At 61.1% G+C, this 114,187-nt stretch carries 103 protein-coding genes, 10 tRNA genes and 2 pseudogenes (2 of these 115 running past the window's edge); 49 read left to right on the top strand and 66 right to left on the bottom strand.

The window, feature by feature from the left end:
* Positions 1-51, bottom strand: partial view of a 3-isopropylmalate dehydratase small subunit gene (gene leuD / locus LUU92_RS09855; protein ID WP_257103529.1) — the start only. The gene continues 564 nt to the left of window position 1, outside the view; only the first 51 of its 615 coding nucleotides appear in the window; the start codon lies at positions 49-51; the stop codon falls past the left edge of the window.
* Positions 48-1,466, bottom strand: coding sequence for a 3-isopropylmalate dehydratase large subunit (gene leuC, locus LUU92_RS09850; RefSeq protein ID WP_257103528.1), 1,419 nt, complete (start codon positions 1,464-1,466; stop codon positions 48-50). The genes leuD and leuC overlap by 4 nt, the downstream gene beginning before the upstream one ends.
* 288 nt (positions 1,467-1,754) lie before the next feature.
* Between leuC and LUU92_RS09845 the strand changes: the two genes are divergently transcribed.
* Genes LUU92_RS09845 through LUU92_RS09810 form a run of 8 tightly spaced genes read left to right on the top strand, consistent with a single transcriptional unit; the run spans position 1,755 to position 7,866 of the window.
* Positions 1,755-2,957, top strand: coding sequence for a PepSY-associated TM helix domain-containing protein (locus LUU92_RS09845; RefSeq protein ID WP_257103527.1), 1,203 nt, complete (start codon positions 1,755-1,757; stop codon positions 2,955-2,957).
* Positions 2,954-3,490: a PA2404 family protein gene (locus tag LUU92_RS09840; protein WP_092248034.1), complete on the top strand. Its 537-nt coding sequence runs from the start codon at positions 2,954-2,956 to the stop codon at positions 3,488-3,490. Before LUU92_RS09845 ends, LUU92_RS09840 begins: the two co-directional genes overlap by 4 nt.
* Positions 3,487-3,816 (top strand): hypothetical protein, encoded by a 330-nt coding sequence (locus LUU92_RS09835; protein ID WP_071492272.1) that lies wholly within the window; start codon positions 3,487-3,489, stop codon positions 3,814-3,816. Before LUU92_RS09840 ends, LUU92_RS09835 begins: the two co-directional genes overlap by 4 nt.
* Positions 3,813-4,373 (top strand): DUF6162 family protein, encoded by a 561-nt coding sequence (locus LUU92_RS09830; RefSeq protein WP_257103526.1) that lies wholly within the window; start codon positions 3,813-3,815, stop codon positions 4,371-4,373. Before LUU92_RS09835 ends, LUU92_RS09830 begins: the two co-directional genes overlap by 4 nt.
* A gap of 19 nt (positions 4,374-4,392) precedes the next feature.
* Complete coding sequence (locus LUU92_RS09825) at positions 4,393-5,313, top strand: metal ABC transporter substrate-binding protein (RefSeq protein ID WP_257103525.1); 921 nt, start codon at positions 4,393-4,395, stop codon at positions 5,311-5,313.
* Positions 5,310-6,056, top strand: a complete 747-nt coding sequence (locus LUU92_RS09820) for a metal ABC transporter ATP-binding protein (RefSeq protein ID WP_257103524.1) — start codon at positions 5,310-5,312, stop codon at positions 6,054-6,056. Before LUU92_RS09825 ends, LUU92_RS09820 begins: the two co-directional genes overlap by 4 nt.
* Complete coding sequence (locus tag LUU92_RS09815; protein ID WP_071492268.1) at positions 6,053-6,952, top strand: metal ABC transporter permease; 900 nt, start codon at positions 6,053-6,055, stop codon at positions 6,950-6,952. Before LUU92_RS09820 ends, LUU92_RS09815 begins: the two co-directional genes overlap by 4 nt.
* A complete protein-coding gene (locus LUU92_RS09810) occupies positions 6,952-7,866 on the top strand; it encodes a metal ABC transporter substrate-binding protein (protein ID WP_071492267.1) in 915 nt (304 codons plus the stop codon). The genes LUU92_RS09815 and LUU92_RS09810 overlap by 1 nt, the downstream gene beginning before the upstream one ends.
* On the opposite strand, the gene LUU92_RS09805 is transcribed toward LUU92_RS09810, so the two are convergent.
* On the bottom strand, positions 7,847-8,572 hold the full coding sequence (locus LUU92_RS09805) for a UTRA domain-containing protein (protein WP_033900319.1): 726 nt from the start codon (positions 8,570-8,572) through the stop codon (positions 7,847-7,849). The genes LUU92_RS09810 and LUU92_RS09805 overlap by 20 nt on opposite strands.
* A 347-nt stretch (positions 8,573-8,919) precedes the next feature.
* Between LUU92_RS09805 and LUU92_RS09800 the strand changes: the two genes are divergently transcribed.
* The 6 genes from LUU92_RS09800 (at position 8,920) to LUU92_RS09775 (ending at position 14,280) form a co-directional block, all read left to right on the top strand.
* Entirely contained in the window at positions 8,920-9,996 is a 1,077-nt protein-coding gene (locus LUU92_RS09800) for an ABC transporter substrate-binding protein (protein WP_071492266.1), read from the top strand.
* Between the two features lie 187 nt (positions 9,997-10,183).
* Entirely contained in the window at positions 10,184-10,990 is an 807-nt protein-coding gene (locus LUU92_RS09795) for an alkaline phosphatase family protein (RefSeq protein WP_222541359.1), read from the top strand.
* Positions 10,987-11,823 (top strand): ABC transporter permease, encoded by an 837-nt coding sequence (locus tag LUU92_RS09790; RefSeq protein ID WP_071492264.1) that lies wholly within the window; start codon positions 10,987-10,989, stop codon positions 11,821-11,823. The genes LUU92_RS09795 and LUU92_RS09790 overlap by 4 nt, the downstream gene beginning before the upstream one ends.
* The gene (locus LUU92_RS09785) at positions 11,810-12,610 is read left to right on the top strand and encodes an ABC transporter permease (RefSeq protein WP_071492263.1); all 801 of its coding nucleotides are present in this window, start codon (positions 11,810-11,812) and stop codon (positions 12,608-12,610) included. The genes LUU92_RS09790 and LUU92_RS09785 overlap by 14 nt, the downstream gene beginning before the upstream one ends.
* Positions 12,607-13,596: an ABC transporter ATP-binding protein gene (locus LUU92_RS09780; protein ID WP_071492262.1), complete on the top strand. Its 990-nt coding sequence runs from the start codon at positions 12,607-12,609 to the stop codon at positions 13,594-13,596. The genes LUU92_RS09785 and LUU92_RS09780 overlap by 4 nt, the downstream gene beginning before the upstream one ends.
* Before the next feature lie 30 nt (positions 13,597-13,626).
* A complete protein-coding gene (locus tag LUU92_RS09775; RefSeq protein ID WP_222541357.1) occupies positions 13,627-14,280 on the top strand; it encodes an HAD family hydrolase in 654 nt (217 codons plus the stop codon).
* Between the two features lie 126 nt (positions 14,281-14,406).
* Here LUU92_RS09775 and LUU92_RS09770 read toward each other — a convergent pair whose 3' ends face one another.
* Positions 14,407-15,369 carry a putative NAD(P)H-quinone oxidoreductase, PIG3 family gene (locus tag LUU92_RS09770; RefSeq protein WP_257103523.1) on the bottom strand — a complete coding sequence of 321 codons (963 nt, stop codon included), beginning with the start codon at positions 15,367-15,369 and terminating at the stop codon, positions 14,407-14,409.
* Positions 15,370-15,507: 138 nt separating this feature from the next.
* Between LUU92_RS09770 and LUU92_RS09765 the strand changes: the two genes are divergently transcribed.
* Both LUU92_RS09765 and LUU92_RS09760 read left to right on the top strand, forming a co-directional pair.
* Positions 15,508-17,589 carry a carboxy terminal-processing peptidase gene (locus LUU92_RS09765; protein ID WP_173668602.1) on the top strand — a complete coding sequence of 694 codons (2,082 nt, stop codon included), beginning with the start codon at positions 15,508-15,510 and terminating at the stop codon, positions 17,587-17,589.
* 118 nt (positions 17,590-17,707) lie between these two features.
* Complete coding sequence (locus tag LUU92_RS09760; protein WP_071492291.1) at positions 17,708-19,477, top strand: bifunctional diguanylate cyclase/phosphodiesterase; 1,770 nt, start codon at positions 17,708-17,710, stop codon at positions 19,475-19,477.
* Here the strand turns inward: LUU92_RS09760 and LUU92_RS09755 are convergent.
* The 4 genes from LUU92_RS09755 to bamJ all read right to left on the bottom strand — a co-directional run bounded on the left by LUU92_RS09755 (position 19,474) and on the right by bamJ (position 21,789).
* Positions 19,474-19,845, bottom strand: coding sequence for a hypothetical protein (locus LUU92_RS09755; protein ID WP_005786715.1), 372 nt, complete (start codon positions 19,843-19,845; stop codon positions 19,474-19,476). The two genes, LUU92_RS09760 and LUU92_RS09755, sit on opposite strands and share 4 nt — an antisense overlap.
* The gene (locus LUU92_RS09750; protein ID WP_093514451.1) at positions 19,842-20,183 is read right to left on the bottom strand and encodes a helix-turn-helix domain-containing protein; all 342 of its coding nucleotides are present in this window, start codon (positions 20,181-20,183) and stop codon (positions 19,842-19,844) included. Before LUU92_RS09750 ends, LUU92_RS09755 begins: the two co-directional genes overlap by 4 nt.
* A 92-nt stretch (positions 20,184-20,275) precedes the next feature.
* Positions 20,276-20,734, bottom strand: coding sequence for a YkvA family protein (locus LUU92_RS09745; protein WP_071492257.1), 459 nt, complete (start codon positions 20,732-20,734; stop codon positions 20,276-20,278).
* A gap of 323 nt (positions 20,735-21,057) precedes the next feature.
* Positions 21,058-21,789 (bottom strand): FKBP-type peptidyl-prolyl cis-trans isomerase, encoded by a 732-nt coding sequence (gene bamJ / locus LUU92_RS09740; protein WP_071492256.1) that lies wholly within the window; start codon positions 21,787-21,789, stop codon positions 21,058-21,060.
* A gap of 258 nt (positions 21,790-22,047) precedes the next feature.
* Here bamJ and LUU92_RS09735 point away from each other — a divergent pair, with 258 nt between their 5' ends.
* The 3 genes from LUU92_RS09735 to LUU92_RS09725 all read left to right on the top strand — a co-directional run bounded on the left by LUU92_RS09735 (position 22,048) and on the right by LUU92_RS09725 (position 25,252).
* On the top strand, positions 22,048-23,856 hold the full coding sequence (locus tag LUU92_RS09735) for a di-heme-cytochrome C peroxidase (protein WP_257103522.1): 1,809 nt from the start codon (positions 22,048-22,050) through the stop codon (positions 23,854-23,856).
* A complete protein-coding gene (locus tag LUU92_RS09730) occupies positions 23,853-25,019 on the top strand; it encodes a catalase family protein (RefSeq protein WP_071492254.1) in 1,167 nt (388 codons plus the stop codon). Before LUU92_RS09735 ends, LUU92_RS09730 begins: the two co-directional genes overlap by 4 nt.
* A gap of 110 nt (positions 25,020-25,129) precedes the next feature.
* Complete coding sequence (locus LUU92_RS09725) at positions 25,130-25,252, top strand: hypothetical protein (protein WP_257103521.1); 123 nt, start codon at positions 25,130-25,132, stop codon at positions 25,250-25,252.
* 12 nt (positions 25,253-25,264) lie between these two features.
* On the opposite strand, the gene LUU92_RS09720 is transcribed toward LUU92_RS09725, so the two are convergent.
* The 7 genes from LUU92_RS09720 to LUU92_RS09690 form a co-directional block, all read right to left on the bottom strand.
* Positions 25,265-26,191, bottom strand: a complete 927-nt coding sequence (locus LUU92_RS09720) for a LysR substrate-binding domain-containing protein (protein ID WP_058427309.1) — start codon at positions 26,189-26,191, stop codon at positions 25,265-25,267.
* 83 nt (positions 26,192-26,274) lie between these two features.
* Complete coding sequence (locus LUU92_RS09715) at positions 26,275-28,281, bottom strand: CocE/NonD family hydrolase (protein ID WP_257103520.1); 2,007 nt, start codon at positions 28,279-28,281, stop codon at positions 26,275-26,277.
* Positions 28,282-28,308: 27 nt separating this feature from the next.
* Complete coding sequence (locus LUU92_RS09710) at positions 28,309-29,892, bottom strand: BCCT family transporter (RefSeq protein WP_222541354.1); 1,584 nt, start codon at positions 29,890-29,892, stop codon at positions 28,309-28,311.
* Positions 29,893-30,195: 303 nt separating this feature from the next.
* Positions 30,196-30,272: transfer RNA gene (locus LUU92_RS09705), tRNA-Asp, on the bottom strand.
* A gap of 19 nt (positions 30,273-30,291) precedes the next feature.
* Positions 30,292-30,367 (bottom strand) — tRNA-Val (locus tag LUU92_RS09700).
* Positions 30,368-30,543: 176 nt separating this feature from the next.
* A tRNA-Asp gene (locus LUU92_RS09695) sits at positions 30,544-30,620 on the bottom strand.
* 19 nt (positions 30,621-30,639) lie between these two features.
* Positions 30,640-30,715, bottom strand: a tRNA-Val gene (locus tag LUU92_RS09690).
* 159 nt (positions 30,716-30,874) lie between these two features.
* On the opposite strand from LUU92_RS09690, the gene rdgC reads away from it, so the two are divergent.
* From rdgC to sugE, 3 genes are all read left to right on the top strand, one after another.
* Positions 30,875-31,795 (top strand): recombination-associated protein RdgC, encoded by a 921-nt coding sequence (gene rdgC / locus LUU92_RS09685; RefSeq protein ID WP_065901389.1) that lies wholly within the window; start codon positions 30,875-30,877, stop codon positions 31,793-31,795.
* A 138-nt stretch (positions 31,796-31,933) separates the two neighbouring features.
* The gene (locus LUU92_RS09680) at positions 31,934-32,899 is read left to right on the top strand and encodes a bile acid:sodium symporter family protein (protein WP_071492251.1); all 966 of its coding nucleotides are present in this window, start codon (positions 31,934-31,936) and stop codon (positions 32,897-32,899) included.
* A gap of 106 nt (positions 32,900-33,005) precedes the next feature.
* On the top strand, positions 33,006-33,320 hold the full coding sequence (sugE, locus tag LUU92_RS09675; RefSeq protein ID WP_071492250.1) for a quaternary ammonium compound efflux SMR transporter SugE: 315 nt from the start codon (positions 33,006-33,008) through the stop codon (positions 33,318-33,320).
* Positions 33,321-33,429: 109 nt separating this feature from the next.
* Here the strand turns inward: sugE and LUU92_RS09670 are convergent, their stop codons facing one another.
* The 3 genes from LUU92_RS09670 to LUU92_RS09660 all read right to left on the bottom strand — a co-directional run bounded on the left by LUU92_RS09670 (position 33,430) and on the right by LUU92_RS09660 (position 37,821).
* Positions 33,430-35,298, bottom strand: coding sequence for an MFS transporter (locus LUU92_RS09670; protein WP_257103519.1), 1,869 nt, complete (start codon positions 35,296-35,298; stop codon positions 33,430-33,432).
* Positions 35,299-35,355: 57 nt separating this feature from the next.
* On the bottom strand, positions 35,356-36,504 hold the full coding sequence (locus LUU92_RS09665) for a TDT family transporter (RefSeq protein WP_071492248.1): 1,149 nt from the start codon (positions 36,502-36,504) through the stop codon (positions 35,356-35,358).
* A gap of 117 nt (positions 36,505-36,621) precedes the next feature.
* Positions 36,622-37,821 (bottom strand): MFS transporter, encoded by a 1,200-nt coding sequence (locus tag LUU92_RS09660; protein WP_257103518.1) that lies wholly within the window; start codon positions 37,819-37,821, stop codon positions 36,622-36,624.
* A gap of 91 nt (positions 37,822-37,912) precedes the next feature.
* On the opposite strand from LUU92_RS09660, the gene LUU92_RS09655 reads away from it, so the two are divergent.
* Positions 37,913-38,452, top strand: a complete 540-nt coding sequence (locus tag LUU92_RS09655; protein ID WP_257103517.1) for a TetR/AcrR family transcriptional regulator — start codon at positions 37,913-37,915, stop codon at positions 38,450-38,452.
* Between the two features lie 58 nt (positions 38,453-38,510).
* Here the strand turns inward: LUU92_RS09655 and LUU92_RS09650 are convergent, their stop codons facing one another.
* From LUU92_RS09650 to LUU92_RS09635, 4 genes are all read right to left on the bottom strand, one after another.
* Positions 38,511-39,290 carry an ABC transporter permease gene (locus tag LUU92_RS09650; RefSeq protein WP_025858807.1) on the bottom strand — a complete coding sequence of 260 codons (780 nt, stop codon included), beginning with the start codon at positions 39,288-39,290 and terminating at the stop codon, positions 38,511-38,513.
* On the bottom strand, positions 39,287-40,219 hold the full coding sequence (locus LUU92_RS09645; RefSeq protein ID WP_058427204.1) for an ABC transporter ATP-binding protein: 933 nt from the start codon (positions 40,217-40,219) through the stop codon (positions 39,287-39,289). The genes LUU92_RS09650 and LUU92_RS09645 overlap by 4 nt, the downstream gene beginning before the upstream one ends.
* 134 nt (positions 40,220-40,353) lie before the next feature.
* Positions 40,354-40,971 carry a glutathione S-transferase family protein gene (locus tag LUU92_RS09640; protein ID WP_058427209.1) on the bottom strand — a complete coding sequence of 206 codons (618 nt, stop codon included), beginning with the start codon at positions 40,969-40,971 and terminating at the stop codon, positions 40,354-40,356.
* Positions 40,972-41,028: 57 nt separating this feature from the next.
* Positions 41,029-41,688, bottom strand: coding sequence for a transglutaminase-like domain-containing protein (locus LUU92_RS09635; RefSeq protein ID WP_257103516.1), 660 nt, complete (start codon positions 41,686-41,688; stop codon positions 41,029-41,031).
* A gap of 158 nt (positions 41,689-41,846) precedes the next feature.
* On the opposite strand from LUU92_RS09635, the gene LUU92_RS09630 reads away from it, so the two are divergent.
* Together LUU92_RS09630 and LUU92_RS09625 are read left to right on the top strand one after the other, a co-directional pair.
* Positions 41,847-44,294, top strand: coding sequence for an acyl-CoA dehydrogenase (locus LUU92_RS09630; RefSeq protein ID WP_071492244.1), 2,448 nt, complete (start codon positions 41,847-41,849; stop codon positions 44,292-44,294).
* Positions 44,295-44,369: 75 nt separating this feature from the next.
* Positions 44,370-44,777: a PA2817 family protein gene (locus LUU92_RS09625; protein ID WP_010211653.1), complete on the top strand. Its 408-nt coding sequence runs from the start codon at positions 44,370-44,372 to the stop codon at positions 44,775-44,777.
* Here LUU92_RS09625 and LUU92_RS09620 read toward each other — a convergent pair whose 3' ends face one another.
* Positions 44,778-45,722 carry a LysR family transcriptional regulator gene (locus tag LUU92_RS09620; protein WP_093123055.1) on the bottom strand — a complete coding sequence of 315 codons (945 nt, stop codon included), beginning with the start codon at positions 45,720-45,722 and terminating at the stop codon, positions 44,778-44,780. It abuts the gene before it with no gap.
* Positions 45,723-45,811: 89 nt separating this feature from the next.
* Here LUU92_RS09620 and LUU92_RS09615 point away from each other — a divergent pair, with 89 nt between their 5' ends.
* Positions 45,812-46,438: an alanyl-tRNA editing protein gene (locus tag LUU92_RS09615; protein WP_257103515.1), complete on the top strand. Its 627-nt coding sequence runs from the start codon at positions 45,812-45,814 to the stop codon at positions 46,436-46,438.
* A gap of 68 nt (positions 46,439-46,506) precedes the next feature.
* On the opposite strand, the gene LUU92_RS09610 is transcribed toward LUU92_RS09615, so the two are convergent.
* Positions 46,507-48,081, bottom strand: coding sequence for an alkaline phosphatase D family protein (locus LUU92_RS09610; RefSeq protein ID WP_257103514.1), 1,575 nt, complete (start codon positions 48,079-48,081; stop codon positions 46,507-46,509).
* Positions 48,078-48,632: a GNAT family N-acetyltransferase gene (locus LUU92_RS09605; protein ID WP_102593005.1), complete on the bottom strand. Its 555-nt coding sequence runs from the start codon at positions 48,630-48,632 to the stop codon at positions 48,078-48,080. Before LUU92_RS09605 ends, LUU92_RS09610 begins: the two co-directional genes overlap by 4 nt.
* Positions 48,633-48,822: 190 nt before the next feature.
* Between LUU92_RS09605 and LUU92_RS09600 the strand changes: the two genes are divergently transcribed.
* The 7 genes from LUU92_RS09600 to LUU92_RS09570 all read left to right on the top strand — a co-directional run bounded on the left by LUU92_RS09600 (position 48,823) and on the right by LUU92_RS09570 (position 58,427).
* Positions 48,823-49,230, top strand: coding sequence for an ExbD/TolR family protein (locus LUU92_RS09600; RefSeq protein WP_071492239.1), 408 nt, complete (start codon positions 48,823-48,825; stop codon positions 49,228-49,230).
* 2 nt (positions 49,231-49,232) lie between these two features.
* Complete coding sequence (locus LUU92_RS09595; RefSeq protein ID WP_093514441.1) at positions 49,233-49,961, top strand: energy transducer TonB family protein; 729 nt, start codon at positions 49,233-49,235, stop codon at positions 49,959-49,961.
* 24 nt (positions 49,962-49,985) lie between these two features.
* Positions 49,986-52,268 carry a TonB-dependent receptor gene (locus LUU92_RS09590; protein ID WP_257103513.1) on the top strand — a complete coding sequence of 761 codons (2,283 nt, stop codon included), beginning with the start codon at positions 49,986-49,988 and terminating at the stop codon, positions 52,266-52,268.
* A gap of 17 nt (positions 52,269-52,285) precedes the next feature.
* Complete coding sequence (locus tag LUU92_RS09585; protein WP_092247942.1) at positions 52,286-52,933, top strand: MotA/TolQ/ExbB proton channel family protein; 648 nt, start codon at positions 52,286-52,288, stop codon at positions 52,931-52,933.
* A 154-nt stretch (positions 52,934-53,087) separates the two neighbouring features.
* Positions 53,088-54,305: a phospholipase D-like domain-containing protein gene (locus tag LUU92_RS09580; protein WP_222541348.1), complete on the top strand. Its 1,218-nt coding sequence runs from the start codon at positions 53,088-53,090 to the stop codon at positions 54,303-54,305.
* A 95-nt stretch (positions 54,306-54,400) separates the two neighbouring features.
* Positions 54,401-56,140, top strand: a complete 1,740-nt coding sequence (locus LUU92_RS09575) for a dipeptidase (protein ID WP_071492234.1) — start codon at positions 54,401-54,403, stop codon at positions 56,138-56,140.
* Between the two features lie 118 nt (positions 56,141-56,258).
* A complete protein-coding gene (locus LUU92_RS09570; protein ID WP_257103512.1) occupies positions 56,259-58,427 on the top strand; it encodes a hypothetical protein in 2,169 nt (722 codons plus the stop codon).
* A 140-nt stretch (positions 58,428-58,567) separates the two neighbouring features.
* On the opposite strand, the gene LUU92_RS09565 is transcribed toward LUU92_RS09570, so the two are convergent.
* Complete coding sequence (locus tag LUU92_RS09565) at positions 58,568-60,229, bottom strand: M24 family metallopeptidase (protein WP_257103511.1); 1,662 nt, start codon at positions 60,227-60,229, stop codon at positions 58,568-58,570.
* A 77-nt stretch (positions 60,230-60,306) separates the two neighbouring features.
* On the opposite strand from LUU92_RS09565, the gene pdxR reads away from it, so the two are divergent.
* Positions 60,307-61,812 carry a MocR-like pyridoxine biosynthesis transcription factor PdxR gene (gene pdxR, locus LUU92_RS09560; protein ID WP_257103510.1) on the top strand — a complete coding sequence of 502 codons (1,506 nt, stop codon included), beginning with the start codon at positions 60,307-60,309 and terminating at the stop codon, positions 61,810-61,812.
* A gap of 11 nt (positions 61,813-61,823) precedes the next feature.
* Here pdxR and LUU92_RS09555 read toward each other — a convergent pair whose 3' ends face one another.
* On the bottom strand, positions 61,824-62,075 hold the full coding sequence (locus LUU92_RS09555; protein ID WP_071492230.1) for a hypothetical protein: 252 nt from the start codon (positions 62,073-62,075) through the stop codon (positions 61,824-61,826).
* Positions 62,076-62,134: 59 nt separating this feature from the next.
* The gene (locus LUU92_RS09550; protein ID WP_092247916.1) at positions 62,135-63,238 is read right to left on the bottom strand and encodes a polyamine ABC transporter substrate-binding protein; all 1,104 of its coding nucleotides are present in this window, start codon (positions 63,236-63,238) and stop codon (positions 62,135-62,137) included.
* Between the two features lie 139 nt (positions 63,239-63,377).
* Between LUU92_RS09550 and LUU92_RS09545 the strand changes: the two genes are divergently transcribed.
* Complete coding sequence (locus LUU92_RS09545; protein WP_071492228.1) at positions 63,378-64,169, top strand: response regulator transcription factor; 792 nt, start codon at positions 63,378-63,380, stop codon at positions 64,167-64,169.
* Positions 64,170-64,258: 89 nt separating this feature from the next.
* Here the strand turns inward: LUU92_RS09545 and LUU92_RS09540 are convergent.
* From LUU92_RS09540 to LUU92_RS09515, 6 genes are all read right to left on the bottom strand, one after another.
* Positions 64,259-64,334 (bottom strand) — tRNA-Gly (locus LUU92_RS09540).
* Between the two features lie 3 nt (positions 64,335-64,337).
* Positions 64,338-64,413: transfer RNA gene (locus LUU92_RS09535), tRNA-Glu, on the bottom strand.
* Between the two features lie 103 nt (positions 64,414-64,516).
* A tRNA-Gly gene (locus LUU92_RS09530) sits at positions 64,517-64,592 on the bottom strand.
* 3 nt (positions 64,593-64,595) lie between these two features.
* Positions 64,596-64,671: transfer RNA gene (locus LUU92_RS09525), tRNA-Glu, on the bottom strand.
* Between the two features lie 104 nt (positions 64,672-64,775).
* A tRNA-Gly gene (locus tag LUU92_RS09520) sits at positions 64,776-64,851 on the bottom strand.
* 3 nt (positions 64,852-64,854) lie between these two features.
* Positions 64,855-64,930 (bottom strand) — tRNA-Glu (locus LUU92_RS09515).
* Between the two features lie 360 nt (positions 64,931-65,290).
* Here LUU92_RS09515 and LUU92_RS09510 point away from each other — a divergent pair.
* Both LUU92_RS09510 and LUU92_RS09505 read left to right on the top strand, forming a co-directional pair.
* Positions 65,291-66,061, top strand: a complete 771-nt coding sequence (locus LUU92_RS09510; RefSeq protein WP_071489554.1) for a hypothetical protein — start codon at positions 65,291-65,293, stop codon at positions 66,059-66,061.
* Positions 66,062-66,231: 170 nt separating this feature from the next.
* Positions 66,232-67,044 (top strand): alpha/beta fold hydrolase, encoded by an 813-nt coding sequence (locus tag LUU92_RS09505; protein ID WP_222541342.1) that lies wholly within the window; start codon positions 66,232-66,234, stop codon positions 67,042-67,044.
* A gap of 36 nt (positions 67,045-67,080) precedes the next feature.
* Here LUU92_RS09505 and LUU92_RS29145 read toward each other — a convergent pair whose 3' ends face one another.
* From LUU92_RS29145 to LUU92_RS09490, 4 genes and pseudogenes are all read right to left on the bottom strand, one after another.
* A complete protein-coding gene (locus tag LUU92_RS29145; RefSeq protein WP_371322049.1) occupies positions 67,081-67,923 on the bottom strand; it encodes a methyl-accepting chemotaxis protein in 843 nt (280 codons plus the stop codon).
* Between the two features lie 18 nt (positions 67,924-67,941).
* Positions 67,942-68,139 (bottom strand): annotated as a pseudogene (locus LUU92_RS29140) (HAMP domain-containing protein); the annotation flags it as partial.
* A gap of 1,023 nt (positions 68,140-69,162) precedes the next feature.
* The gene (locus LUU92_RS09495) at positions 69,163-70,575 is read right to left on the bottom strand and encodes an aminotransferase-like domain-containing protein (protein WP_257103508.1); all 1,413 of its coding nucleotides are present in this window, start codon (positions 70,573-70,575) and stop codon (positions 69,163-69,165) included.
* Between the two features lie 203 nt (positions 70,576-70,778).
* Complete coding sequence (locus tag LUU92_RS09490; protein ID WP_092247898.1) at positions 70,779-71,540, bottom strand: SDR family oxidoreductase; 762 nt, start codon at positions 71,538-71,540, stop codon at positions 70,779-70,781.
* A 226-nt stretch (positions 71,541-71,766) separates the two neighbouring features.
* Here LUU92_RS09490 and LUU92_RS09485 point away from each other — a divergent pair, with 226 nt between their 5' ends.
* Positions 71,767-72,774: an NADP-dependent oxidoreductase gene (locus LUU92_RS09485; RefSeq protein WP_093123102.1), complete on the top strand. Its 1,008-nt coding sequence runs from the start codon at positions 71,767-71,769 to the stop codon at positions 72,772-72,774.
* Positions 72,775-72,841: 67 nt separating this feature from the next.
* Here the strand turns inward: LUU92_RS09485 and pyrF are convergent, their stop codons facing one another.
* Positions 72,842-73,540: an orotidine-5'-phosphate decarboxylase gene (pyrF, locus tag LUU92_RS09480; RefSeq protein ID WP_010211681.1), complete on the bottom strand. Its 699-nt coding sequence runs from the start codon at positions 73,538-73,540 to the stop codon at positions 72,842-72,844.
* 259 nt (positions 73,541-73,799) lie between these two features.
* Between pyrF and LUU92_RS09475 the strand changes: the two genes are divergently transcribed.
* On the top strand, positions 73,800-74,564 hold the full coding sequence (locus tag LUU92_RS09475; RefSeq protein ID WP_058427191.1) for a response regulator: 765 nt from the start codon (positions 73,800-73,802) through the stop codon (positions 74,562-74,564).
* Positions 74,564-75,598, top strand: coding sequence for a sensor histidine kinase (locus LUU92_RS09470; RefSeq protein ID WP_071489560.1), 1,035 nt, complete (start codon positions 74,564-74,566; stop codon positions 75,596-75,598). The genes LUU92_RS09475 and LUU92_RS09470 overlap by 1 nt, the downstream gene beginning before the upstream one ends.
* Here the strand turns inward: LUU92_RS09470 and LUU92_RS09465 are convergent.
* The 9 genes and pseudogenes from LUU92_RS09465 to LUU92_RS09425 all read right to left on the bottom strand — a co-directional run bounded on the left by LUU92_RS09465 (position 75,595) and on the right by LUU92_RS09425 (position 82,422).
* Positions 75,595-76,656, bottom strand: coding sequence for an AI-2E family transporter (locus LUU92_RS09465; RefSeq protein ID WP_071489561.1), 1,062 nt, complete (start codon positions 76,654-76,656; stop codon positions 75,595-75,597). The genes LUU92_RS09470 and LUU92_RS09465 overlap by 4 nt on opposite strands.
* 72 nt (positions 76,657-76,728) lie before the next feature.
* Complete coding sequence (locus LUU92_RS09460) at positions 76,729-77,547, bottom strand: DUF4892 domain-containing protein (RefSeq protein ID WP_092247888.1); 819 nt, start codon at positions 77,545-77,547, stop codon at positions 76,729-76,731.
* Between the two features lie 102 nt (positions 77,548-77,649).
* The gene (locus LUU92_RS09455; RefSeq protein ID WP_257103507.1) at positions 77,650-78,504 is read right to left on the bottom strand and encodes an alpha/beta hydrolase; all 855 of its coding nucleotides are present in this window, start codon (positions 78,502-78,504) and stop codon (positions 77,650-77,652) included.
* Positions 78,501-79,304 carry an alpha/beta fold hydrolase gene (locus tag LUU92_RS09450; protein WP_257103506.1) on the bottom strand — a complete coding sequence of 268 codons (804 nt, stop codon included), beginning with the start codon at positions 79,302-79,304 and terminating at the stop codon, positions 78,501-78,503. The genes LUU92_RS09455 and LUU92_RS09450 overlap by 4 nt, the downstream gene beginning before the upstream one ends.
* A gap of 97 nt (positions 79,305-79,401) precedes the next feature.
* Positions 79,402-79,845 (bottom strand): hotdog fold thioesterase, encoded by a 444-nt coding sequence (locus LUU92_RS09445; protein ID WP_071489565.1) that lies wholly within the window; start codon positions 79,843-79,845, stop codon positions 79,402-79,404.
* 132 nt (positions 79,846-79,977) lie between these two features.
* Positions 79,978-80,565, bottom strand: a pseudogene (locus tag LUU92_RS09440) (AMP-binding protein); the annotation flags it as partial.
* Positions 80,566-80,592: 27 nt separating this feature from the next.
* Entirely contained in the window at positions 80,593-81,042 is a 450-nt protein-coding gene (gene sixA, locus LUU92_RS09435) for a phosphohistidine phosphatase SixA (protein ID WP_257103505.1), read from the bottom strand.
* Positions 81,039-81,386 carry a DUF4389 domain-containing protein gene (locus LUU92_RS09430; RefSeq protein ID WP_071489568.1) on the bottom strand — a complete coding sequence of 116 codons (348 nt, stop codon included), beginning with the start codon at positions 81,384-81,386 and terminating at the stop codon, positions 81,039-81,041. The genes sixA and LUU92_RS09430 overlap by 4 nt, the downstream gene beginning before the upstream one ends.
* A 10-nt stretch (positions 81,387-81,396) precedes the next feature.
* On the bottom strand, positions 81,397-82,422 hold the full coding sequence (locus tag LUU92_RS09425; protein WP_257103504.1) for an NAD(P)H-dependent glycerol-3-phosphate dehydrogenase: 1,026 nt from the start codon (positions 82,420-82,422) through the stop codon (positions 81,397-81,399).
* 195 nt (positions 82,423-82,617) lie between these two features.
* On the opposite strand from LUU92_RS09425, the gene LUU92_RS09420 reads away from it, so the two are divergent.
* From LUU92_RS09420 to fabB, 5 genes are all read left to right on the top strand, one after another.
* A complete protein-coding gene (locus tag LUU92_RS09420) occupies positions 82,618-84,738 on the top strand; it encodes a TonB-dependent receptor plug domain-containing protein (protein ID WP_331714616.1) in 2,121 nt (706 codons plus the stop codon).
* A gap of 1 nt (position 84,739) precedes the next feature.
* A complete protein-coding gene (locus LUU92_RS09415; RefSeq protein ID WP_071489571.1) occupies positions 84,740-85,669 on the top strand; it encodes an ABC transporter substrate-binding protein in 930 nt (309 codons plus the stop codon).
* Complete coding sequence (locus LUU92_RS09410; protein ID WP_071489572.1) at positions 85,666-87,567, top strand: ATP-binding protein; 1,902 nt, start codon at positions 85,666-85,668, stop codon at positions 87,565-87,567. The genes LUU92_RS09415 and LUU92_RS09410 overlap by 4 nt, the downstream gene beginning before the upstream one ends.
* Positions 87,568-87,816: 249 nt before the next feature.
* Complete coding sequence (gene fabA, locus LUU92_RS09405; RefSeq protein ID WP_071489573.1) at positions 87,817-88,332, top strand: 3-hydroxyacyl-[acyl-carrier-protein] dehydratase FabA; 516 nt, start codon at positions 87,817-87,819, stop codon at positions 88,330-88,332.
* An 11-nt stretch (positions 88,333-88,343) separates the two neighbouring features.
* On the top strand, positions 88,344-89,564 hold the full coding sequence (gene fabB / locus LUU92_RS09400) for a beta-ketoacyl-ACP synthase I (protein ID WP_016974674.1): 1,221 nt from the start codon (positions 88,344-88,346) through the stop codon (positions 89,562-89,564).
* 173 nt (positions 89,565-89,737) lie between these two features.
* On the opposite strand, the gene LUU92_RS09395 is transcribed toward fabB, so the two are convergent.
* Entirely contained in the window at positions 89,738-90,760 is a 1,023-nt protein-coding gene (locus LUU92_RS09395) for an amidohydrolase family protein (protein WP_071489574.1), read from the bottom strand.
* Positions 90,761-90,899: 139 nt separating this feature from the next.
* On the opposite strand from LUU92_RS09395, the gene LUU92_RS09390 reads away from it, so the two are divergent.
* Positions 90,900-91,316 (top strand): OsmC family protein, encoded by a 417-nt coding sequence (locus LUU92_RS09390; protein WP_257103503.1) that lies wholly within the window; start codon positions 90,900-90,902, stop codon positions 91,314-91,316.
* 64 nt (positions 91,317-91,380) lie between these two features.
* The gene (locus LUU92_RS09385) at positions 91,381-92,247 is read left to right on the top strand and encodes a pirin family protein (protein WP_071489576.1); all 867 of its coding nucleotides are present in this window, start codon (positions 91,381-91,383) and stop codon (positions 92,245-92,247) included.
* 97 nt (positions 92,248-92,344) lie between these two features.
* On the opposite strand, the gene LUU92_RS09380 is transcribed toward LUU92_RS09385, so the two are convergent.
* From LUU92_RS09380 to LUU92_RS09365, 4 genes are all read right to left on the bottom strand, one after another.
* On the bottom strand, positions 92,345-93,073 hold the full coding sequence (locus LUU92_RS09380) for a dienelactone hydrolase family protein (protein WP_257103502.1): 729 nt from the start codon (positions 93,071-93,073) through the stop codon (positions 92,345-92,347).
* A 66-nt stretch (positions 93,074-93,139) separates the two neighbouring features.
* Entirely contained in the window at positions 93,140-95,044 is a 1,905-nt protein-coding gene (gene htpG / locus LUU92_RS09375; RefSeq protein WP_257103501.1) for a molecular chaperone HtpG, read from the bottom strand.
* An 89-nt stretch (positions 95,045-95,133) separates the two neighbouring features.
* The gene (locus tag LUU92_RS09370; RefSeq protein WP_071489578.1) at positions 95,134-95,586 is read right to left on the bottom strand and encodes a PaaI family thioesterase; all 453 of its coding nucleotides are present in this window, start codon (positions 95,584-95,586) and stop codon (positions 95,134-95,136) included.
* Entirely contained in the window at positions 95,583-96,059 is a 477-nt protein-coding gene (locus tag LUU92_RS09365) for a PaaI family thioesterase (protein WP_071489579.1), read from the bottom strand. Before LUU92_RS09365 ends, LUU92_RS09370 begins: the two co-directional genes overlap by 4 nt.
* 156 nt (positions 96,060-96,215) lie before the next feature.
* On the opposite strand from LUU92_RS09365, the gene LUU92_RS09360 reads away from it, so the two are divergent.
* Entirely contained in the window at positions 96,216-96,458 is a 243-nt protein-coding gene (locus LUU92_RS09360) for a hypothetical protein (protein ID WP_058427885.1), read from the top strand.
* A gap of 90 nt (positions 96,459-96,548) precedes the next feature.
* Here the strand turns inward: LUU92_RS09360 and LUU92_RS09355 are convergent, their stop codons facing one another.
* The 11 genes from LUU92_RS09355 to sdhC all read right to left on the bottom strand — a co-directional run bounded on the left by LUU92_RS09355 (position 96,549) and on the right by sdhC (position 110,472).
* Positions 96,549-97,286 carry a DUF599 domain-containing protein gene (locus LUU92_RS09355; protein ID WP_071489580.1) on the bottom strand — a complete coding sequence of 246 codons (738 nt, stop codon included), beginning with the start codon at positions 97,284-97,286 and terminating at the stop codon, positions 96,549-96,551.
* Positions 97,287-97,427: 141 nt separating this feature from the next.
* Complete coding sequence (gene brnQ / locus LUU92_RS09350) at positions 97,428-98,741, bottom strand: branched-chain amino acid transport system II carrier protein (protein ID WP_092247841.1); 1,314 nt, start codon at positions 98,739-98,741, stop codon at positions 97,428-97,430.
* 355 nt (positions 98,742-99,096) lie between these two features.
* Complete coding sequence (gene sucD, locus LUU92_RS09345) at positions 99,097-99,978, bottom strand: succinate--CoA ligase subunit alpha (RefSeq protein WP_003172813.1); 882 nt, start codon at positions 99,976-99,978, stop codon at positions 99,097-99,099.
* Complete coding sequence (gene sucC / locus LUU92_RS09340) at positions 99,978-101,144, bottom strand: ADP-forming succinate--CoA ligase subunit beta (protein ID WP_003190011.1); 1,167 nt, start codon at positions 101,142-101,144, stop codon at positions 99,978-99,980. The genes sucD and sucC overlap by 1 nt, the downstream gene beginning before the upstream one ends.
* Positions 101,145-101,348: 204 nt before the next feature.
* A complete protein-coding gene (gene lpdA, locus LUU92_RS09335; RefSeq protein WP_071489582.1) occupies positions 101,349-102,785 on the bottom strand; it encodes a dihydrolipoyl dehydrogenase in 1,437 nt (478 codons plus the stop codon).
* A 99-nt stretch (positions 102,786-102,884) separates the two neighbouring features.
* On the bottom strand, positions 102,885-104,105 hold the full coding sequence (gene odhB, locus LUU92_RS09330; RefSeq protein WP_071489583.1) for a 2-oxoglutarate dehydrogenase complex dihydrolipoyllysine-residue succinyltransferase: 1,221 nt from the start codon (positions 104,103-104,105) through the stop codon (positions 102,885-102,887).
* 44 nt (positions 104,106-104,149) lie between these two features.
* Positions 104,150-106,981: a 2-oxoglutarate dehydrogenase E1 component gene (locus tag LUU92_RS09325; RefSeq protein WP_071489584.1), complete on the bottom strand. Its 2,832-nt coding sequence runs from the start codon at positions 106,979-106,981 to the stop codon at positions 104,150-104,152.
* Between the two features lie 262 nt (positions 106,982-107,243).
* The gene (locus LUU92_RS09320) at positions 107,244-107,948 is read right to left on the bottom strand and encodes a succinate dehydrogenase iron-sulfur subunit (RefSeq protein ID WP_003172807.1); all 705 of its coding nucleotides are present in this window, start codon (positions 107,946-107,948) and stop codon (positions 107,244-107,246) included.
* 11 nt (positions 107,949-107,959) lie between these two features.
* Entirely contained in the window at positions 107,960-109,732 is a 1,773-nt protein-coding gene (gene sdhA, locus LUU92_RS09315) for a succinate dehydrogenase flavoprotein subunit (protein WP_010211741.1), read from the bottom strand.
* A 3-nt stretch (positions 109,733-109,735) separates the two neighbouring features.
* On the bottom strand, positions 109,736-110,104 hold the full coding sequence (gene sdhD / locus LUU92_RS09310; RefSeq protein ID WP_003172805.1) for a succinate dehydrogenase, hydrophobic membrane anchor protein: 369 nt from the start codon (positions 110,102-110,104) through the stop codon (positions 109,736-109,738).
* On the bottom strand, positions 110,098-110,472 hold the full coding sequence (gene sdhC, locus LUU92_RS09305) for a succinate dehydrogenase, cytochrome b556 subunit (protein ID WP_003172804.1): 375 nt from the start codon (positions 110,470-110,472) through the stop codon (positions 110,098-110,100). Before sdhC ends, sdhD begins: the two co-directional genes overlap by 7 nt.
* A 365-nt stretch (positions 110,473-110,837) precedes the next feature.
* On the opposite strand from sdhC, the gene gltA reads away from it, so the two are divergent.
* On the top strand, positions 110,838-112,127 hold the full coding sequence (gene gltA / locus LUU92_RS09300) for a citrate synthase (RefSeq protein ID WP_028615712.1): 1,290 nt from the start codon (positions 110,838-110,840) through the stop codon (positions 112,125-112,127).
* A gap of 250 nt (positions 112,128-112,377) precedes the next feature.
* Here the strand turns inward: gltA and LUU92_RS09295 are convergent, their stop codons facing one another.
* On the bottom strand, positions 112,378-114,036 hold the full coding sequence (locus LUU92_RS09295; protein WP_071489586.1) for a cation acetate symporter: 1,659 nt from the start codon (positions 114,034-114,036) through the stop codon (positions 112,378-112,380).
* A protein-coding gene (locus tag LUU92_RS09290) for a DUF485 domain-containing protein (protein ID WP_016972153.1) crosses the window boundary here: on the bottom strand, positions 114,033-114,187 show its 3' portion. The gene runs 157 nt beyond the window's last position; the window shows 155 of its 312 coding nt (coding positions 158-312); its start codon lies beyond the right edge, outside the window — the gene reads right to left on this strand; it ends in the stop codon at positions 114,033-114,035. Before LUU92_RS09290 ends, LUU92_RS09295 begins: the two co-directional genes overlap by 4 nt.

Below are 114,187 nucleotides of genomic sequence, written 5' to 3'. Positions count from 1 at the left end.
CAGCATCGGCGCGGCCTTGCCGGTGACCAGGGTGAAGGGTTGCAGGCTCATGGGTGCGCTCCAAAGTGGCGGATATCAGTGAGGCGGCCGGTAATGGCAGCAGCGGCGACCATCGCCGGGCTCATCAGATGGGTGCGTGCACCCGCGCCCTGGCGGCCTTCGAAGTTGCGGTTGGTGCTGGACGCACAGCGGTCGCCGGGGGCGAGCACATCGTCGTTCATGGCCAGGCACATCGAGCAACCCGACTGACGCCATTCAAAGCCGGCGTCGATAAAAATCGCTGCAAGGCCTTCGGCTTCGGCCTGGTCGCGCACTTCGGTGGAGCCCGGCACGATCATCGCCCGCACGTGTTCAGCGACGCGCTTGCCACGCACCACGCTGGCGGCGTCGCGCAGGTCTTCGATGCGGGCGTTGGTGCAGGAGCCGATGAACGCATGGCTGATAACGATCTCGCTCAACGGCATACCGGCTTCCAGGCCCATGTAGTTGAGGGCGCGGCGCATGTCCTGGCGCAGGATCGGGTCGCTGACGTCCTGCGGGTCGGGCACGCGGGCGCCGATGGGCGCGGCCTGGTCGGGGCTGGTGCCCCAGGTGACCATGGGTTCCAGGGTGCTGGCATCGAGGTGCACTTCCTGGTCGAACACCGCATCGGCATCCGAGTGCAGTTGGCGCCAGCCCACCAGCGCCTGGTCCCACAGCTCGCCTTTCGGCGCACGCGGCTTGCCCTTGAGGTAGGCGAAGACTTTTTCGTCCGGCGCCATGAACGCGCCGCGTGCGCCCGCTTCCACCGCCATGTTGCAGATGGTCATGCGCGCCTCGACGCTCAGCGCATCGATGGTGGAACCACGAAACTCAATGGCATAGCCCGTGGCACCGGAAGCGCCGATCTTGCCGATCAGCGCCATGATCACATCCTTGGACGTCAGGCCGGGTGCCAGGTCGCCCTCAACCGTGACCCGCAGGGTCTTCAGACGCTTGTAGACCAACGTCTGAGAGGCCAGCAGGTGTTCGATCTCCGAGGTGCCGATGCCGAAACCGAAGGCACCGAGGGCGCCGTAAGTGGTGGTGTGGCTGTCACCGGCGGCGATCACCATGCCTGGCAGGATAAAGCCCTGCTCCGGGGCGATTACGTGTTCGATGCCCTGGCGCTTGTCGAGGATGTCCAGCAGCTCGATGCCGAAGTCCCGGCAGTTCTCCGCCAGGTAGGACACCTGCCGCGCCCCGCCTGCGTCTGGCATTGCCGCGATGCGCTTGGGCGTGGTGGGGTTTACATGGTCGACCACGGCCAGCGCCGTGCCTGGGCGCCACACGTTACGCCCGGCCTCGCGCAAGCCGCTGAAGGCCTGGGGGCTGGTGTATTCGTTGATCACCTGGCGGTCGATATAAAGCAGCACATGGCCCTGGTCATCCAGGGGGCACACCGTGTGGGAATCGATGTGTTTGTCGTAGAGGGTTCGGGCAGTCATTTTTCTGGGCTCACTTTTGTCGGCGCTCGCTCAACGGTATGCGCCCATCCTACGCAGCCGCCCCGACCCATCAATGGCGCCTGGGTGATGGCTTGGAACATGTTTCGTGTTCGATCAAGGCGATAAAACGCCCCGAATGTGAACCTGAAACATTTTCTTTCATATCCGCCTTAGGGATTTCTCATTCTCATCCGTCTTAACTTAGATACAGCCCGTCGCGTCAGCAAAAGCTACGACTGGCCTTTTCCGGGCCTCCATTGCCCTCCTCCGATCAAGACCCTCATTCACATGTCGAAGAAGTCACGCTCCAAACTCTGGTTTCTCGTACATAGCTGGCTGGCATTGCCTATCTGGTTCTTTGTACTGATCGTCTGCGTCACCGGCACCCTGGCGGTGGTCAGCCAGGAGATCGTCTGGCTGGCCAACCCGGATATCCGTGCGAGCAAGCCCTCGGACGATGCCGAACCGCTGAGCTATGACCAGGTGATCGCCGCCATCAAGCGCGATGACCCCCAGGTATACGTGCAGTCGATCAGCCGGCCCGACGAATCGCATTTTGCCTTGAGCGTCGACCTCAGCTACCCCGACGGACGCTCGGTGGAGGTCTACGTCAACCCGTACACCGGGGCGATCCAGGGCATCAGCCCCTCCTTCAACTTCCAGCAGTTCACCCGCGCCCTGCATGGCTGGTGGCTGGTGCCGTTCACCAATGGCTACAGCTGGGGCTGGTACCTGGTGTCGGCACTCGGCATCCCGCTGCTGGCGTCGCTGGTCACCGGGCTGGTGGTGTACAAGCGGTTCTGGAAAGGCTTCCTGCGCCCGACCCTGCGGATTCGCCACGGCGCGCGGATTTTCTGGGGGGACTTCCACCGCTTGAGCGGTATCTGGTCGATCTGGTTCATAGCAGTCATCTCCGTTACCGGCATCTGGTTCCTGATCCGGGCGATTTTGGGCGACAACCAGATTTCGATTTCCACCGAACCGGTCATCCCGGTGATTGCCCGGGAGAAGGTGCCGATGTCGGCGCCCGGCGTGCCGGCCCCCATGATTCCGGTGGACGAGGCGATCAAGATCGCCACCCAGCGCATCCCTGGCCTGGAGGCAAGTTTCATCAGCCTGCCGCTCAATGCCTACAGTCACCTGCAGATCGGCGGGCGGGGCTGGTACCCGTTGATGTTCCAGACCGCGCAGATCAACCCCTATGACGGTGAAGTGGCTGCGGCGCACCTGCTGTCCGACCGTTCGAAGCTGGAGTTCGTCACCGAATCCATGCGCCCCCTGCACACCGGCGACTTCGGCGGCATCTGGATCAAGCTGATCTGGGCCTTCTTCGGCCTGATCATGAGCATGATGGTGTTGAGCGGCCTGCTGATCTGGACCAAGCGCACCGCCCTGGCCACCCTCAATGCCTTCAAGCGTGAAGCCAAGGCACAGCACAAACCGGTTTCCCTCCCCGCCCGGCAGGCGCAAACCTCGGAGGCCAACTCATGAGCAAGGTCGCTGCGGTAAAACCATCGCCTCTGCGGGCGCTCTGGCTGAAATGGCGTTTCCATCTCAATGTGCTGCTGTTGCTGGTGCCGCTGGGCTTCATGCCCAAGTACTTCGCCGATGCAGCGCTGTTTCGCGGCGACACCGGCATCGGCGAACGGGTGGCCGGCGACGTACAGGTCGGACCCTGGAGCCTGAAGCTTGCCGAGTTTCGCAATGAAGGCCCGCGCCCCGACCCGGCCGGCCCGATGAAATTCTTCAACGCCGCCCTGTGCGACAGCTGTGCCAACCAGGTCAAGGCCACCTACCTGCGCATCGGCAAGCCGCGCAGCCTGCGCGCTGCCGGGGTGATCTTCTTCGGTACGCCCTACCGCATGGGCGCCGGCCTGCCGATCCCGGAACGCACGCCCGTCGACGCCGAACTGTGGGTGACCATGGAAGGCTGGGACGGCAGCATGCACCAGGGTTCCATCCCGTTGAGCCAGGCTTCGCCTGCCACGATTGCCTGGCTGAACAAGCAAGGAGTTAAACCATGACTTTGATGCGACTGACCCGCGCCTGCGGCGTCCTGTTGATGGGTGCGGGATTCAGTACCGTCGCCCTCGCCCACAACCCGATGTGCGAGTGCAAGGAAATCCCCGGTGAGCAGATCCAGTGCAAGGGCGGCTTCTCCGACGGCAGCGGTGCACCCGGCGTGACCCTGGACGTGATCGGCTACGACGAAACCATCCTGGTGCCCGGCAAACTCGGCCAGGACTCGACCCTGACCTTCAAGAAACCGTCCGCCGAGTTTTACGTGCTGTTTGATGCCGGTCCCGGCCACGTGGTGGAAATCGACCAAGCGGATATCCAGCCGCAATGAGTACCACACAGGTTGTACGCCCGGCCGGTGCCGGTCACGAAACCCTCTACGTGCTGCTGTTGTGCCTGATCATCCTCGCGGTGGCCGGCTCGGTAATAGCGCTGCACGGTGAATCCCAGGAAGTCGCGGCGGTGCCCAGCCACCAATTGGACGCGCGCCGCGACCTGAGCGCCGCCGAGCAAGGCATTTACGCTGACCTGCGGGTGACCCTGGATGAAATCCAGCTGTTGCAGCAGGAACAAAGCGCGCTGCCCAGCCCGGCGCAACTGGCCGAAGAAGGCTTTGCGCCGTTTGCCCAGGACGCCAGTTCGGTCAGCCGTGGCGATCACCGCTGGCAACTGTTGAAACCCTCGGCCTACCTGGGCTTGAGCCAGGCGCCAGCGACCAGCGGTTCATTACTGATGCGCGTGCACGGGGCCGAGCCGGACATCTGGCTCAATCGCCAGGCCAACCTCGCCGCTCCCTCCGACCTCTCCGACCAGGCGCTGATCGCAGCCGGCTGGCGGCAGGTGGTCGCGCAATTCGATGCCGGCGTCACCCGCCAGCACCGTCACTGAACGAGAAGACCGATTGCCCATGTCTATTTCATCGCCCCTGTTGCGCCTGTTGCTGGTTGGCCTGTTCAGCCTGATGCTCGCTCCCCTTGCCAATGCCGAGGCAACCAAGCGCCTGCGTATCGGCATCACCCTGCACCCTTATTACAGCTACGTGGCCAATATCGTCGGCGACAAGGCCGAGGTGGTGCCGCTGATTCCGGCCGGTTTCAACCCGCATGCCTACGAGCCACGCGCCGAAGACATCAAGCGCATCGGCACCCTGGACGTGATCGTGCTCAACGGCGTCGGCCACGATGATTTCGCCGACCGCATGATCGCCACCAGCGAGCGCCCGGACATCCCGGTGATCGAAGCCAACGCCAATGTGCCATTGCTGGCCGCCACCGGTAACGCCGCACGCGGTGCGGGCAAGGTGGTCAACCCGCATACCTTCCTGTCGATCAGCGCATCGATTGCCCAGGTCAACAACATTGCCCGCGAACTGGGCAAGCTCGACCCGGACAACGCCAAGACCTACACCCAGAATGCCCGTGCCTACGGCAAGCGCCTGCGCCAGATGCGTGCCGATGCCCTGGCCAAATTGACCAGCGCACCCAACCCGGACCTGCGCGTGGCCACCGTGCATGCGGCCTACGACTATCTGCTGCGCGAGTTCGGCCTGGAAGTCACCGCCGTGGTCGAACCGGCCCACGGCATCGAGCCAAGCCCCAGCCAGTTGAAGAAAACCATCGACGAACTGCGCGCCCTGGACGTGAAGGTGATCTTCTCGGAGATGGACTTCCCGTCCACCTACGTCGACACCATCCAGCGTGAATCCGGGGTCAAGCTGTACCCGCTGTCGCATATTTCCTACGGCGAATACAGCGCCGAGAAGTACGAAGTGGAAATGACCGGTAACCTCAACACGGTGATCCGGGCAATTCAGGAGTCCGGAGCATGACGGCGGCGGAACAGCTGAAGGCGGTCAGCGTCGGCCCGACGCTCGAGTTCGACAAGGTGTCGTTGACCCTGGGTCGCACCGCGATCCTCGATGCGGTGAGTTTCCAGGTACAGCCGGGCAGCATCCATGCGCTGGTCGGCCCCAACGGCGGCGGTAAAAGCTCGCTGATCAAGACCCTGCTCGGGCAGACACCCCACCAGGGTCGGCTGAGCCTGCATTGGCCGGCCGCGCCCGGCACTATCGGCTATGTACCCCAGGCCCTGGAGTTTGACCGGGGCTTGCCGATGACCGTGGATGATTTCATGGCTGCCATGTGCCAACGGCGCCCGGCGTTCCTGGGCCTGTCCAGGCACTACGCCGGCGCGATCGGGGACGCACTGGAGCGCGTCGGCATGCAGGACAAACGCAAGCGGCGCATGGGCGCGCTGTCCGGCGGTGAACGCCAGCGTGTGCTGCTGGCCCAGGGGCTGATCCCGGTGCCGCACCTGCTGGTGCTGGATGAGCCGATGTCGGCCCTCGACGAAGCCGGTATCCAGGTGTTCGAGCGCCTGCTCAATGACTGGCGCCTGGCCGGGATCACCGTGCTGTGGATCGAGCATGACCTGGAAGCCGTGGGCCGCCTGGCCGACCGCGTCACCGGCCTGAACCGCCGCGTGCTGTTCGATGCCACGCCCAAGGAGGCGCTGACCCCGGACCGCCTGCTGACCCTGTTCTCCACTCACCCTCGGAGCCCGGCGCAATGAGTTATGAAGCCTTTCGCTTGATGGTCCAGGGCTGGGCCTCTTCGGGCTACCTGCCGGAGGCACTGGCCTACGGTTTTGTGGTCAACGCCCTGCTCGCCGGTCTGCTGATCGGCCCGGTGCTGGGCGGCCTGGGCACGCTGGTGGTGGTCAAGCGCTTCGCGTTTTTCTCCGAAGCGGTTGGCCACGCTGCGTTGACTGGCGTGGCAGTCGGGATCCTGCTGGGTGAGCCCTACACCGGGCCGTATGGCGCACTGTTCGGCTACTGCCTGCTGTTCGGCATCCTGCTCAACTACCTGCGCAACCGCACGGGCCTGGCGCCGGACACCTTGATCGGGGTGTTCCTGTCGGTGTCCCTGGCGCTGGGGGCGAGCCTGCTGCTGATCCTGGCCGGCAAGATCAACGTGCATATCCTCGAGAACGTGCTGTTTGGCTCGGTGCTGACGGTCAACGGCAACGATCTGCTGGTGCTGGCGGTTGTCGGTGCGCTGGTGATGGCCCTGGCGCTGCCGCTGTACAACCGCATCATGCTGGCCAGCTTCAATCCGCAGTTGGCCGCTGTGCGCGGCGTCGCCGTGAAAACCCTGGACTACCTGTTCGTGATCCTGGTGACGCTGATCACCGTCGCGGCGGTCAAGGTCATCGGTGCGATCCTGGTGGGAGCGCTGCTGGTGATTCCGGCGGCTGCGGCGCGGCTGTTGAGCCAGTCGCTGAAGGGCTTCTTCTGGGTCTCGGTGGCGATTGCCACAGTCAGCACCCTGTGCGGGATCCTGCTGCCGATCATCTTCGACCTGCCCGTGCCGTCCGGCGCCGCCATCATCCTGGTCGCTGGTATCGCCTTCGCCCTGGCCGCCATCGCGCGCGGCACAGTGCCCAGCCTCAAAGGGAATCTTGGATAATGCGCTCCGTTCTTCATCCCCTGGCCCTGGCCATCGCCTGTATGTTCACCGCGCCGCTGATGGCGGCGCAAGCGGCCAAACCGGCTGCTCATGCCGTAAAACCGGTCAAAGTACTGGCCTCCCTGCCGATTACCTATGGCCTGGCCGACGTGTTGCTCAAAGGCACCGATGTGCAGCTTGAACGCGCCGCCCCGGCCAACCTGCCGGGTTCACGCCAGGTGTCCTACTTCACCGGCCGTGGCGCGCCGGCCCTGAGCAAATTGGCGCTGGACGCCGACGCCGCCATCGGCCTGCGCTCATTGTGGGCCGATGACCCGCTGTACCCGGTGGCGCGGCGTAGCAATATCCGTATCGTCGAAGTCGACGCCGCCCGCCCGGTGGATGGTGGCTTGCCTGGCATCGCCGTACAGCCTGGCGTTGCCGATGGCCTGAACAGCCAGCCATGGCAGTCGAGCAACAATATGGGACGCATGGCCGATGTACTGGCTGCCGACCTGAGCCGCCTGGCCCCGGGCGCCAAGCCGAAGATCGACGCCAACCTCGCCGCCCTCAAGCAGCGCCTGCTCAAACTCACCGCCGACAGCGAAGCGCGCCTGGCCAAGGCGGATAACCTGAGTGTGGTCAGCCTGAGCGATCACTTTGCTTATCTGATCAGCAGTTTGAACCTCGAAGCGCTCAGCACCGATGCACGGCCGGATGCCGACTGGACGCCCGAGGCGCTACAGAAACTCACGGCCGAGCTGAAGGACAACGATGTGGCGGTGGTGCTGCATCATCGCCAGCCGAGTGAGGCGGTGACGGCAGCGGTAACGGCAAGTGGCGCCAGGCTGCTGGTGCTGAACGTGGACGGTGCGGAACCGGTGGCGGAGCTGGAGACCAATGTGGACCAGGTGATCAAGGCGCTGACCCCATGACATCCACACCGACATGAATCGCATCATGCCGCCAGAACTCCAGGTCGCAGTCGATCAACCGCTGGTGCTGGTCATAGTTGACCCGGGCGATACGCAAGCCCGGGCTGCCCACCGACACACGCAACGCAGCGGCGGCCTCCACCGGCAGTGACGTCGGCACGATCTCGAAACGCACCCGCCCGTAGTGCAGGTCGTACTTGCGTGCATACAGCTCGGTCATCGACTGATTCAAATCACACGCCAGGATCCCCGGGAAATACTGCGGGTTCAGGTAGTGCTCCACATACAACACCAGGCGCCCATCGATGCGCCGGCCCCGGCAGATCTGGATCACGCTCGACAGTGCCGGCAGCTGCAACCAGGCGCACACCGCCGCCGACGCCGGTTGCAGCCGCGCGGAGATGACCTCGGTGGACGCCACCCGCCCCTGGTCGCTGACCATCGCGTGAAAGTGGCTGCGTTGCATCAGGTTGTAGGCCAACCGTGGCGGCGAGACAAACCAGCCGCGTCGCTCCTCGCGATAAATCTGACCCTGCGCTTCCAGTTGTAACAAGGCTTCCCGCACGGTAATCCGGGTGGTACCGAACAACTCGCTGAGCTTGCGCTCGGCCGGCAGTTTGCTGGCAGGCGGCAACAGGCCGTGGTCGATCTGCTCTTGCAGCGCCAGGCCGATGGATGTCACCGCCTTGATTGCCTCATCACGCATCAACGTTACCTATCTGGACTAGACCAGCACCGACAAGGTGCACAAACCGCTCCGTAAATGGGCTTGCACGGTTGAGTGCCAGCCTAGGTAGTACAGATGACCGACAGATGACAGTCCGTGTGCAGCCGTCGCAGCACACCCTGCAATACGTCGGCCAAGTCCCTTCCCCACGGGCAGTTGAGCATGGTCTACGCTGACTCTGCGACAAGCGACATCAGCATTTTAAAAACGACATCGACATGAAACTGTCATCCATCGAGCCTAGATTGGCTCAGGTATTGCTCTGACCTAGACCAACAACACCGCAGAAACAACCGCCGCGTTGAAAACGCCCAAAGGAGCTTCGGATGAAACAGCTTTTCCTGGCATCACTGTTAGGCTCGACCATTGCCATGTGCACCGCCGCCATGGCCGCTGATACCGATCTAAAAACCCTGGAAGCTGCCGCCAAGGCAGAAGGCGCTGTCAACAGCGTCGGCATGCCCGATGACTGGGCCAACTGGAAAGGCACCTGGGAAGACCTGGCCAAGACCTACGGCCTCAAGCACATCGACACCGACATGAGCTCGGCCCAGGAAATCGCCAAGTTCAAGGCTGAAAAAGACAACGCCAGCGCCGACATCGGCGACGTGGGCGCGGCGTTCGGGCCGATTGCGGTGAAGCAGGACGTGACCCAGCCGTACAAACCGTCCACCTGGGCCCAGGTCCCGGATTGGGCGAAAGACAAGGACGGTCACTGGGCCCTGGCCTACACCGGCACCATCGCGTTTATCGTCAACAAGAAGCTGCTGCACGGCTCTGAAGTGCCCACTAGCTGGGCTGACCTGCAAAACGGCAAATACAAGGTCTCCATCGGTGACGTGAGCACTGCGGCGCAAGCGGCCAACGGCGTACTGGCAGCCGCCATTGCCAATGAAGGCGACGAAAAGAACATCGCCCCCGGCCTGCAATTCTTCACCAAGATCGCCCAGCAAGGCCGCCTCTCACTGTCCAACCCGACCATTGCCACTATGGAAAAAGGCGAAACCGAAGTGGGCGTGGTCTGGGACTTCAACGGCCTGAGCTACAAGGCCAAGATGGCCAACCCGGATGACTACGTGGTGCTGATCCCATCGGATGGCTCGGTGAAATCCGGCTACACCACCCTCATCAACAAATACGCCAAGCACCCGAACGCCGCCAAGCTGACCCGCGAGTACATCTTCAGCGACGCCGGCCAACTCAACCTGGCCAAAGGCAATGCGCGTCCGATCCGTGCTGAAACCGACCTGAAACTGCCGGCCGAGATCGCCAAGAACCTGATCCCGGGCGAGCAGTACACCAAGGCCAACCCGCAGCCGATCAAGGATGCCGATGCCTGGGAAGCCACCTCCAAGAAGCTGCCTCAGCTGTGGAACGAGCAGGTCATCGTAGAGATGAAGTAAGCCTGCCACCCCACATTGGACTCCACTGGAGATCCAATGTGGGAGGGGGCTTGCCCCCGATGGCGGTGGATCAGTGACAGATATTCAAACTGACACACCGCTAACGGGGGCAAGCCCCCTCCCACACTTGAACCCAGATGCATCAGGAATATCGAGCCAAGTCCATCGTTGCGGAGCGCCTCCCCCCATGAAGCACAATGTCATCCTTGTCGTGCTCGACGGCCTGAACTTCGAGGTTGCGCGGCACGCCATGGGGCACTTGCAGGCCTATGTCGGCGCAGGACGCGCAGCCCTGTACAAACTGGAATGTGAACTGCCCGCCCTGTCCCGCCCGTTGTACGAATGCATTCTCACCGGTGTACCGCCGATCGATAGCGGCATCGTGCACAACAACGTCTCGCGCCTGTCCAACCAGCGCAGCATCTTCCATTACGCCACCGACGCCGGCCTCACTACCGCGGCGGCGGCTTATCACTGGGTCAGCGAGTTGTATAACCGCACGCCCTTTCTCGCCGCCCGCGACCGTCATACCGACGACCCGGCGCTGGCGATCCAGCACGGGCATTTCTACTGGAATGACCACTACCCGGATTCCCACCTGTTCGCCGACGCCGAAAGCCTGCGCCTCAAGCACGCGCCGAACGTCCTGCTGGTGCACCCGATGAACATCGACGACGCCGGCCACAAGCACGGCCTCGACACCCCGCAGTACCGCAACAGCGCACGCTCGGCCGACATCATCCTGGCCGATTACCTGCACACCTGGCTCGACGCCGGCTACCAGGTAATGGTGACCGCCGACCACGGCATGAACAACGACCGTTCCCACAACGGCCTGCTCCCCGAAGAACGCGAAGTGCCGCTGTTCGTGCTGGGCGCTGCGTTCAGCCTGGACAGCCGCGCCGCACCGAAACAGACCGAGCTGTGCGGCACCGTCTGTGAGCTGCTGGGCGTGCCCCACGACAAACCTGTATGCCGGGAGCTGTTGAAATGAACCGAGGCAAATGGCTGGCGCTGCTGTGCCTGGTGCCTTTCGCACTGTTCTTTATCGTGTTCGAAATCGCCCCGCTGGTATGGGTGCTGATCAACAGCCTGCAAACCGAAGAGGCTGGCTGGGGCCTGGAAAACTTCACGCGCATCTTCAGCTCGAAGTTCTACCTGCAAGCCATCCAGTTCAGCCTGGAGATCAGCTTCTACTCCAGCGTGTTCGGCATCATCATCGCCACCCTCGGCAGTTACTCCCTGCGTCGGGTGGATTCGCCGCTGCGCAACTTCGTCACCGCCTTTGCCAACATGACCAGCAACTTTGCCGGCGTGCCCCTGGCCTTCGCCTTCATCATCCTGTTGGGCTTCAACGGCAGCATTACGATCATGCTCAAGCAGGCGGGGATCATTCAGGACTTCAACCTGTATTCGAAGACCGGGTTGATCATTCTCTACACCTATTTCCAGATTCCCCTCGGTGTACTGCTGCTGTACCCGGCCTTCGATGCGCTGCGCGAGGACTGGCGTGAGTCGGCGTCGCTGCTGGGTGCCAACGGTTGGCAGTTCTGGCGACACATCGGTTTGCCGGTGCTCACCCCGGCCCTGCTCGGCACCTTTGTGATCCTGCTGGCCAACGCCCTTGGGGCCTATGCCACGGTGTATGCGCTGACCACCGGCAACTTCAACGTGCTGCCGATCCGCATCGCGGGGCTGGTGTCCGGTGACGTGTCCCTCGACCCGAACCTGGCCAGTGCCCTGGCCGTGGTGCTGGTGGCCCTGATGACCGTGGTCACCGTGGTCCATCAACTGCTGCTCAAGAGGAGCTACCATGTCTCGCGCTGAAGCTGGCCAGGCCTCCCTCTACCACCGCGTGGTGGTGTGCCTGTTGTTTGCGATCCTGGTGCTGCCGCTGATCGGCACCTTCGTCTATTCCATCGCCAGCAGTTGGTCGGCAACGATCCTGCCCGCTGGTTTCACGGTGAAATGGTATGTACAGCTGTGGAGCGACCCGCGCTTCCTGATGGCCTTCGGGCAATCGTTGCTGGTGTGCGTGGGCGCCTTGGTGCTGTCGGTGGTGCTGATTTTGCCGCTGCTGTTCGTGGTGCATTACCACTTTCCCAAACTCGACGCGCTGATGAACATCCTGATCCTGCTGCCCTTCGCGGTGCCGCCCGTGGTGTCGTCGGTGGGCCTGCTGCAATTGTATGGCTCAGGTCCCTTTGCGATGGTGGGCACGCCGTGGATTCTGATCGGCTGCTACTTCACCGTGGCACTGCCGTTCATGTACCGGGCGATCACCAACAACCTGCAGGCGATCAACCTGCGCGACCTGATGGACGCCTCCCAACTGCTCGGTGCCAGCACCTGGCAGGCGGCGATCCTGGTGGTGCTGCCCAACCTGCGCAAAGGCTTGATGGTGGCGCTGTTGCTGTCGTTCTCGTTCCTGTTCGGTGAGTTCGTATTCGCCAATATCCTCGTGGGTACGCGCTACGAAACGCTGCAGGTCTACCTGAACAACATGCGCAACAGCAGCGGCCACTTCACCAGTGCCGTCGTGATTTCCTACTTCTTCTTTGTGCTGGTGCTGACCTGGGCCGCCAATATCTTGAACAAGGACAAAAGCCAATGAGCTTCGTCAGCGTCCAACACCTGCAAAAAAGCTACGCCGGCACCCCGGTGTTCAGTGACATCAACTGCGAAATCGCCAAGGGCGAGTTCGTCACCCTGCTCGGCCCGTCCGGTTGCGGCAAGTCCACGCTGCTGCGCTGCATCGCCGGGCTGACCTCGGTGGACAGTGGCAAAATCCTGCTGGATGGCCAGGACATCGTCCCGCTGAGCCCGCAAAAACGCCATATCGGCATGGTGTTCCAGAGCTATGCGCTGTTCCCCAACATGACCGTGGAACAGAACGTCGCCTTCGGCCTGCGCATGCAGAAGGTCAACGCCGACGACAGCCACAAGCGCGTGCAGGAAGTCCTGCAACTGGTGGAACTCAAGGAGCTCGCCGGCCGCTACCCGCACCAGATGTCCGGCGGCCAGTGCCAGCGCGTGGCCCTCGCCCGCTCCCTGGTCACGCGCCCGCGCCTGTTGCTGCTGGATGAACCGCTGTCGGCACTGGATGCGCGAATCCGTAAGCACCTGCGCGAGCAGATCCGCCAGATCCAGCGCGAGCTGGGGCTGACCACGATCTTTGTGACCCATGACCAGGAAGAAGCCCTGACCATGTCCGACCGGATCTTCCTGATGAACCAGGGCAAGATCGTGCAGAGCGGTGATGCCGAGACCCTCTACACCGCGCCGGTGGACGTGTTCGCCGCCGGTTTCATCGGCAACTACAACCTGCTGGACGCCGACAAGGCCACCCAGTTGCTGCAACGCCCGATCAACAGCCGTATCGCCATTCGCCCGGAGGCCATCGAGCTGAGCCGCAATGGCGAGTTGGACGCCTTGGTTCGCAGCCACAGCCTGCTGGGCAACGTGATTCGCTACCGCATCGAAGCGCGCGGCGTGGAACTGGTGGTGGACGTGCTCAACCGCTCGGCTGACGACTTGCACCCGGATGGGCAACGCCTGGCACTTTCCATCGACCCCAGCGCCCTGTGTGAAGTAGCCTGAGCAGCGACGATTATTGAGAGAGCGTGACGGATGGCATTGGTAATTTTTGATCTGGACGACACCCTGATCCATGGCGACTGCGCCACCCTGTGGAGCGAGCAGATGGGCCGCCTGGGCTGGGTCGACCCTGAGTCGTTCATGCGCAGGAACAACGAGCTGATGGACGCCTACAGCCAGGGCCAGTTGAAGATGGAAGACTTCATGGACTTCAGCCTCGAGCCGATGATCGGCCGCACGCCGGAGGAAATCGAGCACTTGGTAGAGCCGTGGGTCGAGGATGTGATCGAGCCGCTGATCTATAGCGACGCCACCAAGACCATTGCCCGCCACCGTGCGAATGGCGACCGGATCCTGGTGATCTCCGCCTCGGGCACGCACCTGGTTACGCCGATTGCGGCGCGGATTGGCATTGATGAAGTGCTGGGGATTGAGCTTGAAGTAAAGCACGGCGTGTACAGCGGCCATACTCAGGGTGTATTGACCTACCGTGAAGGCAAGATCACGCGTTTACTGGAATGGCTGGCGCAGGAAGGTGAAACACTGGACGGTGCGTACTTCTATTCGGATTCGCGCAATGATTTGCCGTTGCTGCTGAAGGTGGAGCATCCACAAGTGGTCAATCCGGACCCGGTGCTGCGCGAGCATGCCGAAAAAGCCGGCTGGCCGATCCATCACTGGATCTGATTGAACCGAGATCAAAAATGTGGGAGGGGGCTTGCCCCCGATGACAGTGTGTCAGATGAAGAATTCTTCACTGTCCCACTGTCATCGGGGGCAAGCCCCCTCCCACATTATTAAACGCATTACAATTCAGCTCAGGCTTTCGTCGATCACCAACACCAGCTTCCCGGAAATCCGGTTCGTCGCAAGCTCGGCAAACGCCGCTTCGGCATCCCTGATCGCAAAGGTCCTGGCCAACTGCGGGCTCAGCTGCCCTTCAACAAACAGCGGCCATACATGCTGGCTCAAGTCGCTGAGCAGGTCGGCCTTGAACTGATCACTGCGGCTGCGCAAGGTCGAGCCCAGCAACTGAATGCGCTTGCCCAGTACCTGGGCCAGGTCCAGTTGCGCGTCACGCCCGCCCATCAAGCCGATCAACACCCAACGACCATCGAGGGCCAGCAGCTTGAGGTCCAGCGCCGCATAGTTGCCACCGACCGGGTCGAGGATCACATCGAACGGCCCGAAATCCCGCAACCCTTCGATGCCGTCGGTACGCACCACGCCGCCCTGTGCGCCGAGCTCCTCGCAATAGGTCAGGCGCTCTGCCGAGCCGACGCTGACCCAGCACGGGCTGCCAAACGCCTTGCACAACTGGATCGCCGCCGAGCCCACGCCGCTGGCGCCGGCATGCAGCAACACTTTTTCGCCAGGCTTGAGGCCCGCCAACTGGAACAGATTCAGCCACGCCGTGCTGTACACCTCGGGCAGCGCCGCCGCTTCGACCAGCGACAGGCCTTCCGGCACCGGCAGCACGTGGCGCGCATCCACCACCACTTCTTCGGCCATGCCGCCACCGGCGAGCAGTGCGCAAACCCGGTCACCGACTTGCCAGGACGAGCCGGCGCCCACTTCGCTGATCACCCCGGAACACTCCAGACCCAGCACGTGGCTGGCACCCGGCGGCGGCGGATAGAGCCCCGCCCGCTGTAATAAATCGGCGCGATTGAGGCCCGCTGCCGCCACACGAATACGAACTTGTCCTACATCGCAAGTAAGACCGGGTTCTTCCAACCACTCCACATGACCGTCAACGCCTTGCAATGCTTTCACAGTGCCTCCATAGTGAGTCTGGACTGAGCCCGTAGCTGTATCGCCGGGCTTTTTGCATTATGCGACCGGACCATATGGAACCGGCTCCCTCAAAGACGGCCTAATATGCGTTATCAATTGCCCCCGCGTCGAATCAGCATGAAGCATCTGTTCCCCAGCACCGCCCTCGCTCTATTCATTGGTCTCGGCTTCGCGTCGATGTCGACCAATACGTTCGCAGCCAACAGCTGGGACAATCTTCAACCTGATCGCGATGAGGTGATTGCCAGCCTTAACGTCGTCGAGTTGCTCAAGCGCCATCACTACAGCAAGCCGCCGCTGGACGACGCTCGCTCGGTGATCATCTACGACAGCTACCTCAAGCTGCTGGACCCGTCGCGCAGCTACTTCCTGGCCAGCGATATCGCTGAGTTCGACAAGTGGAAGACCCAGTTCGACGACTTCCTCAAGAGCGGCGACCTGCAGCCCGCGTTCACCATCTACAAGCGTTACCTGGACCGCGTCAAAGCGCGTCTGGACTTCGCACTGGGTGAGCTGGACAAAGGCGTCGACAAGCTCGACTTCACCCAGAAGGAAAACCTTCTGGTGGACCGCAAGGACGCGCCTTGGCTGACCAGCACCGCCGCGCTTGACGACCTGTGGCGCAAACGCGTCAAGGACGAAGTGCTGCGCCTGAAGATCGCCGGCAAAGAGCCCAAGGCCATCCAGGAGCTGTTGACCAAGCGCTATAAGAATCAGTTGGCGCGCCTGGACCAGACCCGTGCCGAAGATATCTTCCAGGCCTACATCAACACCTTCGCGATGTCCTACGACCCGCACACCAATTATCTGTCGCCAGATAACGCGGAAAATTTTGATATCAACATGAGTCTGTCGCTGGAAGGCATCGGTGCCGTCCTGCAAAGCGACAATGACCAGGTCAAGATCGTGCGCCTGGTACCGGCAGGCCCGGCCGACAAGACCAAGCAGGTCGCTCCGGCCGACAAGATCATCGGCGTGGCCCAGGGCGACAAAGAGATGGTCGACGTGGTCGGTTGGCGCCTGGACGAAGTGGTCAAGCTGATCCGTGGGCCGAAAGGCAGCGTGGTGCGCCTGGAAGTGATTCCGCACACCAATGCACCGAACGACCAGACCAGCAAGATCGTGTCCATCACCCGTGAAGCGGTGAAGCTCGAAGACCAGGCTGTGCAAAAGAAAATCCTCAACCTCAAGCAGGATGGCAAGGACTACAAGCTGGGCGTGATTGAGATCCCGGCCTTCTACCTGGACTTCAAGGCCTTCCGTGCCGGCGACCCGGACTACAAGTCCACCACCCGCGACGTGAAGAAAATCCTCACCGAACTGCAGAAGGAAAAAGTCGACGGCGTGGTCATCGACCTGCGCAACAACGGCGGCGGCTCCCTGCAGGAAGCTACCGAGCTGACCAGCCTGTTTATCGACAAGGGCCCGACCGTGTTGGTACGCAACGCGGATGGCCGTGTCGACGTGCTGGAAGACGAGAACCCGGGCGCCTTCTACAAAGGCCCGATGGCCTTGCTGGTCAACCGCCTCTCGGCCTCGGCCTCGGAGATTTTCGCCGGCGCCATGCAGGACTACCACCGCGCCTTGATCATCGGCGGCCAGACTTTCGGCAAAGGCACCGTGCAGACCATCCAGCCGCTGAACCATGGCGAGCTGAAACTGACGCTGGCCAAGTTCTACCGGGTTTCCGGGCAGAGCACCCAGCACCAGGGCGTACTGCCGGACATCGATTTCCCGTCGATCATCGACACCAAGGAAATCGGCGAAAGCGCCCTGCCGGAAGCCATGCCGTGGGACACCATCCGCCCTGCGATCAAGCCGGCGTCGGATCCGTTCAAGCCGTTCCTGGCCCAGTTGAAAGCCGACCACGACACCCGCTCCGCCAAGGATGCCGAGTTCGTGTTCATCCGCGACAAGCTGGCCCTGGCCAAGAAGTTGATGGAAGAAAAAACCGTCAGCCTCAACGAAGTGGATCGTCGCGCGCAGCATGCCGACATCGAAAACAAGCAACTCGTACTGGAAAACATCCGCCGCAAGGCCAAGGGTGAGGATCCACTCAAGGAGCTGAAGAAAGAAGACGAAGATGCGCTGCCGACCGAAGCGGAAAAAACCAAGCCGGAAGACGACGCCTACCTGGCCGAGACCGGCCGGATCCTGCTGGACTACCTGAAGATCAGCAAGCAGGTGGCCAAGCAGTAAATGATGGCGATTTAATGTGATCGCTCCTTGGAGTGTCATCATATAGACATCATTCTGTCGTGAAATGAAGGACCGCAGGTTTCAAGCCTGCGGTCCTTTTTTTTCGATCGAGATCGCCATGACCATGACCGAACAGCTGAATGCATTGGGCTCTATCCTGGCTCAAGGCAGTTTGCACAGCCTGTTCCAACCGATCATCTGCCTGTCTGAACGGCGCATTCTCGGCTACGAAGCCCTCAGCCGCGGCCCGTCCAACAGCCCGCTGCACTCCCCCGTCGCCCTGTTCTCCGTGGCCAGCCAGGCCGGACGCCTGAGTGAACTGGAGATCGCCTGCCGCGAAAGCGCGTGCCGGCGCTTCAGCGAGCAGAAGCTACCGGGCAAGCTGTTCCTCAACGTCTCGCCTCAATCCCTGATGGAAACCGCGCACCAACCGGGACGCACCCTGCAACTGCTGCATGACTACGGCATTCCACCGAGCCAGGTGGTGATCGAACTCACCGAACAAACCCCCACCAACGATATCGACCTGTTGCAAACCGCCCTGCATCACTACCGCAACATGGGCTTCTCGATTGCCCTGGATGACCTGGGCGCCGGTTATTCCAGCCTGCGCTTGTGGTCGGAGCTGCGTCCGGATTACGTGAAGATCGACCGGCACTTTATCGACGGTATCCATCAGGATGCGCTCAAACGCGAGTTTGTCGGCTCCATCCTGCAGATCGCCAAGGCGTCACGCGCCCAGGTGATTGCCGAAGGCATTGAGTTGCACGAGGAGTTGGCGGTGCTGACGGAAATGGGTGTGGACCTGGTCCAGGGCTACCTGCTCTGCCGACCTCAGGAGCAACCGCCGCAGGAAGCCCGCCTGATGCTGCCCAAGCCCGACAGTTCCAATGTGGCACTGAACGATGAAGGCAGCGACCTCAGCGCCCTGCTGAGCGAACAGCCGGCGGTGGACCAGGATACCGCCACCGCCCAGGTACTCGAAGCGTTCCGCCGCCAGGCCAACCTCAATTCCCTGGCGGTGCTGGACGGGCGTGGGCACCCGATCGGTATCGTGCACCGGCATTCGCTGTCGGATGCGCTGCTCAAGCCGTTCGCCACCGACCTGTTTGCACGCAAGCCCATCAGCCGCTTGATGAGCACCGACTTCCTGGCGGTGGAGTTGAGCCAGTCGCTGCAACAGGTCAGCCGCCTGCTCACCAGCCGTGCGCGGCAACGTATCGAAGAAGACTTCATCATCACCCTCAATGGCGATTACCTGGGTCTGGGCCGGGTGATCGATGTGCTCAAGCTGATCACCGAACGGAAAATCCAGCAGGCGCGCTACGCCAATCCACTGACCCTGCTACCCGGCAACGTGCCGATCCAGCAGTGCCTCACACGTCTTCTGCAACAGCAGCGCGAGTCGGTGATCTGCTACGTGGATATCGACAGTTTCAAGCCGTTCAACGACATCTACGGCTATGGGCGTGGGGATGAGGTGTTGCTGTGCCTGGCGCAGTGCCTGAACGACCGCGTCGATCCCAGCCGTGACTTTGTCGGGCATATCGGCGGTGATGACTTTTTGCTGGTGCTCGGCCCGCAGGACTGGCGCAAGCGGCTCAACCAGCTGCTGGATGACTTCCACACCCAATGCCGGCGCTTCTACCGCGCGGAGCATCTGGAGGCTGGCTGTTTCGTGGCGTTGAACCGCCAGGGCGTGCGCCAGGAGTTCGCACTGCTGTCGCTGTCCATCGGGGTGGTGCATTTGTATCCACAGGCCTGTGGACAACTCGATGCCAGCCAGTTGGCGGAGTTGGCGTCGCAAGCCAAACACCATGCCAAGGATATGGCCGGCTACAGCATCCATGTGATCGACAGCATGGACGCACTGCCCCAGGCGCTTTAAGCCTCGGCGGACTCGGGATACTCGTATTCAAACACCCGCACCACTTCCGAAGCGTGCCAGGAGGCGGCGGCCACGCCATCGGACGGCCCGCTGAAACGCCCCAGGCGCTCCACGCACTCGAAGAAACCGGTACGCGGCAAACGGCTGGCACCCTGGCTGATCACCAGCGAGCTGCGCAATGGCTGCTCGGCCTTGGCGTCCAGCGCTGCCAGGTGTTCCAGGGCAGCGGCCAGGGTTTGCATGGCAGGGGTGGGAAATTGCAGGCGCTCCAACAGCGCGCGGTAGGTCAGCAAATGGCGCTGGCGGCGCGCCTGGTCCAGTTCGTTGAGTAACCCATCCCAGTGTTGACGGCTGATACGTAGGCTCAAGATTCATCCCTCCAACCTGCAACGCCCAATTCCCAGGCCAGGCTGCGGCGGATCGCGGCATCCGGCTGGCGTTCACCACTTTCAATCAATCCAAGATATGACGGGCTGATGCCCACGGTGCGGGCCAGGGTCTCGATCGCCAGGCCTTTGGCTTCGCGCAAGCCGCGCAGGTCGGCGAGCAGGCGCAGATCCTGCGCAGGGGCGGCTTGGGCAGTCGATACGGAAGGAGGTGGCGTAGGCTGTTGCTGACCGGCCGCTTTTAGCAACGCCTGGTACTGATCCCATGGCAACACCGCGTATTCGGGTTCGCCATTGCGTGAAATTATCTGAATATCCATGACTGCCCCGTAGGATAACTGCACTTACTAAGTAAGCTCTTTCCTTAGGAGTGTAATCCTAACAGCCACAAAGGTCGCAGGGGATAGCCAGGTCATGGGTTTTTTTGCGGGTTTTCCTGGGCCAGCAGCGCGGGCGTCGCAGGCAGCCGCTCAACCACGGCGAGCTTTTCCGGACGCTGGGCGTCGCGCCAGGCGCGAAACGCGTTCAGTTCGCCGTCCAGGGTCTTCATGACCCATGCCAGCACGGCAATGTCGTCGAGCATGCCGAACATGGGGATAAAGTCGGGGATCGCATCAATCGGACTGAGGAAATACATCAGCCCCGCCACCACCGAGATCAGCGCTTTGGGGCTGATGGCCCGGTACTCACCGCGCCAGTAAGCCAGGCACAGGGCCTGGAGCAACCTGAGATCATCCTTGAGTTTGCCCAGGCGATTGCCTTGGCTCGAGCCCTTGGCAGCGACCGCGAACAATAGCGTAGGCAAGCGCCCGCGACCCAGAAGGCGTGCGGCCATGGGCAGGAAACGGGTGAAATTGAACGGTGGTTTCATTCGTCACTCCAGTTCCATATGACATAAAAGGTTATCCACACAAATTGTGGATAACCTTGTGAACAGAGCCTGTTTTCCAGGCTGAAAGCCACGTAATACAAGGCTTGCAGTCAGATCGGGCGTTTTTTGCGCACTGAAAAAAAACCCAAGATTTCATTGACTTGGCGTTGATGTGCGGCTACCCGTACTCGAGTCTTATATCAGACTGTTGCAGGTTGCAGACGTTCGTTTGAATTCGCCGGGCTCTGATGTGGGAGAGGGCTTGCTGACCACAGAAACAACAACGCCCCGTCGAGACGGGGCGTTGTATGTTCAGGCGCCGATTACTTCTTGGCGGCTGGTGCAGCAGGCGCGTCAGCCTTGGCTGGGTCCTTGATGGCCAGCAGTTCCAGGTCGAAGACCAGCACGGAGTTGGCTGGAATCGCCGGGCTCGGGCTCTGTGCGCCGTAGGCCAGGTCGGAAGGAATGTACAACTCGACCTTCTCGCCCACGTGCATCAGTTGCAGGCCTTCGACCCAACCCGGAATCACACCGCTGACCGGCAGGTCAATCGGGCTGCCGCGATCCACGGAGCTGTCAAAGGTGGTGCCGTTGGTGAGCTTGCCGGTGTAGTGAACAGTCACCACGTCGGTCGGCTTGGGCTGGGCGCCATCGCCCTTCTTCACGATCTTGTACTGCAGACCGGAAGCGGTGGTGACGACGCCGTCTTTCTTGGCATTGTCTTCGAGGAATTTCTTGCCGGCGGCTGCCGACTCTTCGCTCATCTTGGTCATGCGTTCTTCAGCACGCTTCTGCAGTGCGGCAAACGCTTCAACCAGTTCGTCGTCTTTGAGCTTCTGCTCTTTTTTGCCGACGGCATCTTCGATGCCCTGGGCTACCGCTTTGGAATCCAGGTCATCCATGCCTTCTTGGGCAAGGCTCTTGCCCATGTTCAGGCCGATACCGTAGGAAGCTTTCTGCGCCGGGGTTTTCAGCTCTACGCTGGTCTGCGAATCACAACCCGCAAGTACCAGGCTAACCAGGGCCACCGCCGCCGCCAACCGATGCTGTTTCATGCTATTTCCTTGTTCATGCGCCAAAAGGGCATTCGAATAAAGTCGCGAGCTTATCAGGCGGCCACGACCAATGGCTACCGGCATGTGAGCAGGAAACTTCCGATAAGTTCACGTGTTTAAAAGCATTTTCATTCATGATGCAGGGCCCCGACGGATCGTGGAGCCACCTACTACCAGGCTCATGGCCACTTGCCGCCCTTGTGGCGTAGTGGCATAACAACGCGACCACTCGACAAGGCCGAGACAAGGATAGCCATCTTGCGCATTTTTTCCCGTGTTTTACTCCTGATATTCGCCATGTTGGCCCTGGTGCTGGCCGTGGTGCTCTATTACACCATCAACCCCAAGCTGCCGGACTACGTGCCTGTGGAGCAGGTCCACTACCAGGACCAATGGAGTGCCGCCGACCGCCAGACCTATTACTTCACGCCCCAGGGCACGCAAGTGAAAGGCCTGCACTACGACTGGTTCACCGCCCTCGAACTGCCGTTTTCCGAGCAACGTTTTGCCACGCCCGACTACCTGGCGCGCTTCGGTTTCCTGGTCGACCCCAGGCAGGTGCCCACCGTGCAAAACCCCGGCAACTTGCCCGTGGGTTTCGCCCGGCATAAAAACGCCGGCAGCAACGTTGAATACCTGGATATCACCTGCGCCGCCTGCCATACCGGCGAGCTGCACTTCAAAGGCCAGGCCCTGCGCATCGACGGCGGCTCGGCCCAGCATGTACTGCCCTCCAGCGTTCCGACCCTGCGCGGCGGCAGTTTCGGCCAGGCGTTGGTCGCCAGCCTCGCCGCCACCTACTACAACCCGTGGAAGTTCGAGCGTTTTGCCCGCCAAGTGCTCGGCGATCGCTACGACGCCGAACACAAACAACTGCGCCAGGACTTCAAGCAATCGCTGAACCAGTTCCTCAAGGTGGCCTGGAATGACACCCATCGCGGCCTCTACCCCACCGAGGAAGGCCCGGGCCGCACCGACGCGTTTGGCCGTATCGCCAACGCCAGCTTTGGCGATGCGATTTCCCCCGACAATTATCGCGTCGCCAACGCGCCGGTGGACTACCCGCAGTTGTGGGACATCTGGACTTTCGATTGGGTGCAATGGAACGGTTCGGCCCAGCAACCCATGGCGCGCAATATCGGTGAGGCCCTGGGTGTCGGCGCCACGCTGAGCTTTTTCGACGCCGCCGGCCAGCCGCTCCAGGGCGATGCACGTTACCCGTCCAGCGTCCGCGTGCGTGACCTCAACCTCATCGAAGAAACCCTGCAACGCCTCAAGCCGCCGACCTGGCCCGAGGAGCTGTTCGGCGCCATCGACAAGCCCCTCGCCGCCCAGGGCCGTGCACTGTTCGCGGAAAACTGCGCCGGCTGCCATGTGCCCAGCGTCACCCAGGAACACGGCCGCCCGGTGCAGGCGCTTAAAATGCTGCCGGTGGACTACATCGGCACCGACCCCGGTACTGCCAGCAACATTGCCGACCAACGCTACGACCTCAGCGCCCTGCAATGGGACCCGGCGGAACTGGCCACACTCAACGTCGAGCTGCACCCGACGCCGACCGAACCGCTGGACGTGAAAAAGATGTCCGTGGCCAAGGGCCTGGCTTACGTCACCGCCTTTGTCGAAGAGCATGCCTACCGTGCCGTCGGCGTGACCCCGGCCGAGCGTCCGCGCCTGGATGGCTACGGCTTGCCCATCGGCGTGCGCGAGCTGCGGGCCTATAAGGCGCGGCCATTGGCTGGCGTATGGGCTACGCCGCCGTTCCTGCACAACGGTTCGGTGCCGACGATCTATCAATTGCTCTCGCCTCAGGACGAGCGCAGCACCACCTTCTATAAAGGCACCTTCAACTACGATCCGCGTCATCTGGGCTTCGAGACCGGTGCGTTCAAGAATGCCTTCCTGTTCGATACCAAAATCACCGGCAACCACAACAGCGGCCACGAATTCCGTGCCGGGCAACGTGGCAATGGCGTGATCGGCCGTTACCTGCAACCGCAGGAACGCTGGGCGCTGCTGGAATACCTCAAAGTGCTGGGCGGCCCGCTGGAGCAACAACTGCCATGATGATTCGATCCCCCTACGACCGACCTTCCCTGCTCGCCCGCCTGTGGCTGCGCATGGGTGCGTTTCTCGGCAAGACCTTAGTCTGGCTGGTGGGCCTCGGCCTGCTCGGCTGGCTGGCCGCCACCGCCTGGTATGCCTGGCAGCACAGCGGGCCGGTGTCGCCGAATGAGCAGGTTCCGCCCGGCGAAGCGGCGATGACCCAGGGCATCATCCAGACGGCGGTGCGCATCGTCGACCAGCACCGCGAAGGCACGCGCTACCTGCGCGACGCCCACGCCAAGGCCCATGGCTGCGTGAAGGCCGAAGTCAGCGTAATGGCCGACCTCGATCCGGCGCTGCGCCAGGGCGTGTTTGCCGAGCCGGGCAAGACCTGGCAGGCGCTGATACGGCTGTCCAACGGCAACGCCTACCCGCAGTTCGACAGCATCCGCGATGCACGGGGCATGGCGCTCAAGCTGTTGGACGTGCCGGGCAAGCAACTGCTGGCCGACCAGCAGACCCGCACCGAACAGGACTTCGTGATGTTCAGCCACCCGAACTTCTTTGTCAGTGATGTCGCGGAGTACGCACAGAACATCGGCGCCCAGGCGGATGGCAAGAAAGTCCTGGCGTTCTTCCCCAAGGTCGACCCGCGTACCTGGCAGGTCCGTCACCTGTTCATCGCCCTGGCCACCCTGGCGCCGGCACCGGCGAGCCCGACACAGACCACGTACTTTTCGGTCTCGCCCTACAAGTTCGGCGCGGCCAACGCCAAGTTCCGCGTGGCCCCCGACCCACAGAGTTGCCCGGAATACGCACTGCCCAAACAGAATCAGGACCTGCCGAATTTCCTGCGCAGTGCCTTGAGCCAGCAGTTGTCTACCGATCGCGTGCCGGCGTGTTTCGTGCTGCAGATCCAGCGGCAGAACCCGCAGAAATTCATGCCCATCGAAGATACCAGCATCGAGTGGAAGGAAAGCGACGCGCCGTATGAGACGGTGGCCAAGGTGCGGATCCCGGCGCAGGACTTCGATACCCCCGAGCAGAACCTGGCGTGCGACAACCAGTCGTTCAACCCCTGGTTCGGCGTAGCAGAGCATCGCCCCATCGGCGGCATCAACCGCTTGCGCAAGGCGGTGTATGAAGCGGTCAGCGATTACCGCCACAGCCGCAACGCCCCGTAAAAAGTGCGTAACAATAGGCCCGCCCGCATAAGGATTGCGTCGGGTCTATTGAGCCGCTTTCTCCCCGCCTCTACCGTGAAGTCCTACTCCATCACCTGTAGGAAACCACCGTGGAAAGCTCAACCCTCGGCATGCTCGTACTCACCCTGATTGCAGTGTTCGGCACCGCGTCTTTTTGTTTCGAGCACTTGGCGACGCGTCAGACCCGCAAGAAAAAAACCGGCCAAGGTTGACCTTAAGCCCGATCACTCGACCTCGGCAGCCTTGGCCAGTAACCATTGACGAAAACTGCGCGCAGCCGACGGCGGGTTGCGGTGGTGGGGTTGCATCAGATGCAGGCGGCCCCGGCTGTGCATGGTGTGAGGCAAGGCCATTTGCAGGCGCCCGGACGCCAGATCGTCTTCCAGCAGACTCTTCCAGCCCAGTGCGACGCCGTGGCCCATCACCGCCGACTGCATCAGCAGTTGGTAGCTGTTGGTCCGCAACGCGTGGCGCGGGGTGTAATAGTCGGCACCGGCATCGGTGAACCAATCGGCCCAGGTCAGCCAATCGTGGTAGTGGTCCTCCACGATCAGCAAGGTGTGGGCGTGCAGCAAATGGTGTATATCGCGAATCGGGCCGTGGTGTTCGAGGTAGACCGGGCTGCACACGGTGATGACTTGCTCGCTGTCGAACACCGGCGAGAGCTCGAGGCCGTGGGGCGCGGCCAGTTCATCCAAGTGATAGAACAGGCCCAGGTCATATTCACTGACGTCCAGATGGCTGGGGCTTTCGCTGCACAGGATGCGAATGTCCAGGTCCGGGTGTTCGCGCTGGAATTGCGGTAACAGGCCGGCGAGCCAGATCGTACTGATGGTGGGCGTGCTGGCCAGGGTCAACTGGCGGTCGGCGCCACGCCGACGCAACTCGGCGGACTCGCGATCCAGCTCGCGCAACAGACGCTGGATGGTACGGAAGTAACGCACACCGGCGGGCGTCAGGCTCAGGCCCTGGGCCAGTCGATAAAACAGCGGGCGGGCCAGGTCTTCTTCAAGGCGCTTGACCTGACGGCTGACCGCGCTCTGGGTCAGATTCAGTTCATGGGCGGCCTGGGTAAAGCTCAAATGGCGGGCAGCCGCTTCGAACGTCTGCAAGCAGTTGAGCGGTGGAAGATCGACGTTTCGGCGCGACATGAACAGTTCCATTGGCAATGGCGAGCCCGGGTTGCCCCAGGCCCGCAGCGATCACGATGGCAAGCATCCTGCCAGTTGCCCGCTTACAGCGCGACCCTCGCCACGCGTTTGCTCCATTGCCGACGGTGTTCCAACTGGCCCTGTTCCCAGGCGGTCTGCTCCGCTTCGATGTAGAACCACTCGGCATCGGCGTGCACGCTCAAATGGCTTTCCACCTCCACGGCCCACTGGTCACGGCCGACGCGGTAGTGCCATTCGATATCCGCCCGCGTCGACAGCGGGTCCCAAGGCAAGGTGCGATATTGCTCGGTGCAACGCTGGTCCACCGACAAGCCGTGATCGGTAAACCGTACCGCGCCCAGGTCGTCTTCGATCTTCACGCAGACTTCGCCACTGCCCACATCTTCGATCAGGGTGCGTTTCGGTGCAGCGGCGCGCAGGACTTCCATCGCCACTGGCGTCGCCGATTGCGGCGCCTCGAACGGGCAGTCCACCGCCGCACCGGTGAACACCGGCAGTTGCAGGCTTTGCAGGGTCGGCAGCAAGGTCAACGTGGTCAGCTCGCGACTCGGCCACAGCAACGGGAAACTGGCGGTGCTCAGGGCCAGGCGCAGACGGTAGCCGGCCGGCAAGCGCATGCCGATGTGGTCGAGGTTTAGATGCACGTCCATCGGTTCACCCGGGACTACCGGTGTTACGCGGGAGAAGTCTTCACGCAGCGTGAGATTGAGCACGCCATAACTGATCTGCGTCACCTGCCCGTCCGGTGCCACGGCATTCAGCCGGGCGACCACTTGGCCGCAGGCCGTGTCACTCGCCAGGCGCAGCTTGAGGCGAGCATCGCCCAGCAACGCCAATGGCTCGGTCAGCGGCTGGGAATCGAAGCACAGCGAGTGGGCATCATCACGGCGCTGATCCGTCGGGCCGTCCGGGCCAAACCAGATGGCGCAGTATTCGCCCTGGTGCAGGCCCGTGGTCAGCGGCGAGCAAATGCTGCGCGTCGTGACCAAAGGCTGTGCTCCAGGATTCAGGCCATGTTCGCCCAGGCTGAAATCGGTCCATTGCACCTGAGGGTCCGGCCAGCCGGTGGTCTGTACCCAGACGCCGGGCCGTTCGGCATAACTGCCCTTCGGCGGCAGAATATCCTGTAGGTAAAAGGTGCACGCCGCGTCATCCATCACGCCGTTATCCACACCTTTGAGCCAGTGATCCCACCAACGCTTGGCCTCCTGCAGAAAGCCGATGGCCGGATTGGGCACCGCGAAATGCGGGTATTTATGAATCCACGGGCCGAGCATGGCCTTCTTCGGCCCCGGCAGGTTTTCCATCAGGCGCGACACGGTATTGCGGTAGGCATCGCCCCAGCCGCCCACCGCATACACCGCAGCCTTGATTTGCGCATAGTCCTCGCACACCGAGCCATGGCGCCAGTAGTCATCGCGGGTCTGGTGCTGCAGCCAGGTTTCGGCGAGCAACGGCATGGCGTCCAGGCGTTGGTGCCAGAGGCTTTTCCAGTCCTCGACCAACAGCGGATCGGGCACCGCAGCGCTGAAGTTGAGCATGGTGGCGGCCCAACCGAAGTTCTCCATCAGCAGGTTGCCGCCCTTGTAGTGGATGTCATCGGCAAAGCGGTCATCGGTGGAACACAGCGTGATGATCGCCTTCAGCGCCTCGGGTTGGCGTGCCGCGACTTGCAGGCCGTTGAAGCCGCCCCAGGAGATGCCCATCATGCCGACGTTGCCATCGCACCACGGCTGCCGGCACAGCCAATCGATCACTTCAAGGGCGTCTTCCTGTTCCTGCAACAGATATTCATCGGCCATCAGGCCCTGGGACTCACCATTGCCACGCATATCGACGCGAACACACACATAGCCCTGCCCCGCCATCCACGGGTGGGTCAACGCATCACGCACGGCGGTGCCATCGCGCTTGCGGTATGGCAGGTATTCCAGGATCGCCGGGAAGGTCTGCGGGTCGGCGACTTCCGGCAGCCAGATGCGTGCGGCCAGTTGGGTGCCGTCCCTCAAGGGGATCAGGCAGTGCTCGATTTCGCGCACGGTGTAAGAAAATTCAGTAACGATTTCCATCAGTAACTCCAACAGCAGTTCAATCGATCAGCGGGCGAAATCGGGCACAGGACTGGCGCCACGCAGTTCCGTTTCAGGTGTCCGCTGAAGGCGTTTCACGTCCAGCAAGGCGGGGTTTTTCAACCAGAAGATCAGCGAGGTACTGGCCAGCAACACCAGGATCATGCCCGGCAAACCGCCGAGGTTAGAGAGCATCTTCACCCCGTCCACCCCGACAAACGCGACCATCACCCACGACACCGTCCCGATGATCAGGCCCCAGACAATCTTCAACAGCGGGTTGCCGTCGAGGTCGGAATCGGCAGTCACGCCCTTGCTGCACAGGTTGGCAATCACGTCGGTGCTGGAGTCTGCCGCGGTCACAAAGGAGATGAACGCCACGAACAGCAGGAACGCGATCATCAGGCCGCTGGCCGGCAGTTGCTGGAACATCTGGTACAGCACGTGTTCCACGCCCTGTTCGTTGAGCACACGGTTGAGGCTGCCGTCGCCCAGCGCATCGAAATAAAGGCTGGCGCCGGAGAAGATGCAGATCCACACCGCCGTGAACAACGCCGGGTAGAGCATGTTGATGTGGATGAATTCGCGCACGGTATAGCCACGTCCGATCTTGCCGAGGAACAGCGCGCTCACCGGCGCCCAGGCAAACCACACCGACCAGTAGAACACCGTCCAACTGTGCGGCCAGGTGTCGCCACTGGCAGCACCGGTGAACAGGCTGCGGCTGAAGAAGGTGTCGAGGTAGACGCCGAGGGATTCGACGCCGAGGCTGAACATGTACAAGGTCGGCCCGCACAACAGCACGAACAGTCCCAGGGCCAGCATGATCCAGGTATTGAACGAAGACAGCATCACAATGCCTTTTTGCAAGCCACTGGCGGCCGAGGCGACAAAGGTGATGACGATGATTGCAATGATGATGGCCAGGCGGAACGGCGTGGTTTCACCACCGATGTATTGGGCCAGGCCACCGGCCAGGGTCAGCGCGCCTGTGCCCAGGGACGAGGCCATACCGGCGACCAGGGCGAACATCGCCAGGGTGTCGATCAGCCCGGCATAGCGCCGGACCCGCACTTCGCCGAGCAACGGCTCGAGCATGGCGCCGATGGAGAAACGGCTGCGGCGGTTGTAGAACACCAGGGCAAACACCAGCGAGGGCACCAGGTAGATCGCGTAGGGCGTGATGGTCCAGTGCAGGAACATCGTCGACATGGCAAAGCTCTTCGCCGCCGCGCTGCCGGGCTCAATCGGCAGGCTGGTGGGTGGGCCGTACAAGTGGTAGAGCGGTTCGGCGGTGGTCCAGAACAGCACACCCACCGCCAGCGTGGTGCACAACGCCACCATGAACCAGCGCCATTTGCTCAGCAAAGGCTGCGCATCTTCACCGCCGATACGCACCTTGCCCAGCGCGGAGAAGTAGACGATGGCGGTCAGCACCACCATGGCAAACGAGCCGGCGCTGAACAGCCAGGAAAAGTTTTTGAGGATCAGGTTGTTGAGCTGTTTGCTGATCGCCAGGAACGCATTCAGGTCAATGTAGCTGGCGATCACCGCCGCCAGCAGGATCAGGAAAGTTGGCCAGAACACCAACGGACGCAGTGGATATTTCATCTAGAGCCATTCCCCTTGCAGACTATTTTTATGTTGGAGAGCGGGCACCGCAGCCTCCTGCTGCCGATGACTCGCCTGGAAGTCTTCGCGTGGCTATAGATAAACGTTTAAGCCGCAAGGGGCGCAATCGACCAATGTGCATGGGGGTATTCCCTCACGTCATGACGCACCAGCACAGTTCAGGGCGAATAGGCAGTGCACAACGTCAAGGCAAGGGAGGTCAAATCGCGGACGAAAAAAAGCCCGCTCAGTGAGCGGGCTTCCTGGGGTGACCTGGCGTTCAGTGTTCCAGGTGACCGAATATGGCGCAGCGGACGGGACTCGAACCCGCGACCCCCGGCGTGACAGGCCGGTATTCTAACCGACTGAACTACCGCTGCGCGTAACACTTGAAGCGAATGGTGGGTGATGACGGGATCGAACCGCCGACATTCTGCTTGTAAGGCAGACGCTCTCCCAGCTGAGCTAATCACCCTTCGTTTCGGTGTGGGCGCATCATACACCAAAAAATCGTAATGTCTTGATTTAAATGCAATTTATTTAAAAAAAGTTCTGCTTGCGATTTTTTGCCATATTCCGGGCAAAGAAAAGCCCGCAATTAAGCGGGCTTCCTGTGGTGACCTGGCGTTCAGCGTTCCAGGTGACCGAATATGGCGCAGCGGACGGGACTCGAACCCGCGACCCCCGGCGTGACAGGCCGGTATTCTAACCGACTGAACTACCGCTGCGCGTAACACTTGAAGCGAATGGTGGGTGATGACGGGATCGAACCGCCGACATTCTGCTTGTAAGGCAGACGCTCTCCCAGCTGAGCTAATCACCCTTCGTTTCGGTGTGGCGCGCATTCTACGGAGCGACCTTAAGTCTGGCAAGCACTTTCTTAAATCTTTTTTTTGATAGCTTCCAATGGCTTAGGCAGGGTTGGCCTGGGACGTTATCAAGAGAATAATGCCCCCCTTTGTATAAAGGAGAGACTCACCCCATGTGGTTCAAGAACCTGCTTATCTATCGCCTGACCCAAGATCTGCCTGTTGATGCCGAGGCGTTGGAAGCGGCCATGGCCACCAAGCTGGCGCGCCCTTGTGCCAGCCAGGAGTTGACCACTTACGGTTTCGTCGCGCCGTTTGGTAAAGGTGAAGACGCTCCCCTGGTTCACGTCAGCGGCGACTTCCTGCTGATCGCCGCGCGCAAGGAAGAACGTATCCTGCCGGGCAGCGTGGTGCGTGACGCACTTAAAGAGAAAGTCGAAGAGATCGAGGCCGAGCAAATGCGCAAGGTCTACAAGAAGGAACGCGACCAGATCAAGGATGAAATCATCCAGGCCTTCCTGCCCCGCGCCTTCATCCGTCGTTCGTCGACCTTCGCCGCCATCGCGCCAAAGCAGGGCCTGATCCTGGTCAACTCCGCCAGCCCGAAACGCGCCGAAGACCTGCTGTCGACCCTGCGTGAAGTGATCGGCACCCTGCCGGTTCGCCCGTTGACCGTGAAAACGGCACCGACTGCGATCATGACCGACTGGGTCACCACTCAGAAGCCGGCCGATGACTTCTTCGTCCTCGACGAGTGCGAACTGCGCGACACCCACGAAGACGGCGGCATCGTGCGCTGCAAGCGCCAAGACCTGACCGGCGAAGAGATCCAGCTGCACCTGACCACCGGCAAAGTCGTGACCCAACTGTCCCTGGCCTGGCAGGACAAGCTGTCCTTCATGCTCGACGACAAGATGACTGTCAAGCGCCTGAAGTTCGAAGACCTGCTGCAAGACCAGGCGGAACAGGACGGCGGTGAAGAAGCCCTGGGCCAGCTGGACGCAAGCTTTACCCTGATGATGCTGACGTTCGGCGACTTCCTGCCGGCGCTGGTTGAAGCACTGGGTGGTGAAGAGACCCCGCAGGGTATCTAAACCGTGTGAAATTCAAAATGTGGGAGGGGGCTTGCCCCCGATAGCATTCTGTCAGTTAAAACACCTATGACTGACAGACTGCAATCGGGGGCAAGCCCCCTCCCACATTTGATCGAAACCAACAAAAAAGGACATCCCATGCGTGCTCTCGCCGCCTTGAGCCGCTTCGTCGGCAATACCTTCGCCTATTGGGTGTTGATTTTCGCCGTCGTCGCTTTCCTCGAACCTGGTTGGTTCATCGGCCTGAAAAGCGCCATCGTCCCTCTGCTGGGCCTGGTGATGTTCGGCATGGGGCTGACCCTCAAACTCGATGACTTCGCCGAGGTCGCCCGCCATCCCTGGCGCGTCGCCCTGGGCGTGGTCGCGCACTTTGTGATCATGCCGGGTGTGGCATGGCTGCTGTGCCAGGCCTTCCACCTGCCACCGGAAATTGCCGTCGGCGTGATCCTCGTCGGTTGCTGCCCAAGCGGCACATCGTCCAACGTAATGACCTGGCTGGCCCGTGGCGACCTGGCGTTGTCGGTGGCCATCGCCGCCGTCACCACCCTCCTCGCCCCACTGCTGACGCCGGCATTGATCTGGCTGCTGGCGTCGGCCTGGCTGCCGGTGTCGTTCATGGAGTTGTTCTGGTCGATCCTGCAAGTGGTGCTGCTGCCGATCGTGCTCGGCGTACTGGCGCAACGCGTGCTCGGTGAGAGGGTCCGCCATGCGGTCGACGTGTTGCCGCTGGTGTCGGTGGTGAGCATCGTGATCATCGTCGCGGCGGTGGTTGCCGCCAGCCAGGCGAAGATCGCCGAGTCGGGCCTGCTGATCATGGCGGTGGTGATGCTGCACAACAGCTTCGGTTACCTGCTGGGTTACTTCACCGGTCGTGTGTTCAAGTTGCCGTTGGCACAGCGCAAGTCGCTGGCGCTGGAAGTGGGCATGCAGAACTCCGGGCTGGGCGCCGCGCTGGCCAGTGCGCATTTTTCGCCGTTGGCGGCCGTGCCCAGTGCACTGTTCAGCGTCTGGCACAATATTTCCGGGGCGTTGCTGTCGACCTACTTCCGCCGCATGAGCGAAAAGGAAGACCGTCGCGTGCTGGAGAACACGCCGCAAACTTGATCAGCCGGGCACTTTTCGGCACTCTACCGAGCTTCGCGGGGACGACCCTGCGACGCTCCATAGCGCAGAATCCGGGGACGACCCCATCTATAGAAGGGGAATCACCATGTCCTGGATCATTCTGTTCTTTGCCGGGTTGTTCGAAGTCGGCTGGGCCGTCGGCCTGAAGTACACCGACGGTTTCAGCAAGCCGTTGCCCACCGCCCTGACGATTGCCGCCATGGCCATCAGCCTCGGCCTGCTAGGGCTGGCCATGAAGGAACTGCCGCTGGGCACCGCCTATGCGATCTGGACCGGTGTGGGTGCCGTGGGCACTGTGATTGCGGGGATTATCCTGTTTGGCGAGTCCATGGCGTTGTTCCGGTTAGCCAGTGTGGCGTTGATCATCTGCGGGCTTATCGGCCTCAAGCTCAGCACCTGAGCCACTACCGCAATCGGGGGCAAGCCCCCTCCCACATGTTGACTGTGTTCACACATCAAAGGTGGGAGGGGGCTTGCCCCCGATAGGGCCGTTACAGCCAAAACCAAAACTACCTGACACTCCCCCGCAACCCGCCTACCACCTCCTGCAACCTCGCAGGCGTCGGCCCCTCCACCGGCTCCCCCGCCACCAACACCACTCGCGACCAGATCCGATGAAAGAAGCCCTTGTTCGGATCGCGGCTGAAAAAACTCCCCCACAACCCCTGCAACGCCATCGGAATCACCGGCACCGCCGTCTCTTCCAGGATGCGCGTCACGCCACCGCGGAATTCGTTCATCTCGCCATCGGCGGTCAACTTGCCCTCCGGGAAGATGCACACCAATTCCCCTTCCTTCAGGTACTGCGCAATCCGCGTGAAGGCCTTTTCGTAGATCTGGATATCTTCGTGACGCCCCGCAATCGGAATCGCCCCGGCGGTACGAAAGATAAAGTTGAGCACCGGTAAGCGGTAGATCTTGTAGTACATGACAAAGCGAATCGGCCGACGCACCGCGCCGCCAATCAACAGCGCATCGACGAACGACACATGGTTGCACACCAGCAACGCCGCGCCTTCATCCGGAATCGCCTCCAGGTTGCGATGCTCCACACGGTACATGGAATGACTGAGCAGCCAGATCATGAAACGCATGGTGAACTCGGGGACGATCTTGAAGATGTAGGCGTTGACCGCGATGTTGAGCAACGATACCACCAGGAACAGCTCGGGAATCGACAGCTTGGCCACGCTGAGCAGCAGGATCGACACGATTGCCGAAACCACCATGAACAGCGCATTGAGAATGTTGTTGGCGGCGATGACGCGCGCGCGTTCGTTCTCGGCGGTGCGCGACTGGATCAGCGCATACAGCGGCACGATATAGAAGCCGCCGAACACGCCCAAACCGAGGATATCGAACAACACCCACCAGGCCTGGCCGTAGCTGAGCACGGCGAGCCAGTCATTGGCCTGTACGTTCTGCGGGAAGCCGCCGGAGTGCCACCACAGCAACAGGCCGAACACCGTCAGGCCGAATGAACCGAACGGCACCAGGCCGATTTCCACCTTGCGCCCGGAAAGCTTTTCGCAAAGCATCGAGCCCAGTGCGATGCCGACAGAGAACACCGTCAGGATCAGCGTCACCACGGTCTCGTCGCCGTACAACCATTCCTTGGCGTAGGCCGGGATCTGCGTCAGGTAGATCGCACCGACAAACCAGAACCACGAGTTGCCGACAATGGAACGCGAAACGGCCGGCGTCTGCCCCAGGCCCAGGCGCAGGGTGGCCCAGGATTCGCTGAAAATGTTCCAGTTCAGGCGCAACCCCGGGGTCGACGCCGCCGCCCGGGGAATACTGCGACTGGACAGGTAACCCAACACCGCCACGCCGACAATCGCCGCTGCCACCACCGGCGCATAATGGGTGGAAGACATCATGATCCCGGCGCCAATGGTGCCGGCCAGGATCGCCAGGAACGTGCCCATTTCCACCAGGCCGTTACCGCCCACCAGCTCATCTTCGTGCAGGGCCTGGGGCATGATCGAGTACTTCACCGGCCCGAACAGCGCCGAGTGGGTCCCCATGGCAAACAGTGCCAGCAGCATCAATTCCAGGTGATTGAACAGGAAACCGGTGGCGCCCACGGCCATGATCACGATCTCGCCGATCTTGATCGCGCGGATCAACGCGTCCTTGTTGAATTTCTCGCCAAACTGCCCGGCCAGCGCCGAGAACAGGAAGAACGGCAGGATAAACAGCAAGGCGCAGAGGTTGACCCAGATGGAACGGTCGCCGTCGATGGTGAGCTTGTAGAGAATGGCGAGGATCAGCGATTGCTTGAAGATGTTGTCGTTGAACGCGCCCAGCAACTGGGTGATGAAAAACGGCAGGAAACGCCGTGTGCGCAGCAAGGTGAATTGCGAGGGGTGGCTCATCGTCCGTGTTCCTGCGTGGCCTAATAGTTATCAGGCCACGACTTTACCTAACTCCGCTTACTTATTCCCTAGTCCCGCAATGCACGGCGAAACAAAAAGCTCACCTTTATAGGCACCCTGCACCGTGCGCTTGGCGACGATCAGCCACATCAGCGCCAGCGTCATCACCAGCACACTGCCGAAGACGCTGAAGAAACCCAGGTGCAACAGGCTCGCCAACTTCAACGTGGCCAGCGCGTACACCCCCAACGGAAAGGTGAAGCCCCACCAGCCCAGGTTGAACGGGATGCCTGCGCGCAGATAACGCAGGGTGATCAACACTGCGATCAGCATCCACCACAGGCCGAAGCCCCACAGGGTAATACCGGCCACCAGCCCCAGGCCGTTGGCCATTTCACCCACGCCCGGCAAACCGTTGGCCGCGAAGATCGCCGGCGCATCGCCGCCCAGCAGCAACATGCCAAGGGCACCGGTGCCGATGGGCCCCAGGGCCAGCCAGCTCGACGCGGCCATATTGGCGTGGGGCAGTTTATGCAAGGCCATGCGCAGCATCAGGATGGTCAGGATGCTGAACGCCACCGGCAGCGAAAACGCCCACAGCACGTAGCTGGTCACCAGCATCACCAGTTGCGAATGCGCATCTGCCAAGTGCGGCGCCAGCAGGCCACCGCTGGCGGCAGCGACTTCGGCGGCAACCACGGGCAGCAGCCACACGGCGGTCATCTGGTCGATGCTGTGTTCCTGGCGGGTAAACATCATGAACGGGATGAGTACGCCACAGGCCATGGCCATGGCCACGTCCAGCCACCACAAGGCCTCGGCCAGCGGTATCACGTCGCTGCCCCAACGCGGCAAGCCGAACAGCAGCAAACCATTGAGAATCGTCGCAAGGCCCATGGGAATCGTGCCGAAGAACATCGACACCGTGGAGTGCCCGAAAATCCGCCGCGCCTCGTGGAAGAACATTACCCAACGGGCCGCATACAGCACGCTGAACAACACGAACAGGCCGATGGTGAACAACCACAGCGCTTCGGCGATGGCGTGCAAACCTGGCAGGTTGACCGGCAGTTGCGCCAGAGCCAGCGCCAGTACGCCGGTGCCCATGGTCGCGGCAAACCAGTTGGGGGTGAACTGGCGAATCACTTCCCGTGGACGGGCCAGGTGACTGAAGGGTTTGTAGCTGAGGGTATTCGTGCAGGGCATGATGGCGTGCCTCTTTCTCGTATGAGGTTGAGGCCATCATAGAACCTGATCGAATATCTATATAACGGGTAATATCTCTAACTGTTATCTGTTTTACCAATATACGAGCAGTAACTATTACCGTCTGCTGTCCGTGGTCACCCGCACCCGCGCTGAATCCTGCCACAACAATGCGACGAGTGCGCCGAGCGCCAGCAGGATGAGGACCGCGCCGTAGCCGTCGGTGGTGGCGATCAGGCCAAAGCTGCGAATCAGGTTGCCTGCCAGCAATGAAGGCAAACAGAACGCCAGGTAGCTCAGCACATAAAACGCCGACATCAGCCCCGCACGTTCATGGGGCAAGGCCAGTGGCACCACACTGCGCAAGGCGCCGAGAAAGCCCGCACCAAAGCCGCTGCCGGCGATCAGGGTAGCGATGAAGAACAGTGCCAGGCTGGCGCTGTGCACGGCGGTGAGGATCAGCGTCACGCCGATGGCGAGCAAGCCGGCGCCCAGACGCAGCACCTTGTCGGCCGCACGATTGCGCAGGGTAAAGATCATCAGTGCGCCGCTCAGGGTCAGCACGGCCACCAGGCCGCCACCGATCAGGTTGGAAGTGGAGCCGGTGGCCGCACGCACCAGCGATGGCGCAAGGGACAAGTAGAACCCGCCCATTGCCCAGACGGCGATATCCACCGGCAACGACAGCCACAATGCCCGGCGCGCCTGGGGCGGTACGTGCAACGTCGGGCGCAGCGACGCCAGCGCGCCGGGGATGCGGCTCACGGTCTCCGGCAAACGCCATACGTAGAGGGCCTGCAACAGCATCAAGGCCAGCAGCGCCCAGTAGATCAACTGGGTCGGCAACGGCGCGTACTCCACCAGCAGACTGCTACCCATCGCCCCGCAGGCCATGCCCAGAAGCGGCGCCACGCTGTTGACCAGCGGGCCCTGCTGGCGGTCGGTGTCGAGCAATGCCGCGCCCAGCACGGCGGTGGCCATGCCGGTGGCAAACCCTTGCAGGGTACGGGCGGCAATCAACCAGGCCACGCTGCCTTCATTGATAAACAGCAACATCGCCAACATATTCAGAAGCAGCGCAGCAAAAATCACCGGCTTGCGCCCCAGGTGGTCCGACAATGAGCCAACGGTCAGCAGTGCCGCCAGCAGGCTCAGGGCGTAGACCCCGAAGATCAGCGTGAGCATGCCTGCCGAAAAATGCAGGCCCTCCTGATACAGGTGGTACAACGGCGTCGGCGCACTCGAAGCGGCCAGGAAGGTCAGCAAGGTGATCGCGAGGAACACCAGGCTGGAACGATGGGAAACAGGACTGGACATACGCACGCTCCGCTAAAGCTAATATTTTGCTTTTGCGGAGTGTGCTACCGGCCAGCGCTTAAAGCAAATTCTTTGTGTTAAGGTCACCAGCATGGCGATTAAAGAAGGCCTTCGCCCGGGGGGCCGCAGTGCCCGGGTCCAAGAATCAGTGCACAACGCGGTGCGCGAACTGCTGGAAACCCATGAGCGCTCCAGCGTCACCGTGCCGATGATTGCGGCGCGCGCGGGGGTTACGCCCTCCACCATCTACCGACGCTGGGGCGATCTGTCCGTGCTGTTGGCGGACGTGGCACTGGCACGCATGCGCCCCGACAGCGAGCCGGCCAACACCGGCAGCCTGCGCGGCGACCTGCAGGCCTGGGCCGAGCAGTACCTGGATGAAATGAGTTCGGAACCGGGTCGCAACATGATGCGCGACTTGCAGTGCTTGATCACGCCGGGGTACTGCGTGAGCATTCTGAGCGGGCAGTTTCAGGCGATTATCGAGCGCTATCCGGACGAGATGCCACCGAACGTGGACCATCTGATCAACCTGATCGCAGCGCCGACGGTGTTTCGCATTCTGTTCTCGAACACGCCGCTGACGGTTGAAGAGCTGCACCGTCTGATCGAGCTGGCACTGAAAGCCTGACATTACTCAAATACAAATGTGGGAGGGGGCAAGCCCCCTCCCACATTTTTGACCGCGTTTACGTACGCATCCCGCGCCCACTCACCAGCAACCGTGCACAACCGATATACAGCACCACGGTGGCAATCAACATGAACGTGATCGCCACGCTGATCTTGATATCCGACACACCCAAAATGCCGTAGCGGAAGGCGTTGACCATGTGCAGCACCGGGTTGGCCAGCGACACGGTCTGCCAGAACGGCGGCAGCAAGGTGATGGAGTAGAACACCCCGCCCAGGTAGGTCAGCGGCGTGAGCACGAAGGTCGGGATGATCGAGATATCATCGAAGTTGCGCGCAAACACCGCGTTGATGAAGCCCAGCAGCGAGAAGATCGTCGCCGTCAGTACCACCACCAGGATGGTGACCCCAAGGTGATGCACCTGCAGGTGGGTGAAGAACAGCGACAGCAAAGTCACGATCACGCCGACCATCAGGCCCCGCAGCACACCGCCCAGGGTGTAGCCGATCAGGATGGTATGGGGCGACACCGGCGACACCATCAGTTCCTCGATGGAACGCTGGAACTTGCTGCCGAAGAAACTCGAGACCACGTTGCCGTAGGAGTTGGTGATCACCGACATCATGATCAGGCCCGGCACGATGTACTCCATGTAGGTGAAGCCACCCATGTCGCCGATCTGCCGGCCGATCAGGTTCCCGAAGATCACGAAGTACAGGACCATAGTGATCGCCGGCGGCAGCAGGGTCTGCGGCCAGATCCGGGTAAAGCGCTTCACTTCGCGGTAGACGATGGTTTGCAGTGCGACAAGGTTGGGCTGCAGTTCGGAACTCATACCGCCACCTTCGTCAGATTTTTCTCCACCAGGGACACGAACAGCTCCTCAAGGCGATTGGTTTTATTACGCAGGCTCAGTACCTCGATGTTCTGGGTCGCCAACTGCGTGAACAACGCGGTGATGCCCACGGCCTTGTCCACCTGCACTTCCAGGGTGTGGCTGTCCACCAGGCGGCTCGGGTAGCCGAGCAACTGTGGCGCCACCGACAGGTTGTTCTTCAGGTCAAGCAAGAAGGTCTCCACATGCAACTGGCCCAGCAGGTTGCGCATGCTGGTGTTCTCGACGATGGTGCCGTGGTCGATGATGCCGATGTTGCGGCACAGTTGCTCAGCCTCTTCCAGGTAATGGGTGGTGAGGATGATGGTGATGCCCTTCTCGTTCAGCTCGGTGAGGAAGGTCCACATCGAGCGGCGCAGCTCGATGTCCACGCCCGCGGTGGGCTCATCGAGGATCAGCAGGCGCGGTTCATGCACCAGTGCGCGGGCGATCATCAGGCGACGCTTCATGCCACCGGAGAGTGAACGCGAAGGCACATCGCGCTTGTCCCACAGGCCCAGTTGGGTCAGGTACTGCTCGGCGCGTTCCTTGGCGATTTTCGCCGGGATGCCGTAGTAGCCCGCCTGGGTCACCACGATATCGAAGGTCTTTTCGAACTGGTTGAAGTTGAATTCCTGGGGCACCACGCCGATGGAGCGCTTGAGCGCCGCCGGGGATTTGTCCAGGTCGTGGCCGAAGATATTCACCGTGCCGCTGGTCTTGTTGACCAGGGTGGAGAGGATACCGATGGTGGTGGATTTGCCGGCACCGTTGGGGCCGAGCAAGGCGAAGAAGTCACCTTCGGCAACGTCCAGATCGATACCACTCAGGGCCTGGAAACCGTTGCCGTAGGTTTTGGTTAGCTGCCGGATGGACAGAGCGGAACTCATATCGGAATACGCACCAAAGAAGGGAATAGAAAGAGTAGATGGGGGCGCAGCCCAGGTAGTTCAACGGCGGCGCATGACAAGCATGGTGCTTGTCCGCGCCGCACAAGTACAGTCACCCGTATTAATAGTGGGTATTAAGTCAACGCGGTCATGACCGCTTTGCGGTAGGCCGGGCGTTGCTGCAGGCGCTGGTACCATGCCTCGAGATGGGGCATCGCAGGCCGTTCGATAGGCATTTCAAACCAGGCGTAAATAAAGCTGCCCAACGGAATATCGCCCATGCCGATCTCGTTGCCCGACAGATACGGCTGTGTGGCCAGGGCTTGATCAACGGTTTGGAGTACATCGATGCAGGCCTGGCGACCGGCGTGGATGTTGTCCCAGTTCTGTTTTTCCGCCGGGGTGCGCAACACGCCCCAGAACACGATCTTGAACGGTTCGGCGAAGGTGGAGGTGGTCCAGTCCATCCACTTTTCAGCATTGGCGCGAGCCTTCAGGTCGCTCGGGTACCAGCTGGAGGCCTGCCTGGCGCAGAGGTAGCGCACGATGGTGTTGGACTCCCACAGCACAAAGTCGCCGTCCTCGATCATCGGCACCCGACCGTTGGGGTTCAGCGCGCGGTACTGCGGCGTGTCAACCACGCCAAAAGCCCCGCCCGCATCAATTGCTTCATAGTCCAGGCCGAGTTCCTCGGCGCACCACAGTGCCTTCCTGACGTTTGATGAATTTTTACGACCCCAGATCTTCAGCATGACCGCGCCTTTATTGTTGATGAACATGGCTTGATGAAGGCAGCAGCATACGCCGGTTCACGCGCGGCTCAAATCGCTCTGCATATCACCCAGCAGGGGCGGCACTTCCTCGGCAAACAGGTGGGGGTAACACTGCTGGATATGCGCGAAGAAAAACGCCTCGGGCACGTCGGGAAATTGCCCATGGTCGACCACATACTCCATCGAGCGCAGGCCCTGGCGGTTGAACGCATGGAAGACGCTGTCGTGAACGCCATCGAAGTCCAGCGGCGGCACATCGAAGAGATCGCACAGCTGCTGGTTGAATGCGGGCGTGGCCTTGACCCAGCGATGGTTCAGGTAAAGCTCGGTGTAACCGTGCATGGCGAACACATCACTCTTGAGCAAGGCGATCAGGCGCGGTGTCGACAGGTGATTGCGTACATCCGCCAGGCCGATGCGCGCCGGGATGCCGCAGTGTCGGGCGCAAGCTGCGAGCAAGGTGGCCTTGGGCACGCAATAGCTTTCGCCGGTGCTCAACGCGAAGCTGGCACTCAAGGTGTCTGGATCACGGCTGAAGGTGTAGGGGTTGTAGCGAATCGCCTCACGCACGGCGTAGTAAAGGCTGACTGCCTGGTCACTTGGAGCCGCGTGGGTTCCGCGATGTTTTTCGGCGAACTCCACCACCGCAGGGTGGTCACTATCGATGAAGCGGCTGGGACTCAGGTACGTATCCATGAGCTTTATCTCCGAAGGAAGCCTGGAGTCTAACCACAGGTCTGCCGGGGAGATAACGACGAATCGGCCAAATCTCGTTACACCCTGATCACCCCGCTTGTTCGGATGCCGACTAAGCTCCCTGGTGGTTTCGCCCCTGGTTTCACGGAGGATTGAATATGCTGTTGTTGTGGATACTGGTGCTGGTGGTCGGCATTGCCTACCTCGCACACCGCCGCGTCGCCCCCCTGCCCGCCCTGGGCGTGGTCGCCGTCTACCTGCTGGCGATGGGCGCCTGGGGCCACGCACCGGGTTGGCTGCTGCTGATCTTCTGGGTGTTGATCGCCGTGGTGGCCGCGCCCCTGCTGTTGCCTGACCTGCGCCGCCAATACTTCACCAAGCCACTGTTCAATTGGTTCCAGAAAGTCCTGCCGCCGATGTCCGAGACCGAGCGCGATGCCATCGACGCCGGCACCGTGTGGTGGGACGGCGAGCTGTTCAGCGGTCGCCCCGACTGGGACAAGTTGCTGGCCTATCCCAAGGCCCGACTGACCGAAGAAGAACAGGCGTTCATCGACGGCCCCACCGAAGAACTGTGCGCCATGGTCAGCGACTGGGAAATCGGCCAGGCCATGGACCTGCCGCCCGCCGCCTGGGAACACATCAAGACCCACGGTTTCTTCGCCTTGATCATTCCCAAGGAATACGGTGGCAAGGGATTCTCCGCCTATGCCCACTCCCAGGTCGCAATGAAGCTCGCCACCCGCAGCGGCGACCTGGCCTCCACCGTGATGGTGCCCAACTCCCTCGGCCCGGCCGAGCTGCTGTTGCACTATGGCACCGAAGAACAACGCAACTACTACCTGCCGCGCCTGGCGCGTGGCGATGATATCCCGTGCTTCGCGTTGACTGGCCCGCTGGCCGGCTCCGATGCTGGCGCGATGCCCGACACCGGCGTGATCTGCAAAGGTGAATGGGAAGGCAAGGAAACCCTCGGCCTGCGCCTGAACTGGGAAAAACGCTACATCACCCTTGGCCCGGTCGCGACCTTGCTCGGGCTGGCCTTCAAGGCCCATGACCCGGATCACCTGCTGGGTGACGAGGAAGACCTGGGCATCAGCCTGGCGCTGATCCCCACTGACACCCCTGGCGTGGAAATCGGCCGGCGCCACCTACCCCTGGGCGCCGCGTTCATGAACGGTCCCAACTCCGGCAAGGACGTGTTCATACCCCTGGAGTTCCTGATCGGCGGCCAGGAAATGCTCGGCAAGGGCTGGATGATGTTGATGAACTGCCTCTCCGTGGGTCGTTCGATTTCCCTGCCGGCGGTCGGCACCGGCGCGGCCAAGTTCACCAGCCTGGTGACCGGCCAGTACGCCCAGGTGCGCGAACAATTCAACGTGCCACTGTCGGCCTTCGAAGGCATCCAGGAAGCCCTCGCCCGCATCGGCGGCAACGCCTGGCTGATGGACAGCGCGCGCATGCTGACCGCCAATGCGGTGGACCTGGGGGAAAAACCGTCGGTACTGTCGGCGATCCTCAAGTACCACCTCACCGAGCGCGGCCGCGAGTGCATCAGCCACGCCATGGACGTGCACGGCGGCAAGGGCATCATCATGGGCCCGAACAACTACCTGGGCCGCAACTGGCAAGGCGCGCCGATCTTCATCACCGTGGAAGGCGCGAATATCCTGTCGCGCAACCTGATGATCTTCGGCCAGGGCGCGATCCGCTGCCACCCGTTCGTGCTCAAGGAAATGGCCCTGGCCGGTCGCGAAGACCATGACCAGGCGCTGAAGGAATTCGACAGCCTGCTGATGCAACACATCGGTTTTGCCGTGAGCAACGCCGCCAGCACCCTGGTGCTCAACCTCGGCGTCGGCCATTTCGAAAAAGCGCCAGGCAACCGTTTGAGCCAGGGTTATTTCCGCGCACTCAACCGCCAGGCCGCCGCGTTCGCACTGCTGGCCGACCTGAGCATGATGCTGCTGGGTGGCGAGTTGAAGCGTCGTGAACGCCTGTCGGCGCGCCTGGGTGATGTGTTGAGTCATATGTACCTGGCGTCGGCCGCACTGAAGCGTTACCACGACCTGGATTCGCCGGATCACCTGGAACCGCTGTTCGCTTGGGCCATGGAAGAAAGCCTGGGCGAATCGGAGCGCGCACTGGATGAGCTGCTGAGCAACTTCCCGAACAAGGTGCTGGGCTGCCTGCTGCGGGTGATCGTGTTCCCGTTCGGGCGTCGCCATACCGGCCCGTCCGATGCGCTGGACGCCGAAGTCGCCGCCGTGATCGGCCGCGCCAAAGGCGATCCGACCCTGGAAGAGTTGCTGGCCGGCTGCTACCGCCCGCAATCGGCGGAAGACCCGGTGGGTGCCCTGCAACATGCCTACGACCTGCTGGGCGCCAGCCATCCGCTGCAAAAGAAACTGCACACCGCGCTCAAGAGCGGCCAGGTCAAACCTGCTGCCGGCGAGCATGCCATTGATGCGGCATTGCACGCCGGCGTGCTGCAACCCGCCGAAGCGCAGACCCTGCGTGACGCTGAAGCAGCGCGGCGCAAGGTGATCGACGTGGATGACTTCAGCAAGGAAGAGTTGACCCAGGCTGAGGGTAAAGTCCGCTGAGTCGAGTGGTCATATAAAAACGGGCGCGAGGGGCATATACTCTCGCGCCCGTTTTTGCTTTAGAGGACTTATCTCGTGTCCAACGTCGTTGCCGATCATCTCGTCTTGCTCGACCACTTGCGCAGCATCCTGGTTGCCGTCGGCGAAGCCGAACAGGTGCCCGAGGAAAGCCACTCCCTGTTCCTGGAGCGTTTCGACGAACTGCGCGCCCTGCTGCCGATCGACCCGATCGAAAGCCAGTACCTGGGCCAGGACCTGATGAGCCAGGTCATCCTGCGCTACCCACAGATCGCCCACCTGGTGCCACGCGACCTGCTGTGGTTCTTTGGCGGTGACTGCCTGCACTTCATGCCCGATGAAGAACTGGACCTGTACCAGGCCCTGGAAGAGCGCCGCTTCGAAGCCGAACAGAACGACGAACCGTTCGACTGGAACCAGGAAAAACAGCTGCTGGCCATGCCCGACGACCAAAGCAAGCACTGATCAGCGATCCGGAATGGGCCGTCGCAATGTCGGCTCCTTCGCCATGCACGCCACTAGATAATCAATAAACACCCGCAACTTCGGCGGAAGATAGCGCGTGGGCGAATGCAGCAACCACGCCTCGCCATGATAGGACGCGATAAAGTCCCACGCCGGCAACACCTGCACCAAACGCCCCTCCTCCAGCGCATGGCGCGCCGTAAAGTACGGCAGGCTGCCAATCCCCACATGCTGCAACACCGCATCCAACCGCACCCCGGTGTGGTTCGCCGCATACCGCCCGCGCACCACCACCGTCACCGCCTTGCCCGCCTGGCGGAATTTCCAGCGCGAGTCCCCTGGCGTTTCCCCCAGGTAAATACAGCTGTGTTCCAACAGATCATGGGGATGGCCCGGCACTCCATGCTCGGCCAGGTACTGCGGCGTCGCGCACAACAAATGCTCGATGGGCAGTAACTGCCGGCCAACCAACCCCGGCGGCGGGCTGTCAGTGATGCGGATGCTCAGGTCGACATTGTCATCAATCATGTCCACCTGCCGATCCTCCAGGAGCAACTGCACGTCGACCTTGGGATAGCGCCGCAGGAACTCCGGCATATGCGGGTGCACCACAAACCGCCCCACCGCCTTGGGCACGCTGACCCGCACCAGCCCTTCAGCTTCGTGGGTGAACTGGCCGCTGATCTCCATCACCGAACGCGCCGCGTTGACCATCTCCTGGCAACGCTTGAACACCTCTTCCCCGCCCTCGCTCAGGCGCAATTTGCGCGTGGTGCGTTGCAACAAACGCGTGGCCAGGGCTTTTTCCAGGCGCGAGATGCTGCGGCTCACCGAGGACGGCGAAGCGCCCAGTTGCCGGGCGGCTTCGGAGAAGCTGCCGGTTTCCACCACTTTGACGAAGATCGCCATCTCGCCCAGCAGTGGCAACGGTAGATTGATGCTCATGGTGCACAGGTCCATTGATAATTGAGCGGATTATCACCCATCTGCGCACTATTTATACTGCCCGTAGAACCCTGATGCGGATGTAGATCATGACCGAACGCCTGTTTTTCACCCACGACCACCTGACTGCCGAACTGGAGGTGCTGAGTTGCACGCCCCACGAAGACCAGTTCGCGGTGATCCTGCAGTCGACGATTTTTCATCCACAGGGCGGCGGGCAACCTTTCGATACCGGTTGGCTCGGTGAAAGCAGCGTGCTGCGCGTGACCCAGGAAGCCGATCAGGTGGTGCATTACGTCGACCGCCCGCTGGCGCCGGGCCCCGCCACCGCACGGGTCGATGAACAGCGCCGGGCGTTGCACACCCGTCTGCATTCCGCCGGGCACTTGATCGGCAACGTGGGCGAGACCCTGGGCTGGATGCCCATCAAGGCTCATCACTGGCCAGGCGAAGGCAAGATCACCTTTATCCGTGGTGAAGCCGCGCAGAGCATGGACGCCGAGACGATCCAGCAACAGGTCAACCAATGGATCGCTGCGGACTACCCGCGCCATATGAACCTGGAAGACGGTACCCGCCAGGTCGGCTTTGGCCAGTTGCCTGCGTATGCCTGTGGGGGCACTCATGTGCAGACCTTGGGTGAACTGGGCCAAATCACCATCCTGGCGTTATCGGAGAAAAAGGGCGCGTTGTCGGTACGCTACGAAATCACCTGAACCAGCCCCATTCCCCCTTGTGGCGAACGAGCTCGCCACAGAAAATTGGCTTGTCAGAACAAACTTCCCTACACCTCAACCGCACCCGCCCGGCCCGCCTCCACCACAAACGACTTCAGCGTCGACACCCTGGCCGCCGGATCACGCGGGTCGGTAATCACGCGCAAGTGCGTTAGCATCTTGCCCGCCTCCACCTCCACCGACACATACCCCCGCTGGCGACTGTCAAAGAATTTCACATGGGGGTTAAGCGGCAGGATCTTGCTGAACGCCTCAAACGGCGGCCCGTCGGACGTCACCGACGTACCGACGAACTCCGTGGCGACCACAGGCGAATCCGGGTTGTTGCCATCGGCATGCAAGTCCGTCACCCAGAACGAATGGATATCGCCGCCCCAGAACACCGGATTATTGACCCGGTTGCGCTCGAGGGAAGCCAGCATCCGCGAACGATTGGCCATGTAGCCATCCCAGCCATCGGTCCAGCGCCCCGGCTTGTGGTTGGTCAGGTCGCGCTGGGTCAACGGCGCCACCAGCAAGTCCTGGGCGATGATGTTCCACTGTGCCTTCGATTGGGCAAAGCCCCGGTCCAGCCAGGCCTCCTGCTGCCAGCCGAGCAGGGTGCGGGCAGGGTCGCGCAAGTCGTGGCAAAGGTTATCGGCGATATGCCCCTGGTGGCTGCCATTGGCCAGGACGCACGGTTGTTCGGAGCGGTACTGTCGGCCGTCCAGCACGTGGAAACGGGCCAACCGGCCGTAATCCATACGCCGATAAATGCGCATGTCCGGCCCTTTCGGCAAGCTACTGGCACGCAGCGGCATGTGCTCATAAAAGGCCTGGTACGCCGCCGCCCGTTGCTGCAGAAACTGCCCCAGCGGGACCTTCGGGTCCTGGGACCAGCGATTGGCGTAATCATTCTGCACTTCGTGATCGTCCCAGGTCGCCACGCTCGGTGCAGCAGCGTGCAGGGCCTGTAGATCAGGATCGGTTTTGTACAAGGCATAGCGGTTGCGGTAGTCGCTGAGGCTCACCGCGTTGCCGCTGCCATGGGGGCGAATGATCTTGCCCGAGTCCGCTGCGTAGGAACTGTCGTAGATGTAGTCCCCGAGAAAAAACACCAGGTCGGGTTGCTCCTGCGCCAAGTGGCGATACGCACTGAAATAGCCACGCTCCCAATGGGAGCACGAGACAAACCCCAAGCGTGCCGACACCATGGCATGCACCGCCGGTGCCGTGCGCGACTGCCCCACCGGACTTTGCGCGCCGAGCCCTTCGAACTGGTACCAGTACGACCTGCCCGGCTCCAGGCCCGCCACCTCCACATGCACCGAATGCCCCCAGCGCTCGCTGGCCATGACCTCGCCCTGGCGCACCACGCGGGTCATCGCCGCATCGTGGGCAACCCGCCAACGCACCGGCACCGGGCGGCTCAAGCCACCCCGGCCATCGCCAGCATTGAACAGCGGCGCCAGGCGCGTCCAGATCACAAACCCGTCAGGCAATGGATCGCCGGAGGCCACGCCCAAAGTGAACGGGTAGTCCACCCCGGCACTGCGCGCAAACGGGCTGAGGATCGAAAAGGTGGTGGCAACGGCCAGCCCGGCGAGGACCCGCCGCCGACCGTGATCGACGTCGCCGCTCACAGCCGAAACTCCCAATCCTCACGCAGGGTGGCGAACACCAGCATGTCTTCATGCACCCCATTCTTGAGGAACGCCCCGCGCAGGCAGCCTTCGTACTGCAGACCGATTTTCTCCATGACCCGCGCCGATTCCTTGTTGCGACTGAAACACTGGCTGCCCACACGGTGCAGGCCCAGTTCGCCAAAGCCGTAGTCCATCAGCGCGGTCGCCGCCTCGGTCGCATACCCCAGGTTACGTGCATCCGCCGCCGTCCAGCCGCCAAGGTGCCCATAGTGATGAGCCGCATTGATGCGCAGGCTGGCGATGCCGATCAGTTCGCCGCTGTCGCGCACATGCACGCCCAGGCTCAACAACCCCACCGAGCGAAATTTCTCCTGCATGCCGTCGATAAAATCCTGCGCCGTTTGCAGGGTATAGGGCGACGGAATGCTCGCCGTGTTATCGGCGATTTTCGGCCCGTTGGCGAGGGTGCACAACGTCTCGGCCTGGTGCTTTTCCAGTGCTTTCAATAGAAGTCGCGGAGTGGAAAGACATGGCAATTCGCTACTCATCTTTGGGGGCCCTCGATGTAAAGTTTTTGAGAATGCCCCTGTCGGGTTTCAATTCTGTTACGTCACAAAAATGACCCAAGAGTCGCCTGTAATACCCGTCCTAGAGCCCTCAAAACGTCAATTAAAGTTAACCAATCGGTCATTTTTGGTTGTTAGCGTGTCGCCCCTAATTCAATAACGGGGTAGCGGAATGAGAACCTGGGACGAACCGAAAAAACGCAAGGCGCACATCGAACTGATCCCGATGATCGACGTGATGATGTTCCTCCTGGTGTTTTTCGTACTCGTGAGCCTGAACGTGATTCCGGCCCTCGGCATGAAGACCCAACTGCCGAGCGCCAGCAGTTCGCAGCAGCTCAAGCCGCAGAACAAATTCATCCTGACCCTGGGCCTGGAAGGCCAGTTGCAACTGGATGGCAAGGACCTCACGGTCGATGGGCTGGTGCCGGCGTTGAAAGCGGCCGAAAAGCCTGACACCAAGTCGACCATCATCGTGAACAGCGACAAAGGCGTCGAGGTTTCGCGCCTGGTGGAGGTGATGGACACCCTGCGTCTGGGTGGCTTTACCTCCGTGTCCATTGCCACGCGTAAGTCCTGATCATGTACGTATTGTTTCGTGCGCGTCAGCTGCTGGGCAGCGTCCCGGCCCTGATCGCTCTGGTGCTGATTGCACTGGGTATCCAGTCCCAGACCTTGAAGGTCGAACCGGTGTATGACGAGTCCGCCGTCGAGTTGGCGCTGGTCGAACCGGAGCCGGAGGTGATCCCGGAACCGGTGGTGGAACAAGAGCCGCCACCGCCGGTGATCGAGGATGAAGAGGCCGAGCCGGCCCCGCCGCCGCCGCCGCCCAAGCCGCTGCCAAAACCCAAGCCTGAGCCCAAACCCAAGCCCGTGCCCAAACCCGTGGTGGCCAAGCCAACGCCTGCGCCGACGCCGCCACCGGTCGCCGCCAAACCGGCGCCTGCGGCCGTGGCCCAGGCCGCGCCGACACCCGCGCCGCCCGCCCCTCCCAAGGTCGACGGCCAAGCGCTGGAAGGCAGTTACCTCAAGGGGCTGCGCAACGAGTTGGACACCTACAAACAGTACCCCACCGGGCGCCAGGCCTCCCTCGAACGCCCGAGCGGCGAAGTGGTGGTGTGGTTGCTGGTCGACCGCCAGGGTCGGGTTCTCGACTCCGGCTTGCAAACCCAGGCCTCGAGCATGTTGCTCAACCGGGCCGCCACCAACAGCTTGCGTCGCATCAAGCAAGTCAAGCCGTTCCCCGAGCAAGCCTTCGGGGGCCGCAATGAGCAGCGCTTCACCGCCACCTTCAACTACAGCGTGCAATAAGCACCCGACACCAGGACGACAGAGATGAGGTTCACACGGATTCATCTGGCACTTGTTGCCGCAAGCATGGGCCATGGAATGGTCATGGCCGATACCAGTGACAGTGACGTCGGGACCATTGGGGTTCAGGGCAAGGCCACGGCAGGTGGCGGCTACATGGTGCAGGAAGAAAGCATCAAGGGCCGCTCCACCGTGACCAAGGAAGCGCTGGATAAACAGACCGCCACCGGCAACGCCGTGGACAAGCTCAAGTACACCCCAGGCTTGAACATTTCCAGTGAAGACAACACCGGTCTGTCAGGCTTTCGCTTTACCATGCGCGGCCTCAACTCCGACCAGGTGGGGATGTCGGTGGACGGCATGCCGATCAACGACTCCGGCAACTACGCGTTGTACGCCAACCTGCTGGGCGACCCGGAAAACATCGAGCAGATCTTCGTCACCCAGGGCTCTTCGGAAGCCGACGGCCCGCACATCGGCTCCAGCGGCGGCAACATCGGTATCGTGACCATTCGCCCGACCAAGGAAACCGGTGCGTTCGTCAAACAGATCATGGGCAGCAACGCCACCCGCAAGACCTTCGCCCGCCTCAACACCGGCGAGATCAACGGCCTGAGCAACTGGCTGTCGGCCTCCCATACCGAAGGCCAGATGTGGCGCGGTTCGGGTGCCGTGCGCGCGGACAAAGTCGAGTGGAACAGCTTCTTCGACGCCGGCGATGGCAACACCGCCAACCTGATCCTCAAATACCACGAGCAGGACAACAACAGTTACAGCCAACTGACCAAGGCCCAGTTCCAGCAGAACGGCCGCAAATACGACCCTTACCCCGCCACCCCCACCGTGGGCAGCAACGGCAAGTACAACAGCTACTACGCCCTGGCGCAGAACCCGTTCCAGACGTTTACCGCGGTGCTCAACACCCAATTCAAACTGGCCGACAACCTCGCGCTGTCGGTGATCCCGTATTACTACTGGGGTAACGGCAGCGGCGTCGGCTCGTCCAGCTATGCCCTGAACCGCGGCTCGAACCAGGGCGGCGTGTTCGACCTGGGCAACCTGCCCACCGGCGCTCAATACAACGCCGACGGCACCCCGAACAGCGGCGTGTACTATCGCCCTTCACGCACCCAGACCTGGCGTCCGGGCATCACCACCAAGCTTAACTGGGACCTGGGCGATCACAGCCTGCAAGTGGGCTACTGGTACGAGCGCGCACGCCAGAGCCAGACCCAGCCGTTCATTCCGCTCAAGGCCAGTGGCAAGCCGGTCGACACCTGGCCGGATTCCAACGAGGCGGTGGTGGATGCCAATGGCAACACCATCCAGGGCCGCGACCGCTTCACCATCACCCCAGCGCAAAAGGTCTGGGCCCAGGACACTTGGTACATCAACTCGGACTGGACCCTGATCGGCGGCCTGGCCTATATGAACGTCAAGCGTGACGGCACCAACCATGGCAGCCTCACCGAGCAAGCAGAAAAACGTAACCAGACCTACAACAAACTGCTGCCCAACGCCGGCCTCAAATACCAGGTGGATGAACGCGACCAGGTGTTCTACAGCCTGTCGCGCAACATGCGCATCCCGCAGAACTACGTGCTGTACGACAAGGGCGCAGGCTCCATCGACGCCAAGCCGGAAACCAGTTGGAACCACGAACTGGGCTGGCGCTACACCGATGAAGCCATGACCGTGGCCGCCACCTTGTTCTACATGCAGTTCAAGGATCGCCAGGTGTCGTCGCGCGATATCAACGGCGACTTCGCCGACATCAACGCCGGCTCCGTCAACAACAGCGGCCTGGAACTGGAGTGGAGCGGCCTGTTGCCCAATCACTTCAACTACTACACCTCCTACACCTACACCAAGGCCGAGCAGCAAGACGACTTGACCGTGTACAACGCTGGCAAAGCGATCGTACTGCCCACCAGCGGCAAGCAGTTCGCCAACGTGCCGAAAAACATGCTGGCCGCCAACATCGGCTACGACGACGGCCGCTTCTACGGCACCTTCGGCGGCAAGTACACCAGCAAGCTCTACGGCGATTTGACCAACGACGAAGCCATCTCCGGGCGCACCGTATTCAACGCCGGCGCCGGTATCTACCTGCCGGTGGACAAGAAAGTGGTCAAGGACGCGACCCTGCGCCTGAACGTCGACAACCTGTTCGACAAGAAGTACTTGGACGGCGTGTACACCACCAAGACCAACGCGGCCACCTACGGCGGTTTCCGTGACGGCGACCCGGCCTACATCGTGGGCCTGGAACGCACCGTGACGGTTTCCCTGGAAGCCAATTTCTAATTGCGAGGTAACTGAACATGGACATGAACCTGCTCCACGACATCACCTTCTATGTGATGTATGCCGCGATGGCCATCGCGATCTTCATCACCATCGAGCGCGGGATTTATTTCGCGTATGTACGCCGCCAGGCCCATGCACTCACCGAAGTGCTCGGCGCCAACGTGCACAGCGAACGCGACCTGCCGGAGAGCCTGACCCGTCGTGACAGCCTGCCGTTGAGCATGGTGCTGCCGGTGCTGGCACAGAAGGCGTCGAACGGCTCGCGCAAGGACCTGGATGACGTCATCGAGACCCAGTACCTGACCACCCGCGCGCCGCTGGCCCGCAGCCTGTGGATCATCGAAACCATCACCACCGCCGCGCCGCTGTTGGGTTTGCTGGGTACCATCCTCGGCATCATCGACACCTTCAAGGCGTTGGCGACGGCAGGCGTGTCGGACCCGGGCCAGATCTCCGGTGGCATCGGTACGGCCCTGTTCGCCACCGGCCTGGGGATCGCCATCGCACTGTTTTGCGTGGTGTTCCACAACTTCTTCCAGGACCGCCTGGAGCGCATCAACGACCAGCTGAAAATCCTGCTGATCCGCGCCGCCACCGGTGCCCGTGTGCAGAGTGAAGTGCCGCATCGGGTACCGACGCCGCTGCACAGCCGCACCGCATAAACCTGTGGTGAGCGGGCTTGCCCCGCGTTGGGTGGCGCAGCCACCCCATATCCAGGCACCTCGGTCTTTCTGGGACAACGCGGTGGACTGTTTGGGGCGGCTGCGCCACCCAGCGCGGGGCAAGCCCGCTCACTACATCAGTGAAGAGAGTGTTATGTCCGTCTCCTTGAAATTGCGTATCGCCGGCCTTGCCGGCTTGCTCCTCAGTCCGCTGGCCCAGGCGGACTTTTCGATTCCGGGGTTTGAACTGGTACACACCGTACCGGTGGACACCGCCCTCGGCACCGACGACCTGCGCCAGCCCGGCCCGGTATGGAGCGAACTGTTCGACGGCGCCAAAAGCCGCATCGATATCGGCCAGTTCTACGCCGCCGATCACCCCGGCTCGGTGATGGATCGTGTCATCGAGCGCCTGGAAGCCGCCGGCAAACGCGGTGTGAAGATTCGCTTTTTGCTCGAAGAAAAAGGCATCAAGTTGTCGGAGGCCTCCACCCTGGAACGCCTGCGCGCGATCCCCAACCTGACCTTTCGCGTCTTGCCCTACGCCCGTGTAAGCGGCGGGATCATCCACGCCAAGTACCTGGTGGTGGATGGCAAGCAGGCGTTTGTCGGCAGCCAGAATTTCGATTGGCGCTCGCTGGAGCACATCCACGAAACCGGCCTGCGCATCACTGATCCGACGGTCGTGGGGCAGGTGCAGGCCATCTTCGAACAAGACTGGAAAGCCCAGCAGGCCTTGGCCGACAACCAGCCGGTGCCACTGCCCGTCGCGGGTAAAGAACCACCGCGCACCGGCAACTACCTGGTCGCCAGCCCGCAGCGCTACAACCCGCCCGGCGTGGGCGACTCGCAGCTGGAACTGCCGCGTTTGTTGAATGAAGCCAAACAGGAAGTGCGCGTGCAATTGCTGGACTACGCACCGTTGTCCTACGGACCGGACAAGACCCGTCCGTACTACGCGGTGATCGACAATGCCGTGCGCGCGGCGGCGGCGCGTGGGGTGTCAATCAAGCTGATGGTGTCCAACTGGAACACCGACAAGCTGGAACTGCCCTACCTCAAGAGCCTGGCGGTGCTGCCCAACGTGCAGATCAAGATCGTCACCCTGCCCGAGGCCAGGCAGGGATTCATTCCTTATGCGCGGGTGATCCACAGTAAGACCATGGAGATCGACGGCCAGGTGGCGTGGGTCGGCACCAGCAATTGGCTGGGTGGCTACCTGGATAATTCGCGCAACCTGGAAGTGGTGATGCGCAATGAAGCGATGGCCAAGCGTGTGGGGCAATTGCACGAGCAGTTGTGGGATGGACCCTACGCCAGAGCCTTGGACATGACCGCTGAGTACCCCGAGCCCCACCCTGGCCAGCATTGACCAGAGGCACCTGACTAATGGTAGTGTGTGGAAATGTTTCTGACAGATCGATCAGAAACTTCCTACTCACTACCTGCAAAGGAATGCGTCTCTCCATGCACTTTCCACTCAAGCAATTGGCGGCTGCCACCCTGTTTGCGGCGAGCCTTTCGGCTGTTACCTGCCCCGCCTTCGCCAACATCACGCCCGAGCAAAGCACGGCGATTCTCAAGAACTTCAACGAAACGTCCGTCACCGATTTTCGCGGCTTCCTCGGCGCGCTGGCTAAAGGCGACCTGGGCAAGACCAGCGACGTCGGCCCGGCAATCAGTGCCTTTCTCGACAACAAAACCCTGAGCGCCGACCAGCAGAACGAAATCAATCGCCTGCTGGGCATCTACACCCGGGTGAAGTACGGCAAAGCCGCCCTCGAAACCCTGCGCGAGCTGGTGGAAATCCCGACCTTCAACGTGGATGGCCTGCCGCAGTACAAGAACCCGGAATTCATCAAGATCGCCGGCAAGCTCCAGGACCTGGCCAAGGCCTTTAACCTGAACTTCCGCAACATCGACAACCGCGTGTACGAAATTTCCCTGGAAGGCAGTGGCGACGACGTCGTCGGTATCCACGCCCACGCCGATGTGGTGCCGGTAACGCCGGAAAATTGGGTGCTCAAAGATGGCACCAAACTCGACCCGTTCAAGGTCACCCTGATCGGCAACCGCATGTACGGCCGTGGCACCGAAGATGACAAGAACGGCATCGTCGTGGCGATGTATGCCATGAAGGTGATCAAGGAAGAAAAGCTGCCACTGGCGCGCAATTTCAAGCTGCTGGTCGACACCACCGAAGAAACCTCCGGCGACGCGATCCCTTACTACTTCGAAAAGAACCCGACACCGCAATACAACCTGGCGCTGGATGGCGGCTACCCGGTGGTGATTGCCGAGAAAGGCTACGGCACGGTGATGGCAACCTTCCCGCGCCGCAAGGGTGAAGGCAAAGGCGCGGAAATCATCGCGATGACCGGCGGCATGGCCACCAACCAGATTCCGTCGGCATCGGTGGCGACCTTCGTCAGCGACAAGCCTGCCGAGTTGGCCGCCAGCCTGCAAAAGGCCGGCAGCGAATACGCCAAGCGCAACGGCGGCGATTTTGAAGTGGCCGCCAAGGTCGACGGCAAAGACGTCAAGCTGACCGTCACCGGCGTGTCCGCTCACTCCTCCGAGCCGGAGTCCGGGGTCAACCCGGTGGCGCGCATGCTGGAGCTGATCCACAGCGTCGACGGCAAGATCGCCCTCAAGCACAACCACATCACAGACGCGGCGCGGTATGCCTCCGACAACTGGGGCCTGGACTACCTGGGCGGCAAGTTGGGCGTGGGCTTCTCCGACGAGTTCATGGGGCCACTGACTACCTCGCTGACTTTTGTCGGCCTGGATGAAAAAGCCTTCAAGCTGGCGGTGAACCTGCGTGTGCCGAAGGGCAAGTCGCCAGAGAAACTCAAGGCCGAGATCGCCGACAAGCTGAGCGCCTGGGACAAGAAAGCCAAGGTCAAGGTGGACTTCGCCTACTCGGTGGCCGAGCCGATGTACCGCAACCCGGAAGGTGAATGGGTCAAGGCACTGCTGGCAGTCGCCACGGAAAACCTCGGCATGGAGCACAAGTTCGGCACCTCCGCCGGCGCAACCTCCGTGCATGAACTGCCCAACGGCGTGCAATTCGGCCTGGCGCGCCCGGAAGTCAAGTACACCGGGCACACCGACGGCGAGTTCAAGACCGTCGACCAGTTCCTGCTCGACCTGCAGATCGTCACCGAAATGATGGGCCGTATCGGTCAGCTGCCGAAGCTCTGAGCCTCACCGGACCCGCCAGCCTGGCGGGTCCTTTTTTACGCGGACCTAGCCGTTCGGTCAGTTACCGCGCCGAATGTTCTTGCGTACCCTGCCCTCTGACTCTATCGGGGGAATCGCAGTGTCTTTGCTCAATGCTGTCGAACGCGCTTGTGCCCGTCTGGCGCCCTTCGGGTGGCGCGACCTCTTGCTGCAGCATGGTCTGGATCTCACCTCAAATACGTTGCGTGAAGAACTCGCCAAACCGTTGCATATCAATCGCACGCTGGCAGGCTTCGAAGATTTTTCCATCAGCGCAATGCACGGCATTGCTCCTGGACGACCGGCTGATAGCCTGCTGTTTCATGCATTCGCGTCGCCGAATGTAAGCACCGGAGCCAGCGGCGAAGCACTGACAGTTTTCCCGACGGCTGCAGAAATCGAACAGGTGCTCAATTATGTTTACGGCGCCGCTCCACCAAGCCTAGAGGCGTTCGGTGATCAAAAACTGGCAATCGCCGTGTTCGCCTATGAATACAGGCCACAACCTGAAACCGTGCACCGTTGCCACGCGGACTTGTGTTTTTCACGTGCGGGCGTCGCAAGGGTTGGAACAGCCGACGCGCTTTACGATCCGATACGGCGAGGGTTCTTGCCATTCGTTGAGGGCCAGCCCAATCGAATGCGCGTTATTCCGGCGCGCTATGGCGCTTTTATTGCCGCAAAATGCGCTGGCCAGCCAGAGCGTTTCGGTCCGATGAACACCCAGCCTGGCGATCAGGAGCTGGCATTTTGGGTACCGTTGCACAAGCTGTTTGATGGCGATGAATGCCTCGCGGGATTCGACCTGAGGGTGCAGTTGGAAAACCATCAGATCAATGAAAAGATCGGACAGATCCACAGGCGCTTTCGTGGTACCGGCTGGCAAGAGCCTGACACTCTCAACGCGCCGTTCGTGATTACCCAAGGGCTAAGCCATTGGGCAGATACCGAAGCATTCGCGCCGGGGTTGCTGGTGCCTGATGCCAAGCAGACCCTGGTCGAAGCGGCTTACTACAAAGGACAGCCACTGTCGTTCATGATGCCGCCGGACTCGGGTGGCCTGATCCACGGGCGGCACCGTGTACGCGATGACGGTTCGATCGAAGACCTGAATGATCTGGAGAATGTCGACGCGATGGTCAAGGCTGGCGGCTATCGCGCCCTGCACTATCAGGACGCAATGGCGGAGGGTTGGGTACGCGCGCATTGCCCGCAGTTGACGCTGGAAAGCATCGCCGCCTATTCCATCATCGGTGCCCCGGACTTTTTCCCACTGTGCGGACAACGGGAGCTCAAGGAGTGGTCCAGTGACCCCGAGGTATTCCCCTGCCCGACGCCGCCCTGCCCGGAGGTGTGGCATACGCGGATCAATCCGCTCTCCGACGTGCGCTTCTATATCAATCAGTCCCTTGAGGGGAATTATTTTGCCCTGGAAGATCGCGGAGTCACCGCAATCGTCTCCCATCCCCAGTCCTTCACAACATCCCGTGCAACCCCCCAGGTGGCGCATGCCCAGCGACAATCCTGGCTACCGGATTTTGCCAGCGGTGTGTTCGGTCCTGGCTGGGAAGTTGGCCGAGGTTTGGTGGATGCGCCGTTTACCAATGTGCTGTGCGGCTATCAATTGGCCAGCCCGTTTACCGAGGATGCACGTATCTGTGCTGCGCTGGGTTCCTACTGGCCTGGTGTAGCGCCGGATTCGACCCGCACATTCGAACCGCGCAGTGTTTCGGCCACGACCATCCCGCTGACGGACAGCGAAATCGGATCGCCGGGTAGTCCGGGCTGGGATGGCCGTCATGGACCTACATGGGTTGAGGTCGAAGGCCGCCCCTTGATCCAGTACGAAGCCTATGAATACAGCGATTACACGCAAGCCGCATTGACCAGCCAGTTGTCGCTGACAATGACCGGACACACCAGCACCGAGCAGTACCATCAGCGTGTGCTCGGGATGCGGCGCGCGTACCAGGCGGTCGGCGCCGGATCAGACAAGGAACGATGGAAACGCTGGCCTTTGCTGTCGTTTTTCCTGGTGCAATTACCGGATGATGACTTCGAAGCAGCGCAGCAAGAAGCCAACTTTCGGCTGAAGGGCGATGTCCATTTCTACAGGCTGTTCGAGCACGGCTCGATCAGCACCCCCACGAGCAACTTCAAGCTTCGCCACGTGGAAATACTGCAACAGGTGGAGCTGTACATGAGCCCGCAAGCCATGCTTAAACGCCAGAACGGGGCGCCGTGGCGGCGTCACGATGAATCACTTTGACGGGGTTGTCGTAGGCGCCGGCCCGGCGGGATGCGCGACGGTAATCACCTGCGCGTAAAAAGGGTTGCGGGTAGCCCTGCTTGAGAAGACTCCGTTCTCCAGGAAAAGACCGGGAGAAACGCTCCATCGCACACATGCCTTCAGGCATCAAGCATCAGGATATCCTCAAAGAACCCACCGATCGGCTCGGTCGGATGGCACAGCTGGATTTCCAACACCCAGGCCATTTCACTCGGCGGGATATCCAGATCCGCCAGTTCCTTGTTCTCGAACAGCGCGTGGGGGAAGTCCGCCAGGCGATGCCCTGCGAGGTTGCGCGCCAGCCTCCAGCCTTTTGCCACGGCGCTCTGCTCGGCGAAGTCATACAGTTCGCGGCCGGTGAGGCCACGTAACCAGGCGTCACGGGTTTCATCGAACACTTCGTGCAGCGCAGTCGTGCACCCCAGGTGCAGCGGCGCGTCACCGAAGACGAAGGTGTCGCCATAGTCGCCCTCGTAGCCGTCCCACACCGGGCCCAGATCAACCACGACGATATCGCTGGCGCGCAGCCTGCGCTGGCGGTCGATCCCTTCGCGGGGTGGGCGGACCGTGTCGGCGCCAAAGCGAATATAGGTCGGGTGCCAGGTGTGCGATGCGCCCATGGCCTGCAGTTGTTCGGTGGCCATGGCGAGGGCTTCGCCGGTGGTCATGCCTACCCGCAGTCGGCTGGCAATGGCCGCCAGGGCGCGGATGGATTGGTCACGGGCCGCCAGCATGCCGTCGAACGAGTAACGGGGGCCGACCTTTTCCCAGATCGGATCGAACGCAGGTGTAGGCGCTTGCGTGCCTGCGCCACCACTGGGCACAAAGGCTTCGGCGACAAACCGGTGAGCCGGCAAGCCCGCGTCTAGGCACTGCTCGCGGACCTGGCGGATCATTGCGCCGTTGCCGCACGCGTACACCTGGGCGACTTGCCAGTGATGCCCATGACCCAGCGCAACGTCCTGCACGCGCCCCTGCGAAGCCAGCACCGGGTGCCAGTGAAAACGCGGGTGATCGATGACGGACTGGTCCAGGAACACGCGGTCATAGAAGTCTGCCGGCTGCGCGCCGCCCCAGTACAACGTCACCTCGACATTGCGCTTCAAGGCGCTCAACAGGATTGGTTTGATGCCGGCATAGCCGGTGCCCGTGGCGAACAGGACTACGGGGCTGTCATTCACGTCCTGCCAGGTGCAGGCACCAAAAGGCCCCTCCAGTTGCAGCACGTCGCCGGCCTCCAGGTCGCCCAGAACAGCCTCGGAAAACAGCCCGCCGCGCACCTGGCGAATCTGAAAGACCAGGCGCCCGTCATCTTCGGCCGGCAGGTTGGCGATCGAGAAACACCGCGAGTCACCGTCGACCAGACGGAACTTGAGGTACTGGCCGGCACGCACCGCCAATGGCAGGTCCGGCATCAGCACCAGCTCAATGATGTCAGGGCTCAATGCGCACTTGCTCAGCACTTGCGCCTCGACACTCAGCGCGGGAGTGTCCAGGGACCAGCCGGGAATTTCCAGGCGCATGTCGCCGCAGGCGTGGCTCTGGCACAACAACATTTCATTCGCCGCCAACGGATAGCACGGCGCGGGGGCGTTCGGCGCCAACTGCCTGGCCCGGTACTGCCCTTCTGCGACCACCACCTTGCACGATCCACAGGCACCGCGCCGACAGGAAAACGGCACGGACAGGCCACTGGCGAGCATCGCATCGAGCAACAGCTCATCACCGGCCTCAAAGGTTTTACCCGAGGGGGACAGTTCGATGACATGACGTGTATTCATAACAACCTCGGGGTGAGTGAGGCTTGATTGTTGCGGTAGACTAGGCCCATTAAAACCTCCAGTTTTGGATACTTCAGATGGTCCAGATGCGTAAATGGCGGCCGCTGCTCAAGCTGGACGAGAGCGCCAGCCAGGCGTCCTACCGCAAGATCGCCGAAGGCCTGGTGACGGCAATCGTCGAGGGCCGCTTGCCGCCCGGCACTTTGCTGCCGGGCACGCGGGAAATGGCGCAATTGCTCGACGTCAACCGCAAGACCGTGATCCTGGCCTACGAAGAAGCCATGACCAAAGGCTGGCTGGTCAGCGAGCCGCGACGCGGGACCTTCGTCAATGCGCAATTGGCGCCCAAGCCAATGCCGAATCGCGCGCAACCGTCCTTCGCACCGCCCATCCTGGCCCAGGCGAACGCGCCGTACTTCACCCAGAACGCCCAGGCGACGGCACTGCAGCACCGGCATGGCGCACTGTTTTTCGACAACGGCACCAGTGACCACCGCCTGCTGCCCCAAGCCGTGCTGCACCGCCACTACCGCAATGCCCTGCGCAACAGCTTCGCCTCTAATACGGTGCGCTATGGCAGTGAGGGCACCGGCTATGAGTTGCGCTGCGCCCTGGCCGAAATGCTGCGCAACAACCGCGGGCTGACGGTCAGCGCCGAGAATATCTGCCTGACCCAAGGCACCCAGATGTCGCTGTACCTGAGCGCCAGCCTGCTGCTCAAGCCTGGCGACGTGGTGCTGGTGGAACGCCTGAGCTACCCGCCGGCGTGGGAGATTTTCCGCAAGCTGGGCGCGCAACTGGTCACGGTGGACGTCGACGACGAAGGCTGCCGCACCGACCAGATCGATCACCTGTGTCGCGAGCACAAGGTGCGGATGATCTATCTGACACCACACCACCAATTCCCCACCACCGTGAGCCTGCACGCAGCGCGGCGGCAACAGTTGCTGGCATTGGCGGCGCTGCATGACTTCTGCATCATCGAAGAAGATTACGACCACGAATATCACTTCAACGGGCGGCCCTACCTGCCGCTGGCCAGCGACCGCTCACAGCGCCATGTGCTCTACGTCGGCTCATTGTCCAAGGCGCTCGGTTCCACGTTTCGCTGCAGCTATGTGGTGGCGCCCACACCGGTCATTGAAGCGCTGCACGGCAACGCCGCGTTGATGCTGGGCGATGCCGACGCGGTGGCGCAGAAGATGCTCGCGGACCTGATCAACGCGGGTGAATTGAAGAAACACCTGCGTCGGGTATCCAAGGAATACCGCGCCCGCCGCGAAACCTTGCAGGGCTGTCTACATGCGGCATTCGGTGATCGGATCATGGTGCGCGAACCCGAAGGCGGGCTGGCGCTGTGGGTGCGTTTTGACGAAAGGATAAACGTCGAGCAGATGGTGGCAACCGCATTGGAGCATGGGCTGGTCGTACGCAGTGGTCGGCAATTTTCGCCCATGGACCAGCCGGAAAATGCGTTGCGCCTGGGCTTTGCCTCACTCAATCAGGCGGAAATTCGTGAGGCCACGGTGCGCCTGGCCAAAGCGGCAAACCCGCGCGCACACAAAAATGCCGATCATCGCTGATCGGCATGGGGTTAGAGCGGCAGCAGGAAGCGGGATTTCTCTTCGGCCCGGGCCAATTCCGGGAACTCCAGCAGCAGCGCCCGGTTGCCCCGGCCAATGTGCTCCATCACCGCCCGCGTAATGTACTCACGCACCATGCCGGTCGAGACGTAATACATGGCCCAGGCTTGTTCGGGCGTACAGTGGCCGATCTGTTCTTCGATTTGCGTGTACGCCTCGTCATCGTCCGACTTCACGTCGCGCTGATATTCCGCTTGGCCCATGATTGATCTCCTTCAACGGCACGCCTGCAACCGCCCGGCATGCCTGGTCATTCAGCCGGTCACGTGCCGCTCTTCACTTTGGTCCACACACGCGTGCGGATTCGCTCCAACTTCAAGGGCAGCGGTTCAAGGGGAACCAGTGTGGCAATGGTCTCTTTGGACGGATAAATCCAGGGGTTGTCGCGCAGCTTCTGTTCGACCAACTCGGTAGCGTCCTTGTTGGCGTTGGGGTACAGCGTGTGGTTGGAACTCTTGGCAATCACTTGCGGCTCAAGCATGTAGTTGATAAACGCCAGACCCTGCCTGGCATGCGGCGCATCCTTGAGCAGCACGAAGTTTTCCGACCACACCAACCCGCCCTCGCGCGGCAGGCTGTAGGCAATCTTGCGCCCGGTGTTGTTTTTTTCATTGATGGCCTGCGCCGTCAGCGCCCCGCTCGCCCAGCCCACCACCACACAGATGTTGCCATCGGCAAAGTCGGCATCCGTTCTGGATGAATCAAAGTAAAGGACGTAAGGGCGGATCTTCAGCAGCAGCGCCTGGGCTTTCTGGTAATCCTCAGGGTTCTGGCTGTTGCTGGGCAGCCCGAGATAATGCAAGGCGATCGAAATGATTTCACTCGGGGAATCGAGCATCGCCACGCCACACGATTTGAGCTTGCTGATGTTCTCTTCCTTGAAGATCAGGTCCCAGCTGTCCACCGGGGCATTCTCGCCCAGGGCGGCCTTGACCTTGTCCACGTCGTAACCAATGCCGGTGGTGCCCCACAGGTAGGGCACGGCGTAGCGGTTACCCGGGTCATTGGCGGAGAGCAGCGCCAGCATCTCCGGATCGATATGCGAGAAGTTGCTCAGTTGAGAGCGGTCCAGCGGCGCCAGTACGCCGGCCTTGATCAGGCTGGGCAAGACATTCGACGTGGCGACGACCACGTCATACCCGGTACGCCCGGCCATGACCTTGCTCTGCATGATCTCGGCACTGTCGAAGGCATCCATGTGCATCCGGGTGCCGGTTTTCTGCTCGAATTCCTTGGGTGTTTCCGGGGCGATCAGCCCGAACCAGTTGTAGAGGTTGACCCGGGGTTCGGCCGCCGAGACCGGCGCGCTCGCGCCCACACAGACCAGCGCCGCCATGAACATGGCGCGCAAACGGGGTTGACTCATATCGCTATCCTTGTCAAAAACGACAGGCCATCATGGCCTTCATCCGCTGAGGGGTGAATATACTCGGCACGTCCGATTAGTAAATACCTAGAAGTACTTAGCCCAGCCCCATGAATGCCTAACCCTAAAGGGGTAGTACATGTCGCTCGACCTTCACAACCTGGCCTGGCATCGGTCGGCCGGGACGCTGATCATGCAACTGAACCGACCGGCGTTCTGGAGCTCACTGGTTCGCGTGCTAAAGGAATACGTCCAGATCGACAACTGGGTCGTGCTGATCTTCAGCGACCACCAGGTACGGGTGGTCAGCGTGACTGAGGTCGCCGATGCGGACGAAGTGGACGCGTTGACCCAGCGCTACGTAAAAGGGCTGTACCTGCTCGACCCTTTCTACATTGCCAACCGCGAAAACCCGCAGAGCGGCTTTTTTCATCTGTCCGACATTGCGCCGGAGCACTTCCTGACCACCGAGTATTACCACCAGTATTTCGCCCAGTACATCAGCGTGGATGAGGTGCAGTACAACGTACAACTCGACGCCGACAGAACGCTGTGCATTTCATTCGGCAGCAACGCGCGATACAGCCCGCAGCAGATCGCGACCCTGGACATTATCAAGCCATGGGTGATGGCGTTGATGCATCAACGCATGTGCTTTGAGACTGATGCGGAAAAAAGCCAGGACGAACCGCCACCCTGGTCAGAGGCCATCGTGCAACTGGGCACACAAATCACTGCGCGCGAAAAAGATGTGCTCAAGTTGCTGTTGAGCGGTTTTTCCAACAAAGAAATCGCCGGCAAGCTGAACCTGTCGGCAGAGACCATCAAAGTTCACCGTCGCAACCTCTACAACAAACTGAACATCAAGTCTCAGTCCGAGTTGTTTGCGCGTTTTTTCATGCCGGCGCAGGAGGCCCAGACGGCGCATTGAACGCTGCCGCAGCGGGCCTGCGGCGGCTCTGCACAAATCACGCACAAACAAAAACGCCGATCATTGCTGATCGGCGTTTTTGTCGAATATGGAGCGGGAAACGAGACTCGAACTCGCGACCCCGACCTTGGCAAGGTCGTGCTCTACCAACTGAGCTATTCCCGCAAATGGCGTCCCCTAGGGGACTCGAACCCCTGTTACCGCCGTGAAAGGGCGGTGTCCTAGGCCACTAGACGAAGGGGACACACAACTGAAACACATGGTGTGCATTTCAGTGTCCAGGGGTTAGATCCGAAGATCATGCCCTGGTTTCACTCAGTGCCGCCCGAGGGCCACACTGCTTAAATTGGAGCGGGAAACGAGACTCGAACTCGCGACCCCGACCTTGGCAAGGTCGTGCTCTACCAACTGAGCTATTCCCGCAAATGGCGTCCCCTAGGGGACTCGAACCCCTGTTACCGCCGTGAAAGGGCGGTGTCCTAGGCCACTAGACGAAGGGGACACACAACTGAAACACATGGTGTGTATTTCAGTGTCCAGAGGTTAAATCCGAAGATCATGCCCTGGTTTCACTCAGTGCCGCCCGAGAGCCACACTGCCTAAACTTGGAGCGGGAAACGAGACTCGAACTCGCGACCCCGACCTTGGCAAGGTCGTGCTCTACCAACTGAGCTATTCCCGCAAATGGCGTCCCCTAGGGGACTCGAACCCCTGTTACCGCCGTGAAAGGGCGGTGTCCTAGGCCACTAGACGAAGGGGACACACGTACAACATTCACTGCTTAACCGCGTTTTGCTGTGTGCTTTACGCGTTAAGTGGCGCGCATTCTATGGACGGATTGAAAGATCGTCAACCCCCAAGGATAAATTTATTAAAATCAATGACTTCCCCCAGCTTTTCGGGCTCATGGGGGGATTGTGCGCGTCCGGGCTTTGACGCCTATATTCTGGCGCCCGACAAGACGCTATAGTTCGCTCCAGCAAATGATGGCAATGTGCATCCATGCAGGGAGCGCCTATGCCTATAGAAGCAAACTACCCGGGCAACTGGTCGATCAGTCCTATCCGCCGGATGGCCCAGTCACTACACTCCACTGTAAACCCTATAAAGAGGTCACACCGGTGACACCACTCATGATCACCCTGCTGGTAATAGCCGGGATCGCAATACTGATCGCCATTGGCTACATGAACCACGTGGTGGAAAACAACAAGCTGGAAAAGAAGCGCACCGAGATCGAGCTTAACGATCGCCTGCGCCGTTGCGGTGAAATCACCGAGACCTTCCCTGGCCAGTTGATGACCCCGGCGCTCAAGCTGTTGCTGACCCGCCTGGAACTCAACGTCAACCAACGCCTGTTGAACCTCAACAAAGGCAGCGCGCCGCTCAAGGCCCGCATCACCGAGTTGAATACGCTGGTCGCCCAGGGCGAATCGATCCCGGTGAACAACCCGCCCGCGCCGATCCAGACCGAAGCCAAGGCCAAGGATGTGCGTTTCCTGCTCGAAGCCCTGCACGGCCAGGTCACCCGTGCGGCCCAGGACGGTTTCCTGCCGGCCAACGAGGCCAAGCACTGGATCCGCGAGATCCGCCATATCCTGGTGTTGCTGCATATCGAGTTCTTCAACAACCTCGGCCAGCACGCCCTGCAACAAGGCCAGCCGGGCCAGGCGCGGCTGGCATTCGAGCGTGGCGTGCAGTACCTGCGCAAACAGCCGGAGCCGGTGATCTACAGCGCACAGCTGCAACACCTGGAAGCCCAACTGGGACGCGCCAACTCCACGGTGCTGACCAACAGTAAGCCGGCCGAAGACGAAGTCAACGAACTGACCGAAGGCCTCAAAGTGGTCGACGCCGACGCCGAGTGGAAGAAGAAAGTCATCTACGACTGATTCGCCGGCTGGAAGACTGGCCTGTGGTGAGCCCGCTCACCACAGCAATAAAAGCCACGCCAGTACAAACCACCTCGCTGCTTCACAAGATGCCATCACTTTGCATCTATCCCCCCGCCCCCGACTAGCGTAAAAAAGTGCCCCTCACTCCATGAAGTCAGAGGCCCGCTATGCCTGTCGCCGTCATTGATGGACAACCGCTGCACTACGTCGACCAGGGTTCCGGCCCCGTCGTCCTGCTGGGCTCAAGCTACCTGTGGGACCGCGACATGTGGGCGCCGCAGATCGAAGCCCTGTCGCAACAGTACCGGGTGATCGTGCCCGAGCTGTGGGGCCATGGCGAATCCGGCCCGCTGCCCGCAACAACCCGCTCCCTTGACGACCTCGCGCGCCAGGCCCTGGCCCTGCTGGACCAGTTGGATATTCCACAGATCAACCTGGTCGGCCTCTCGGTCGGCGGCATGTGGGGGGCACGCCTGGCGCTGCTGGCTCCCGAGCGCATCAACAGCCTGGTGCTGATGGACACCTACCTGGGTGCCGAGCCCGAAGCCACGCGCCAGTATTACTTCTCGCTGTTCAAGATGATCGAAGACGCCGGCACTATCCCCGGGCCGTTGCTGGACGTGGTCGCGCCGATCTTCTTCCGCCCGGGTATCGACCGCGAATCCGCGCTGTATCAGGATTTCCGCAAGCAATTGCAGGGCTACTCCAAGGAGCGCCTGCTGCAGAGCATCGTGCCCCTGGGTCGCTTGATCTTCAGTCGCGAAGATGTACTGGGACAGTTGCCCAAGCTGGACGCCGACACCACCCTGGTGATGTGCGGCGAACAGGACAAACCGCGCCCACCTGCCGAATCCGAGGAAATGGCCGGCCTGATCGGCTGCAGCCTGATCCTGATCCCGCAAGCCGGGCATATCAGCGCCAGGGAAAACCCGGACTTCGTCAACGAAGCCCTGCTGACCTTCCTCGCCAACAACGCCTGACCGCCCTCCCCTGTGATCGCCGCATGAACGCTGCGATCACAGGCGGAAGTGCCCGACCATCCCCTTGAGTTCCGCGCCCAGCTGCGCCAGCTGAATGCTCGATGCGGCGTTGCCCTGCATGCTCAATGCCGACTGATCGGCACTGGCACGGATACTGGTGACACTGCGGTTGATCTCCTCGGCCACCGAGCTTTGCTCCTCGGCCGCCGCGGCAATCTGCTGGTTCATCTGCTGGATCAGCGACACCGCCACCGCGATGCTGCCCAGGGCGCTCTCGGTCTCCAAGGCATCGCTCACCGCCAGCTTCACCAGTTCGCCGCTTTGCTGGATCTGCTGCACCGAGGACTGGGCCGCGTTGCGCAAGGTACTGACCAGCCGCTCGATTTCTTCGGTCGATTGCTGGGTACGCTTGGCCAACGCCCGTACTTCATCCGCCACCACCGCGAAACCACGGCCCTGCTCGCCGGCACGGGCGGCTTCGATGGCGGCATTGAGGGCCAACAGGTTGGTCTGTTCGGCCACGCTTTTGATCACACTCAACACAGTGCCGATGTTCTGGATCTCGGCGCTCAGGCTCTCGATGCTGGCGCTGGCACTAGTACTGGAGGTGGCCAGCAATTCAATACGCTGCAAACTCTGGCGCACCACCCGCTGGCCGCTGTCGACTTTGTCGTCCGCTGTCTGTGCGGCTTGCGCGGCTTCTTCGGCGTTGCGCGCCACGTCATGCACGGTAGCGGTCATCTGGTTCATCGCCGTGGCGACCTGCTCGGTTTCTTCTTTCTGGCTACTGACTTCGACATTGGTTTGTTCGGTAACGCTGGACAAAGAGTGAGCCGAGCTGGCCAGTTGCTCGATACCGGCCTGCAGGCCGCTGACCATATGGCTCAGGCCATTGCCCATCTGCTGCATCGCCTGCATCAGTTGGCCGATCTCATCGCGGCGACTGACCTCCATGCGCCCGCTCAAATCGCCGGCCGCGATCTGCTGGGCAACCGCAATCACACTGCGCAGCGGCGCGACGATCAAGCGGGTGATCACCCAGGCCGCGATCAACCCCACCAACAGCGCCAAGGCCGAAGAGCCGATGATCAGCATCGCGCTTTTCTTCAACTGTGCCTGCATCGACAGGTCTTCAGTGTCGTACGCCTGGTTGACCCGGCCGACCACTTGCTCGGCCCGATCATGCAACTGCTTGTAGACCACCTTCTCCTGGGCCAGCAGGCCGGTGTACTCGCCGAGTTTTTCACTGAACGAAGCAATATGCCCGGAAACCTCATTCAACACCGTCTGGTAACCGGGGTCCTTGACCGCGGTTTTCAGTGTTTCAACCTGGGCAAGCGCCTGGTCGGCCTGCTCGATCTTGCCTTGCTCGGCGTCATCGGCGTCTACCTTGCGGCTCTGGTCCAGACGTATGTGGGCTTCGTTCATGGCTTGCAACATCAGCCGTGAAACCTGGCTGACCTGCCCTGCCTGCTCGATAAACTCGGCGCCCTCCTTGCCCTGGCTTTCCTTGAGGCCATAGGCACCGTCGTCAGCCAGCCCGGCCTGCAGCACATCGAGGTTGTTGGCCACGCTGGACACTGACCAACTGGCCATTTCCAACGCCAGGTCCTTGGTCTGGGTCAATTCGACAAACTCATCGAACGCCTTGCGGTAGGCGGCCAGGGCCTGTTCCACATCCGTCATGACGGGCACGTTGGCCGCCGACTGGGCCTTGAGGCTCGCCGCGAGCGCGGCCAAGGCGTCGACACTTTCATGCAGGGCGTCGACGGCCTTGGGGTCGGCATGCAACGCGTAGTCCTGCTCGATCAGGCGCACCTTGAGCAAGCCGCTGTTGAGCGACGACATGGCCTTGAGGCCTTCGAAGCGCTGGCCAACGGATTGCAGGGACCACACGCCGATGGCCGCGACCAGAGCGGTCAACAGCAATACCAGGGTGAAGCCCAAGCCCAGTTTTTTTGCCATACCGAGGTTGGCGAAGCGTCGTTGCACGGCCGAAATCATTGCACTTGCATCCTCTTGCAATGGCAGATGCCATCAAGCCCGGTTTACACAAGCGAGATTGGCAACCACAAGGCACCGAACACAAGTCATTGGCGCCACAATAATGGCAAAAAGCTACACGCTCGTCGTTTTCAGAATGGTCGAGGTCGATCTGGCAGGTCCCATGGCGCGGAATAACGCCAGTGCCCGTTGATCATCAGCATAGGCCACATTGATTCGCAGCCACTCACTCGGCTCATCCGTTGGACTGAACAATGCCCCCGGTGACAACAAAACCCCCAGCCGCCGGGCATACGCCTGCAACCGCGACCGATCCCCAGCCCCTGGCCGCGCCCACACGAACATCCCGCCGGCAGGGTTGGCGAACACCTCCCATTCCTCATCCTCCAGCACCTGCAAGGTCGCAGCCATTTGTGCACTCAGCCGCTTGCGCAAGCGCTGCACCCACTTGCGATAGGTGCCATTAGCCAGCAGCGTCGCCACTACGGCCTCGGCAAACCGCGAAGTCCCGAAGCCGGTCAGGGTCTTGAGGCTGGCCAATTGCGCGATGATCGCCGTGCTCGCACTGAGATAACCCACGCGCAAGGCACTGCTCAGGGTCTTGGAAAAGCTTGCGACGTAGATCACCCGGTCACCGTGGGGTAACGCCGAGAGCCGTGTGCAACTGGCGTGTTGCAGATCGCCAAACACGTCCTCTTCGATAATCAAAAAGTTATCGCGGTGCGCCAGCTCCAACACACGCTCCGCCACGGTGCGACTCAGGCTGGAACCGGTGGGGTTGTGATACAGGCTATGGATGAACAGGCATTTGGGCCGATGACGCTGCAGCAAGGCCTCAAGCGTCGCGATGTCCGGCCCGCCACGGGTGCGTGGCACCTGCAGCAGTTGCACACCATGAAATACCAGTTGCCGATAAAGGTTGCCGTACCCCGGCGTTTCAACCATCACGCAATCGCCGGCCTTGAGCAGGGTGCGTATCAGCAGGTCCTGTGCATGGCTGGCGCCCGCCGTGGTGAGGATGCCGTCAAGGTGGGTGGGGATGTGGACCTGTGTCAGGCGCTTGAGCAATTGCTCACGCAATGCCGGAAGCCCCAATGGGGTGCTGTAGTTGAACAGCGCAGCCGTGTCGCAGCGGGTGACTTCGCGAATCGCGTAGCTGATGTCATCGCTTTCGCGCCAGGCATCAGGCAGCCAGCCGCAGCCCAGTTTCAGCTCGCCCAACGGGTTATCGGCAAAGGCGCCCCAATCTCGCTCGGCACCTTCATACCACTGGCTTTCGTGCACCGTCGGTGGCTGGGCCACGCAGAAACCCGCCCCCTGTTTCGAAACCAGCACGCCCTGGGCGACCAACCGCTCGAATGCCTCGATCACACTGGACTGGCTGAGCAGGTTATCGAGGGCCACCTGGCGAACGGAGGGCAAGCGTGTACCAGGGCTCGCCCCACTCGTGCGAATCCATTGCGCCACCGCGCTGATGATTTGCTGCACCACCGGTACAAGGGCTTGTCGATCGATCCCTAAATCCATGCGCCACTCACTTCAACTGTCTGTAATTCAACCCGGGACAGTTAAGCACAGAAGCCCATGTCGGCCGCTCGCCAACTTTTATTAAATTATTGATTTTATTGAGTTATTTACCTGCTGATACACATTCTGACAAGGCACCGTGCCAGCTATGGAAAAACCTCACACCCTCCCAGGCCTTTTCGAATGGAGGGCGACCTGAGGTCCTAGATAGCCGTCGCGCCACCGTCCACTGCCAAGGCGTGACCGGTGGTAAAGGCCGCACCGTCGCTGCACAGGTACAGCACCGCGCTGGCGATTTCCTCGACCTTGCCGATGCGCCCCACCGGGTGCATGGCAGCGGCGAATTCGGCCTTGCGCGGGTCGGCTTCATAGGCACGCCGGAACATATCGGTGTCGATCACGGCCGGGCAGACCGCATTGACGCGAATGTTCTTCTTCGCATACTCGATGGCCGCCGACTTGGTCAGGCCGATTACCGCGTGTTTGGACGCGGCATAAATGCTCATCTTCGGCGCCGCGCCCAACCCCGCGACCGAGGCGGTGTTGACAATCGCCCCGCCGCCCTGGGCCAACAGCAGTGGCAATTGATGCTTCATGCACAACCACACGCCCTTGACGTTGACGCCCATGATGGCGTCAAACTCGTCCAGGGTCCCATCCGCCAGCTTGCCCTTCTCGATCTCGATCCCGGCATTATTGAAGGCGTAGTCCAGGCGGCCATAGGCGGCGAGGGTCTGGGCCATCAATTGCTGAACATCCGCCTCCAGCGTGACGTTGCAGCGCACAAACAGCGCTTCACCGCCGGCCTGGCGGATCAGCGCGACGGTGCCTTCGCCGCCCGCAACGTCCAGGTCAGCGACCACCACCTTCAACCCTTCGGCGGCGAACGCCAGTGCCGTAGCGCGGCCGATACCGGCGGCAGCACCGGTCACCAGGGCGACCTGGCCGGAAAACGTCATGCTCATGAGGGATGTCCTGTGAGGGAAAGTCGTGGGTCGAGTCTAGCCAACGCCGCGCCAGACGCGTCAGCAATATCAAAAGGCCGGTTGAAGCTGCATGAATCGTAGTGATAACAGCCGCCGCCTGACTATCAGCAACACCTATCGACCGGCATTCGCACGCTCGGTGAACCTTGCTCCCGGCCCGTTCAAGGTCTATCACTTCAGGTTCATTTCCAGAAGAGTCACTGCCATGAGCGCCCAGACCAACCGCCAATTCCTGCTCGCCAAGCGCCCGGTCGGCGCGGCCACCCGGGACACCTTCACCTACCAGGAAGTCCCGGTGGGCACGCCCCAGAACGGCCAGGTGCTGGTGCGCAATGAATACCTGTCCCTCGACCCCGCCATGCGCGGCTGGATGAATGAAGGCAAGTCCTATATCCCGCCGGTCGGTATCGGTGAAGTAATGCGCGCCCTGGGCGTGGGCAAAGTGATTGCCTCGAACAACCCGGCATTCGCAGTCGGGGACTACGTCAACGGCGCCCTGGGCGTGCAGGATTACTTTCTGGGCGAGCCGCGGGGTTTCTACAAGGTCGATCCGAAACTGGCGCCCCTGCCCCGTTACCTGTCGGCACTCGGCATGACCGGCATGACCGCCTACTTCGCACTGCTGGACACCGGTGCGCCGAAGGCTGGCGAAACCGTGGTGATCTCCGGCGCGGCCGGTGCCGTGGGCAGCATTGCCGGGCAGATCGCCAAGCTCAAAGGCTGCCGTGTGGTGGGCATTGCCGGCGGCGCCGACAAGTGCAAGTTCCTGGTGGATGAACTGGGCTTCGATGCTGCTATCGATTACAAAAGCGAAGATGTGCCTGCCGCACTCAAGCGCGAGTGCCCCAAGGGCGTGGATGTGTATTTCGATAACGTCGGCGGCGATATCCTCGACGCCGTGCTCAGCCGCCTGGCGCTGAAGGCACGCGTAGTGATCTGCGGCGCCATCAGCCAATACAACAACAAGGAAGCCGTGAAAGGTCCGGCCAACTACTTGTCACTGCTGGTCAATCGCGCGCGCATGGAAGGGTTTGTGGTGATGGATCACGCCGCAGGCTTTGCCGCTGCCGGGCAGGAAATGGCCGGCTGGATGGCCCAGGGCAAGCTCAAGAGCAAGGAAGATATCGTGGAGGGGCTGGAGACGTTCCCGGAAACGCTGATGAAGCTGTTCAACGGTGAGAACTTCGGGAAGTTGGTGCTCAAGGTCAGCTGACCACCCATAGATCTAAATGTTGGAGATCTGAATGTGGGAGGGGCAAGCCCGCTCCCACATTCGAAAATCAGGCGATTTCGGCGACGACTGCCGCCAATGCCTTGGCCGGATCGGCCGCCTGGCTGATCGGGCGACCGATCACCAGGTAATCGGAACCTGCATCCAACGCCTGGCGCGGGGTCAGGATACGGCGCTGGTCATCCTGGGCACTGCCCGCCGGACGAATACCCGGGGTCACCAGTTGCAGCGACGGGTGCGCGGTTTTCAGGGCCTGGGCTTCCAGCGCCGAACACACCAGGCCATCCAGGCCGGCTTTTTGCGCCAGGGCAGCCAGGCGCAGTACCTGCTCCTGGGGCTCGATATCCAGGCCGATACCGGCCAGGTCTTCGCGCTCCATGCTGGTGAGCACGGTCACACCGATCAACAACGGTTTAGGCCCGCTGCGCTGTTCCAGCACCTCACGGCAGGCACTCATCATGCGCAGGCCGCCGGAGCAATGCACGTTGACCATCCACACGCCCATTTCGGCGGCGGCCTTGACCGCCATCGCGGTGGTGTTCGGAATATCGTGGAATTTCAGGTCGAGGAACACTTCGAAACCTTTGTCACGCAGCGTACCGACGATTTCCGCCGCGCAACTGGTGAACAATTCCTTGCCGACCTTGACCCGGCACAGCTTCGGGTCCAACTGGTCAGCCAGCTTCAGTGCGGCGTCACGAGTGGGGTAATCCAGGGCGACGATGATAGGAGTCTGGCAGACGGACATTGGAATGGGCTCTCAGGCAAGTCGAAATCGGCGCGGATTGTAGCGCAAGCGGCGGCGTTGCGGGATCCGATGATCGGTAAATACTGACCAAGCGCTATCGAGCGGGCATTTCAGGGAATTATTTCAAAGCCGATACATTCACGACATGCCCCCAACACGCCTCACGGCTAGCCTCGCTTGCACGACCCACCGACCAGCACTTCCAGCCATGGGGCTGGGCGCCTATGCTGAGCGCAACAACAGGGCAGATGATCGCACTATGCATACCCCTTCCGTCTCCATGAACGACGAGCAAAAAGGCGCGGTGATCGCCGACGACAAACGCTGGAACACCCGCGCGCTGATCGTTGACGACGATGTACCGATCCGTGAACTGCTGATCGACTACCTGGCCCGCTTCGGCATTCTCGCCAGCGGCGTCACCGACGGTACGGCGATGCGCCAGGCCATGCAGGCCGAAACCTTCGACGTGGTGGTGCTCGACCTGATGCTGCCGGGCGAAGACGGCCTGTCGCTGTGCCGCTGGCTGCGCGCGGAATCGGATATCCCGATCCTGATGCTCACCGCCCGCTGCGAACCCACTGACCGCATCATCGGCCTGGAGCTGGGCGCCGACGATTACATGTCCAAGCCCTTCGAACCCCGTGAGCTGGTAGCGCGCATCCAGACCATCCTGCGCCGTGTGCGTGACGACCGTACCGAACAACGCGCCAATATCCGCTTCGACAATTGGCGCCTCAACAGCGTGCTGCGCCAACTGGTCGCCGACGATGGCTTGGTGGTGCCGCTGTCCAACGCGGAGTTTCGCCTGCTGTGGGTATTCATCGAACGTCCGCGCCGGGTGTTGAGCCGCGAACAACTGTTGGATGCCGCCCGTGGCCGCTCCATCGAAGCCTTTGATCGCAGCATCGATTTGCTGGTGTCGCGCCTGCGGCAAAAACTCGGGGATGATCCCAAGGCGCCCCAATTGATCAAGACCGTGCGGGGTGAAGGCTATCTGTTCGACGCCCGGGATATCGGTTGATGCGCAACGCCTTCAACACGCTGTTCGGTCGACTGTTTGGCGTGTTGCTGGTGGCGATTGTGCTGGCTCATGTGCTGGCCATTTCCTGGTTTCGCTATTACGGCCCGCCTCCGCCGCCGCCTCAGGAGACGTTTGTCGAGCAGCCGGACGGCACGATGAAACACCTGGCCAGGCACAAGCGACCATGGTTTGGTGGCCCGGTGGTGCCACTGACGTTCCAGTTCATCTCGTTGATCATCGCCGCCTGGTACGGTGCCAAGCTGCTGAGCCGGCCGATCCAGCGCCTGAGCGAAGCTGCCGAGCGCCTGAGCCTGGACCTCGACAGCCCGCCCCTCGACGAATCTGGCCCGCGTGAGGCACAGCAAGCGGCGTCGACTTTCAACCTGATGCAGCGACGCATCCGCGAGCAGGTCAGCCAACGCGCCCGTATGCTCGGCGCCGTCTCCCATGACCTGCGCACCCCGTTGTCACGCCTGAAGCTGCGCCTGGAACAGATCGAAGACACCCGGCTGCAAGGCCAGATGCGCCAGGACCTGGACGACATGATCGGCATGCTCGACGCGACCCTGAGCTACCTGCACGAACAACGCACCAGCGAAACCCGGCATTGGCTGGACGTGCAGGCGCTGGTCGAGTCGATGAGCGAAAACGCCCAGGACCAGGGTTCCGATGTGCAGTTCGGCGGGACCTGCGCACCGCTGCAAGTGCAGCCGATGGCCTTGCGATCGTGCCTCAACAACCTGATCGACAACGCCCTGCGGTACGCCGGTTCGGCGCGCATCGAGCTGACAGACAGCCGCGAGGCGCTGGTCATCCGTGTCATCGACCATGGCCCCGGGATTGCCGCCGACCAGCGTGAGGCGGTGTTCGAACCATTCTATCGGCTGGAAGGCTCACGCAACCGCAACTCTGGCGGGGTCGGCCTGGGCATGACGATTTCCAGGGAAGCGGCGGAACGCCTCGGCGGTCGGCTGCACCTGGAAGAAACCCCCGGCGGTGGTTTGACCGCCGTGATGTGGTTACCACGCGTCTAGAGCGGCTTGTCTTCCCGCCGCCCCTGGGCCTGGGTTGCACTCCAGTCCATCAACAGGCTGTAGGCCACCGCCAGCAGGGTCGGGCCGATAAACAGGCCGATGAAACCAAAGGCAATCAAGCCGCCGAACACCCCGAGCAGCACGATGACCAACGGCAGGTTGCCGCCGCGGCTGATCAGGTAAGGCTTGAGCACGTTGTCCACGCCACTGATGATGAACGTGCCCCACACGCCGAGGAACACCGCGTAGGTGTAATCGCCCTTCCAGGCCAGCCACGCCGTGGCCGGGATCCACACCAGTGGCGGGCCCATGGGAATCAGGCTGAGCAGGAAGGTGACGATGCCCAGCACCAGCGCACCCGGCACCCCGGCGATCAGGAAACCGATCAGCGCCAACAGGGCCTGGGCGGCGGCCGTGCCGATCACGCCGTTGACCACGCGCTGCACGGTGCCGGCCACCAGTTCGATGTAATAGCCGGCACGCTCGCCGATCAAGCGCTCCAGCAGGCGGTGAACAAACATCGCCAGGCGCGGCCCGTCCCGGTAGAAAAAGAACACGAAGACCAGGCTCAGGGTCAGTTCTAGAATCCCACCACCGATTTGCGCACTGCGCGCCAACAACCAATTGCCGACCTGCCCCAGGTAGGGCTTGATGCTGACCATCAAGGCCGCGCCCTGTTGGTCAATGCTGTCCCACATGGCCACCAGCCGCTCACCGACTAAGGGGATCGAGCCGAGCCAGGCAGGTGCCTCCGGCAGGCCGTCAACCTGGATATCCTTGATCAACGCCGTCGCATCGCGCACGTGATCCGCGAGGTTGAAGCCCAGCCACACCAGCGGCAGCGCCACCAGCAGCATCCAACCCAACGTCAGGATGCCGGCGGCCAGGGATTCGCGCCCCCCCAGCCAGCGGGTGAGCAGGACCATCAACGGCCAACTGGCAAATGCCAGTACCGCGCCCCAGAACAGCGCCGACCAGAACGGCGCCATCACCCAGAAGCTGGCACCGAACAGCACCAGCAGCAGGATTTGCACCAGTAGGCGATCGTTATTGAGCATGGAGTATCTCTAGAAGAAGGCTGTAGGAATAGAGCTTAGGCGAACGGCGCGGGTCCGTTCGCCTTGTAACGGTCAGCGTATCAGATGCAGGTGCAGGCCTTTGGTTTCAGCGGAGCCGGTTTCCATGCGCGCGGCGCGCACACCTTTGTCGACCAGGGCCTGGCGCCAGGCTTCGGCGTTCGGGCCGGTAAGGCTGACGCGCAAGGTGGTATCAAGGTTCAACCCACGGGAAATCAGGGTCAGCCAGGTGTCGTCAGGGTCGCCGCCCAGCGCGGGGAAATCCAGCTCGCCGGTGCTTTTCAGCTCTCGCAGCAGCGTTGCGGAGGTGGGCAGAAGGTCGGCCAGCGGCGCGTTGGCGTCCAGTTGCTCCACGTGCAGATAGGCGCGACGGTTGCCACGGGTGATGCCATACAGCGCCACCAGGGAGTTTTCCTGGGGGGCTGCCAGGCGCAGCAGCAGGTATTCCTGCTGGCCGTCGGCGCCGACCAACTTGGCGTTGCCGAACACTTCATTGGCCCACAGGCTGCTTTCGCCGCAATCCCGGGCCTGGCACCAGAACAGCAACTGCGCGCCCTTCGCCTGCAACGCTTCGCGCGTCGCAGTAAATGCAGCACTGGAGCTGTGTTCGGCAGGTAATTCATAGGTGATGGCGGTGGCTTGGCCCCGTGCGGTGGCCTGGCCTTCATAACGCAGCTGGCCGCTGATCTTGCGGATGGCACCCATGGGGTAGATGCGTTCTTTTTCTTCGGTGGGACGGTAGTCGACGATTTGCGCGTCGACCTGGCGGGCCACGGTGGGCAGGTCCTGGCTACCCGGTATGTCGGCGGCAAATACCAGTGGGCTCAGCAGGCCCAAGCCCAGGATACGGATACATCCGTTACGCACGCTCATAGGATCAACGAGCCCTGGCCATCGGCGGTCACAGCGGTGTTGAAGTAGTTCATGGTTGACTCCCTTTCAATCCGCCCAGCCTCGGCAGTTGACCGCCCCAAGTCAAGGCGCGCAGAAGAACCGATTGAAACAGTCTGCAACAAGGACCGCGCCGGGCTCGTCATTCAGGTGTAAATGATGGCCGCCTGGCAGCGTGGTCACGGTAAAGGGTAGCTGGGAAAGCAATTCGGAATGTTTCGCCAGCATGCCATCAGCCGCGACCACCAACTGTGTAGGGCAACCCACACGCCGCACGAAAGCCATTGCCTGCTCATCGGTCAGACGCATCGGCGAAGCCAGGGTCAGGCGGCTGTCGGTGCGCCAGGTGTAACCGCCCGGCACTGGCATCAGACCGCGTTGGGCCAGCAGTTCCGCGGCTTCGCGACTGACCGCCACCACGCCTTTCATGCGCGCCTCGACCGCTCGATCCAGGGTGCTATAGACCGGCTTGCGTTTGTCCTGCAGGTTCAATTGCGCCTGCAACGCCATGCCCAAGCGTTCGGCGGCGTTGTCACCGCTGGCAGTGGGCGGGATCACCCCGTCGATCAATCCCAGGTGCGTCACCCGTTCCGGCAGCGCACCGGCCAGCACCAGGGAAACGATGGCGCCGAGGGAGTGGCCAAGTAATGCAAAACGTTTCCAACCCAGTTGCTCGGCGACGTGCAGCACGTCGTACACGTAATCCCACAAGGCGTAACCGGCGCCGATAGGACGATGCGCCGAATGCCCATGCCCGGCCATATCCAGTGCAACGATGCGCAAGCCCTGGAGTTTCGGCGCCAGTCGCGCAAAGCTGTTGGCGTTGTCCAGCCAGCCATGCAGCGCGATCACCGGCAAACCGTCCTCGGGCCCGAACAGATGGGCCGCCAACTCGATATGCGGCAGGCTCAGGCGCACGTCTTCGACCGGTGTGCTCATGCGCAACTGCGCTCGCGGGCTTCCCAGCGGTAGAACAGGTTCTTGATCAAGGTCGCGGTGTCCTGGGGGCGTTCAAGGGGGAACATGTGGCCGCCGGGCATGGTGAGCATTTCGCCCATGGGCAGGCGACCGACGCCGCTGGCGTGGTGACGCATCACCACCCGGCTCTGGCGGCCGCGCACCACCGCCAGCGGCACCTTCATCTGGCGCACCTGGCCAGGGCTGGTGTGGGGCACGCCCCGGTAGATGCTGATCTCGGTGGCCGGGTCGAAGCGCAGGCGCAGGCGGTCACCGACCTGGTGCAGGCCGTGTTGCAGGTAAGCGTCGAAGCATTCCGGGTCAAAGCCACGGAACAAGGTCTTGCCGGCGAAATAGCTGCGCGCTGCGTCCAGGTCGCTGAACTCTTCGCGGCGTCCCAGGGTGCGCCCGGCCGGGGTCAGGCGGTCAATAAAACCAAAGCGCTTGGCCGCACGGATCACCCAGCGGTCGGCGCGGGTCAGCACCGGCGAATCGAGCATGACCACTCCACGATATAACTGAGGGCAACGCATGGCTGCATGCAGATGCAAAACGCCACCGAGGGAATGCCCCACACCCCACACCGGTTCCGGCTGCCGCTCCAGGTGGTGGATCAGCTCATCCACCAGGTTCTGCCAGTTATCGTCCACCGGAAACCTGGGGTCGTGACCGTGCTGCGGCAGGTGCGCCACTGCATATTCCGGGGCCAGGGCGGCAAACAGCTTGCCGTAGGTGGCCGAGGGGAAACCATTGGCGTGGGCGAAAAACACATGCTGCGACATACCGGATCCATCGACAAAAACAGAGATTGATTGTCACCAGCCCCGACCGCCACAGCAATGACTGTAACTGCCAGGAATGATGACACTCACGCCACGCCTATCGCGCCGGCGGGTTCTCGCCCAGCGGCACCACCGCCATGGTCAGGCGCGACACGCAATTGGCCTTGCCATCGTCGCTGGTCAGGCGAATGTCCCACACCTGGGTGGTGCGGCCGATATGGATCGCCTTGGCCACCGCCGTCACCCGCCCACTGCGCACACCGCGCAGGTGGTTGGCGTTGATCTCCAGGCCCACGCAGTAGAACTTGCTCGCGTCGATGCAAAGATAGGCGGCCATGGAGCCGACGCTCTCGGCCAGGACCACCGATGCGCCACCGTGCAACAAGCCATAAGGCTGATGGGTGCGATGGTCGACCACCATGCTGGCGGTCAGCGATTCGTCATCGAAGCTTTCAAAACGGATATCCAGCAATTCACCGATGGTGTTCTTCTGGATCGCATTGAGTTGGTCAATATTCGGTTGAGTGCGCCACAGGCTCATGCGGTTGTCCTTGTTGGTTTTATGATGGCCCTAATCCTGCCACAGAAAGGTTTCGGAACGCTCGCTCCACGTCTGGAAATGTTCACCGTAGGTCGATTCGATCACATTGCGTTTGATCTTGAGCGTCGGGGTCAGAAAGCCGTCGGCGGTGATGGTCTCAGCGGTTTTGTGCGGGTCCTTGTAGTAGCCGAGCATGGTCGCACCGCTGCGCATTTGCACTTCGCCCGCAGGATCGATGCGCACCTCGACACCAGGGCACGGCAGGCCGATCCAGCCGATGGACTGTTGACCGGGGCGACATACATGAGAGTAGCCGCAGCTCTCGGTCATGCCATACACCTCCAGTACGTCCAGGCCCAGCCCAGCGAGCACCTTGTGGCCCACGCGCTTACCGATGAAGGGTAGACGCAGCAGGGTGTCCAGGCGTTTTTCCGGGATTTTGGCGTAGACGCCCATCTGGAATTTGGTCCAGATACGCGGTACGCCAAACAGGGCGGTCAGACGTGCCCTGCGCAGGTCGGTCAGAAACGTCTCCAGGCTTTCGGCAAAAAACACTGTCTGCCCGGTGTAGATCGCCGCCATTTCCACAAACATGCGCTCGGCCACATGGCACAGCGGCAGGTAGGACAGCAGGCGGTCGCCCTCCCCCAGCCCGAATAATTCGGTGCCACGGGTGACGGCAAACCCCAGCGCGCCGAACCTGTGCATCACGCCTTTGGGATAGCACACACAAAGCCGCGATAACGCCTACGGATTCTTCACGCTGACCAGGCTCATCAGCCCCGCCAGCGGGAAATCCCCTTCCAGTTCCGCCAGGCTGGCGGTGTGCATCGGCTGCGGCTGGCGCTGATGACCATGCTGCAGAAAGCTGATCAGGCTGCCCACCAGGGGCTGATGGCTGACCAGCAGCACATTGTCGTCGGTGTCGAGCTTTTCCAGCACCTGCAACGGGCTGCCATCGGGCGTCAGCCAGGGCACCGTGCGAATCTGCGCCTCGAAGCCCAACGCATCACGCACCAGATGCGCGGTCTGCTGCGCCCGCACATAGGGGCTGGCGATAATCGCGCTGAGGGGCTGGCCGATCAGGTGCGCGGCACTGCGCAACACTTCGCCACGGCCATGCTCGGTGAGGTTGCGTTCGGCATCGGTGCGCGCATGCGCTTCGGCCTCGCCGTGGCGCAGTATCCACAACTTCATAGTTTCGGCTCTTCATCACGCACCGGGTGCGGCGCCGGCGGCACGCTGTGGGCGGCTTCGCCCTCGGGTGCGCGCGGGGTCGGCCAGTCGGCGAACGGCCACGGCTTTTGCTCGGTATGGAAGCTGCCGAAACGACCGATCTGCGCCAGGAACTGGCTGAGGCTGTCGCCGAAGTTCATCAGGCCCAGGTTCGGGGCGCCATAGACCAGGCGGTAGATCAGTTGCACCACCACCAGCGCGCCGAGCAGGAACTGCGCCACCTGCCAAACCAGGGCAAACACCAGCATCCACAGGATGCGCAGGGCAATGGATTCGTACTTGGGGGCTGCTTGCGGATCGTTCATGACGCGTTCCTCAGTTGAAACCTCTGGTGGAAATAAAGTCGACATCGGTCTTGGGCTCGGCGCGCATCAGCAACTCGATGACCTGGTTCAAGGTGCGCCCTTCGAACAGGATCGCGTGCAGCCCGGCGACCAACGGCATATACACGCCGACTTCCTGGGCCTTCGCCTTGAGCACCTTGAGGGTATTGACGCCCTCGGCCACTTCGCCCAGGCGCGTGACCGCGTCTTCCAGGCTCAGGCCCTGGCCGAGGGCGAACCCGACCTGATAGTTGCGGCTTTTCGGCGAGGAGCAAGTGACGATCAGGTCGCCCACGCCCGCCAGCCCGAGGAAGGTCATCGGGTTGGCCCCCTGGTTGACCGCAAAGCGGGTCATCTCGGCCAGGGCGCGAGTAATCAACATGCTTTTGGTGTTCTCGCCCATGCCCAGCGCCACGGCCATGCCGGCGATGATCGCGTAGACGTTTTTCAACGCACCGCCCAGCTCGACGCCAAAGCGGTCGCTGCTGGCGTAGACCCGGAAGGTACGGCCGTGCAATACAGCCTGGACCCGTTCGCACAGCTCTTCGTCTTCACTGGCGACTACGGTGGCGGTCAGCGCGTGCTCGGCGACTTCCCGCGCCAGGTTCGGCCCGGACAGCACGCCAATACGCGCCTGGGGCGCGATCTCTTCGAGAATTTCGCTCATCAGCTTGAAGGTTTGCGCTTCGATGCCCTTGGTCAGGCTGACCAGCAACTTGCCCGCCAGGCGTTCGGCGTGGGGCGCCAGCACCGAGCGCAAGGCGCTGGACGGCAGCGCGACGAAGCACAGGTCGCAGGCCGTGAGAGTGTCCAGCAGGTCGGTAACCGGCTCGACCGCCGGATGAATCTTGATGCCTTTGAGGTAACGCGGATTTTCCCGGTGCACCCGAATGGCCTCGGCCTGTTCGGGATCGCGCATCCACTGGCGCACAGCATGACCGTTCTCGGCCAGCAGATTAGCCACGGCGGTACCAAAACTTCCGCCTCCCAGGACCGCGATAGGGCGCTGTTCAGTCATATGCAATCCGTTAATCCATACCAGTGGCGATGGCGGCATTATACGGGCCGACCCGTCGGCGGCCAGCCCCCGTATCAATTCGTGCGCTTGTCGGAAAATGCCACACTTACATGAAGTAATTGCAAGTTCGGCGACTGGCAAATGGCCCCACCTCAGTTAACATGGGCGGCTATCCGTAATTATCAAGGCCGTGCCGTGTATTTGGGCCCTCCTCCCCGTTCATCTCTGTGGTTGATGCTGCTGTGCAGTGCGCCTGTCATGGCCGACGACCTGTTCCTCGACAGCCAGCCGCTGCCCCAGGTATTGACCGCCACGCGTCTCAAGCAATCGGCCGCCGCAGTGCCCGGCAGCATGACTGTGATCGACAGCGAGTTGATCAAGGCCAGCGGCGCGCGGGATATCAGCGAGTTGCTGCGCCTGGTGCCGGGGATGATGGTCGGCTACACCTCCGGCAACCAGGCGGCGGTGAACTACCACGGCACCAGCGCCAGCGATGCGCGGCGCATGCAGGTGCTGATCGACGGCCGCTCGGTGTACCGCGCCGGCCTGGCCACCGTGGACTGGAGCGACATTCCAGTAGCGATGGAAGATATCGAGCGCATCGAAGTCTTCCGCGGCCCCAACACCGTCAGCTACGGCGCCAATGCCTTGATGGCGGTGGTCAACATTCTCACGCGCTCGCCGGGTAACAGCCACGGCACACGGGTCAAAGTGGTGCGTGGCGAGCGTGGCATCAATGACTTCTATGCCAGCCAGGGCATCGGCTGGGAAACCGGCGATTTGCGCCTGTCGCTGTCCGGCCAGCAGGACGATGGGTTCGACAGCGACGCCGCTGGCGCCGACCGCCGCGACGGGCGTCGTCTCAATCGCTTCAGCCTGGCGGTGAGCCAGACGTTGAACGCGCAGCAGAGCATCGACTGGCAACTGGATGCGAAGGAAGGCACCAACCAACGTCCGTATACCTACAGCCCGGTATTCGCCGGGATTACCGAAGGTGGCAACAACTCCGACGTCACGGCCAAGGACTACGCCGGCTCGCTGCGCTGGAATTTCGATTTCAACCCTGAACACAGCCTCTACATCCAGGGCTCGGCCCAGCAGTGGGATCGCCGGCAAATCTGGAAGGCCTGCGACGCCAAGGTGTCGTTCAGCCCGGAATTGACCCAGCTGTGGCAGATGAACCCCAACTACGCCGAGCTGCTGGCCCGTCACATGGACACCTACAGCCAGGGCAGCGCGCCGCCGGGTAGCGCTGCCGAGCAAGCGCTGGCCAACCAGGTGTTGCAGCAGTGGCGCGACGGTGCCAGTCAAAGCGTGTGCGGCGACATCGACCAGAGCACCCGCGAAAGTCGCTATGACTTGGAAATCCAGGACACCCTCAGCCTGTCCGACAGCCTGCGCCTGGTCAGCGGCATGAACTACCGCTACGACCGCGCCGACTCCGATACCTACTTCAACGGCACCCTGGACGACACCACCTGGCGCCTGTTCGGCCAGTTGGAATGGCGCGCCAGCGAACATTGGCTGCTGCAAGGCGGCGCCATGTATGAAGACACGCACCTGAGCGGCAACTCGCTGACGCCACGGGTAGCGGTCAACTACCTGATCAACCCGCGCCATGGCTTGCGCGCGGTGTACTCCGAAGCCATCCGCTCGCCGGACATGTTCGAGAACAACGTCAACTGGAGTTATCGCGTCACCAACCTCAGCTCCCCGGCCTACGGTCAGACCACCGGGCAATACTTCGTAAAGACGCGGGGGCCGGGAAACCTCGATAAAGAGATGATGAAGTCGCGGGAACTGGGGTACAACGGCTTCTTTGCCGACATCGGGCTGAACATGGACGTGAAACTGTTCTACGACGAAATTACCGACATGATCAGTTCGCCGCTGCGCAATAACCAGTACATTGCCAGCAACGCCAACAGCGCACGCTTCACCGGTGCCGAAACCCAGTTCGACTGGCGCGTGAGCAACGCCGACCGCCTGCGGCTGACCTATGCTTATGTCGATGCCAGCACCAGCAACCCGCGGGACAAGGCACAGACCGCACGCAACAGTGGCTCTGCCGGTTGGTTGCGTGAATGGGGCCAAGGCTGGTCCAGCGCGCTGTTCTACTACGGCGATGACGCACTCAACCAATATCGCTTCGAACGGGTCGACCTGCGGGTGGCCAAGCGCATTGCCCTGGGCAAAGCCAACGTGGAGCTGGCTGGCATGTTGCAAGAACGCCTGGATCACCAGCCCACCACCTGGGCCGATAACAATTATGACCATCGCCACGTGCTCTACTTCAGCGCAGAGTTAGAGTTCTGACATGGGCGACTCGTCACGGATGACCTGCTTTTTTATCTACACGCTCTGGCGACGCATTGTGCTGTTCGCTTGCCTGCTGTCTGCCGCGCCGGCCTGGAGTGCCGAGATCCTGCTGACCGCTGCCGAAGACGGCGCTGGCGTCCAGGCCTTTGCCCAGGCCCTGGCCCAGCAACGCCCCGAAGACCGCATCACCTTCACCCCGCTCAAAAACCTGCCAGCCCCTGGTCGACTGCCGGCCAACACACGCCTGATCCTGCTCGACCTGCCCAGCCTCGACTGGCGCCTGCAGGAGACCCAGGGCCCGCCGACCCTGGTGCTGCGTATCAGCAGGTTGCAGGCCCATCAACGCCTGGGCACCACACCTCACCCGCACATCAGCCTGCTGTGGAGCGACCCACCGCTGGAACGCCAACTGCGCCTGATCGCCGCCATCCTGCCCCAGGCGCGGCGCATCGGCGTGCTCTACGGCGCCGACAGTGAGTTCCTGCTGCCCGAACTGCGCCAGCACGCCACACCCCTCGGCCTGGAAATCGTGCCACAGCTCTGGGACAACATTAATGACAGCCGCCCGCTGCAAAACCTGTTCAGGAACAGTGACGTGCTGCTCGGCCTGGATGACCCGCAGTTGTACAACTCGAAAACCGCGAAGAACCTGTTGCTGAGCAGCTATGCCCAGCAATTGCCGCTGGTGGGCCCGAATGCAGGCTTTGTGCGGGCCGGCAGCCTGGCCAGCACCTACAGCGACCAGACCGACTGGCTGGCCGTGCTTGACCGTTTGCTCGACCACCCGCCGGCCAACTGGCCGCGCTCGCTGTACCCGGAACACTTCAAAGTCGTGGGCAACCCGCAAGTCGCGCGCTCACTGGGGATCGAACAGGTGGACGAAGCCGGCGTCGCGATCCGCCTGGCCGAAGGAGAAAAACGCCCATGACCTTGCGCCGTCGTTGGGACATCAACACCCGCACCCAGCTCATCACCCTGGGCCCGGCGCTGTTGCTGACGTTGCTGCTGATCAGCTTTTTCACCTTCGTGCGGATCCAGGACTTGCGCCAGGAACTGGACCACACCGGCCAGTTGATCGCCAACCAACTGGCGCCCGCCACCGAGTACGGGGTGATCTCCGGCAACAACGAAGTGCTCGACAGCCTGCTGCGCGCCACGCTCGCTACGCCCCATGTGCGGTTCCTGGAGATCCAGGACAGCAGCGAGAACATCCTGGTGTATGTCGAGCAACCGTCGGAAAAACACGACCGTTCGTTGTCCGTCAAAGTGTTCCAGGCACCGATTCGCCTGCAACACATCCAGTTGGGCAATGATTTTTTCCAGGACAACCTCAACGAACCCAAGGCACCGCGGGCCGACTACCTGGGCCGGGTGATCGTCGGCATGTCCAACGACGCATTCAGCCAGCGCCAGCAGGAAATCCTGTTCAAGGCCGGCATCCTGGCGCTGTTCGCCCTTCTGTTTACCTTCCTGCTCGCGCGGCGCCTGGCCGCCAGCCTGTCTCAGCCGATCAGCGCCATGGGCCACGCGGTAAAAGCCATCCAGCAAGGTGACTACAAGACGCCGCTGCCGATCGTGGACGACTCGGAACTGGGCGACCTGTCGCGACACATCAATAACCTGGCCGAAGGCCTCAACCAGGCCAGCCGCGAACAGCAGCAGGCCATGGCCCAGTTGATCCAGACCCGCGAAGAGGCCGAGCGCGCCAACAACGCCAAGTCGGATTTCCTGGCGATGATGAGCCATGAGCTGCGCACGCCCATGAACGGCGTGCTGGGCATGTTGCAGTTGCTGGAAACCACCGAGATGACCGAGGAGCAGGCCGAGTACGCGGCGCTGGCCTCCGAGTCCACCGAGCATTTGCTCAAGGTCATCAACGACATCCTCGACTTCTCGCGCATCGAACGCGCTGCCCTGGAACTGGAGCATATTCCGTTCAACCTGGCGGACCTGATCAACAGCTGCGCCCAGGCGTTCCAGCACAGCGCCCAGCAGCGCGGGCTGGCATTGAAACTGTCGATACCCCCGGGGTTGGACGCCTTGCGCGTGCAGGGCGACCCGACGCGAATCCGCCAGATCCTGGTGAACCTGATCGGCAACGCGCTGAAGTTCACCGAGCAGGGCAGCGTCAGTGTCGAACCCCATTGGCAGACCCTTGACCATGAACTGGTGTGGTTCACCTGCACCGTGCGCGACAGTGGCATCGGGATTTCCGCCGAACGCCTGGAGTTGATGTTCGACGCGTTCCAGCAGGCCGACAGTTCCATTTCAAGACGTTACGGCGGCACCGGCCTCGGCCTGCCCATCGCCCGTACCCTGGCCGAACGCATGGGCGGCACCCTGCGCGCGCAAAGTGAAGAAGGCCGCGGCTCGGTATTTACTCTGGAAATTCCCCTGGCCATCGACCAGCAGAGCGTGCCGGCCATCGCGCAAGGCGCCGACGGCAAAGCCAACGCCGGCGCTGGTCGCCATGTATTGCTGGTGGAGGACAACCCGGTCAACCGCACCGTGGTCGAAGCCATGTTGCGCAGCCTGGGCTTTGAAGTGAGCCTGGCCACCGATGGTGCCGAAGCGATCCGCAGTGCCGAGAGCCTGATTTTCACCGCGATCCTGATGGATTGCCGGCTGCCGTTGATCGACGGCTACGAGGCCACCCGCAAGATCCGTCAACTGCCGGGCTGCGCCGACCTGCCAATCATCGCCCTGACTGCCAACGCGTTGCAGGGCGACCGTGAAGCCTGCCTGGCAGCCGGAATGAACGATTACCTGGCCAAGCCGTTCAAACGTACGGATTTGCAGCAAATCCTGCAGCGCTGGGTGCAATAGCGCCGCGCCATCAGCCAACTCCGACTGGCGTGAAAGACGAAAGTGCGGCAGTCTTAGGCACCCGAACGGGCCCATAAACGGGCCCGGTTTAAAATTTCAGTGAACAAGTGTACATTCAGTACCTTGCCGCTGTGACTTTCACTACAACGCAATAGTCTACGTGTAGGCTGCCGGCATGAGGCATGAACGCTTCATTCGGTTCGGGAAGATTTGCCCTACCCTGCCGCATGGGATTATTGAGGAGCTCGCATGACCAAACAAAACGCCTTTACTCGGGAAGATCTGCTGCGCTGCAGTCGCGGTGAGCTGTTCGGCCCAGGTAACGCGCAACTGCCCGCCCCGAACATGCTGATGGTGGATCGCATCACCCATATCAGCGAAGAGGGTGGCAAGTACGGCAAAGGTGAATTGGTCGCCGAGCTGGATATCACCCCGGACCTGTGGTTCTTCGCCTGCCATTTCGAAGGCGACCCTGTGATGCCGGGCTGCCTGGGCCTTGACGCCATGTGGCAGCTGGTCGGTTTCTTCCTGGGCTGGCAAGGCCTGCCGGGCCGCGGTCGCGCCCTGGGTTCGGGCGAAGTGAAGTTCTTTGGCCAGGTCCTGCCGACCGCCAGGAAAGTCACCTACAACATTCAGATCAAGCGCGTCCTCAAGGGCAAGCTGAACCTGGCCATCGCCGATGGTTCGGTGAGCGTCGACGGTCGCGAGATCTATACTGCCGAAGGCCTTCGGGTCGGCGTATTCACTTCCACTGACAACTTTTAAGGGTTATCCGCATGCGCCGCGTCGTTATCACTGGTCTGGGCATTGTTTCTTGCCTGGGCAATGACAAAGAGACCGTCACCGCTAACCTGCGTGCAAGTCGCCCTGGCATCCGCTTCAACCCGGAATATGCCGAAATGGGTCTGCGTAGCCAGGTTTCCGGCTCCATCGACCTGCCCCTCGAAGAACTGATCGATCGCAAGATCTATCGCTTCGTCGGCCACGCTGCCGCCTACGCCTACCTGGCGATGAAAGACGCGATCGCCGACTCCGGCCTGAGCGACGACCAGGTATCGAACGTACGCACCGGCCTGATCGCCGGCTCCGGCGGCGCATCGACCCTCAACCAGATGGAAGCGCTGGACATCTTGCGCGAAAAAGGCGTGAAGCGCGTTGGCCCGTACCGTGTCACACGGACCATGGGCAGCACCGTTTCGGCCTGTCTGGCCACGCCGTTCCAGATCAAGGGCGTGAACTACTCGATCTCCTCCGCGTGCGCCACCAGCGCTCACTGCATCGGGACTGCCGTTGAGCAGATCCAGCTGGGCAAGCAGGACATCGTGTTCGCCGGCGGCGGTGAAGAAGAACATTGGAGCCAGTCGTTCCTGTTCGACGCCATGGGTGCACTGTCCACCCAGTACAACGAAACCCCGGAAAAGGCCTCCCGCGCCTACGACGCCAAGCGTGACGGTTTTGTCATTGCCGGCGGTGGCGGCATGGTGGTGGTCGAGGAGCTGGAGCACGCCCTGGCCCGTGGCGCCAAGATCTACGCGGAAATCGTCGGCTACGGCGCGACCTCCGACGGCTACGACATGGTTGCCCCAAGCGGTGAAGGCGCCATCCGCTGCATGCAGATGGCCATGTCCACCGTGGACACCCCAATCGACTACCTGAACACCCACGGCACCTCGACTCCGGTCGGCGATGCCAAGGAAATGGAAGGCGTGCGTGCGGTATTCGGCGACAAGGCCCCGGCCATCAGCTCTACCAAGAGCCTGTCCGGTCACTCCCTGGGCGCCGCCGGCGTTCACGAAGCGATCTACTGCCTACTGATGATGGAAGGCAACTTCATGGCCGGCTCAGCCAACATCGACGAGATTGATCCGGTTGTGGCGGATATGCCAATCCTGACCAAGACTGTCGAGAATGCAAAAATCGATACCGTGATGAGCAACAGCTTCGGCTTCGGTGGCACCAACGCCACCCTGGTGCTGAAACGCTGGCAGGGTCAGTAAGACCTGTAGCTTGATTGCATGAAAAAGCCCCGACTGGTTCGGGGCTTTTTGCTTTCAGAGCTATAGGTTTCAAGCTATAGCCGCAAGGGAAGAGCACTCGAACCACTTGCAGCTTGTCGCTCAAGGCTTGCAACTGCCTGTGCCCTATACCGACGCAAGAGCAAAACGCGATATCAATCAGCGGCGCCATCGCGAGTCGACTCAGGCAGGATCGCCAGGAAGTTATCGCGGGCCACTTTGCGGGCGACCCCTTCGGAGAGTGCATCGAGGAACGGGTCGAAGCTGCGCATTTGCTTACCCAACTTGTTGAAGCGCCCTACGACGTCCGAGCCGAGCATAAAGCGCTCGGGAAAGCGCTCCACCAGTTTTACCCACTCGGGGCGAGGCTGGCCTGCATCATCCAGCAAGTAGGGCGTGAGCACGCTCCAGGACAGATCGATGTAAAGGTTGGGGTACGCCTCCAGCATGCGGCTCAAGGTGGGCAGCAAAAAGTCCATCTGTACCTGGTGACGATGGATCTCCTTGCTGGTGCCAGCATGGGCCCAGATAAAACGGGTGTGCGGGTGGTTGCGCAGGGGTTCTTCGACCTCAGCCAGGTACAGCGGGTTGCGCTCGCGCTTGGAGGTGATGTTGGAGTGCAGCATCACGGGCAAGTCATTTTCCGCCGCCAGGTGATAGATGCGGGTCATGGCTTCGTTATTGGCCCGTGGTGTGTCGCCAGCAGTGATGGCCGTGAGGTCGTCATGTCGGGTAAAAACCTCGCCGATGCCCTGCCACAGCCCTGGATTGAGATCGAGCATACGTTGGATATGGGCGGCCGAGTTCTTGTCGTTGGGGTTGAAGCCGGACAGGAACGGATGAAAGTGCTGGCGCTGCCCAGGGGTCAGTTTGTTGACCGCTGCGGCCACGATCACATCGGTGGCGCTGTACCAATAGGCATCCGCGTCGTCGCCGGCGTAGTAGCGCGGTCGCTTGGGTTCGTCCTCGTGCCATTTCTTCGCAACGGGAATACCAGAAATCATCACGTGATCGATGCGATTGTCGGCCATCGCCTTGAGCAGCTTGTCCATGCCCGCCGTTTCCTGGAAGAAGTCCACGTAATGCAGGTGCGCATCGCTATAGGCATAGTCGCGGGCCTGCGCGGCCAGGCTGCCGGCGGCGAACAACAGGGCAAGAGTCAGGCGAGTCCAGGGCACGGTAACACCTCGATAGGGGCTGATACGGGTAGACCCTGAACGCCTTGCCGGGGTTCATCCGGCAAAAACAAGGAACACCGAAGTGCCAGCATGCTCTATAACTGCATGACCTTCATCCTGCCACCCTGTGAGGTTTGCCATGCCAGTTACCGTAAACACCCTGAACCAGGACAACTTTCGCCATAGCCTCAACATCGACAACCACGAGTTGTTCACCGACCTGCCCAAAAGGCTGGGCGGTGACGATTCGGCGCCCTCCCCCCATGACTACTTCGACGCTGCCCTGGCCTCGTGCAAAGCCCTGACCGTGAAGCTCTACGCCCAGAAAAAAGACATCCCGCTCACCGGCGTGACCGTGGAAGTCAGCCACGACGCCACCGAAGAACAAAAGGGCAAATACAGACTCAACGTCAAGCTCACGCTCAAGGGCGTACTCACTGACGAACAACGCGATGAGCTGCATCGCATAGCGGATCGCTGCCCGGTGCACAAGCTGATGACTACCGCCGAGATCAGCATCGACACCAAGCTGTCGGAAGGCGCCTTCAGCCAATAGCGGCAACCTCCCGTCGAGCGGGTTATGCTCAGCAGCATCCAACCCGCTCAGACTGGGACGCACCATGACCACCCTCACCGTGATCCGCCCTCGCCCCGAAGATGTCGAAGGGCAACCGATCCTGCGCCCGCTGCCGTCGCGCGAATGCCGCAGCGTCGGGCCTTTTGTGTTTTTCGACCATATGCTGCTGACCCGCTATGCACCGGGCGATGGCATGAATATCCGCCAACACCCGCATATCGGGCTGTCCACCCTCACCTATCTGTTCGAAGGCGCTTTGCAGCACAAGGACAGCCTGGGCTCGGACCAGGTGGTGCAGGCCGGCGACGTCAGCTGGATGACCGCCGGCAGTGCCATCGCTCATGTCGAACGCACACCCGAAGCCCTCAGGGCCGAGGGTTTCAGCCTGCACGGGCTGCAAGTGTGGCTGGCCTCGCCCAAAGACCACGAGACCGGGCCGGGACATTACAGCCATCACCCGGCGGCGAGTCTGCCGGTGAGTGAGAACCTGGGCGTGCAGATACGCCTGATCGCAGGGGATGGGTTCTGTCTCAAGTCACCGGTGCCGGTGCTGTCGCCCACCTTGTATGCCGAGGTGCGGATGCAGACGGCTACGACCCTGCTGGTGCCTGAAGAGCATGAAGAACGTGCGGTGTATGTATTGGAGGGTGAAGCTCAGTTGGACGGCGTGGCGCTGGAAGTGCACAGCCTGGTGGTATTGCCCGCGGGGCAGGAGATGACACTGTTTGCCGAGAGCGATTGCCACCTTGTGGTGTTTGGTGGCGCGCCGCTGGATGGGCCACGGCGGATCAATTGGAATTTTGTCGCGAGTGATCCGGCGGTGATTGAACAGGCCAGGCAGCGCTGGGCAGCCGGGGATTGGCCGACGGTGCCGGGTGAGTCTGAAAGAATTGAGTTGCCATTGAGATAGCCATCGGGGGCAAGCCCCCTCCCACATTTGATCAGTGATTGCATCCAAGTGTGGGAGGGGGCTTGCCCCCGATTAGGCCCGGACAGGCGCTGAAAAATCAGGCCTTGAACACTTCATCCAGCAAGTTATGCATCGACCGGAACGCCCGTTTGGCGGTCTTGGCGTCGTACATCATCTTGCCCGGCACATTGGCATGGGGGTCGGTGAAGGAATGCACCGCGCCGCCGTAGCTCAGCAGTTGCCAATCCACGCCGGCTGCGTTCATTTCATCTTCGAACGCCGGCAGTTGTTCCTTCGGCACCAGCGGGTCGCAAGCGCCGTGCAGCACCAGCACTGAGCCCTTGATGTTCTTTGCGTCCGCCGGGTTTGGCGTGTCGAGGGTGCCGTGGAACGAGATGGCCGCCTTGACCGGCGCACCGGTACGCGCCAGCTCCAGGGAGCAGCAACCACCGAAGCAGAAACCAAAGGTCGCCAGTTTCGACGTATCGACAACGGCCTCGGTCTGTCCCTGCAACTGCTCGAAGGCCGCCTGCATACGCTTGTTCAACAACGCACGGTCGTTCTTCAGCGGCATCATCGCTGCGCCGGCCTCATCGCCATTCGACGGGCGTACGGTCTGCCCGTACAGGTCGGCGATCAGTACCACGTAGCCGTTGCCGGCCACACTTTTGGCGATCTCTTCGGCACCCGCACTCACCCCCATCCAGTTCGGCGCCATCAACAGCCCCGGCAGCGGGCCTTTATGATTGGCGTCGAACGCCAGGCGGCTTTCGTAGGACTGGCCATCAATCTGATAGACCACGGAACGTACAGTGACTTGGCTCATCATTTACTCCAGTTGAGGTGCGTTAGAACGAAAAAACCCGCCGAAGCGGGTTTTTCTACATCAGGGTCAAACCGACAGTTCAACCAACAGCTTGTTCAGGCGGCGCACATAGGCAGCCGGGTCTTTCAGGCTGTCACCAGCGGCCAGGGCCGCCTGGTCGAAGAGGATGTGCGACAGGTCGCCAAAACGCTCTTCGCTCTGCTCACCGTCGAGTTTCTCGATCAGCGGGTGAGCCGGGTTGAATTCGAAGATCGGCTTGGAGTCCGGAACCTTCTGCCCGCTGGCTTCGAGGATCTGGCGCATTTGCATGCCCAGGTCCTGCTCGCCGATGGCCAGGATCGCCGGGGAATCGGTCAGGCGGTGCGACACGCGCACTTCGCTGACAGCATCGCCCAAGGATGCCTTGATGCGCTCGACCAGGCCCTCGTTGGACTTGGCGACTTCTTCGGCTTCTTTCTTCTCTTCCTCGGAGTCCAGGTTACCCAGGTCCAGGTCACCACGGGCCACGTCGACAAAGGGCTTGCCGTCGAACTCGTTGAGGTAGCTCATCAGCCACTCATCGATACGGTCGGTCAGCAGCAGCACTTCGATGCCTTTCTTGCGGAAGACTTCCAGGTGCGGGCTGTTCTTGACCTGGGCGTAGGTTTCGCCAGTGAGGTAGTAGATCTTGTCCTGACCTTCCTTGGCGCGCGCCAGGTACTCGGCCAGGGACACAACCTGCTCGCCGTCGTCGCCCTGGGTGGAAGCAAAACGCAGCAGGCCGGCGATTTTTTCCTTGTTGGCAAAGTCTTCCGCCGGGCCTTCTTTCATGACCTGGCCGAAGTTTTTCCAGAAGCCCTTGTATTGCTCAGGCTCGTTCTTCGCCAGTTTTTCCAGCATGTCGAGCACGCGCTTGGTCAGCGCCGACTTCATCGAGTCGATGATCGGGTCTTTCTGCAGGATTTCCCGCGACACGTTCAGCGACAGGTCGTTGGAATCGACCACACCCTTGATGAAGCGCAGGTACAGCGGCAGGAACGATTCCGCCTGGTCCATCACAAACACGCGCTGTACGTAGAGTTTCAGGCCTCTTGGCGCTTCACGCTGGTACAGGTCGAACGGAGCACGGGCCGGCACGTACAGCAGCGAGTTGTATTCCAGCTTGCCTTCGACCTTGTTGTGGCTCCAGCTCAGCGGGTTTTCGTAGTCGTGACCGATGTGCTTGTAGAACTCCTGGTATTCCTCGTCCTTGATCTCGGTACGCGGACGGGTCCACAGCGCGCTGGCACGGTTGACCACTTCCCATTCCTGGGCAGGGACCTCTTCGCCTTCAGCAGCCGCTTGTTCTTTTGGCAGTTCGATCGGCAGGGCGATGTGGTCGGAGTACTTCTTGACGATATTGCGCAGGCGCCAGCCATCGGCGAATTCGTTTTCACCGGACTTCAGGTGCAGCACGATACGGGTGCCGCGGTCAGCCTTGTCGACGGTGGCGATTTCGAACTCGCCCTCGCCTTTGGAGGACCAGTGCACGCCTTCGCTGGCGTCGAGGCCGGCACGGCGGCTGAATACTTCAACCTTGTCGGCAACGATGAAGGCCGAGTAGAAGCCCACGCCGAATTGGCCGATCAGGTGCGAATCTTTCTTCTGGTCGCCCGAGAGGTTCTTCATGAAATCGGCGGTGCCAGATTTGGCGATGGTGCCCAGGTGGGCCACCGCATCGTCACGGCTCATGCCGATACCGTTGTCTTCGATCGTGACGGTCTTGGCGTCCTTGTCGAAGCTCACACGAATTTTCAGTTCGGCGCCACCTTCCAGCAACTCAGGCTTGGACAGGGCTTCGAAACGTAATTTGTCGACAGCGTCAGAGGCGTTCGAGATCAATTCGCGAAGGAAGATTTCCTTGTTGGAATACAGCGAATGGATCATGAGGTGCAGCAGTTGCTTCACCTCGGTCTGGAAGCCCAGGGTTTCCTTTTGAGTTTCCACACTCATGGTCATCAAACTCCAATTGGATGGCAATGGCCGCGCCCTAGAGGGTTGGCGGCGGGTTGTCATCAAAGTTGGGGGCTAAGAGCAGGATTTCAAGGGCGACCTGGTTCCTCGATCTTGAAATGCGCGCGAGCCGTGGCAATGGGCTCGGCCGCGGTGCTCTGCCAGGCGGTGATCGCCACATTCGCCACCCGTCGGCCCTGGCGCCATACCTGGCATTTGGCGTAAGTGTCGCGAAATTGGCCGGCGCGCAGGTAATCCAGGGAAAAATCGATGATTTTCGGAATGCCCGGCGCGCCCGTGAACACCAGCAGGTGCAAGGCCGCCGACAGCTCCATGAAGCCCGCGATCACCCCGCCGTGCAGCGCCGGCAATATGGGGTTACCAATATTGTCCTTGTTGGCCGGCAGGCGAAACAGCAGCTCATCCCCCAGCCGGGTGCATTCGATGCCGATCAGCCTGGCGTAGGGGATCAGGTTGAGCAGCGCGGCGTAATCGCCGCGCCCGTGGGCCTGCTCCAGGCGGGTCTTGAATCGGTGCGTCATGCCTGCTCCCCCTTGATCGTGCTGCCCAGTCCTTGCGTGCCCTTGAGGCGCTTGCCCATGCGCATGAATGTACCAACCACATGGGCGATGGGTTGCTGCGGGTCATCCTGGTAGGCGAAGCCACGGGTGAAGATCACGTCGGTGGTCACCCTGTAGCATTGGGCGAAGCCGTACACCGGTTTGTGTGGGGTAGCGGGATGCATGTAGTCGACGCGCAGGTCGAGGGTCGGACAAACCTCGAACTCCGGCAATACGCACAGGGTGGCCATGCCGCAGGCGGTGTCCATCAGGGAGGTCAGCGCGCCACCGTGAATCACCCCGGATTGGGGATCGCCGACCAGATGGGGCGCATACGGCATGATCAGCGTGATGCCCTCCTCGCTGGCCTGATGAGCGGTAATGCCCAGCACCTGACAGTGGCGCAAGGCCGATACAAAGCGCTTCGCACGCTCTAACAGGGGATTTTCGCTCATTCGTTCCAGACTCTTATTAGTGTTGATCCGCAGAATGGGCGGCAGGGCAAAAGTTCCTGTTAGTCAGCGATTTATATATCTACCGAATAAAAGGAACTAATGCCGAACCGCCATGCTCGAAAGGCCAGTAGATATCTTCAATAAGGAGAAACACCCATGCGCAAGACTTTAGCTATTTCCATGATGCTGGCCGCTGCCCTCGGTCTGGCTGCCTGCGACAAGAAATCCGAAGACAAAGCCCAAGACGCTGCAGCCCATTCTGAGCAAGCTCAGAAAGATATGGCCAAGGCTCAGGATAAAGTGAACGACGCTGCGAAAGAAAACGCCGAAGCTGCCAAAGCTCAGGCTGAATCGAACCAAGCCGCCGCAAAAGAAGCAGCACCTGCTACCGGTTCTTGAGACCGCGGCTTGTAACAGCTTCGCTGTAAAAAGGAAGCCCGCTTAGATAGCGGGCTTTACTTTGCCTGGTGTTTTTACTTGAAGGGTTGATCAAACTGCTTCTTTAACCGGTTCCGACGGCGGTGTATCCGTCTGGGTAAACACCATCACTTGCAGCACGTCGGAATGAAACTCCCGCCGATACAGCACCAACACCACCCCGGCGCTCATCAACATGAATAGCCAGGGGCTGACAAACCACGCCAGCATGGTCATGCCGAAGTAATAAGAGCGCAGGCCAAAGTTGAACTGGTTGGCCGCCATGGAGATGACTCGCGCCGCACGCAGAGCAAATGCCTTGCGCTCCTGCTCCGACACATCCCGCTCGCCGATCATCGGCGCCGAGCCGACCAGCACCGCCGCGAAGTTGTACTGACGCATGCACCAACTGAACGTAAAGAACGCATAGACGAACACCAGCGCCAGGCACAGCAGCTTGATCTCCGACATGCCTTGGGATGCTTGTTGCACCATCGGTATGTCCGCCAGCAACGACACCGCCCGCTCTGAAGCACCCAACACCGTGAGAATGCCGGCGAGGATGATCAACGTGCTGGAGGCGAAGAACGAAGCGTTGCGCTCCAGGTTGCCGATCACACTGGCGTCGGCGATGCGGTTGTCGCGCAGCAGCATGCGGCGCATCCAGTCTTCGCGGTACAGGTGCAGCACGCTGGCGAGGCAAGCCGTGTCGCGGGCCTTCCAAATGGCGTATCGGGTATAGCCACCCCAGCAAAGGGCGAACCATAGGGCGGCAAGCAGGTGGATCTGATTGGTTTCGATGAACGACATGCGGGTCCTTTGCAGAATGAGGGCTGAAAAGTATTTGCGTCAGTTCGACGTTAGCGCACATAAAAAGACACTGCCGTTCACCCATAAAAAATGCCCTGTATCGATTGATACGGGGCATTTCAGTACAGCGAGAAACGTGGGTTATGCGATAGCTTCGCTGCGCTTGCCGAGCATGCGATCGACCCCGAACGCCACGACCAGTGTCATCACTGACGGCACCAGCCACGCCAGGCCCTGCTCGCTCAATGGCAGGTTGGCCAATTGCGAAGGCATCCAGCCCGCCAGGCCAGCGCCCTTGAGCGCATCGATGCAGCCAAAGATGAACGACACCAGCATTACCGGGCCAACGATACGGCCCTGCTCCTGCCAGAAGTCTTTGCAGAAACTCAGCGCCACCAGCACGATGCACGGCGGATAGATCGCGGTCAGCACCGGGATCGAGAAGGCAATCAGCTTGGTCAGGCCCAGGTTCGAGACGAACAACGAGAACAGCGCCAGGATCACCACCAGGGTCTTGTAGGACAGCGGCAGGATCTTGCTGAAGTACTCGGCGCAGGCACAGGTCAGGCCTACCGCGGTCACCAGGCACGCCAGGGAGATCAGCACGGCCAGGAAGCCACTGCCCAGGGAGCCGAAGGTGTGTTGCACATAGGCGTGCAGCACCGCAGCACCGTTCGTGGCACCGGCAGCCACTGCATGGCTGCCCGAACCCAGGCGAAACAGGCTGAAGTACACCAGGGCCAGGCCCACGCCGGCAATCAAGCCCGCAATGATGGCGTAACGGGTGATCAGCTTGGGCGACTCGACGCCACGGGAGCGGATGGCATTGACGATCACGATGCCAAACACCAGGGCGCCCAGGGTATCCATGGTCAGGTAACCCTGGATAAAGCCTTGGGAAAACGGTGCGGCGACATATTCCGGGGTAGCGACGCCCACATCACCGGCCGGCAAGGCAAACGCGGCGATGCCGAGAATGGCCAGGGCGATGATTTTCAGCGGCGCCAGGAAACGCCCCACGGTGTCCAGCAGCCGACCTGGGTACAGGGAGACAAAGAACACCACGAGGAAGTACACCGAGCTATAGAGGAACAGCGCCAGCGGGCTTTCACCGGTCAGCGGCGCCAGGCCCACTTCGAAGGACACGGTCGCGGTACGCGGGGTAGCGAACAGCGGCCCTACCGCCAGATACGCCGCCGCCGCGAGCAGGCCACCGGCGATCTTGCCGATCGGGCTGCTCAACGCGTCCATGCCACCACCGACCTTGGCCAGGGCGATCACGGTGACCACCGGCAAGCCGACTGCGGTGATCAGGAAGCCCAGCGCTGCCATCCAGACGTGAGGCCCCGACTGCAGTCCAACGATAGGCGGGAAGATGATGTTGCCGGCGCCCACGAACAGGGCAAAGGTCATAAAGCCCAACGCCAGGATGTCCTGGCTTTTCAACACTTTCATTTCGGGAAATACCACACTACTGAATCGGAATTTAGAGAGGGATTCCCTATGGATGAGGGAAATGCTGCCAGCCCTTATGGCGGCCGACCGGTCTAGCGCGAGGCTTCCTTTTGGGATGCGCACGCATAAAGAGGCGGCTAGGTTACAGAAATTGGCTGACGAACGCACTGTTGCGGGGCGGACTGTCCGATAAGCGACATCTGCATGTCGCATTTTCATACCTAATTTGGCAATACAGGCAAATGTGGGAGGGGGCTTGCCCCCTCCCACATTTTGATCTTTATTAAACCCCGGAAAGCACAAAGGCCACCCGAAGGTGACCTTTGTGTGGTGAAGCGTCAGCTAAGCGCGAGGCTTACTTGACAGCCCAACCGGTCAGCTCGGCCAGGGCCTTGCCGATGTCTGCCAGCGAACGCACGGTTTTAACGCCCGCGTCTTGCAGCGCAGCGAATTTCTCGTCTGCAGTGCCTTTGCCGCCAGAGATGATTGCGCCAGCATGGCCCATGCGCTTGCCCGCAGGGGCAGTCACACCAGCGATGTAGGAAACAACCGGCTTGGTCACGTGTGCCTTGATGTAGGCAGCCGCTTCTTCTTCAGCCGAACCGCCGATCTCACCGATCATCACGATCGCTTCGGTCTTCGGGTCTTCCTGGAACAGCTTCAGGATGTCGATGAAGTTGGAGCCCGGGATCGGGTCACCGCCGATGCCGACGCAAGTCGACTGACCGAAACCGGCGTCAGTGGTCTGCTTCACAGCTTCGTAGGTCAGGGTGCCGGAACGGGAAACGATACCGACCTTGCCTGGCAAGTGAATGTGACCAGGCATGATGCCGATCTTGCATTCGCCTGGAGTGATCACGCCTGGGCAGTTAGGGCCGATCAGGACTACGCCCAGCTCGTCGCACTTAACTTTAGCGTCCAGCATGTCCAGGGTAGGAATGCCTTCGGTGATGCAGACGATCAGCTTGATGCCGCCGAATGCCGCTTCCAGGATGGAGTCCTTGCAGAAAGGAGCTGGAACGTAGATCACGCTGGCGGTGGCGCCAGTGGCCGCTACAGCGTCTTTCACGGTGTTGAACACTGGCAGGCCCAGGTGCTCGGTGCCGCCTTTGCCCGGAGTTACGCCGCCAACCATCTTGGTGCCGTATTCGATGGCTTGCTGGGTGTGGAAACTACCTTGCGAACCGGTAATACCCTGGCAGATAACTTTGGTGTCTTTATTGATCAGGACGCTCATTATTTGCCCTCCGCAGCTTTGACAACTTGTTGAGCAGCGTCGGTCAGGCTGGTAGCCGCGATGATGTTCAAACCGCTTTCTGCCAGTACTTTAGCGCCCAGTTCAGCGTTGTTACCTTCAAGGCGAACAACAACCGGGATTTTAACGCCGACTTCTTTCACTGCACCGATGATGCCTTCGGCAATCATGTCGCAACGAACGATGCCGCCGAAGATGTTGACCAGTACTGCTGCGACGTTGGAGTCGGACAGGATGATCTTGAAGGCTTCGGTCACGCGTTCTTTGGTAGCACCACCGCCCACGTCGAGGAAGTTGGCTGGTTTGCCGCCATGCAGGTTGACGATGTCCATGGTACCCATGGCCAGGCCGGCACCGTTGACCATGCAGCCGATGTTGCCTTCCAGGGCTACGTAGTTCAGTTCGAACTTGGCAGCGTGCGCTTCGCGCGGATCGTCTTGCGACGGATCGTGGAAAGTCTTCAGCTTAGGCTGACGGTACATGGCGTTGGCGTCGATGTTGATCTTGGCGTCCAGGCAGTGCAGATCGCCGTCAGCCTTGATCACCAGCGGGTTCACTTCCAGCAGGGCCAGATCGTGATCCTGGAACAGTTTGGCCAGACCCACGAAGATCTTGGCGAACTGGGCAACTTGCTTGCCTTCCAGGCCCAGCTGGAAAGCCAGCTCGCGCCCCTGGAATGGCTGAGCGCCAACCAGTGGGTCGATGGTGGCTTTCAGAATTTTTTCTGGGGTTTCGTGAGCGATCTTCTCGATGTCCACGCCACCTTCGGTGGAAGCCATGAACACGATGCGACGGCTCGAACGGTCAACGACAGCGCCCAGGTACAGCTCTTTAGCGATATCAGTGCACGATTCAACCAGGATCTTGGTGACTGGCTGGCCATTGGCATCAGTCTGGTAAGTCACCAGACGCTTGCCCAGCCACTGCTGTGCGAAGGCCTTGGCGTCTTCTTTGCTGCGAACCAGCTTAACGCCGCCCGCTTTACCGCGACCACCGGCGTGGACCTGGGCTTTGACAACCCACTCGCTGCCGCCGATTTTGTCGCAAGCTTCTGCTGCTGCTTCCGGGGTGTCTACTGCGTAGCCCTTGGAAACTGGCAGGCCGTATTCAGCGAACAGCTGCTTACCCTGATACTCGTGAAGATTCATGCTTTTTACCGTCTTCGTTAGGTACTGCGCATTCGGCGCTGCGCTCATTATGAGTGCCGCGCCACCTGTGACTGCTGCTCGCGCAACTTGCGGGGCTCAAGGCCCGTAAAGCTGCGCAAGGCTGCGTCCAGCGGATATTCCGCGGTGAGTCTTGCGCGCAAGGCTCACGACGGGCAACTCCGCCGTGGTTTCTTATTATCTCGCTTAGCGCTTCTTGCGGTTGGCGATGTGGATGGCGCCGCCATTCACTGCCAACGCTGCTTCGTGCAACGCTTCGGACAGGGTCGGATGGGAGAAGACCATCATGCCCAGGTCCTCGGCACTGGTGCCGAATTCCATACCGATCGCGCCTTGCTGAACCAGTTCTGCAGCGCTCGGGCCAATCACGTGGACGCCCAATACGCGGTCAGTCTTGGCATCAGCGATGACTTTGACAAAACCACCGGTGTCGTTGGCTGCCATGGCACGGCCAGAAGCGGCAAACGGGAAGGTGCCGACGTTAACTTCAACGCCTTCAGCTTTCAACTGCTGTTCGTTCTTGCCGACCCATGCAATTTCCGGATGGGTGTAGATAACCGATGGGATCAGGTCGTAGTTCATCTGGGTTTTGTGACCCTTGATGCGCTCGACAACCATGATGCCTTCTTCGGAAGCCTTGTGCGCCAGCATCATGCCGCGAACCACGTCGCCGATGGCGTAGACGCCCGGCACGGTGGTCGCGCAGTGATCGTCAACGTGGATGAAACCACGCTCGTCGATGTTCACGCCACTGTCGGCAGCCAGCAGGTCGGTGGTCACTGGACGGCGACCCACGGCTACGATCAGCTTGTCGAAAGTGATGGTTTTTTCGCCATCCTTGTCGGTGTAGTTGACGACAACTTCTTCGCCGTTGACTTTCGAGCCGGTGACGCGAGCGCCCAGCTTGATGTCCAGACCTTGCTTGGTCAGGGTTTTCAGCGCTTCCTTGGAAACGGCGGTGTCGGCAGCCAGCAGGAACGTGTCCAGGGCTTCCAGCACGGTCACTTCAGCACCGAGGCGGGACCACACCGAACCCAGCTCCAGACCGATCACGCCGGCGCCGATCACGCCCAGGCGCTTAGGCACAGCCTGGAATTCCAGGGCGCCGGTCGAATCAACGATCACGTTGTTGTCGACTGGAGCAGGCGGAATGTCGATTGGACGCGAACCTGGAGCCAGGATCACGTTTTCGGCTTCGATGATTTCGGTCGAGCCGTCTGGCTTGGTGATTTCAACTTTCTTGCCAGCCAGCAGCTTGCCGTGGCCTTGCAGGGAAGTGACGCCGTTGGCCTTGAACAAGGTGGCAACGCCGGAAGTCAGGCCCTTGACGATGTTGGCTTTACGACCGACCATCGCCGGTACGTCCATGGTCACGCCAGCATGGTTGATGCCGTGGATCGCGAAGCCATCCTGGGCTTCGTGGAATTTCCAGGAGCTGTCCAGCAGCGCCTTGGAAGGAATGCAACCGACGTTCAGGCAAGTACCGCCCAGCGCCAGTTTGCCTTCCTTGTCGGTGTATTTTTCGATGCAAGCAGTCGAGAGGCCCAGTTGTGCGGCCTTGATCGCGGCAACGTAGCCGCCAGGACCTGCACCAATCACTACGACGTCAAATTTCTGTGTCATGAAAATAGATCCTCTATTTGCGACAAGCTTTTAGCCGCAAGCTGCAAGCCAAGCTGCTTTTTCGTACAGCTTGTAGCTCGCAACTTGCAGCTGCTTCAATCAGATATCCAGCAACAGACGAGCCGGGTCTTCCAGCAGGTTCTTGATGGTCACCAGGAAAGTCACGGCTTCTTTACCATCGATCAGGCGGTGATCGTACGACAGCGCCAGGTACATCATCGGGCGGATCACGACTTGGCCGTTGATGGCCATCGGACGCTGGATGATGTTGTGCATGCCCAGGATCGCGGCTTGCGGCGGGTTGACGATCGGGGTCGACATCATCGAACCGAAGGTACCACCGTTGGTGATGGTGAAGGTACCGCCGGTCATCTCGTCGATGGTCAGCTTGCCGTCACGGGCTTTCTTGCCGAAGGTGGCGATGCCGCCTTCGATTTCAGCCAGGCTCATCAGTTCGGCGTTACGCAGTACCGGAACCACCAGGCCACGGTCGCTGGACACGGCAACGCCGATGTCTGCGTAGCCATGGTAAACGATGTCGTTGCCGTCGATGGAAGCGTTGACTGCCGGGAAGCGTTTCAGCGCTTCGGTGGCCGCTTTCACGAAGAACGACATGAAGCCCAGGCGCACGCCGTTGTGGGACTTCTCGAACAGATCCTTGTACTTCGAGCGCAGCGCCATGACTTCGGTCATGTCGACTTCGTTGAAGGTGGTCAGCATCGCCATGTTCGACTGGGCTTCAACCAGACGCTTGGCCACGGTGGCACGTACGCGGGTCATCGGTACGCGCTTCTCGGTGCGGTCGCCGGCAGCGAACACAGGCGCAGCGGCAGCCGGGGCAGCAGCCTTGGCAGGTGCGGCAGCCGGAGCGTTTTTCTTGGCTTCAACAGCCGCAACCACGTCTTCCTTGGTCACACGGCCGTCTTTGCCGGTGCCTTTGACGGAAGCCAGGTTGATGCCGTTCTCTTCAGCCAGCTGACGAGCAGCCGGTGCAGCGATCGGGTCTTCAGCGCCAGCAGCCGGAGCGGCAGCAGGCGCAGCGGCGGCGGCCGGTGCAGCAGCAGGCGCAGCGGCAGCAGCACTGCCCTCTTCGATCGAGCCCAGCACCTGGTTCGACAGAACGGTAGCGCCTTCTTCGGCAACGATTGCGCCCAGCACGCCGTCAGCTTCGGCCAACACTTCCAGCACGACTTTGTCAGTCTCGATGTCGACGATCAGGTCGTCACGCTTTACAGCGTCGCCTGGTTTCTTGTGCCAGGTGGCAACGGTGCCATCGGCAACCGATTCCGGGAATGACGGGGCTTTGATTTCGATAGCCATTATCTGTGGGTCCTTAAAATTCGGTTTCAGTCAGCGCGAAGGCGTTAAACAGTGAAAGCATCTTGCAGCAGTTTTTCCTGCTGCTCGGCGTGCATCGACGCATAACCACACGCAGGTGCAGCGGAAGCATCACGACCGGCATATTCCAGGCCCAGGGCCTTGTTGTGGTTGCCGATGCTGCGACGCAGGTGATGCTGGCTGCTGTACCAAGCGCCCTGGTTCATCGGTTCTTCCTGGCACCACACTACGTTAGTGAGGTTGGTGTAAGGCGCGATGGCCTCCATCAGGTCGTCTTCCGGGAACGGGTAAAGCTGCTCGATACGCACGATGGCGATGTCTTCGCGGCCTTCGGCACGACGTTTTTCCAGCAGGTCGTAGTAGACCTTGCCGCTGCACAGGACCAGGCGAGTCACCTTGGCCGCATCCAGCGCGTCGATTTCTGGAATAACGGTCTGGAACGAACCATCCGCCAGATCTTCCAGGGTCGAGATGGCCAATTTATGACGCAGCAGCGACTTCGGTGTCAGCACTACCAGCGGCTTGCGCAGCGGGCGGATCACCTGGCGACGCAGCAAGTGGTAGATCTGGGCCGGGGTTGTCGGCACGCACACCTGGATGTTGTGCTCGGCGCACAGCTGCAGGTAACGCTCCAGACGGGCCGAGGAATGCTCAGGACCCTGGCCTTCATAACCATGTGGCAACAGCATGGTCAGACCGCACAGGCGACCCCACTTGTGCTCGCCGCTGGTGATGAACTGGTCGATAACCACTTGGGCACCGTTGGCGAAGTCACCGAACTGGGCTTCCCAGATCACCAGCGCGTTCGGCGTGGTGGTCGAGTAACCGTATTCGAACGCCAGCACGGCTTCTTCGGACAGGAACGAGTCGTACAGGTCGAAACGTGGCTGGCCTTCGTACAGGTGCTTCAACGGAACGTAGGTACTGGCGTCTTTCTGGTTGTGCAGGACCGCGTGACGGTGCGAGAACGTACCACGGCCGATGTCCTGGCCGGTCATGCGGATCGGGTGACCTTCGAACGCCAGGGTCGCGTACGCCATGGTTTCGGCGTAACCCCAGTTGATCGGCAGGCCGCCGGCTTGCATCTTCTGACGGTCTTCGTAGATCTTCGCAACCTGGCGCTGCACCACGAAGCCTTCCGGGATTTCCAGCAGCTTGGCGGACAGTTCCTGCAAGGTCTTCAGGTCGAACGAGGTGTCGTGACGCGCCGTCCAGGCGTGGCCCAGGTATGGGCGCCAGTCGACGAACAGCTCTTTGTTCGGCTCTTTGACCAGGCTCTTCACTACATGCAGACCGTTGTCCAGCGCGTTGCGGTATTCGTCGACTTTCGCCTGAACACGCGCATCGTCAACCACACCGGCCTTGATCAGGCTCTCGGCATACAGCTCACGGGTAGTGCGCTGCTTGGTGATCTGCTGGTACATCAGCGGCTGGGTGCCGCTTGGTTCGTCGGCTTCGTTGTGACCGCGACGGCGGTAACAAACCAGGTCGATCACCACGTCACGCTTGAACTGCATGCGGTAGTCGACAGCCAGTTGGGTCACGAACAGCACGGCTTCCGGATCATCCCCATTCACATGGAGGATCGGCGCCTGAATCATCTTGGCAACATCGGTCGCGTACTCGGTGGAGCGCGCATCCAGCGGGTTGCTGATGGTGAAGCCAACCTGGTTGTTGATGACGATGTGAACGGTACCGCCGGTCTTGAAGCCGCGGGTCTGCGACATCTGGAAGGTTTCCAGGACCACGCCTTGACCGGCGAATGCCGCGTCACCGTGGATGGAAATCGGCAGGACCTTTTCACCCGTGGTGTCGTTGCGACGATCCTGGCGGGCACGCACCGACCCCTCGACCACTGGAGAAACGATTTCCAGGTGGGATGGGTTGAAGGCCATGGCCAGGTGAACTTCACCGCCGGTGGTCATCACGTTGGACGAGAAGCCTTGGTGGTATTTAACGTCACCGGAGCCCAGCTCGACCTTCTTCTTGCCTTCGAACTCGTCGAACAGCTCGCGCGGGTTCTTGCCGAAGGTGTTGACCAACACGTTCAGGCGACCACGGTGGGCCATGCCGATCACGATTTCCTTGGTGCCGTAGGAACCGGAACGCTGGATCAGCTCGTCGAGCATCGGGATCAGGCTTTCGCCGCCCTCCAGGCCGAAACGCTTGGTGCCCGGGTATTTGGTACCCAGGTATTTTTCCAGGCCTTCGGCAGCGGTGACGCGCTCGAGCAGGTGGCTGCGTACATCGGCGGACAGCACCGGACGGCCACGCACACCTTCCAGGCGATGCTGGAACCAGTGGCGTTGCTCGGAATCGGTGATGTGCGTGAACTCAGCGCCGATGGTGCGGCAATATGTCTGCTGCAACGCTTCGTGAATTTCGCGTAGGCTCGCTTCCTCTTTGCCGATGAACAGGTCGCCGGCACGGAAGGTCGTATCAAGATCGGCATTGGTCAAGCCGTAATGATTGATCGACAGGTCTGCAGGTGCAGGACGCTGCCAGAGCCCCAGCGGGTCAAGCTGGGCCGCCTGGTGGCCGCGCATCCGGTAGGCCTGGATCAGTCGCAATACTTCAACTTGCTTCTTCTCGTGCTCACTGCTCACGCTGCCGGCGGAAACCGGTTGGGCGCGGCGCTGGTTCTTTGCCAGCAGCACAAACTGATCGCGAATTGTTGCGTGCGATACATCGGTGGCAGCGTTGCCGTCTGAAGACAACGTCTGAAATTTGGTGCGCCATTCTTCTGGCACAGCGTTAGGGTCGTGCAGGTAGAGCTCATAAAGCTCTTCCACATAGGCAGCGTTACCACCTGAAAGATAGCCGCTGTTCCACATGCGCTGCATCACGCTTTCTTGCATGCTTGGTCACCCTCGATTTGGGGACACCACCGGCGAAAACACCGAGTTTGCTTGCAAAAGGCCAAGTGCAGCGACCAAAACAAGCCACTTAGGATCACGCTGATAGTTCGGGTACCAACCCGAATGCCCCTGCTTGTCTCATTTCTTCAAAATAAGAGCCGCGGCTTTGTAAGTCGCTGCTCAAGTTAAAACTACGGCGCCGGTTGAAGCCTGCGCCGTAGCATTTACGGGCACAACGGTCCTGCTTTTACTACAACGTCAGTTACACGCCGCTCTGCAGCAGCATGTTACGGATGTGACCAATGGCCTTAGTCGGGTTCAGGCCTTTGGGACATACGTTGACGCAGTTCATGATCCCGCGGCAGCGGAATACGCTGAACGGGTCATCCAGCGAAGCCAGACGCTCGGACGTCTTGGTGTCACGGCTGTCTGCCAGGAAGCGGTACGCTTGCAGCAGGGCAGCTGGGCCCAGGAACTTGTCCGGGTTCCACCAGAAGGACGGGCACGACGTCGAGCAGCAAGCGCACAGGATGCACTCGTACAGACCGTCGAGCTTCTCGCGCTCTTCCGGGGACTGCAGACGCTCGATGGCCGGAGCCGGCGTGTCGTTCTGCAGGAACGGCTTAACTTTCTCGTATTGCTTGTAGAAGATGCTCATATCGACGACCAGGTCACGGATAACCGGCAAACCTGGCAGAGGACGAACGATCAGCTTGTTGCCTTTGACCACGGCGGACAGCGGCGTGATACACGCCAGGCCGTTTTTGCCGTTGATGTTCATGCCGTCGGAACCGCATACACCTTCACGGCAAGAGCGACGATAGGAGAAACCTTCGTCCTGCTCTTTGATCAGTGCCAGTACATCCAGCACCATCAGGTCTTTACCACCGGTATCGACCTGGAATTCCTGCATGAACGGCGCAGCGTCCTGATCAGGGTTGTAGCGATAAACACTGACTTTCAACATGGCAGCCACCCTTAGTAAGTCCGAATCTTCGGTTCAAACGTCGGAACCGTCTTCGGCGAGAAGTTCACGGCACGCTTGGTTACGCGCTTGTCACCCGGGAAGTACAGGGTGTGGCACAACCAGTTTTCGTCGTCGCGATCTTCAAAGTCTTCACGGGCGTGGGCACCACGGGATTCCTTGCGAACCTCGGCAGCGATGGCAGTCGCTTCGGCCACTTCCAGCAGGTTCTGCAGCTCAAGGGCTTCGATACGAGCAGTGTTGAACGCCTGGCTCTTATCGTTGATCTTGACGTTGGCGATGCGCTTGCGCAGATCGGCCAGCTGGGCAATACCCTTCTGCATGTATTCGCCGGTACGGAATACACCGAAGTAGTTCTGCATGCAGCTTTGCAGCTCGCGACGCAGGGTTGCCACGTCTTCGCCATCGGTACGCTCGTTCAGAGCGTTCAGGCGTGCCAGGGCAGCCTCGATGTTGGCGTCGGTCGCGTCATCGTATTCGATGCCGTCGGTCAGCGCTTTTTCCAGGTGCAGGCCGGCAGCACGGCCGAAGACCACCAGGTCGAGCAACGAGTTGCCACCCAGGCGGTTGGCACCGTGCACCGATACGCACGCCACTTCGCCTACGGCGAACAGACCGTGGATGATCTCGTCCTCGCCTTCGGCATTCTGGGTGATCGCCTGGCCATGGATGTTGGTCGGCACGCCGCCCATCATATAGTGGCAAGTCGGGACAACCGGAACCGGAGCAACCACCGGGTCAACGTGAGCAAAGGTCTTGGACAGCTCGCAGATACCTGGCAGGCGGCTGTGCAGTACTTCTTCGCCCAGGTGATCGAGTTTCAGCAGTACGTGGTCGCCATTCGGGCCACAGCCGTTGCCGGCGATGATCTCTTTAACCATCGAACGGGCCACAACGTCACGACCAGCAAGGTCTTTCGCGTTCGGCGCATAACGCTCCATGAAACGCTCGCCGTGCTTGTTGATCAGGTAGCCACCTTCACCACGGCAACCTTCGGTCACCAGTACGCCAGCGCCGGCGATACCGGTCGGGTGGAACTGCCACATTTCGATGTCTTGTACCGGCACGCCCGCACGCAGTGCCATGCCGACGCCGTCACCGGTGTTGATCAGGGCATTGGTGGTGGACGCGTAGATACGACCTGCACCGCCGGTCGCCAGCACGGTAGCCTTGGCGCGGATGTAGGTGGTTTCACCGGTTTCGATGCAGATCGCGATCACACCGACGAACTCGCCTTGTGCGTTCTTGACCAGATCAACGGCATAGTACTCGTTCAGGAACGTGGTACCGGCTTTCAGGTTGCCCTGGTAAAGGGTGTGCAGCAGCGCGTGACCGGTACGGTCCGACGCGGCGCAGGTACGGGCAGCCTGCCCGCCTTTGCCGTAATCCTTCGACTGGCCGCCGAACGGACGCTGGTAGATACGGCCTTGCTCGGTACGGGAGAACGGCAGACCCATGTGGTCCAGCTCGAACACTGCAGCCGGGCCTTCCTGACACATGTATTCGATCGCGTCCTGGTCACCGATGTAGTCGGAACCCTTGACGGTATCGTACATGTGCCAGCGCCAGTCATCGTTCGGGTCGGCGGAGGCGATGGCGCAGGTGATGCCACCCTGGGCCGATACAGTGTGGGAACGGGTCGGGAACACCTTGGTGATCACGGCAGTCTTGTGACCGCCCTGGGCCAGCTGCAGCGCAGCGCGCATGCCAGCGCCGCCGCCACCAATAATGATGGCATCGAATGAAATAGTTGGAATGTTAGCCATGAATCAGATACCCCAAAGAATCTGCACACCCCAGACGAAGTAAGCGAACATCGCGACGCCGCAGACTGCCTGGAAGAGGAAACGTACTGCAGTCGCGGACTTGCCCAGCGCCATCGGCGTCAGGTAGTCGGTCGCGATGGTCCACATGCCTACCCAGGCGTGTGCGCCCAGGGCAACAAGGGCCAGCAGACTGAAGATTCGCATCGCATTGTGGGAAAACAGGCCGTGCCATTGCTCATAGCCAATGCCCGGATTTGCGACGAGGTATCCGATCAGGAAAATGAAATAAGCCGCGAGAACGACCGCAGACACACGCTGTGCCATCCAGTCATAGAGGCCCGAACGCGACAGATTCGTAACGCTGGTTACCATATCCAAACTCCTGCCAGAACGATCAGCACCACGGAAATGGCGATGATGATTTTCGAGCCCAGGCGGCCGCCTTCCAGCGTCTCACCGATGCCCATGTCCATGATCAAGTGGCGCACACCGGCTACCAGGTGATACAGCAGAGCGGACAGGAGGCCCCATGCTACGAACTTGGCCAGCGGGCTGGTCAAGCATGCCTTCACCTCGGCGTATCCTTCCTCGGAACCCAGGGATTTGCTCAATGCATAAAGCATGATGCCCAAGCCCAGGAACAGGATGATGCCGGAAACACGGTGCAGGAACGACGTAACGCCGGTGATGGGGAGTTTGATGGTCCTTAGGTCTAGGTTTACAGGTCGTTGGCTATTCACGGCTTTTTTTCACACTGAAGAGCCCCTAACAATCAGGGCAAAGTTGTTGGGGAGTGCGACTGGTCAGGTAAGCACCACCCAGGGAGTGCGACCCCCAATGAAAGCAAGCCCAAAAGCCCTTGGCGGTCGGTGGCCGAGTATAGACAGTTAGGTTACTAATGACAACGCGCACTCCTCACCCTAATAGCGGATTGCGCTGGGGGAATAAAAGGCGTAAATGGCAGGCAATTTCGAGGAAAAAGTACGGTTAAAGCCTTCTGGTGCAAGACTTTAGGCAAATTGACATCTGGATTTATATCAATATAGTGGTGCGGGCCCTGCGTGGGGGGTCTGTCTGATGATTTGAAGCATAAATAGGAGGCCACATGGCTGACAAAAAAGCGCAGTTGATCATCGAGGGCGCAGCCCCCGTCGAGCTGCCCATTTTAACCGGCACCGTTGGTCCCGATGTTATCGACGTACGGGGCCTGACGGCCACGGGCCGTTTCACATTCGACCCAGGCTTCATGTCGACCGCCTCTTGCGAGTCGAAGATCACCTATATCGATGGCGATAATGGCATTTTGCTGCATCGCGGCTACCCGATCGAGCAACTGGCCGAGAAATCGGACTACCTGGAAACCTGCTACCTGCTGCTAAATGGCGAACTGCCAACAGCCGAGCAGAAAGCCCAGTTCGTCAGCACCGTGAAGAACCACACCATGGTCCACGAGCAGTTGAAGACCTTCTTCAACGGCTTCCGTCGCGACGCCCACCCGATGGCCGTCATGTGCGGTGTGGTCGGCGCCCTGTCGGCCTTCTATCACGACTCCCTCGACATCAATAACCCGCAGCATCGCGAAATCTCCGCGATCCGCCTGGTTGCCAAGATGCCGACCCTGGCCGCCATGGTCTACAAGTACTCCATGGGCCAACCCATGATGTATCCGCGCAACGACCTGACGTACGCGGAAAACTTCCTGCACATGATGTTCAACACGCCGTGCGAGATCAAACCGATCAGCCCGACGCTGGCCAAGGCCATGGACCGGATCTTCATCCTCCACGCCGACCACGAGCAGAACGCCTCTACCTCCACCGTACGCCTGGCCGGTTCTTCGGGTGCCAACCCGTTCGCCTGTATCGCCGCCGGTATCGCCGCACTGTGGGGCCCTGCCCACGGCGGTGCGAACGAAGCGGTATTGACCATGCTCGATGAAATCGGCGATGTGTCCAACATCGACAAGTTCATCGCCAAGGCCAAGGACAAGAACGATCCGTTCAAGCTGATGGGCTTCGGTCACCGGGTCTACAAGAACCGCGACCCGCGCGCCACCGTGATGAAGCAGACCTGCGACGAAGTGTTGAAGGAACTGGGCATCAAGAACGACCCGCAACTCGAACTGGCCATGCGCCTGGAAGAGATCGCCCTGACCGACCCGTACTTCATCGAACGCTCGCTGTACCCGAACGTCGACTTCTACTCGGGGATCATCCTCAAGGCGATCGGCATTCCAACCAGCATGTTCACCGTGATCTTCGCCCTGGCGCGGACCGTGGGCTGGATCTCCCACTGGAAAGAAATGCTCTCCAGCCCGTACAAGATTGGCCGTCCGCGCCAGCTGTACACCGGCTACGAGTCGCGTGACATCACCCAGCTGGAAGATCGCAAGTAAGCATCGCTGAGTTGCACCGAAGACGGCCTCCCCTAGCGGAGGCCGTTTTTGTTTGTGCCGACTGGGCGACCGCTATCGGGGGCAAGCCCCCTCCCACACTGGGCTTGGTTTACACATGTCTATTTGTGAATACAGTCAAATGTGGGAGGGGGCTTGCCCCCCAGATGACGCGGGTACCCATACGCAGAACCCCAGGCAAAAAAAATGCCCCGGCCTTTCGACCGGGGCATTTCTTTTTCGGGCTGCAACCTTAGTGATTCACCGCCCCACTCGCCCCCAGGCCAGTCTGCGAACGCACAAACTGCGGGAAGTACAGCGCACGCTCTTTCTCTGCCGCCGCCGACTTGTCGGTGATGGAGAAGAACCAGATGCCGACGAACGCAATGATCATCGAGAACAGCGCCGGGTATTCGTAAGGGAAGATGGCTTTTTCATGGTGCAGGATCGAGACCCAGATGGTCGGGCCAAGGATCATCAGGCCAACCGCACTGACCAGGCCCAGCCAGCCGCCGATCATCGCGCCACGGGTGGTGAGGTTTTTCCAGTACATGGAAAGCAGCAACACCGGGAAGTTACAGCTGGCAGCAATGGAGAACGCCAGGCCGACCATGAACGCAATGTTCTGGCTTTCGAACAGGATACCCAGGCCGATCGCCAATACGCCCAACGCGATGGTGGTGATCTTTGAGACGCGAATCTCATCCTTGTCGTTGGCCTTGCCTTTCTTGATCACACTGGCGTACAGGTCATGGGACACCGCCGAAGCACCGGCCAGGGTCAGGCCTGCAACCACCGCAAGGATGGTGGCGAAGGCCACGGCCGAGATGAAGCCCAGGAAGATACTGCCGCCCACCGCGTTGGCCAGGTGCACCGCCGCCATGTTGTTGCCGCCAAGCAATGCACCAGCCGCATCCTTGAACGCCGGATTGGTGCTCACCAGCAGGATCGCGCCGAAACCGATGATGAAGGTCAGGATGTAGAAGTAGCCGATAAAGCCAGTTGCATACAGCACGCTCTTGCGCGCTTCCTTGGCGTCGCTCACGGTGAAGAAGCGCATCAGGATGTGCGGCAGGCCGGCGGTACCGAACATCAGTGCCAGGCCCAGGGAGAATGCCGAGATCGGGTCTTTCACCAGGCCGCCAGGGCTCATGATCGCTTCACCTTTAGGGTGAACCTTGATCGCCTCGGAGAACAACATATTGAAGTCGAAGTTGACGTGCTTCATCACCATCAGCGCCATGAACGAGGCACCGGACAGCAACAGCACCGCCTTGATGATCTGCACCCAGGTGGTCGCCAGCATGCCGCCGAACAGCACGTACATGCACATCAGGATCCCCACCAGGATCACCGCTACATGATAGTCCAAGCCGAACAGCAGCTGGATCAACTTGCCCGCGCCCACCATCTGCGCGATCAGGTAGAACGCCACCACCACCAGCGAGCCGCAGGCCGAGAGGCTGCGAATCTGGGTCTGGCCCAGGCGATAGGACGCCACGTCGGCAAAGGTGTACTTGCCCAGGTTACGCAGGCGCTCGGCGATCAGGAACAGAATGATCGGCCAGCCCACCAGGAAGCCGATCGAGTAGATCAGACCGTCATAGCCGGAGGTGTAGACCAGTGCGGAAATCCCCAGGAAGGACGCCGCCGACATGTAGTCGCCGGCAATGGCCAGGCCGTTCTGGAAACCGGTGATCTTGCCGCCGGCCGCATAGTAGTCGGCTGCCGATTTGTTGCGCTTGGAAGCCCAGTAGGTGATGCACAGGGTCGCACCGACAAACGCGATAAACATCACGATGGCCGATATGTTCAGGGGTTGCTTGTGCACTTCACCAGTCAATGCGTCTGCCGCCCAGACGGCCGGAGCAAAAAGCGAAGCGCCGAATATTGCCAGTAGACGACGGATCATTGCGCAGCCTCCTTGAGAATCGCATTGTTCAGGTCGTCAAACTCGCCATTGGCCCGGCGCACGTAGATGCCGGTCAGGATGAAGGCGGACACAATCAGCCCGACGCCCAGGGGAATGCCCCAGGTAATCGAGGAACCAGGGCTGAGCTTGG

Source organism: Pseudomonas extremorientalis (genome assembly GCF_024584605.1).
Lineage (GTDB): Bacteria > Pseudomonadota > Gammaproteobacteria > Pseudomonadales > Pseudomonadaceae > Aquipseudomonas > Aquipseudomonas extremorientalis.
The sequence above is the reverse complement of the archived record's forward strand: the minus strand, read 5'-3'. Positions and strand labels throughout refer to the sequence as shown.

Coding starts and splice junctions, on each gene's coding strand:
- LUU92_RS09595 (WP_093514441.1), top strand. CDS start 49,233: ATGTACGTATTGTTTCGTGCGCGTCAGCTGCTGGGCAGCGTCCCGGCC.
- LUU92_RS09710 (WP_222541354.1), bottom strand. CDS start 29,892: ATGAAATATCCACTGCGTCCGTTGGTGTTCTGGCCAACTTTCCTGATC.
- brnQ (WP_092247841.1), bottom strand. CDS start 98,741: ATGAAAGTGTTGAAAAGCCAGGACATCCTGGCGTTGGGCTTTATGACC.
- sucD (WP_003172813.1), bottom strand. CDS start 99,978: ATGAGCGTCCTGATCAATAAAGACACCAAAGTTATCTGCCAGGGTATT.
- sdhD (WP_003172805.1), bottom strand. CDS start 110,104: ATGGTAACCAGCGTTACGAATCTGTCGCGTTCGGGCCTCTATGACTGG.
- LUU92_RS09495 (WP_257103508.1), bottom strand. CDS start 70,575: ATGGATTTAGGGATCGATCGACAAGCCCTTGTACCGGTGGTGCAGCAA.
- LUU92_RS09640 (WP_058427209.1), bottom strand. CDS start 40,971: ATGCTGAAGATCTGGGGTCGTAAAAATTCATCAAACGTCAGGAAGGCA.
- LUU92_RS09720 (WP_058427309.1), bottom strand. CDS start 26,191: ATGTCGCGCCGAAACGTCGATCTTCCACCGCTCAACTGCTTGCAGACG.
- LUU92_RS09805 (WP_033900319.1), bottom strand. CDS start 8,572: ATGCGTGATGAGGCAATCAAGGCGGTGACATCCATCGGCCTGGCGCTG.
- LUU92_RS09565 (WP_257103511.1), bottom strand. CDS start 60,229: ATGAATACACGTCATGTCATCGAACTGTCCCCCTCGGGTAAAACCTTT.
- pdxR (WP_257103510.1), top strand. CDS start 60,307: ATGGTCCAGATGCGTAAATGGCGGCCGCTGCTCAAGCTGGACGAGAGC.
- LUU92_RS09680 (WP_071492251.1), top strand. CDS start 31,934: ATGCGTGCTCTCGCCGCCTTGAGCCGCTTCGTCGGCAATACCTTCGCC.
- LUU92_RS09750 (WP_093514451.1), bottom strand. CDS start 20,183: ATGGATATTCAGATAATTTCACGCAATGGCGAACCCGAATACGCGGTG.
- LUU92_RS09550 (WP_092247916.1), bottom strand. CDS start 63,238: ATGAGTCAACCCCGTTTGCGCGCCATGTTCATGGCGGCGCTGGTCTGT.
- LUU92_RS09715 (WP_257103520.1), bottom strand. CDS start 28,281: ATGGAAATCGTTACTGAATTTTCTTACACCGTGCGCGAAATCGAGCAC.
- pyrF (WP_010211681.1), bottom strand. CDS start 73,540: ATGTCCGTCTGCCAGACTCCTATCATCGTCGCCCTGGATTACCCCACT.
- LUU92_RS09650 (WP_025858807.1), bottom strand. CDS start 39,290: ATGAGTTCCGAACTGCAGCCCAACCTTGTCGCACTGCAAACCATCGTC.
- LUU92_RS09490 (WP_092247898.1), bottom strand. CDS start 71,540: ATGAGCATGACGTTTTCCGGCCAGGTCGCCCTGGTGACCGGTGCTGCC.
- sugE (WP_071492250.1), top strand. CDS start 33,006: ATGTCCTGGATCATTCTGTTCTTTGCCGGGTTGTTCGAAGTCGGCTGG.
- LUU92_RS09605 (WP_102593005.1), bottom strand. CDS start 48,632: ATGAGTAGCGAATTGCCATGTCTTTCCACTCCGCGACTTCTATTGAAA.
- LUU92_RS09385 (WP_071489576.1), top strand. CDS start 91,381: ATGACCACCCTCACCGTGATCCGCCCTCGCCCCGAAGATGTCGAAGGG.
- htpG (WP_257103501.1), bottom strand. CDS start 95,044: ATGAGTGTGGAAACTCAAAAGGAAACCCTGGGCTTCCAGACCGAGGTG.
- LUU92_RS09830 (WP_257103526.1), top strand. CDS start 3,813: ATGAGTACCACACAGGTTGTACGCCCGGCCGGTGCCGGTCACGAAACC.
- LUU92_RS09415 (WP_071489571.1), top strand. CDS start 84,740: ATGGGCGACTCGTCACGGATGACCTGCTTTTTTATCTACACGCTCTGG.
- LUU92_RS09635 (WP_257103516.1), bottom strand. CDS start 41,688: ATGGATACGTACCTGAGTCCCAGCCGCTTCATCGATAGTGACCACCCT.
- sixA (WP_257103505.1), bottom strand. CDS start 81,042: ATGAAGTTGTGGATACTGCGCCACGGCGAGGCCGAAGCGCATGCGCGC.
- LUU92_RS09765 (WP_173668602.1), top strand. CDS start 15,508: ATGAAGCATCTGTTCCCCAGCACCGCCCTCGCTCTATTCATTGGTCTC.
- LUU92_RS09630 (WP_071492244.1), top strand. CDS start 41,847: ATGCTGTTGTTGTGGATACTGGTGCTGGTGGTCGGCATTGCCTACCTC.
- LUU92_RS09800 (WP_071492266.1), top strand. CDS start 8,920: ATGAAACAGCTTTTCCTGGCATCACTGTTAGGCTCGACCATTGCCATG.
- LUU92_RS09645 (WP_058427204.1), bottom strand. CDS start 40,219: ATGAGTTCCGCTCTGTCCATCCGGCAGCTAACCAAAACCTACGGCAAC.
- LUU92_RS09355 (WP_071489580.1), bottom strand. CDS start 97,286: ATGTCGTTCATCGAAACCAATCAGATCCACCTGCTTGCCGCCCTATGG.
- LUU92_RS09780 (WP_071492262.1), top strand. CDS start 12,607: ATGAGCTTCGTCAGCGTCCAACACCTGCAAAAAAGCTACGCCGGCACC.
- LUU92_RS09585 (WP_092247942.1), top strand. CDS start 52,286: ATGGACATGAACCTGCTCCACGACATCACCTTCTATGTGATGTATGCC.
- LUU92_RS09505 (WP_222541342.1), top strand. CDS start 66,232: ATGCCTGTCGCCGTCATTGATGGACAACCGCTGCACTACGTCGACCAG.
- LUU92_RS09655 (WP_257103517.1), top strand. CDS start 37,913: ATGGCGATTAAAGAAGGCCTTCGCCCGGGGGGCCGCAGTGCCCGGGTC.
- bamJ (WP_071492256.1), bottom strand. CDS start 21,789: ATGAAACAGCATCGGTTGGCGGCGGCGGTGGCCCTGGTTAGCCTGGTA.
- sucC (WP_003190011.1), bottom strand. CDS start 101,144: ATGAATCTTCACGAGTATCAGGGTAAGCAGCTGTTCGCTGAATACGGC.
- LUU92_RS09845 (WP_257103527.1), top strand. CDS start 1,755: ATGTCGAAGAAGTCACGCTCCAAACTCTGGTTTCTCGTACATAGCTGG.
- LUU92_RS09580 (WP_222541348.1), top strand. CDS start 53,088: ATGTCCGTCTCCTTGAAATTGCGTATCGCCGGCCTTGCCGGCTTGCTC.
- fabB (WP_016974674.1), top strand. CDS start 88,344: ATGCGCCGCGTCGTTATCACTGGTCTGGGCATTGTTTCTTGCCTGGGC.
- LUU92_RS09295 (WP_071489586.1), bottom strand. CDS start 114,036: ATGATCCGTCGTCTACTGGCAATATTCGGCGCTTCGCTTTTTGCTCCG.
- LUU92_RS09835 (WP_071492272.1), top strand. CDS start 3,487: ATGACTTTGATGCGACTGACCCGCGCCTGCGGCGTCCTGTTGATGGGT.
- LUU92_RS09445 (WP_071489565.1), bottom strand. CDS start 79,845: ATGAGCCTGTGGCGCACTCAACCGAATATTGACCAACTCAATGCGATC.
- LUU92_RS09620 (WP_093123055.1), bottom strand. CDS start 45,722: ATGAGCATCAATCTACCGTTGCCACTGCTGGGCGAGATGGCGATCTTC.
- LUU92_RS09320 (WP_003172807.1), bottom strand. CDS start 107,948: ATGTTGAAAGTCAGTGTTTATCGCTACAACCCTGATCAGGACGCTGCG.
- LUU92_RS09390 (WP_257103503.1), top strand. CDS start 90,900: ATGCCAGTTACCGTAAACACCCTGAACCAGGACAACTTTCGCCATAGC.
- LUU92_RS09555 (WP_071492230.1), bottom strand. CDS start 62,075: ATGGGCCAAGCGGAATATCAGCGCGACGTGAAGTCGGACGATGACGAG.
- fabA (WP_071489573.1), top strand. CDS start 87,817: ATGACCAAACAAAACGCCTTTACTCGGGAAGATCTGCTGCGCTGCAGT.
- LUU92_RS09370 (WP_071489578.1), bottom strand. CDS start 95,586: ATGACGCACCGATTCAAGACCCGCCTGGAGCAGGCCCACGGGCGCGGC.
- LUU92_RS09410 (WP_071489572.1), top strand. CDS start 85,666: ATGACCTTGCGCCGTCGTTGGGACATCAACACCCGCACCCAGCTCATC.
- LUU92_RS09430 (WP_071489568.1), bottom strand. CDS start 81,386: ATGAACGATCCGCAAGCAGCCCCCAAGTACGAATCCATTGCCCTGCGC.
- LUU92_RS09820 (WP_257103524.1), top strand. CDS start 5,310: ATGACGGCGGCGGAACAGCTGAAGGCGGTCAGCGTCGGCCCGACGCTC.
- LUU92_RS09660 (WP_257103518.1), bottom strand. CDS start 37,821: ATGTCCAGTCCTGTTTCCCATCGTTCCAGCCTGGTGTTCCTCGCGATC.
- LUU92_RS09730 (WP_071492254.1), top strand. CDS start 23,853: ATGATGATTCGATCCCCCTACGACCGACCTTCCCTGCTCGCCCGCCTG.
- LUU92_RS09745 (WP_071492257.1), bottom strand. CDS start 20,734: ATGAAACCACCGTTCAATTTCACCCGTTTCCTGCCCATGGCCGCACGC.
- LUU92_RS09795 (WP_222541359.1), top strand. CDS start 10,184: ATGAAGCACAATGTCATCCTTGTCGTGCTCGACGGCCTGAACTTCGAG.
- LUU92_RS09460 (WP_092247888.1), bottom strand. CDS start 77,547: ATGAGCGTGCGTAACGGATGTATCCGTATCCTGGGCTTGGGCCTGCTG.
- LUU92_RS09455 (WP_257103507.1), bottom strand. CDS start 78,504: ATGAGCACACCGGTCGAAGACGTGCGCCTGAGCCTGCCGCATATCGAG.
- LUU92_RS09545 (WP_071492228.1), top strand. CDS start 63,378: ATGTCGCTCGACCTTCACAACCTGGCCTGGCATCGGTCGGCCGGGACG.
- LUU92_RS09365 (WP_071489579.1), bottom strand. CDS start 96,059: ATGAGCGAAAATCCCCTGTTAGAGCGTGCGAAGCGCTTTGTATCGGCC.
- sdhA (WP_010211741.1), bottom strand. CDS start 109,732: ATGGCTAACATTCCAACTATTTCATTCGATGCCATCATTATTGGTGGC.
- LUU92_RS09450 (WP_257103506.1), bottom strand. CDS start 79,304: ATGTCGCAGCATGTGTTTTTCGCCCACGCCAATGGTTTCCCCTCGGCC.
- rdgC (WP_065901389.1), top strand. CDS start 30,875: ATGTGGTTCAAGAACCTGCTTATCTATCGCCTGACCCAAGATCTGCCT.
- LUU92_RS09615 (WP_257103515.1), top strand. CDS start 45,812: ATGACCGAACGCCTGTTTTTCACCCACGACCACCTGACTGCCGAACTG.
- LUU92_RS09815 (WP_071492268.1), top strand. CDS start 6,053: ATGAGTTATGAAGCCTTTCGCTTGATGGTCCAGGGCTGGGCCTCTTCG.
- LUU92_RS09810 (WP_071492267.1), top strand. CDS start 6,952: ATGCGCTCCGTTCTTCATCCCCTGGCCCTGGCCATCGCCTGTATGTTC.
- LUU92_RS09360 (WP_058427885.1), top strand. CDS start 96,216: ATGCGCAAGACTTTAGCTATTTCCATGATGCTGGCCGCTGCCCTCGGT.
- LUU92_RS29145 (WP_371322049.1), bottom strand. CDS start 67,923: ATGGTCAGCGGCCTGCAGGCCGGTATCGAGCAACTGGCCAGCTCGGCT.
- LUU92_RS09485 (WP_093123102.1), top strand. CDS start 71,767: ATGAGCGCCCAGACCAACCGCCAATTCCTGCTCGCCAAGCGCCCGGTC.
- LUU92_RS09840 (WP_092248034.1), top strand. CDS start 2,954: ATGAGCAAGGTCGCTGCGGTAAAACCATCGCCTCTGCGGGCGCTCTGG.
- odhB (WP_071489583.1), bottom strand. CDS start 104,105: ATGGCTATCGAAATCAAAGCCCCGTCATTCCCGGAATCGGTTGCCGAT.
- LUU92_RS09380 (WP_257103502.1), bottom strand. CDS start 93,073: ATGAGCCAAGTCACTGTACGTTCCGTGGTCTATCAGATTGATGGCCAG.
- LUU92_RS09465 (WP_071489561.1), bottom strand. CDS start 76,656: ATGCTCAATAACGATCGCCTACTGGTGCAAATCCTGCTGCTGGTGCTG.
- LUU92_RS09425 (WP_257103504.1), bottom strand. CDS start 82,422: ATGACTGAACAGCGCCCTATCGCGGTCCTGGGAGGCGGAAGTTTTGGT.
- LUU92_RS09670 (WP_257103519.1), bottom strand. CDS start 35,298: ATGAGCCACCCCTCGCAATTCACCTTGCTGCGCACACGGCGTTTCCTG.
- LUU92_RS09665 (WP_071492248.1), bottom strand. CDS start 36,504: ATGCCCTGCACGAATACCCTCAGCTACAAACCCTTCAGTCACCTGGCC.
- LUU92_RS09590 (WP_257103513.1), top strand. CDS start 49,986: ATGAGGTTCACACGGATTCATCTGGCACTTGTTGCCGCAAGCATGGGC.
- LUU92_RS09825 (WP_257103525.1), top strand. CDS start 4,393: ATGTCTATTTCATCGCCCCTGTTGCGCCTGTTGCTGGTTGGCCTGTTC.
- LUU92_RS09575 (WP_071492234.1), top strand. CDS start 54,401: ATGCACTTTCCACTCAAGCAATTGGCGGCTGCCACCCTGTTTGCGGCG.
- LUU92_RS09475 (WP_058427191.1), top strand. CDS start 73,800: ATGCATACCCCTTCCGTCTCCATGAACGACGAGCAAAAAGGCGCGGTG.
- LUU92_RS09760 (WP_071492291.1), top strand. CDS start 17,708: ATGACCATGACCGAACAGCTGAATGCATTGGGCTCTATCCTGGCTCAA.
- lpdA (WP_071489582.1), bottom strand. CDS start 102,785: ATGACACAGAAATTTGACGTCGTAGTGATTGGTGCAGGTCCTGGCGGC.
- LUU92_RS09325 (WP_071489584.1), bottom strand. CDS start 106,981: ATGCAAGAAAGCGTGATGCAGCGCATGTGGAACAGCGGCTATCTTTCA.
- LUU92_RS09600 (WP_071492239.1), top strand. CDS start 48,823: ATGAGAACCTGGGACGAACCGAAAAAACGCAAGGCGCACATCGAACTG.
- leuC (WP_257103528.1), bottom strand. CDS start 1,466: ATGACTGCCCGAACCCTCTACGACAAACACATCGATTCCCACACGGTG.
- LUU92_RS09785 (WP_071492263.1), top strand. CDS start 11,810: ATGTCTCGCGCTGAAGCTGGCCAGGCCTCCCTCTACCACCGCGTGGTG.
- LUU92_RS09470 (WP_071489560.1), top strand. CDS start 74,564: ATGCGCAACGCCTTCAACACGCTGTTCGGTCGACTGTTTGGCGTGTTG.
- gltA (WP_028615712.1), top strand. CDS start 110,838: ATGGCTGACAAAAAAGCGCAGTTGATCATCGAGGGCGCAGCCCCCGTC.
- LUU92_RS09790 (WP_071492264.1), top strand. CDS start 10,987: ATGAACCGAGGCAAATGGCTGGCGCTGCTGTGCCTGGTGCCTTTCGCA.
- LUU92_RS09775 (WP_222541357.1), top strand. CDS start 13,627: ATGGCATTGGTAATTTTTGATCTGGACGACACCCTGATCCATGGCGAC.